Genomic DNA, 115,343 nt, shown 5'->3' with positions numbered 1-115,343 from the left:
TATGTCATGTGTCGATTATGCTTTTAGAGCTTTAGCATATTCAACCAGTTGATCAACCACGGTTCCCCAACCTTCAAAGAAACCCATGTCTTCGTGTTGCTGACGTGTTTCAGCACTACGATGTCTGGCAATTGCAGTGTATTTGGTTGCACCATTGCCTGCATCTTCAAGCAACAGAATTGCAGTCATAAATGGATTTTCAGCAGGTTTCCAATCTTCCGTATAGGTATCGGTGAACACTAGTTTTTCACCTTCAATCACCTCTAAAAAAACACCTTGATTGTTGATTTCATTACCATCAACATCAAAGACGGTATTGAATTTTCCACCGACTCTTAAATCAATCTCACAGGCTTTAATCGAGTGGGGGCGAGGAATAAAGAAGTGTTTGATATGCTCTGGGGTGGTCCAGCATTCCCAGACCAGTTCACGTGGTACATCGATCACTCTTTCGAGTTTTAAGTCAGTTTTTGGATCCAGTTTCATTTTCTCTTTTCCTTTTTAATTCGAGTGCGTAACGATCAAATTGATTTAGTCTTTGTTCCCAGATTGCCCGTTGTTCACTTAACCAATTTTGCATGGGGGTGAATGCTTCGGGGCTCAGTGCACAAGTTCTGATTCGTCCATTTTTTTCTGAGTGAATAAGTCCTGCTTCCTCTAATTTATTTAAATGTTTTAGAAAAGATGGCAGGGCCATATCATGTTGTTCAGCCAGTTCAGTGATCGATGCTGACCCGAAAGACAGCCGAGTGAGTATTTCTCTACGCGTTGGATCACTGAGAGCACTGAATAACAAATCGAGTTTAGAATCATACTTAGCCATAGAGCTAAGTATTGTACATTTGTTGATCGCGTGTCAATAAAAACTTAGCTAAATGGCTAAGTTTTTTAAAGATGATAGATAGCACTTTGTTTTTAAGCTTTATTAACTAACAAGATACCGATGAAACTGAGGGCTGCACCCACTGCCATAGACCATGTGATCGGTTCTTTCAAAATAAAATACGCCAATAAAACTGCAGAAATAGGGACTAGATTGGTAAAAATAATGGTTTTTGATGCCCCAATGCGATGAATAGCCTGTGCATACCAAATAAATGCCAATACTGTCCCAAAAGCACCTAAATAGAGAATGGATAGCCAACTATTCCATGAAATATCCGTCAACACGTGATAACCCAATTCAGGCCATGCACTGATTAAAAGAAAACCTGTACCCCAAAGTACCGCATAGGTGGTCATGGTTAATGCAGAAGCTTGGGTTTGTTTAAAGCTGAGCGTATAAATCACCCAGCTCAATACGGCACCACACATCATTATTTCCCCCAGACCAAAGGTTTGCTGCAAGGCACTAAAAAACGCACCTTTGCTTACCACGGTCAGGGTTCCGATTAGGGCAATGCAAACCCCGAAATAATTGATATTTTTCAGCCTTTCCTGAAAGAATATCCGCATGGCCAAAACCGTCAGGACTGGTGATAAGCTCACAAATAATGCGGTTCGGCCTGCTTCAATTCGAGATAATGCGGCAAAGAAAAATAGGTTATATGCACAGATCCCTGTTAACCCCATTAACATGGCATAAAAATGCTGTTGGCTTGAAAGGCTTGGAAAGTTGCCCGTAGTCTTCAGCAATAAGAGAATAAGCAGAAGTGCGGCGAGCATAAAACGTAAGAATGCAGATAGGGTTGGAGAGAGCTCTGCTGCAACAATACGTCCTGCGATGAAGGTGCCTCCCCACATCAAAGCGACACAGACCAGCTTAAAATAAACCGTAGAACTGGAAAGGGAAATGGCTAAGTGGCGCATGAGATGTTTAATCCAAACAGAATCAAACCAAATCGTAAAACTAATTTATTTTTATAGTAAAATGAGCTTTTACTCATGAATGATGTGTTATGACGCTGACTCAACTTGAAATCTTTTCAAAGCTGGCAGAATTAAGAAATTTTACCTATACCGCGCAGCAACTGAATATTTCACAGTCTGCAATTTCACATGCACTCAAAGCATTGGAAAAGAAATGGGAAACTCAGCTGTTTTATCGAAATAACAATGAAGTGGAGTTAACTGCTGCAGGGCAACGCTTACTACCTTATGTGAATGAAATTTTGAACGTTTCTAGCATTATTCATCAAGAAGTGATGGATCTCAAAGGTCTAAAAACTGGAATCTTAAGGATTGGATCTTTTGGTGCATCATCTTCCAATGTGCTGATTCCGCTTATTTTAAAGCAGTTTGCGCAACAATATCCTGATGTAGAAGTATTACTCATGGAAGGTACTGATAAAGAGGTCATGCAATGGATAGATGAACGCAAAGTTGATCTTGGTTTTGTGGTGTTGCCTGAACCCCGTTTTGATAGCTTTGCTGTGTTGGAGGATATTTTTGTTGCTTTATTGCCAGCGGATTTAGAGATTGCACAAAAGCCTGCAGTGCAATTACAAGAGCTGATTGAGTATCCTTTTATCTTGACCAGTGCAGGTAGTCAAAACCATGTCATGCAACTATTTAAGACTGCGCAACTCACGCCACAGATTAAATATAACTTGTCGCAAATTTTGTCGATTTTAAATATGGTGAATCACAGTGCTGGCGTTTCAATTGTGGCGGATTTAGCGCTAGACAAAAATATTCTACAGTTGTACCCCAATGTGGTAAAACGACCATTATCTCCCAATATCAAACGCTCAATTGGTTTGGCGGTAAAAAATAATCAGCAGATGACACCACTTGCAAAAGCCTTTGTTGAGATTGCGATGCAGCTCTAATTCTTGATAAATATCGAAAAACTGGGTTAATTGTTCATAAATAGGCTAGAAAAACAGACAAAAGTTATCAATTACACAAAATACTTCTATAATAGCGTCCATCATTACTAAGGTCAGTGTTTAGATACCGTGACGAGATGACCTTAGCCACACTTTTTTAAGTCTATTGCTTATCCACGATTCGGCTTATAGTTCAATATTTTCAATCTTATGTGCTTGCAACACGTAAGAATATTTAGGTGCACGCATGGAAATCAAGGTTAATTATCTCGACAATCTTCGACAAGAAGCGAAGTTTGATGACTTTACGGTAATCGCCGATCAGCCGATTCGTTACAAAGGCGATGGTTCTGCACCCGGCCCATTCGATTATTTCCTTGCGTCATCTGCATTATGTGCGGCTTACTTTGTCAAAGTGTATTGTGCTGCACGTGATATTCCAACCGATAACATTCGTTTATCACAAAACAATATTGTTGATCCTGAAAATCGCTATAAACAGATTTTTAAAATTCAGGTGGAATTACCTGCTGATATTTCTGAAAAAGACCGGCAAGGCATTTTACGTTCAATTGACCGTTGTACGGTTAAAAAAGTAATCCAAACGGGCCCAGAATTTATCATTGAAGAAGTTGAAAGTATTGATGCTGATGCGCAAGCTTTGTTGATGCCAAGCCTTGCTTCGGAAAGCAGCACCTATATTGCGGGTAAAGATCTGCCATTAGAACAGACCATTGCCAATATGTCAGGAATTCTAGCTGGTTTAGGCATGAAGATTGAAATTGCATCTTGGCGCAATATCGTACCAAATGTCTGGTCGTTGCATATCCGAGATGCACAATCACCAATGTGCTTTACCAATGGTAAAGGCTCTACCAAAGAAAGTGCTTTAGCTTCGGCTTTGGGTGAGTTTATTGAGCGTTTAAATTGTAACTTCTTCTATAACGACCAATTCTGGGGTGAGGACATTGCCAATGCAGAATTTGTACATTATCCAGATGAGAAGTGGTTTAAACCGGGTCCAAATGGCGAATTACCCAAAGAAATTTTGGATGGATATTGTCTCGAAATTTATAACCCAGATGATGAATTGCTGGGTACACATTTATACGATACCAACTCAGGTAATACGGAACGTGGTATTTGTTCATTGCCCTTTGTACGTCAATCCGATGATGAAATTGTCTATTTCCCATCAAACCTGATTGAGAACTTATATCTCAGTAATGGTATGAGTGCCGGCAATACCTTGGCAGAAGCGCAGGTTCAATGCCTATCTGAAATTTTTGAACGTGCGGTTAAGCGTGAAATTTTAGAAGGTGAAATTGCCTTACCAGATGTGCCACAAGAGGTATTGGCAAAATACCCAAGTATTGTGGCAGGTATCCAAGGTTTAGAGGAACAAGGCTTCCCAGTCCTTGTAAAAGATGCGTCATTGGGTGGTCAATTCCCAGTGATGTGTGTGACTTTAATGAACCCACGTACAGGCGGCGTATTTGCCTCATTTGGTGCGCACCCAAGTTTGGAAGTGGCTTTAGAGCGTAGTTTGACTGAATTGTTGCAAGGCCGTAGTTTTGAAGGTTTAAACGATTTACCGCAACCGACATTCCAAAGCAATGCAGTCACTGAACCAAACAACTTTGTTGAACACTTCATTGATTCAAGCGGTTTGGTCTCTTGGCGTTTCTTTAGCGCCAAATCGGATTATGATTTTGTTGAGTGGGACTTCACCAATGAAGGTGAAAATTCAAATGCTGAAGAAGCAGCTGCATTGTTCGGCATCCTTGAAGAAATGGGCAAAGAAGTCTACATGGCAGTGTATGAGCATTTAGGTGCAACTGCCTGCCGTATCTTGGTACCTGATTATTCTGAAATTTATCTGGTTGAAGATTTAATTTGGGATAATACCAATCGAGCGATCTTATTCCGTGAAGATATTCTCAATTTACATCGTTTAGATGAAGAGCAACTGGAAGCTTTAGTTGAGCGTTTAGAAGAATGTGAACTGGACGATTACACCGAAATCACCACCTTGATTGGGATTGAGTTTGATGACAATACGGTATGGGGACAATTAACCCTGCTTGAATTAAAACTGTTGATCTATCTTGCTTTAGAGCAGTTTGAAGAAGCGAAAGAATTGGTTGAGACTTTCTTGCAATACAATACCAACACGGTAGAACGTGGTTTGTTCTATCAATGCATGAATGTGGTGCTGGAAGTCTTACTCGATGATGAAATGGAGCTTGAAGACTACCAAACCAATTTCCGCCGTATGTTTGGCAATGAGCGTATGGATGCTGTAGTGGGTTCTGTTGAAGGCACAGTTCGTTTCTATGGTCTCACCCCAACCAGTATGAAACTGGAAGGGCTTGATCGTCATTTACGTTTAATTGATAGCTATAAGAAATTGCATAAAGCACGTGCGAAAGCGGTTGGCTTAAATGGCTAAAACACAATAAATATTGTTTTAAAAAGTGCATGTTGATCATGCACTTTTTTTTTAGAGCCGATAAAACTTTGTTTTTTAGTCACTCAAAATTTTAGTAAATGGATAGCTTGACCTTGCAATTATTGGAAGGACTACAGTGTCTTTCATAAAGGTAACTGTGCCACATGAAATAGAAACTCTCATCTATTGACGGTGTCACTTCCTTTATTTTCATCCATATAGCATATCAATCACATCTGAAATGAATGTGATGCTGCTGAATAGAAAGGAAACAATAATGAGTGAACAACAATCGGCAATAACGCCTAACCAAAATGATTCAAGTGATATTTATAGTCTCTCTACGCGTGCTTATATGGAACTAAAGAGCCGTATGCAGGTTGATATGCAAATCAATTATACAGGCAATGCCGACATCGATTTTATGCGTGGAATGATTCCACATCATCAAGTCATCGTGGATATGGCCAAGGTCGCCTTGAAATATGGTTTTGACCCAGAAATTCGAATGCTGGCAAAAAATATTATTTTGGCACAAGATATTGAAATTAAAGTGATCAATGCTTGGTTAACAAGGCATCTATTATAAAGCTTTCGATCTTATTCCTGATTTGATAGTTCCATCAGTAAGAGGTTGAATCACAACAGTCTTTTATTGATTACAGTTTTTCGTAATTAGATAGAAAGGTAGCAATTATGCCTAAGATAACCGTGCTTCCACATGAAAAAGTCTGTCCAGAAGGGGCTGTTGTTGAAATAGAACCTGGCGCAAACCTCTGTAGAAGCTTACTTGATCATGGGATTAACATTGAACATGCTTGTGATCTATCAGGCGCCTGTACCACCTGCCATGTGATTGTAAGTAAAGGCTTTGAAAATTTACAGGACATGGGGGATATAGAAGCTGATCTATTGGATCGGGCGTGGGGCTTGAGTCCAGAATCAAGACTCTGTTGTCAGGTGAATATTCAGGATCAGTCTTTAGAAATCGAGATTCCTAAATACACCGTCAACTATGTGTCAGAAAAGAAAAAGTGATCACCTGAAAATAGTATTTATTTTAATGTGTAAAAGGCTTGACCTTACCATTATGGTAACCTTTATAGTGTGTATATCTTCTTAAATAACCGAATGGAGTTTTACGATGGAATTTCATGTTGAAAATATGACCTGTGGTGGCTGTGCACGTGGCGTAACCCGTGCAATCCAAGCGGTAGACGCCAATGCAAAAGTGATTACTGATCCACCTAACCGCAGTGTTAAAGTTGAAACTACAGCCTCACAGCAACAAGTAGTTGAGGCTTTATCAGAAGCCGGTTTTCCACCACGTTAATCTGTAGATGAATACAAAGCGGCTGATATAGCCGCTTTTTTGTATCTATGGAATGGATAAAAAATAAAAGGCGATCATAAGATCGCCTTTTATGCTGTTCTACTTGCGCCCAGTGAGTGGGGATAGCGAGAGCAAATCATTATGATGATGGATGTCCTTCATTTCATGACTTGGCTCTTTTAAGCCTTCCAGAATCGGACAGTCGGGGCGATTGTCACCCGCACAGCAATCGACCAAGTTCTGGAGTGTTTGTGCCATTTGCTCTAGGTCTTGAATACGTTGTTCTAGCTTATGGATATGTGCTTGCGCCAATTGCTTTACATCAGCGCTATGTCTGTTGCGATTATTCCATAGGTCGAGTAAATCAGTAATTTCTATAACTGAGAATCCTAACTCACGACTACGTTTGATAAATTTTAAACGTTCCACATCATTGTCAGAATAAGAGCGGTAGCCTGCATTACTGCGACCCGCTGCTGGAATTAAACCAATCTGCTCGTAATAACGAATCATTTTGGTGGTCACACCTGAAGCTTGAGACACTTTACCAATATTCATAGGATCCTCCATTAGCCTCTAGCTACAGATGGCGGTTGGAAACGGCGTAAACGTAAGGCATTACCCAGTACAAACACACTTGAAAGTGCCATTGCCGCTGCGGCAAAAATCGGCGACATTAAGATGCCATACGCTGGATACAACACACCCGCAGCCACAGGGATCAATAAGGTGTTATAAGCGAAGGCCCAGAACAAGTTTTGATGAATATTGCCAATGGTTGCTTTAGAGAGGGCAATTGCATTGGCAACGCCTTGCAAGTTCCCAGACATCAGTACGACATCCGCAGATTCAATCGCAACATCTGTACCTGTTCCAATCGCAAGACCCACATCGGCTTGAGCCAATGCTGGTGCATCATTAATACCGTCACCCACAAAGGCAATATTGCCATATTTTGCTTTCAATTCCTGTACGGCATTGACTTTACCCTCAGGTAGAACTTCGGCAATCACTTCATCAATCCCGAGTTGTTTGGCAATCGCATGTGCGGTACGCGCATTGTCACCGGTAATCATGGCGACTTTTAGACCCAGTTGATGTAGTGCTTGAATGGCAGCAGGAGTGGTGTCTTTGATTGGATCGGCAACTGCAATAATCCCTGCCAAAGTGCCATCAATCGCCACATAGAGTGGAGATTTACCTTCATCGCCCAAACGTTGTGCTGTATGGGAAAATGGCGTGATATCCAGTCCAAGTTCAGTCATATAACGGTCTGCACCAATATAGATGTTCTGGTTTTCATTTACGGTAGCATTGACACCCATACCCGTCACTGAATCAAAGCGATCAACTTTTGCGAGTGACAGACCTTCATGTTTAGCTGCATCGACAATCGCTTTGGCAATCGGATGTTCTGAAAGAGATTCAACAGCTGCAACTCGACTAAGCACCTCATTTCGCTCAAAGGCTGCTGTTACCTCGAAATCAGTGAGTACTGGATGACCTTCAGTTAAGGTACCTGTTTTATCCACCGCAACCACTTGGGCATCTTTTAACAACTGTAATGCTTCACCTTTACGGAATAGGATGCCAAGTTCTGCACCACGTCCAGTACCAACCATAATCGACGTTGGTGTTGCCAAGCCCATGGCACAGGGACAGGCAATAATCAACACAGCGACGGCATTGACCAGTGCAAAGGTTAATGCAGGAGAAGGACCAAAAATTAGCCAGACAAGGAAGGTGAGTAGTGCAGCAATCATTACCGCAGGTACAAACCATAAAGTCACTTTATCGACCACAGCTTGAATCGGCATTTTAGAGCCTTGCGCTTGCTCGACCAGACGAATGATCTGCGCCAGCATGGTATCGCCACCGACAGCAACTGCTTTAAAACTTAAAGTACCATTCTGGTTAATGGTTCCACCCACCACTTGGTTGCCGACGTTTTTCTCAACAGGAATCGGTTCACCAGTAATCATTGATTCATCGACAAAGCTTTGGCCTTCAATCACTTCACCATCAACAGGAATTCTTTCACCCGGCTTTACAATCACGAAATCGCCCGCAAGCACTTGATCGATCGGAATATCGACCACCTGATTATCACGAGAAACATGGGCAACTTTTGCTTGTAGGCTGACTAAACGCTGAATGGCTTCTGATGTTCGACCTTTGGCCTTGGCTTCAAGAAAGCGACCGAGCAAGATTAAAGCCACAATCACAGCGGCGGCTTCGTAATAGACATTTACCGTTCCAGCGGGAAGCAAATTTGGTGTAAAAGTCGCAACCAAAGAAAATAGATAGGCTGCTAATGTGCCGACTGCGACCAAAGAGTTCATATCAGGTGCTAAACGGAATAAAGCAGGGAGACCTTTGCTATAAAAACGGCGACCCGGAATAATCAGGACCAAGCTGGTTAAAATGAATTGGAGATACCAACTATTTTGCATACCGATGGTTTGTTCAATCAGATGATGAACACCTGGTATTAAATGAGAGCCCATTTCCAAAATAAACACAGGCAATGCTAAAACTGTCGCAATAATCAAGTCTCGCTTAAGCTCAGCTCTTTCTTGATCTTTTTTCTCGAGTTGTTCGCTTTGATCAGGAATGGATGCTTGAATCTCTTTGGCATCGTAACCTGCTTTATCGATGGCTGCGATTAAGCTTTCCACGCTAGCCGTACCTGTTACGGTAGCGCGTTCTGTGGCTAAATTGACATTGGCTGTTTCTACGCCACTCACCGCATTCAGGGCTTTTTCAACACGACTAACACATGAAGCACAGGTCATGCCTTCAATCGATAACTCGACCTTGCTGGCAGGGACGTCATAACCTGTTTGTTCAATCGCTTGAATCAGTATCTGTCGATCGACAGGTTTGGCAAGGGTAATATCTGCACGTTCTGTGGCTAAATTTACAGAGGCAGATTGGACGCCGTCAACTTTGTTGAGTGCAGTTTCAACTCGGCCGACACAACTGGCACAGGTCATACCTTCAACCTGCAGGCTGACTTTCATATTATTCGGCGATGTTTTTGTTTGCGTTTCCATAAGTTATACCTATAGAGATGATCTGATTGCTTTCAGCATAGACCTTGACATTATGGGAAGGTCAAGCAGATTTATCAACTTTTAGGCTGTTATTTATAAATGCGAAGAAAGAATTGTACTTTGAACAGGATTAAAACTGGTCCTATTCATCTATTTATTCTGAGTCATTATGTTTCTATCGGCTTTATAGGAAAAGATAGCAATCCATGGATTGACCCTTAGCTTGATCAGATACAAGTCAATCCATAGAAAAACTTAATTTATTGTAAAAATTTCGCTTGTAAGGCAGTGGCTGTGGCAAATATCTTTTGATACCCCTGTGGCAGAATTCGTTGCAAGAGATCTACCGCTTTGGCATCTGCACCAATGAGGAGGCGACGTTTATTTTTGAGTACGGCGCTAAGAATCTGATTTGCTGCCTCATCAGCGGGTGTTCTTAAAATTTTGTCGAAAGCTTGCTGACTTTTCACAGGGTCCATCCCTAACATTTCGACACTGTTATTAATCCGCGCAGCTTTAGCAATATTGGTCCGAATTCCACCTGGATGTACGCAGGTTGCACTCACGCCTGAATCTTGTATATCGAGTTCTTGACGTAAAGACTCGGTAAAGCCGCGAACTGCAAATTTACTCGCGTTATAAGCACTTTGAGTGGGCTGCGCCGTCAGCCCAAACATACTTGAAATATTAATGACATGTCCATCACCACTTTGTTTTAGATAGGGTAAAAACTCTTTGGTGCCGTATACCACACCCCAAAAATTAATCCCAATCAACCATTCAAGATCTTCATAGCTAACGCCTTCAGCGGTGCTGCCGATGGCAACTCCCGCATTATTAAAGATCAGATTGACTTGCTGATGCTGTTCAACCACGCTTTTAGCCCAATTTGCCATGTCTTGACGATTAGCGACATCAAGCACTTGTACTGTAATTTTGACTGGATATGACTTTAATAAAGTTTGGGTTTTGGCCAGACCGAACTCATTTACATCTGATAAAGCCAGATGGCAGCCTTGTTTTGCCAATGCAATTGCAAGTGCCTGACCGATTCCTGAACCTGCGCCTGTAATGGCTGCAACTTTGTTATTGAATGATTTCATTTAAACCGCCATTTGTTTTTCTAAAGCTTGTATCTGAACAGCCGTCGGTGAGGATTTTGCAATTTGAGTATAATTTTCCAGATCAAAACGACGCGTGCGCTGACGATATTCCAATGTGAAACCCGGCCAATTATTGGTATTTTTCCCTGTCGCGGTTTGATACCAACTGGTGCAACCTTGTGACCACATGGTTGACTTCATTCTTTCTTGGATTTCCTGATTAAACTGGGTCTGGATTTCACCTTTCAGGTCGGTAAAGGATAAATTGTTTTGGATATGGGTCTGAACTGCATCTAGAATATAGTTCACCTGACTTTCAATCATATACACGATTGAGTTATGCCCAAGATTGGTATTTGGGCCATACAGCATGAAGAAATTAGGAAAGCCACTCACGGTTAAGCCTAAATAAGCTTCTGCACCATCTCCCCATTGTTGTTTGAGGGTCTTGCCATTGAGTCCAGTAATTTGCATCGGTGCCATAAACTCAGTTGCAGCAAAACCTGTTCCATAAATAATGGCATCGACTTCACGTGCTTTCCCATCTTTATCGATAATACCTGTTTCAGTGACTTCCTGAATTGCGGTATTGATCACCTCGACATTGGGGCGAACCAGACTTCGATACCAATGATTAGAAATCAGAATACGTTTACAACCAATCGGGTAGTCGGGCATCAGACGGTGGCGAAAATGAGGATCCTTGATTTCTTCACGGATATGCCGCTGAAAAATATATTCCGCCAAAGGAATTTCATTCAGCGTTGCAGTAAAGCTTTTAAGGCGAATTTCGTTATAACTATATTGAAAGACGCGATCAAGACTTTGTAGAATCGGTAGTTTTTGGAAAACTTTTCGTTCCAATTTTGAATAAATACGGTCTGGCTTGGGAATGACATAAGGTGCGGAACGCTGATAGATATCTAGATGAGCAACTTGTTTGGCAATTTCAGGCACAAACTGAATCGCACTGGCACCGGTACCAATCACAGCCACACGTTTGTTATTCAGATCATAGTCATGATCCCAACGCGCTGAGTGAAAGCTTTTGCCTTTGAAACGATCCAGTCCTTTTATTTTAGGATAGGCTGGCCGATTGAGTTGACCAACGGCTGCAATCAGAAATTCTGCCTCGAATTTTTCTCCTGTTCGTGTTTGGATATGCCAAACACCTTGTGTTGCTTCAAAGTCCGCACTGACAATTTCAGTATTAAATTGGATATGCGGATAAAGCTGATATTTATCAGTGCAATGTTTTAAATATTGGTGAATTTCCTGTGATGAACCATAGCGATTTTTCCAGCCAAGCTCCTGTTCAAAAGAAAAAGAATATAGGTGAGAAGGGACATCACAGGCAGCGCCAGGATAAGTATTGTCACGCCAGACACCCCCGACATCATTCGCTTTTTCAAATAAGGTAAATTGTTCAAACCCAGCAAGTTTCAGCTGAATCGCCAAGCCTAAACCACCAAATCCTGTTCCAATAATGGCGATACGAATATTTTTATTTGAAGATAATTGTTGTTTCAACATAACTGACTCGAGAAAAAAAATCATGTATAGCTCGCAGAATAATCGTTTCATGCATTGATTTAGAGGATGGATGAGGACAAAATATTGTGATTAGCGGACATTGAGAAATATGCTTGAAGTACTTATGGACATATGAACGTAGTATCCACAGTGTTCGTCTCATGGCAGATTTTGCTTCTGAACTGGGCGTGAGTCATGCCCAGATCCTCAAGGGGACTGGACTGGAGCAGCAACAGCTACTCGATCCGAATATGCTGGTGACTGGACAGCAAGAATTACAGCTTATCGGTAATTTAGTCGAAAAATTTGGACAGAGACCGTCCCTTGGCTTAGCCGTTGGCCAGCGTTATCACTTTACTGCCTTTGGCTGTCTAGGTTTAGGCTTGATTAGCAGTGCGAATATTCGTGAAGCACTCAACTTTGCTTTGGCTTATTTTCCTTTATCTTTTGCTTTTAGTCAGTTTCTCGTATCAGAACACCCAGAGACTGGTAATATTCAAATCGAAATTGTGGTTGATGAAAGGATTCCGCAAGTTTTATGGCAATTTATTATTGAGCGAGATGTTGCTGCCTTGATTACAGTTCAACAAGATCTGATTCGAGAGCATCTGTGCCAAAAAGTTGTATTTGCTTTTCAGCCTCAGGCAGAAATTCAGTCTTATCGAGAGTTATTTGGCATTACACCCGAATTTGGTGGATCAAAAAACTTTGTTGTATTAAATGCCGAAAAAATAGATCAAAAGCTCAGTATGGCTAATGAGCTGGTGTTACATTCAGCTGAACAACAATGCCAACAAATATTGGACAAGCGGCAATCTCAAAAAAAATATACCGAGCAAGTTCAGCAAATCTTAATGAATAGCAGAGGGGAAATTCCTTCAATGGAAGAAGTTGCGAATCGTTTATGCCTAAACTCCCGAACCTTACGGCGTTATTTAGCTCACGAACAAACCACCTTTATTAAAATCAGGGAGGACATCCGAAAAATTCTGGCAGATTTATATTTGTCTTCAACCCAAACTTCGATTGAGCAAATCTCAGAATGGTTAGCTTATGCTGAACCCGCCAGTTTTATACATGCTTATAAACGTTGGTACGGCAAAACACCACATGCAAGCCGATTAAAAAATAAAGTGTAGAAAATAACGACTCAGTGGCATATAAAAGATTAACGAAAAGGAATAACTGTTCATCTTTATTCTAGAGTGGGCAGGTGTCAGGAAGATAGAAAGGTAGCAGGTAATGCTTTTAGAACACGACTTAAGTCCATCCGAATTTAGTCTTTTGTCAGAAATATTATGGAAATTAGGTTCTGGAAAAGGACAGGAGAGTTTACGTGAAACAATGTTGGTGGATATCGCGACTTTATTAAGAGCTGATTTTGCTGCTTCTTATATTTGGGATGCAAAACAGCATCTATCCAAACAAGGCATTATGTGGCAAATCGATCCTAAAGCAATTCTAGAATATGACCGTATTTGGCAGCACGATGACCCGATTACGTCTCGGCTGCGGGAACGGCAACAAGCAACTTTCGTTAATGAAATCATTTCTATATCAGAATTAAAAAAAACCGATTATTACAATGAGTTTCTACGCCCTTATGGTCTGTATCATGGGTTAAATATCTATTTTGTCCGAGATGGGATAGATCTAGGTGATTTACGTATTTGGCGTGCTCAAGATTCAGCGATGTTTAGTGAACGAGAAAAGAGAATTTTAAACTTGCTTGAACCTTATATGACCCAAGCCTTAGCGATAGGTTTATCAACTCAATACGGTTTGACCCAGCGGGAGGAAGAGGTGGTCATGTTGGTGTGCAAGGGATTGAGTGATAAATATGTTGCCAACTTACTGGATATCAGCTTCACCACGGTGAGAACGCATTTAAAAAGTGCCATGAAAAAAATGGGTTGTCATAATCGTACCGAAATGGCTGCATTGATGCATGCTTAATGATCTCCTCAATTTTGAGGATATTCAATAGATTTAAAACGGTACAAATTATAAAAATAATTACTTAAATGGATTTTAAGTCAAAATGTTAAATGTGAATGAAAAGGTAGATCAGGACCAAGAATTTCAACTGCATAGAGCGACAATCAAGGAAATTACAGCATTGGTTGCTGAGCGCAAAATTTCTTGTGAACAATTGGTCCATTTCTATTTTGAAAAGATTGATGCGCAGCAGTCCCTCAATGCTTTTATTAGTCTTGATTATGCTGCAGCGCTTCAGCAGGCTCAGTTTTGGGATCAATCGATTGAAGAAGGTAAACCTTGTCCTGCATTAATCGGGGTATTGCTGGCGGTTAAAGATAATATTCATGTTGCTGGTTTTAGCAATACGGCAGGAACCCCTGCTTTAACCAGATTCAGACCCAAAGTAACGGCTCCAGTGATTCAAGCATTGATTGATCAAGGTGCGATTGTTGTGGGTAAAGCCAATATGCATGAGCTGGCATTTGGGGTCACAGGCTATAACACTGCAATGCATATTGACGGGGTTGTTGGCACACGCAATGCGGTGAATCCTTTACATATTGCGGGTGGTTCTTCTTCTGGAAGTGCCGTTGCAGTTGCCGCAGGTATGGTTCCTATTGCTATTGGAACGGATACAGGAGCTTCGGTCAGATTACCCAGTGCCTTGAATGGCTGTGTTGGTTTTCGTCCAACGGTTGGACGCTATACTCAAGAGAGTATTACGCCAATCTCGCATACACGAGATACCGCAGGCCCAATGGCACATTCGGTATCAGATATCATATTGATTGATCAATTGATTACTCAACAACAGATCCCAGCTCGTATATCGACGCAATTCATCAGGCTTGGGGTATGTGCATATTTTTGGGAAGATCTGGATGAAGAGGTTAAGCAACAGGCTGATCAGGCACTACAACTTTTAAAAAATGCTGGAATTGAAATCATCCGTGTAGAAATGCCTGAGTTAGAGCAACTGAATCATCGTATTTCATTTCCTGTGGTGATCTACGAAGGCAAATATGACCTGATTGAATATTTAAAGAAACATGAGATCGGAATAGATATAGATGCTATTGTGGAGCAAATTTCAAGCCCAGATGTGCAGCAGCTTTTTAAGCAGAATATTTTACCTGAATTGATTGTAGATGAAACGGGTCAACCTGTGGCAGTCGAAGCTTTATATCACGATGCGATCACAACGGCTCGACCACAATTGCTTTCACTCTACGAGAAAACCTTCAGTGAGCATCAACTGAATGCTTTAATTTTTCCAACCTCTGCCATTGTTGCGCCACTGGCAAATGAGCAAGTGAGTTCAATTGAAAATTTTCAAGCACTTATTCGTAATACCGACCCAGGCAGTAATATTGGTTTACCAGGGCTAAGTTTGCCGATTGGTGTTGGAGAAAAATCAAAATTACCAATTGGATTGGAAATTGATGGTTTACCGCATACGGATCATGAAATATTGGCGATTGGGCAAGTATTAGAACAGATTTTTAGTGGTTTAAATCATCACTAAAATAACCTCGGTCTCAGTACAAAGCCCGTTTCATTGAGAATGGGCTTTGTTTGTCATTTGAAATAAGCACCGATATCATTCTGATTAGATCGATAAGAACAAATGATACAAATTGAAATGGCAAATCCACAGATGCAAATCTAGTATTAAGCGTACTTTATAAAAACGGTTTAAATTTGTTTTATGTTTTTTAATAAATTTTTAGGTGTTTGTGTTTTAAGTAGCATGTTTGCAATCAGTGGCTGTCAAAAAAACGAGCCACATTCCAAAGAAAAAATAGAAGATGTGAGTCAATCTGGTTTAAAACTGGATGCAGTACAGATGATGACGCATTTACAGGCTTTTGAACAAATTGCCAAACAGCATGGTGGCAATCGCGCTGTGGGTACGCAAGGCGGTTTGGCAAGTGCAGATTATATTTTAAATCAAGCCAAGCAAGCAGGTTTTAAAACAGAGATTCAGACTTTTGAAAATCGGGAAAAAACCAAAGGCCAAAATATTATTGTAGAGATTCCTGGTGAATCAACACAAAGCGTGATCTTGCTCGGTGCACATTATGATTCGGTCAAAATGGGGCCTGGCATCAATGACAATGCATCAGGCGTGGCCTTATTGCTCGACTTGATGACACAATTATCGAGCCAAAAAATACAGCCGAAAAACACCATTTATTTGGCATTCTGGGACTCAGAAGAAGTCGGTATTGCGGGTTCTCAAGCGTATGTGGAGAAGCTGACTGCTGAACAATTAAAGTCGATTAAAGCTTATATCAATCTTGATATGGTCGGTACTAAAAATCCTGAAATACTGATTGCAGATGGAGATAAATCATCTGTGGATGAGATGGAAAAAATGTTAAAAGAGCGTGGCATGCAGGAACAGGACTATAAGCCCTTACTCGATGGTTTGCGTAGTCTACCGAGCCATGCCGGTGATTTAGCATTAGAAGAAACGCTTAAGGCGTTTTTTAAAGCAAAAAATCTCAAAATTAAAGAAGATGTTTCGACTTTAACTGCCAGTGATACAGCGCCGTTCTTAGGTAAAGTTCCAGTGACTGCTGTCATCTTGTTTAATGAGCAAATGAAAGGGGATGAACTTGAGTTCGCGCCGTGTTATCACAAAGCATGTGATACGATTGAGCAGGTTGATCCAAAGTCAATGCAATTGGCAGGTGATGCAGTTATTCATTTATTAACAGTCCTAGATAAATAATAAGATCGAATTGAGAGATCTTGTATATTTGATGAGTCAATTGTACGGTTAAGCCTGCAATAGAAATGACAAAATTGTCATTTTCAGGTCATGCTGTTGTTGGACTGCCTGTTCTATCCTATAGGAAGTTAAGAGAGAATAGGTGAATAGAAATGAAAGCATTGGTTAAACTCATCTTTATCCTATCATTTGCGACAACAGCGAGCTTAAGTTATGCAGATGGTGGTTTAATGTTCTTGGAAAAAAACCAAGAGCGTAATGCAACTGTACAAGGTGGCAATGGTCAAAATCAGGCAAACTAGGATTTAATTTTGTAAGAACCCTACAATTTCTCCCAAATTGTAGGGTTCTTTATATGTTGCAGTCATTCGACTTTAAAAATCATTCGAAAGACAATATTTTCTCCTTCGATAAATACATCAATTTCCGCGCCGTGAATTTCGATAATCGACTTGGTAATGGCCAGCCCCAGACCTGTACCATCTTCGGCCTTGTGTCGTGATGAGTCCAGACGATAAAAGCGGTCAAAGAAACGAGAAAGCTGCAAAGGGCTTAAAGTCTGCATTTCAGTAGACACTTTGTTTTTAATCTGAATGATCGAGTGCTGATCATTTTGGCTGAGCCTGACTTCTAAAGTCGAGTCTGACTCGCCATATTTAATTGCATTCGAGATTAAATTATTAAAGGCTCTACGAATCATCGCAGGTTCGGCCTGAATAGATGCCTGACCTGTTTGCTTGAGCTGTATCTGCTTTTCTGAGGCAAAGGCTTCAAAGTATTCAAACAGTACCCGCATTTCTTGCTTTAAATCGATTTCCTTTTTGTTTTTCAATGCGAGATTGTGATCCGATTTGGCAAGAAATAACATATCTGAAATCATTTTTGCCAGATGTTCATATTCTTCTAAGTTTGAAAATAATACATCTTGATATTGCTCAATGGTTCTTGGCTTGGTCAAGGAAACTTGGGTCTGCATCATGAGATTATTGATTGGCGTCCTGATTTCATGGGCCAAATCACTTGAGAATGCAGAAAGTTTATCGACTGAGATTTCTAAACGGTTCAGCATGTCATTAAATGCAGTTGCCAATGGTGTGAGTTCAATTGGTATATTACTCAGATCAAGGCGGTTGGACAGATTATTTGCAGAAATGTTTTCTGACAGTTTTGCCATTTTCCGAATCGGGCCAAGACCTTGCCAAGTGGCTAACCAACCTAAAAACATCAGGCCAATCACACCGAGTAGACCAATCATCAGTAACTGCCGTTTAAAAGAGTGCAAGAAGTAGTAATTATCAGTCACTTCAATCGCAGCAATAATTTGCATGTTTTGATTACTTTGATCATAGCGAAGGTTTTTATTGATCATGATACCTTGATAATTCTGATCCTTATTTTTCCAGTTAATCCATTGCCCATCTTTATTTTGAATCAATTGGCTCAGGTCCGCATGGTTATTCTTTTTGTTATAAATGGTTTGGCCATTTGCTAGTTTGATCTGGATCACCAGATTATCGTGCCCAATCAAGGCTTCATCTAAACCATCTTTAAAATTACTTGGTTTTTGTTGGAAGAGATTTTCGATCAGTTGAATTTTGCCTTCAATTTCTTTTTGGTTTTGTTGATAAAAATAATTGACCACATGTTGATTGACGAATATTCCCATGACGATCAAGATCAGCGTCGTGAATAAGGTAGAAATAAAACTGATTCGAAAGCCAATTGAACGGAATAACTTATTTCTCATCTTCGATCTCTAGGACATAGCCCATGCCACGGATGTTTCTAATCAGTTTGGGGCTAAAATCGGTATCAATTTTATTTCTCAATCGACGAATTGCGACTTCGACCACGTTAGTATCACTATCAAAATTGATATCCCAAACCAGTGCAGCAATCAGTGATTTAGGTAAGACTTCACCTTGACGGCGCATAAATAGTTCTAATAATGAAAACTCTTTGGCGGTCAGGTCAATCCGTTGTCCAGAGCGCACCACACGCCGTTTAATCAAATCAAGATGTAAATCTGCAACGGCATAGAAGGTTTGCTCTTCTTTAATTTGCCCACGTTTTAATAGAGTTTTAATCCGTGCGAGTAATTCAGCAAAGGCAAAGGGTTTAATCAGGAAATCATCTGCACCGAGTTCTAAGCCTTTGACTCGATCTTCAATCTGGTCTTTGGCCGTAAGAAACAGCACTGGGAGGAAAGTATTTACTTTACGAATTTCAGTGAGGATTTTCCAGCCATCCAGTTTCGGTAGCATCACATCCAAAATAATCAGGTCATATTGTTCCGTTACAGCAAGATGTAAACCTGAGATACCATCCTGACTCCAATCCGTCACATAACCAGCTTCGGTTAAGCCTTTTTGCAGATAGTCACCCGTTTTTTGTTCATCTTCAACTAGAAGTATTCGCATGCTTTCATCGCGCCTAAAGTTTTATCGTGTCATTTTAGCGTTAAAGAGAATGAGAGTTTTATAAATGACAAAATTGTAATATTGCTGTCAGCTTCTCGACATTAATCAATTAACTTTTAAAAATAATAGCATTATGCATGTTGAATTTGATTTTAGGAAAGATGCTTCACTATCTTTTGTTTAAGCCAAAAATCTACACTGAAATAACGACCACCACCGAGGACTATCAGTGCAATCAGCATAATCAGATAGGTCACTGCAAACTCAATTCCATTATTCAGTATGACCAATGAACCGCTTGATGTTAGCCAATCATAATTGCCATAGTTTTCTAAAATTTCTCGTGCCTTTTCCAATTTCTCAGCGGAGGCCAAGACTTGAGGATTGGCAAAGGGTGCATTCGGATCAGCTATAGCCTGCCAGCCATTTGGTAGATGAACTGTAACGATAGCCACGAACATGGTGATGATCAATGGGATACTGATTAAGCGGGTAAAAAGACCGAGGGCTAAAAGAATCGCGCCTGCGAGTTCGGTCGAAGTTGCTAATGTTGCCATCAGATAGGGAAAAGGCAAAGCTAAGCCCCAATCGCTATTGCCAAACCATTCCACCGTATTTTGAAAATGCATGAGCTTATTTGTGCCTGCCATCCAAAAGATCGGAACTAAGTAGCATCGCAAGGCAAGTGCTGCAATGCCATCTGCATGTTTGAGTACCATGCAAATGTTTTGATAGTGCTGAGCGAGAGAATAAACAATGTTTTTCATGGTCATTTCACACCGAATAGGACTGATTCATCTTTAGTCGGGCGAGGATTGCATTTCTTACATTAAATTTTTTTATTTGCATTGTAATAAATCCTGTTTGTCTCCGTCTAACTCTATGTACCTGTGTACAAACCGAGCATTTACCTTAAAAGGAATAGACCGATGAGCAAACTTAATTCAATGACCTCAGTTGCAGCATTATTGGCATTATCAGTTGCTGGTGTAAGCCAAGTGACCGTTGCCGCAACGACAACTGCAACAGAAGCCCATGCAAGCAAAGCTGCTGATGGAAAGTGCGGTGAAGCGAAATGTGGCGCCAATAAAGCAAAACAACAGCAAAAGTCTGCTGAAGCCAAATGTGGTGCTGCAAAAAAAACTGCGGATGCCAAGTGTGGCGCAGCCAAGAAAGCAGCTGATGCAAAATGCGGCGCTGATAAAAAAGTGGCTGACGGCAAGTGTGGTGCCAAATAAACCATTCGATCATGGGGGATGTCGGTCTAAAGCTTAGATCGACATTATTTCAATAAAAGGAGTGTATGCATGGCTGAATTGTTAGGTGTAGGTCTTGGGCTAAGGCGTGAATTTATTGATGAATTTATAAATGCTGAGTCACATCCCGATTTTATCGAAGTGGCTCCTGAAAACTGGATGGGTTTTGCGGGTCGGCATGCCAAACTTTTAGCCCAATGTGTAGAGAAAGCGCCTTTAATCTGTCATGGACTGTCTTTATCCATTGGTGGGCCGCATCCTCTTAATTATGAATTTATCCAACAAGTTAAAAATTTTCTACAACGTTATCAAGTACCGATTTATTCAGAACATTTAAGTTATACCCATGATGGTGGTTATTTATATGATTTATTACCGATTCCGATGACACAAGCAGCGGTTAAATATGTAGCTGAACGAATTTTACGTGTGCAAGATATTTTAGGACAGCGACTGGTGATCGAAAATGTTTCCACCTATTTAATGCCCAATGCAGAAATGCGTGAAGCTGAATTTGTACGTGAAGTACTGCTCAAAGCAGACTGTGAATTACTACTGGATGTGAATAATGTCTATGTGAATAGCGTGAATCATGGCAGTGATGCTTATGCATTTATTGACGCAATGCCGAAAGAGCGAATTCGTTATTTACATATTGCGGGACATCAACAAGTTGAACAAAACCTGTTGATCGACACCCATGGTGCTGAAATTAGTGATCCAGTTTGGCAACTCCTTGGATATACCTATCAGGTTTGTGGAGTTAAACCCACCTTACTGGAACGAGACTTTAACATTCCATCCTGGCAACAGTTACAAGATGAATTGACCAGTATCAAAAATATGCAGCAGGAGGGTCGTGATGAAGGCAAAGCCAATCTCCTTTCATACCACGCAGCGACAGTTTTGTGACTGGATTCGTGATCCTGAATTAGAGCTACCACAAAACTTTTCAGCGCAGCGCATGCAGGTCTATCGGGATTTGCTATTTAATAATGTTTGTTCATTTATCAACTTGGTATTTCCTGTTGCACGTAGTATGTTGACGGAGCCGAAATGGCAACCGTTATTAGCAGAATTTTTTCAGAAATCACAGTGCCAATCACCATTATACAATGATATTTCTTTACAGTTTCGAGAATACTTAAGCACCCAGCAACATCCTGCACTGCAAGAATTCCCTTGGTTGGCAGAGTTATTACAATATGAATGGCTTGAACTCTATTTAGATACGGTAGAAATCGAAATGCCGATTCTGACAGAAGATCAAGACTGGCAATTGACTACCCAAGTATGGATATTGGCCTATCAATATCCTGTTTATCGCTGGACAACAACCATGAAGCTTGAACAGGTGGAACCAGTGCCAAGCGCTATTCTGGTATGGCGGGATGATCTTGATCAGGTCTGTGTTGAGGTCGTGTCACCTTTATACGCTGCGATGATCGAATTGATCCAACAGAATAAGGTCATTGAACAAGCGCTACAACAATTGATTAAATCAGTACTTCCTGATTTTGATGAAGAGGAGGTGCAACTACAAATCTATGGGTTAAAAGCATTCTTAACTCGGTTAAGATTAATTCACGTTCCGCATAATAATGATGAGATACAGGGATGAATTCAGCTTCAGCACCAGATCATGATGATCTACTTCATCAGTTGCACAATCCTGCTTTTTTACAAGATTTAAGACAGCAAATGATTAAATTCGCTGTCTTGCAGCTTGCTTCATTGCCGCAGGCGGAAGATGTGGTTCAGGAAGCACTGACCAGTGCCTTTCAACATCTAGATTCATTTACAGGACGGGCGGCTTTTAAAACTTGGGTGTTTGCGATTCTTAAAAATAAGATTATTGATTTGATTCGGCAGAAATCTCGTTTAGTCAGTATGAGTGAACTCTTTAGCGATGAAGAAAGTGAACTCAGTATAGAGGCCTTATTTGATGCTTCAGGGCATTGGCATAAATATGAAGCGCCGCAAGCTTGGCTAAGCCCAGAAGAGATGATGGAGCAACAAGATTTCTGGATAATCTTTGATGCTTGTCTCAATCATCTACCTGCTAAATATGCGCAGGTATTTATGCTGCGTGAAATGATTGAGCTGAGTAGCACTGAAATTTGTGAGAAACTTGAACTGACAGTTTCACATTTTAATGTATTGATGTATCGCAGCCGAACACGGTTACGTGAATGTTTAGAAAATAAATGGTTATTGCAGGAGGATTGTTCATGTTGACATGCCGCCAAGCCACCCAATTATTATCCGAAAAGCAGGATAGGCCATTATTACGACTTGAGCAGACACATCTACAGCTACATGTATTGGCTTGTCGTTCCTGCCGCCGTTATGGCAAACAAATCAAGAGTTTAAGCCAACTTGCAAAAGCGTTTAGGCAGGTTGATCAAAAATAGATTGTTTGTGTCATGTTCTCCAAACAAAAAAAGGAAATCATCGGATTTCCTTTTTTGTGATCAATATCTAAAACTTATAGTTTGGCTTGACGTTGTGCGATGTATTTTTCGTTAAAGAAACCACCCAATGGAATAAAGGCCAGCACAAATAATCTGAACAATTCAATGCCAGACCAGAGTGAAGCGGTGCGCACTAAGTTCCAAAGATAAAATAAAAACGCCAGACCATGAATAGGTCCCATGATTTTTGTCGCGATCGGTAAATCAAATGCGTACTTTAAGGGAATTGCCACAACAAATAACAACAATAAAGTCACGGCCTCGAGTACAGAGGCAAATCGCAGTTGTTGCAATTTTTTTGTCATCACGCTCATCACTTAGCTCCAGGAGATTAATAAATGAATCAAAAATTAACGCAGCATATCATCTTTAAGCACTATCGCATTGATATTGTTGGTAACGATTCTTATTTGATCATGCTAGTAAAAGGGGGATCGTATGGTAGCAAAAGAAAAGAATTTGCTACAGATTCAAGGCATGACCATGATGGGTAAGAATCTATGTTGATTAAAATTAAGTCTGTTTAATTTTTAATATATTGATATTTAATTAAATAATAATTTTTTTTATTCGAATAATTTGTTGTTTGTATTAGAAGGCGAATGTGAATCTAAAGTTTATGCAACTTGTTGCATAAACTCTTTTATCTCGATATGATGAAGTGAATCTATAAAAGTGAAATGCTTCTTATTTCTAAAATTAGCTATATCTATTTGAAATGATGAGTATCTTAAGGATAAAACGAATGTCAAAAATTCCAGAATTAATGAAAAATCTGAGACTCCCTGTAATTGGTTCGCCGCTATTTATTATTAGTACGCCCAAGCTGGTGTTGGCTCAATGCAAAGCAGGTGTAATTGGCTCGATGCCGGCATTGAATGCACGACCTGCTGAAAAATTGGAAGAATGGTTGAAAGAAATTACCGAAGGAATTGCTGAACATAATGCTTTACATCCAGAGCGACCTGCGGCACCTTTTGCAATTAACCAGATCGTGCATAAAAGCAATAATCGTCTTGAACATGACATGGAACTCATCGTCAAATACAAAGTACCGATTGTGATTACGTCTTTGGGTGCACGAACCGAGATCAATGATGCCACCCATAGCTATGGTGGTGTGGTCTTGCATGACGTCATCAATAATACCTTTGCCAAGAAAGCCATAGAAAAAGGGGCGGACGGTTTGATTGCGGTTGCAGCAGGTGCAGGTGGTCATGCAGGCGTGAAGAGTCCATTTCCATTAATTCAGGAAATCCGCGAATGGTTCGATGGACCGCTGGCTTTATCGGGTGCGATCTCTACGGGTGATGCGGTTCTTGCTGCGCAGGCAATGGGGGCAGACTTTGCTTATATTGGTTCAGCATTTATTGCCACCCATGAAGCTAATGCTGAAGACGCTTATAAGCAGGCGATTGTCGATCATAATTCAGATGAGATCGTGTATTCCAACCTATTTACTGGTGTACATGGTAACTATCTTGCACCAAGTATTCGCGCGGCGGGTCTTGATCCTGCTCATTTACCTGAAGGTAATCTGAAAGATATGGATTTCAGTACACCGAATGAAGATGGTACACAGCACAAGGTCAAACCATGGCGTGATATCTGGGGATGTGGTCAAGGTTTAAATGCAATCAAAGCCACCACTTCTGTTGAAGAACTGGTAAGTCGGCTTGAAAGAGAATATCTTGCAGCAAGAAAACGTCTCATGCTTTAAGTTTTAAAATCAGGCCTTAATTTCTAAGGCCTGAGATGCTTTATTACACTAATTTTTTAACGATGAGTGCTAACTTACCCACATGCTCACCTTGTTGTAACAGGGTATGCGCTTGTTGTGCATCGTCCAGATCAAAAGCTCGGTATAACAATGGCTTCAGTTGCCCTTTAGCAATTAAAGGCCAAACTTTGTCTTGCAGGGCAGTCATAACCTGAGCTTTGGCTTCTGGCGTCTGAGAACGTAAGGTTGCACCTGTATGGGTCAGACGTTTTGCCAGCATCGGAAAGATATTCAGATTTTGTGCTAGTCCTTTCAGCACACCAATTTGTAAAATAGTGCCATTCATGGCCGCAACTTCATAATTTTTTTGAATATAATCGCCTGCAATAATATCCAGTACAAAGTCGACACCTTTGCCATCTGTATGCTTTTTAACTTCTTCAACAAAATCTTGTTGTTTGTAGTTAATCGCAACATCCGCGCCAATCTCAATACTGGCTTGTTGATGTGCCAGACTTGAAACCGTAGTAAAAATTTGGGCCGCACCAAAAGCACGGGTCAGCATAGTTGCCGTTGTCCCAATACCAGAGGTACCCCCATGAATCAGAATAGAGCTATTTGGACGGAATTTGGCATGCTGAAATAAATGCGACCAAACCGTCATAAAGGTTTCCAACAAAATAGCACCTTCAACTAAGCTGAGGCCATCTGGAATAAACAGGACGTTGTCTTGATGCGCAACCACATATTCCGCATAGCCACCGCCTTGAACCAAAGCACAAACTTCATCACCGACTTTAAATTTAGTCACCGATTGACCGACGTGTTTTACAATTCCAGAAACTTCTAGTCCTGGAATGTCGGTGACACCAGTGGGAGGGGCGTATAAGCCCTGACGTTGCATGACATCAGGGCCATTAATCCCAGCAGCGACGACTTCAATTAAGATACCCTCATCGCTTAATTCTGGAATTGGCCGCTCACTGAGGGTGATCACTTCAGGCCCACCAGCGCCATTAAAAGTAATACATTTCATTGATTTAGTTCCTGAGTATTCATCATGTATAGGGGAGGATGAATACTGTTTGTTTTAAAACTTAGGGATTCGAATAGAACAGAATGTTTCAAATCTGTTCAAATTTAAGCCCTGCGTGCTCCGTTAAACGTTGAATGAAGCGATCATCAAACATCGTTGCAGGTGTCCAAAATCCACCGTTACGTCCAACTTTTTCACTGTCTTTGGCATGGTCAATAGCAAGACTCAGCGCTGCTTGTCCCAACATCTTTCCTGTAGAGCCATAACCAGGATCACGGTCGCCAGTCACTTTAACTTTCAGGCTTTGTCCTGCATCTGTTTTACCCATAAAACGCAGATCAAATCGGCCAGTGCGTTGCTGTTCCGGGGTTGGACCTTCACCTGGTTTTGGCAGTAAATAACGTTCCATGACTTGGCTAACAGGTTTACTCACTGCAGCGAGCATAAACGCAGCTAAACCAGAAACAACGGCTAAAGCTTTTAAGCGTCCTTTTAGCCCCTCACCAGTCAACATGGCTTCGTTATAGCTAAAGTTGTTGCCATAAGCATTGCCAGATAAGGCATTTGAGCGATGTACCACACGTTCATTGACCGCCGCCATCACAAAAGGTGCAATCCATGCATTAAAATCAGGGTCAAATTTGGCTGTTTTGATATAAATTTGTCTTTGGGTATTGCCATGATCTACAGGGCAAAGAATATAGGGATTGAGCAGATCTTTACGTAAGGCAGGATCAGCAGCGGCTTCTTGAACAACATTGATCAAGCTTGCCACTGTGCCACCCGATGCGCCACCTTTTAAGGTTTTGACTCGCATACTGACTTGGGTCGCAGCTGCATTAAACTGTTGCTGTGCTTGTTGTTGTAAATAATAGACCCCCATGTCGGACGGGACTGAGTCAAAACCACAGCAATGCACAATACGCGCACCTGATTGCTGAGCTTGCGCTTCATATTGAGTGATCATTTGTTTAATCCACTGGGTTTCTCCAGTCAGATCACAATAATCTGTCCCATTGTTTACACAGGCTTGAATTAATGGTTCACCGTATAAGGCATATGGGCCAACTGTTGTGACCACCACACGTGTTTGTGCACAAAGCGCATCGAGTTCGGTTTGATTGTTGGCATTGGCAACCAAGATCGGAATAGCTTGTCCTGCTGTGCCTAAAGCATCTTTTACGTGTTGTAGTTTTTGCTGTGAACGTCCTGCAATTGCCCAATTCAGCTGTTCTTTCTGGTCAGCAAAGTATTCTGCCAGATATCTGGTGAGGATCTGGCCAACAAAGCTGGTGGCGCCGAAGACCACAAGATCATATTTTGTTTGGTTCATGATTTATTTTCCATTGATTGTTTGATCGTTTGAATTTTTAAAGTGCTTGCGGTAAATGTAGCGCAACTTGAGCGTCATGAATCACATCTAAACGAAGAATTTTCGATGCACCAAGTTCATCCAATAACTGGCTTAAAGGTCCACCATGACGAACCAAATTCACTTTTCTTGGGAATAAGGTTTGTGCAAAAGAGAGGATATTTGATTGCACGCGTGTTTGATGCCATTTGTGGTCGACCAAATGTAGCATTGTGGCTTCACTGGTTCGTGTCTCCGACTGCACTTGCTGTAAAGTTGGCGTTGCTGCGCTGAGGCTTAAATCAATTTTTCCTTCCGTATCCATCAAATTGGCATTCACCTCAATCGGGTTGATGTCGACATTAATTTCAGTCAGCCACTTGGGCAACTGATAGCCATAAACGCCGCGTACCCGTGCTATTTCTGTATCAACAGGCAGTGCTAAAACATGAGCATAGAAATGTCGTTGCCGAATCGAGTTGATCAGTTCCAGTGCATGTGGGCCACGTGCATCGGGTTGGCGCACTACAATTGCGACTGAGACTTCGTTATATGGGTCGTTATCACAAACGGAATAAGTAAAGAAAGTGAGCGCAACCAGTCCATAACCCGGAAAAGCCTGTAGCGGTTCTAAAGGAACAGGCAGTTTTTTCTTGAGTTGTTTAAGCGGTGCGAGCATTAGAACCTGCACATTAGCGCTACGATAATAAAAATTGGGTGCCCAAACTGGGCCGACTCTGGATTCAAGCAATTTTTTCGGAATCTTACGGAAGAAATCAATATTCCCCACCGCAGGGTCTTGAGCGATTTGGTCTAAATCGGGATGCATGCGAAAGCGATCATAATAACCACCTTTCGGTACCTTGACTTTTTGCTGTCCAAATTCAACTTCAGTAAATTGCTGATGACTATTCATTTTGGCTAACCTATATTGACCCAATCCATCCAGTCTTATGCCAAGACCTGCACATTGATTGCTTGAGAATCACTATAAGATTAAAGTCAACTTTAATGTCAAGCAGCTAAATTTAATATTTGATAAGTAAAAAGCCGGTTCGTTGAAACAATGTAAAGAAAACAAGTACTGAAAACATTTAAATTTATGAAAAAAGCCATTGATCTCAATGAATAAGTCTATTGATCATCCATTTATTTTTTAATCATTAAATTACATTTTTGTTATCAGAATGGGACTAATTATGTTGACCTTAAAGCTAACTTTAACCTTAGTATAGAGTCACTATCCATGCGGATAGTTTGAAAAATATGTGATTCCATGAACATTGATTAGAACATAGATCAGAACTCGACAGTGTAAATCTTACACAGGAGAAACAAAGATGGCTTACATTACGACAAAAGATGGTGTAGATATTTTTTATAAAGATTGGGGACCTCGCGATGCACAGGTCTTATTTTTTCATCATGGTTGGCCACTCAGTTCAGATGATTGGGATGCGCAACTGTTATTCTTTTTGAATGAAGGTTTCCGTGTCGTGGCACATGATCGTCGTGGTCATGGTCGTTCAAGTCAGGTTTGGGATGGCCATGATATGGATCACTATGCAGATGATGTCGCTGCGGTGGTACAACATCTCGGTATCAAAAATGCGGTGCATATTGGTCACTCAACAGGTGGTGGTGAAGTGGCTCACTATATTGCACGACATGGTGAAGCAAATGTTTCTAAGGCCGTTTTGGTCAGTGCGGTTCCGCCAATTATGGTGAAAACAGCCAATAATCCAAATGGGTTGCCGAAAGAAGTCTTCGACGATTTGCAAAACCAATTATTTAAAAACCGTTCGCAATTTTACTATGATTTACCTGCAGGTCCTTTCTATGGATTTAACCGTCCAGATGCAAATCCATCTGAGCCAGTAATCTGGAATTGGTGGCGCCAAGGCATGATGGGCGGTGCCAAAGCACATTATGATGGGATTGTGGCTTTTTCTCAGACTGATTTTACTGAGGATTTAAAAAAGATTTCAGTGCCTGTATTGGTGATGCATGGTGATGATGATCAGGTTGTACCTTATGAAAACTCTGGGGCATTGTCTGCAAAGTTGGTACAAAATGGGACTTTAAAAACCTATAAAGGTTTCTCACATGGGATGCTCACGGTCAATGCGGATGTGATTAATCCAGATCTATTGGCATTTATCCGCCCATAAGTGTGATTGATTATATTCAAGTTTAAACTGGAAAAGAGGGGCATTTATGCCTCTCTTTTTTATTCTAAGAATGTATATATAAACGGAAATAAAACCGCTTGACATTAAAGTTTACTTTAATCTTAAAGTAAATACATCGTCAAAGAGGTGACAAAAATGAAAGTATTTGAAAAATTAGTTTTCCCAAATGGTTCACATATCCGCAATCGCATTGCAAAAGCTGCAATGGAAGAAAACATGGCGGATTTAAATCATGCGCCATCTGAAGAATTAATGCGTTTATACCAAGCTTGGGCTGACGGTGGTGCTGGTTTGATTATCACGGGTAATGTGATGGTGGACCGTCGTGCCATGACAGGGCCTGGTGGTGTGGTTCTGGAAGATGAAAAATATTTGGATATGTTCAAACGCTGGGCGCAAATTGGCCGTTCTAAGGGGGCGCAAGTGTGGTTGCAAATTAATCATCCTGGTCGTCAAATGCAAGCTAATTTAGGTCAAGAAACTTGGGCACCTTCAGCGGTTGCCTTGGATTTAGGTAAAATGTCAGATCGCTTTAATACGCCGATTGAAATGACCCAAGACATGATTGATGAAGTGATCCAACGTTTTGCCAATACTGCACGATTGGGAGAAAAAGCAGGCTTTACTGGTGTTGAAATCCATGCAGCACATGGTTATTTACTCAGTCAATTTCTTTCGCCCTTGAGCAATCAACGTCAAGATCAATGGGGCGGTTCTTTAGAAAACCGTGCGCGTATTTTGATCGAGATTGTCAAAGCAGTGCGTGCTGTAGTTTCAGACACTTTTACAGTAGCTGTGAAGCTGAATTCTGCCGACTTCCAACGTGGTGGTTTTAGTGCTGAAGATGCGCGACAAGTGGTTATGATGCTCAACCTACAGGCTGTTGATTTAGTTGAGTTATCGGGTGGTAGCTATGAAGCTCCAGCCATGCAAGGTCAGGCACGCGATGGTCGTACCTTGGCGCGTGAAGCTTATTTCTTAGAATTTGCTCAAGAGATTGGCAAAGTAGCCAGCATGCCTGTAATGGTGACTGGGGGAATCCGTCGTAAACAAGTGGCTGAACAAGTCATTGAAAGTGGTGTCGATATGGTTGGGATTGCGACAGCACTCGCGATTGACCCCAACCTCCCAAATGAGTGGAAACAAGGGCAAAATACGGCACCTGAATTGAAAGCAATTACATGGGAAAATAAAACCTTAGCATCGCTAGCCAATATGGCCACTGTGAAGTTCCAGTTGCGTAAACTCAGTTTAGGTAAAACCACCAATCCAAAGGTATCTCCAATCTGGGCATTGGCGTTACAGCAAACAGCAATGACTTGCCGTACGCACCAATATAAAAAAAGGATGCGTACATATTCATTTGCTTCATAAGAGAATAAGCTGGCAATGCTAAGGCAATAAATAGCTTGACCGAGCAAAAGCCAATTGCAGAACAATCTGTCATTGGCTTTTTTTATTGGCAAGTGATTAAAAATATTGGAAAGGAAAAAGTGATTTCTGACCATAAAAAATCCGCTTTATTTAGAAAGCGGATTTTTTCTTATACATCTATTTTGTATTCTCTTTAACTTTATCCAACGTAGGAAAAGGAACGGGCATATTGAGTGCCAATTGCGCATCTTTTACGACATCTAAACGTAAGATCTTGTTTGCACCTAAGTTATCCAGTAATTTGCTCAGTGGGCCACCACTTCGAATAAGCTGCACATTTTTAGGAAATAGCTTCTGCCCAAATGCAAGCGTATTCGATTCCACAGAGGTGCTGTGCCATTTACCATCAACTAACTGATACATAGTTTTGGTTTCAATTCGTGATTGTGGTTTTACTGTTTTAATCTTAGGCAGAGGAGCTGTCAGACTTAAATCAGGCTTGCCATCGGTATTAAAAATATGGGCTTGTAGGTCGTGGTTACCAATTTTCATATCTATTGGTGTTAACCATTTGGGTAATTGATAACCATAAACCCCACGAACACGGGCAATTTCAGTATTTACGGGTAAAGCAAGTACATGTCCATAATATTGGTGCTTATGCATGGAACTCAGTAATTCAGTGCTATTAAAGTGATGTGCACCGGGCTGACGAACCACAATGGCAACAGAAACCTCATCATAGGGATCGACATCACCCACGGCATAAGAGAAGAAAGTCAATGAAACTAAGCCATACCCAGGGAGCGGCTGTAAAGGTTCAAGTGGAGCGGGGAGTTTAGCTTTTAATTTTGCAATAGGCGCTAACATCAATACTTGAACATTACTGGTTCGATAATAGAAATTCGGTGACCAGACTTGACCTACTCGGGTATCAACCAGCTTTTTAGGAATACTACGGAAGTAATCAATATTGCCTGCTGCAGGGTCTTTGGCTACTTCATCTAAGTCTGGATTCATACGGAAGCGATCATAATAGCCGCCTTTCGGCACATTGACTTTATAGGGACCAAACTCAACGACAGTCGTTTGCTTTGTATTTGGAGCAGTAAGATCGTTTGTGGTGGTATTGATTGGGGCCTCAGTTGCATAGCTTGCTGTACCGAGTAAGAAGCTGATGGATATCGTAATGATGCTACGAGTTAAAGCAAAATTGTTGAACATGATCATGTTCCTCCTATTAACCTAAAACAAATGCTAAGATTAAAGCTCACTTTAAGGTCAAGTGTTTTAAAGGAAGAAAATCAATCAACAGAGGAAGTTGAGTAGATCAGATATTCAATCGAGGGCAATAAAGAGGGTTTTGGATCAATTTAATATGATAAAAAAGCCAGCTCTTTTGAACTGGCTTTTCATTAAAGTTTTTAATTCAAGGTTTTTAACCGTTCGACAACCGCGACTGCAATTTCTTTACTGGATTGTGGATTTTGTCCAGTGATAATCCGATCATCAGCGATTACAAAAGAAGTAAATGGAAGAAAAGCTCGTTTGTATGTTGCTCCTCGTTGTACCAATCCATCTTGCAACGAGAAAGGAACTTGGGACTTAATCCCTGATAAGGTCTCTTCAATATTGGCAAAGCCTGTAACATTACGACCTGCAATAAGTGCTTTACCCGTTGGGGTTTGAAGCGGCAATAACCCACCTACACCATGACATACTGCAGATACAACACCGCCTTGCTGATAAATCTTTTCGCTGATCTGCTTTAGGCTTTGGTTGTTGGGAAAATCCCACATGGTGCCATGACCACCTGTGTAATAAACCGCTTTATAGCGGGAGGCATCAATGGCATTGGGAGCTAGTGTATTGCTTAAGCGCTGCATAAATTGAGGATCAGCCAGATGTTTTTTTGCGGATTGATCCATATAAATGGACTTGAGGCTACGCTCATCTAAGGGGACTGCACCACCTTGTGGGCTGACAAAATCCATTTCATAACCAGCAGTTTGTGCAACATCGTAAAAATGGGTGAGTTCGGTCAGCCATAATCCAGTGTGATCTGAGCGGGTAGGATAAGCAGAATGGTTGGTCATGACCACTAAGATCTTGCCTTTGATTTCAGATTGCTGCTTCGCAATGTCAGTGGCATAAACGGTATTACTTGCTAATATCAGCATCAAAATGTTGATCAACCAATTATTAAAATTCCACGCTTTAAACATGACAGGCTCCTCATTGATTACCTGAGATAAATGCTATGTTTAAAGTTGGGTTTAAGGTCAAGCGCTTTTATTGATGTTTGATCAATGGCTTTTTTGGATACCGTGCTTAGGTTTTATCTTTAGCATAGTAAAGATTAAGTAAGCGCTGCGCATTTTCCTCACAGGTAATTTCATCAGGCTTATTATTAATGGCCATAATCATCAACTGTAGATTTTGTTTACTGATTGCTAGTTTTTGTTCAAGTTCTTCAATATCTTTGATTTTACTCTCGAGCAGGCCAATTAAAATATCATGGTTCCATGTTGTGACATTGGAAGGAAGAAAAGATTTAATTTCTGTCAAAGAAAAGCCAACTTGTTGTGCCTGCTGGATCAGGAATAACTGTTTCAGATCATTTTCGCTATATTCACGATAACCATTGGATTTTCGTTTTGCCTTTGGAAGCAGCTTGATTTGTTCATAATAACGAATTGTTGGCGTGCTTAAACCACTTTGTTTTGATAATTCGCTGATATTCATCTGACTGTTTTCCTCTTGACATTCAAGCAAACTTTAAGCTTATAGTGGTGTAAAAGCAAGCCTGACAATAAAGTTAAAAACTGAGGTGAAAGATGTCAAAACGTATCCTACATGTTGTAACCAATGTCCCTGAGTATGAAGGCATTAATCGACCGACTGGACTGTGGTTGGGGGAACTTACCCATGCCTATGATGAGTTTGAAAAGCATAATTATATTCAAGATATTGTTAGTCCAAACGGCGGCTTATCGCCAATAGAACCTAAATCATTAGAGCGTTTCGTTGCTGATGCCTCTGTATTAAAACGCAAAAATGATCCCGCATTTATGCAACTGCTTGAAACGACCAAAAAACCTTCAGAGGTTAATTGGCAAGATTATGATGCAATCTATTATACAGGTGGTCATGGTGTGATGTGGGACTTCCTTGATAATGCTGAATTGCAAGACATCACTAAAAATATCTATGAAAAAGGCGGTATTGTTGCCAGTGTCTGTCATGGGTATTGTGGATTGCTTAATGTTCGACTTTCTACGGGACAGTATTTAATTGCTGGGAAAAAGCTAACAGGTTTTGCCTGGTGTGAAGAAGTATTGGCAGGTGTGGCGAAAAAAGTCCCTTATAATGCCGAAGAACTTGCTAAACAACGTGGTGCGCTCTATGAAAGAAAATTCATTCCGTTTGTACCGAATGTAGTACGCGATGCCAACTTGATTACAGGACAAAATCCATTTTCAGCACGTCTGACTGCTTTTGCAATGATTGATGCTTTAGAAGCGAAATAATTGGCTGCTCTACAGATGAATAAAGTGATTTGAACGTCACTTTATTCATAGTCTTCTAGTATCAAACGTGCCGTATTTGCTTAGATAATGATTTTATTGATATTCAATCGGTTGTGCTAGACGCTGTTGTTGAATCAGTCTCAATTTCAATTCTACTGCAAGAGCATCTGCTTGATCTAATGCATATGCTAGCGAGTTTTGATGACGAATATCTGCAAATTCTTGATATTCGGATGCAATTTCATCGATATGCTCAACCCCTAAATATTTACTTAAGGTTCGCAAATGTGGGACGAGATGACTTTGATTAGCACGAATCCCATCGGCGTCAAAACCAAATTCACCACTTGAGGTAATGATGACCAGACGTTTACCTGATAGTAAGGGTTGGAGTGGAAAATCTCCACGGGCAAGATCAAAATCAAAAGTTTTATGGATACGGATGATTTGATCAAACCATGCTTTTAATTGTGCAGGCATACCATAGTTATACATCGGTGATGAAATCACAATAAGATCGGCTGCTGAAACTTCGGCAATCAGTTGGTCAGATAAAGCTAAGATTTCCTTTTGCTCAGCTGTTCTTTTTTCTTCAGGCGTAAATACAGCACCAATCCAGTCTTGATTAATAAAAGCTGGTGGATTCATGCCTACATCACGATAAATATAATCATCTATCGTATATTGCTTTTGTAATGCATTGATAAAGTGTTTCGCGATATTTTTTGAAATAGAGTTATGATGTGGATTCGGGTTGAAAGCAGCTCGAACACTGGCATCAATATGTAATAGGGTCGTCATAACAGGCACTCTAGATATAAAAAAGATAAACTTATCTTAAGTAGCCGTTGCAGACTGGACAAACGAGTAAACTACAGCTATGAATGAGTTTAATTCATCTATAAAGCTAGTTTATGGGGCTTATACAAATGCAGGTTTCCCTACAAGCCTTGAAGGCATTTGAAGCTGCCGCTCGTTTAGGTAGTTTTAAGTTGGCTGCGGAAGAGTTATCACTCACACCGACGGCGATTTCACATCACATTGGTAATCTGGAAAACCGTTTAAATGTGGATTTGTTTTATCGACAGGTTCGAAAAATTAGTTTAACCGAGACTGGAGAGAAATTAGCGAGTGCCATATCAAATGGGTTTCGTACCATTGAAGATGCTTTGGAAGAGGTGAGCACTGCCAGTCGAGTGATTAAAATCACCACCACGTCTTCACTGGCCGCAATGGTTTTAATTCCCGCCATGCATGATTTTTCACAAATGCACCCAGAAATCTCAGTGGAAATTTCAACAGGTGAAAGTTTGGAAAATCATTTATATGCACTGCCAATTCGCTATGGGGCTGTGGCATCTGTTTGCTCTACAGATATTATTAAATATGAGTCATTTAATGTATTTGCAGCCGCAGGGCTATTTAAAGAGAATTGGCCTGAACAGTCTACTACGCTGTTTAACACCGAATGGAAAAATAAGAATTTGCCAAAACCGCCATTGCAAACATGGCTTGAGAAAAATACTTTTGAGGGAAAAAGCATAACTGTGCAGCACTTTGACCAAGAAATTTTTGGTATTCAAGAAGCACTGATGGCCAATGGATTAGTATTTTGCTCAAACACATTGGTCAGTCGATTAATACAGGCAAAATTGATGCAATCACTAGCAACTGAAAGTGTGCAATCCGAATTATGTTATTACATTCCAGACAAAGAACAATTAAAGCGTAGAAATAGGCATATGAATGAACTGATTTTTTGGGTAGAAGCATTGTTGAATCAATGATTTATTTCTTGTTTCTGTATTCTAAGAGCGGTGGAATATTCAACTTGTGCTTATAAAAATAACAGTCAATACAAGTTTGTCAGATTCTTGCTTGATTTTACAAATGATAATTATTATCATTTAAGCACACCTTGTTTTGAGTCAGATGATCGTGAACAAAACCCCTATGCTTGTAGATCAGTTATACAGAAACCATAGAGGCTGGCTTCATCAATGGCTGAGACAAAAATTAGGTAATACCGATCAAGCTGCGGACTTGGTACAAGATACCTTTATAAAATTGTTGCAAACACGTGATGAACTTTTTGGGATTAAAGAACCACGTGCCTATCTCACTTCGATTGCCAAAAACTTACTCATCGATCAGGTACGTCGTAAGAAAATTGAACAAGCCTATTTGGATGGTTTAAGCCAAATGGAGTATATGCTGGATGGTGTGGCTTCACCAGAAGAGCAAATGCAGATTATTCAAGCGCTCGACCAAATGTGTAAAGCCTTAGAAGATGTCTCTGCAAAAGCGCAACAAGCGTTTATATTACATTATCTAGAAGGTTACACGCATAAAGAAACAGCTGAGCAGTTGGGTGTTTCGACCAAAATGATTCAAAAATATCTAGCCAGTTGTTTAATTCGTTGTTATCAGGCTCGTTTAGAAATGGATGTCAGTATTTAAATGGCAATGGATAAGCAGGAGCATCAGCAACTGGTTGAGGAAGCTGCATTATGGATTGTACAGCTCAGTTCAGATGATGAGCCGACCCGAAAAAATGCGCAATTAAAGTTTAATCAATGGAAACAGAACAGCCAACAACATCAAAAAATTGCAGCTGATATTGAGCAGTGTCTTTGTTCGATTCAAAACGTATCCCAAAGCACGCAGCATAAAAAAGTGGTCAAGTCAGCACTTAAAGCAGGTCTGGGTTCAGCGAAAACCTATAAGCATCTGAGGGTGGGGAGTGCTTTTGCGATTGCTTTGGTTGCAGTCAGTGGCAGCATTTTTTATTTTTCAGATTACTCTATTGCTTATGTAACAGCAGACATTCAGGGCAATTCAGCACAATGGACTACACAAACCTTGCAAGATGGTTCCCGTTTAATCTTGCGTGGCAAAAGTGCAGTCAATATCGATTTCCAAGCCAATCAACGCGTTGTGGAATTGGTGCAGGGACAAATTTATGTAGATGTCGCTAAAGACCCACATAGACCGTTTTTAGTTAAAACCAAACATGGGCAGATTCAGGCACTTGGGACTGCTTTTAGTGTGAACTATGCGCCTACTGTAACCGAGTTAAAAATGTTGCATTCTCGGGTCCGGGTGCAAGCAGCAAATGTGTATTCCAAACAACAAGTGATTGTGAGTGCAGGACAGGCGGTGAGTATGAATCAGGATGGAGTGCAGCCTATTTCAGCACTCAATATTTATAATGAACAGCAAAAGTGGAATAAACATCAGTTGATGGTAGAGGATTTACCACTCGATCAGGTGTTAAAAGAATTAGACCAAAATTATAAAGGTAAAATCCTATTTAATGCTGAAGCTTTAAGTCATATCCAAGTGAATGCCGTTTTGCCCTTGGATCAGACACAGGATGCACTCAAATTATTGGCAACCGTTTTTCCAAATTTAAAGGTTTATCAAATTACACCTTATCTCATTGTTATCTCATCAAAAAAATAATTAATAAATAACAGGTGTGGGTGTCTTGAATATCTACATTCAAAAAAATTAATTTTTTTTTAGCATTTAGGTTCCACTTTTTTTAAAGCTGTTCGTCATAGTAAGTAGAAGCAATAAATTTGGGATCATTTTATTTTAATAGGTTTAATGATTCTTATTTACATTTACTAGGGCGGGAAAAATGAAGAAAGTCGGAGAGGGTCAAATGCGAAGTCGGAACTTATTTCGATTTTCAACACTCGCATTTGCTGTACATACAGCGTGTATTGCAAGTTTAGCTTTACCCATGCAACATGCTTATGCAGAAACCGTTGTGGCAAAATCTTATAATATTCCTGCAGGAACTTTGGCCAATGTATTGAATCAGTTTGCTGAACAATCGGGGACATCAATTGCCATTGATGCGCAGCAATTAAAAGGGCAACACAGTTCAGGATTAAAAGGCAGCTATGCATTAGAGCAAGGTTTTCAGCATATTTTAGCCTCTTCAGCATTTTATGCAGTCAAAGTCGGACAAGGCTATACACTGGTCAAAAAGACAGCTAAAAATAGCAATCTATCTGCAAGTGCAGCGGCCACTACGATGAATCATACATCTTCAACTCAAGCTCAAGATGATGAAATCGCTGTTCGTTTAACACCACTGGTGGTCTATGGTCAAGAAGATCGTGATACGCAAGGCAGCAACAGAGTTTATGATGCCAATCGGTCTTCTGTTTATGCAGGCAAAGACTATATTGAGCGCTTTAAAGGCACCAATCCTGCCGATGTTTTGCAAGGTATGGTTGGGGTTTATAGTGGTGATGCCCGTAATAGCGGTGCTTTAGATCCGAGTGTACGTGGTGTGCAAGGGGTAGGTCGAGTACCCTTAACCATTGATGGTACTGAGCAGTCGATTGCGGTGTGGCGTGGTTACAATGGGGTGAATAACCGAAATTATATTGATCCAAATCTGATTGCGGGCATTGAAGTCATTAAAGGCCCATCACTGGAACGGAATACTACAACCTCAGTCGGTGGTGGTGTTGTGGTCAAGACCTTAGAAGCTGATGATATTGTTCGTCCAGGTAAAACCTTTGGCGCGGAATTAAAAGTAGAAGGTTCTACCAACTCAATTGATCCTTCATTGCCCGACATGAGTAAAATCGGCAAGAATTATAATGATACGACGCCGTGGGAGGATATTAATGGTCAAAAATACGATCCAGATATTTATAAAAAGAACCGCACTCGCAATGATAATTCTAACTTCTCGGGAGATGATTTAGCAGGCCGACTGGCATTGGCAATGAAACAAGATAAATTTGATTTATTGGCTGTTTATGCTGTTCGTGAAAGAGGCAACTATTTTTCAGGCACACATGGCGCCGGCTATTACAAACGGGCTGAGCCAAGCAATAGTCTTGATTTTATTCCATATTTCGCTCATTCCTATAAGCCTGGCAATGAAGTACCGAATACCTCAAGTCAGATGGAGTCTTGGCTATTTAAGGCTGGTTATCGACCAAGTGATGATCAAGCACTGAAATTCACTTATCGAGATACCAAAAATAGATTTGGTGAGATCATGCCTTCACGAATCGAATGGGGACTCACCCCTGAAATTGGTGTACCGCAATGGCCACTCAGTCATATTCGTTCTAAAGCCTACAGCTTAGAATATAAGTTTAAACCTGAGACCAATCAGTGGGTCGATTTCTATGCCAATATTTGGCAAACCGATACCGAAAGCGAAACTTACACACGGGGTGGATGGCCAACGATTATTGATTTTAGAGATAATCGTCTGATCAATACGGCAATCAGTCACTCAGACAACCGACGTCAAGGCATTAGTATCAGTAATAAAGCACAATTAACTGGTCAGCTCGATTTAACTTTAGGCGGAAGCTTCTTAAAAGAAAAGCTCACTTCTGATGATATTTATGGTGAATACGGCCCAAGTTATTCCTTATATCAGGCTTTACCTCGTGCGGGACGCCGTGAAGAAAAGACCTTTGATTTTAATTTCAACTATCGACCAGCTTCTTGGTTAAGCTTTGATGCGGGTATGCGTTATCGCTCTTATTGGGCCTTTGATGACTTCTTAAATAAATCGATCAGAGATGGTATTGATCCTGCGTTAAACCCTTTATTTACCAAGAAAAGTAAAGTCAAAGAATACAACTTTGAATATCGAACCATGCCTGAGAGTTATGATGCTCAGCAACAACGTATGCTAAACCTTTTAACGCAACGTTATGCAGCCAACAATCCTGATTGGGATGGCCGTTTAGAAACAGTGCCTGCATCAGAAACGGCCTTGTACAGCCGGATTTGGTCACAGAAAAATACACTCACTTGGAAAGCTGATGAAAATGGTCATTTGGCCCTAGCCGATAATATATTAAACCAACTGAATGCCTTAGGGCAGAAGTATGTGGTGATCGGCAGTGGTTTCCAACCTGTTGTAATTGAGCAAACTCCGATTGAATCGGCTCAGAAAGTAAAAGACAGTGGTTGGGCACCTCAACTTGGCGCATCTATTCATTTGACTGAAAACAATCGGCTTTATATACGCTATGCAGAGGAATATCGCTTACCCAGCTTATTTGAAAGTACGGTTGGCTTCTCGGCGATGATGCCATCTCAAGCAATTAAACCCGAACATGCGTTTAATTATGAAGTGGGTTATGTTTATGACATGCGTAACTGGCTCAGTTCAGCTCGCAATGCCGATATTAAGTTGGCCTATTACTACAACAAAACCAAAAACGTAATTGAGCGAAATCAAAATCTGATTTTTACCAATATGGATGAGCAAAAGCTTTCTGGCCTTGAGTTGCAAAGCCGTTTTGACAATGGTGCTTTCTTTACCGATTTAAGCATGGCTTATAACCTTAAAAATGAAGTCTGTGACAGTAATAGCGCCATTAATAAAATGATTAATAGCGGCACAATACAAACAGATCAAGGTATTCAATTCCGCGATGCTTATCAACGTTGCGTCGATGATGGTTTTCCGAATGGCTATCTCGTGACGATGTCGACACCTGAACTCAGCGCACATGCTTTATTCGGCGCGCGCTTTCTAGATGAAAGGCTTGAGCTTGGTGCGCGAGCAACTTTCTACAAAGGCTATGAAAGTCCATTACGTAAAAATAATGATGCAGGTATCAATAAAGGCTATTACCTCAATGTGCCTCTTGCTTGGGATGATACGTGGATTTTTGATGCCTATGCACGCTATCAAGTTGATAGCTATAACACAGTTGAATTTGTTGGAAATAATCTTTCGAACCAATTTTATATCGATCCTTTAACTCGCAGTGCGATGGCTGCACCAGGCCGTACCTTGAAAGTCAGCTGGACCACCAAGTTTTAACACAGAATTTAATTCCAACTTTCTAATGAGTCGGGATTAGATAAAGGTAAATAATGATATTGAATGATTATTATTTACAAAACCAGGGGCGGTTATAGATCTTACTGTTCCTATAACTAAATAGATAACGATAGCGTTATCTTTATTGAAACAATAACTTAGCTTTAGAAAAATGGAGTAACAATAAATGAAAATCTCTCAACTGTTCATCGGTCTTGTTGCATGTTCTGCTGTGTTTGCACATGCAGGTATTGATGGTGCTTCAAGTAATGAAAACAATATCATTATTGGTGCTGCTGCAAATGCCAGCCACCCAGGTGGTGCAGCAGCCGTTTCTGTACAAGCGGCTGGTGCACCCTACAATGCATTTACAGGTTTTAGCTCGTTAAAAGGTTTGGCACAAGCGTTCACTGCACGCGGTGCAAGCAATACTGATGTTACTGTCGGTAGCAAAACTTTTAATATCTCCCATATTCCTGTTTCGGCAATGCCACCTTCACATAGTGCCTTAGGTAATTTCAATTTTGGTCAGGTGGGCTCACAGGAAGTCTATTTTGGTGAATGGTGGAAAGCGGGTGATACAGCAGCAAGTGCAAGTCATACTGTTTATTACGCAGGTGACAATACCAATACTACAGTACCAACCTCTGGTACGGCGACTTATACCGTTGCAGGGATTAATGGTTCAGCAACCAATCTGCTAAGTGGTAATTTAACTGCTAACTTTGGTGCAGGTACTTTAGAAGGATCATTAACTGGAACAGGGACTGCTGTTTCAAGCTTAAGCTTAAATGGTGTGACATTTAATCCAGGTACTGCGGCATTCAGTGGCGGCGCTAGTGCAAATGGTACGGCTGGGCTAAATAATTCAGGTATTGTTCAAGGACACTTCTTTGGTGCAAATGCCGCAGCTTTAGCGGGTATTGCCGAGTTTAATAATGCTGCTTATAACACTGCCTTTGGTGGTGCGAAAAACTAATCAGGGTGAAAGGAATCTACAGCAGTAGATTCCTTTTTCTTGTTTATGACTGAATGATTTTTTACTTTTTTTACGGTTTTTATGAAAAGAACATTGCTGTGCTGTTTGATTTTATTGGCGAATTCATCACTCTACGCAGATGATGAGACACAACTTCGCCTGAATCAAAACTTGGATCAGAATTTATTACAACAACAGCACCAACTACAACAACAAGGGGCAATTCGGAGCACCGATGAACTACCGAATATTGTGATTAATGGTCAAGTATTTGAGGTTGAGAAGAACCAAGATGATCTTGCAAAAGCTTTATATTTGGCGGTCATGCAAAAGCAATGGGGTAATGCTGCTGTTTATCTAAAGCATTATCAACAATATGATGGCTATGACCAAGCATTAACAGATTTTGCCGAGGGAGCATTGGCTCGTGCGCAAGGCCAGCTCAAATTAGCCGAACAAAAATTTCAAAGCAGCCTCAATAAACAACCGAATAACCTTATTTGTGAACTTGAGTTAGCGCGCGTGCTGTTTGAACAGCAGAAGAACAAACAAGCAGCACGCCTTTTTACATCGATTCAAAACAAATTGGGGCAGAGTGATCGTGGTGTGATTCCACCAGAGGTTGAACAAACGGTTAATCTGTTTGTCAAAGCACTTGATCAACGTGATGCATGGCAAGGCAGTGTCGCAATTGGTCCATCCTATGCCACGAATCTGAATAGTTCTTCTGAACAAAGCAAAGCATGGACGCTATATGGCTTTGACAAAGATGGTAAGGTCATTCCTGTTAGAGAAATTACCCGCAGTAGCCCTAAAGCTGAGTCGGCAACAGGTGTGGACTATGAAGCCAGTTTAATGAAACGCTTTTCTCTGTATGGCAATCATGGGCTCTCCTTACGTGGTTTGGCTTATGGACAGTCTTATGACGATCGTGCCGACTTTAATGAATCCACTCTCAATATCAATGCTGGCTATAGTTTTTTTGATTTAAAAAATCAAATCACCATTGCACCGTTATTTGAGCACAAACGTTATGCCAATGATGGCCTATACAATGCTTGGGGCGCGCGCGCAGAATGGATGCGATTCATTTCCGCTGATAAAGCACTCAAGCTTGAAGCTGAAATCAAAGATTTAAATTATCAAAAATATAAGACCCTAGATGGTAAAGAAAGTTCAGCTATGCTGACTTTTTGGAAGATTCTACCTGAACAATGGACCTTATTCGGTGGCTTGGATGTCTTAGATCATGATACCCAAGAAGAATACATGGCGGCGTACCAGCAACAAGGTGTTCGTTTAGGTCTGAGTAAATCGTGGAGTGCTGGCTTTAATACCACTTTATTCAGTTTGTATCGTTGGCGACAGTTTGATCGTTACGTGGCGGCATTTCAAACACGCCGTCAAGATTTTGAGCAAAACTACACCTTTGTGTTGCAAATGCCTCGTTTCAAATTCTATGGTGTGACGCCGAATCTAACCTATCGCTATAACCGTAATAACAGCAATGTGGATTGGTTATATTCCTATGACAAACACAATGTCAGCCTAAAACTTGAGCACCGTTTTTAGGGGGAATGGCGATGAAATCAAAATTCCTATATCCGCGCTATGACTTTAGTACAAAAGGACCACCTATTCGGATTTGGGCACTTTCGCAGCGTAAGTTAATCATTGTGACAGTGGTCATTGTTTTACATTTACTTGGATTGTGGTCGTTGAGCCATTTTATTGAGCCTTATACTTTGGCAGCTTCACCCAAAGTGAATGCGTTGAAAGTTCATTTTGTGTCTTTATCAGCTTCAGAACGTGCATCTCCTCAAGCAACTGCAAAAGTTGAAGTTGCCCAAACATCAACAATACCCGTATTAGAAAAACAAACAAGCACTCGCGCTGCTCCGACCCATACTGAAAACACAGAGCAAAAAGTGATAAGCAGTCAGAGTGCTGTGCATGAAGTGGCTAAGCAACAAAGCAGCCACAAAGTTGCGAGTTTAGCTGCGACATCCACAGCAGCAATAGCGGCTCAAGTGTCTGAAAATAAAGTGAAGCAAGATACCCAAGCGGATCAATCTTCGCAGATGTTGACAGAAAATCTGCTCAGTTCGAAACAACAAATAGGGCAGGCTCAATCCCAGTCGGGTGGTGTAAATACAGCAGCAACACAACAGGAATTGGCTCGTGCGCCGGAAAGCCAAGTTGATCGTGATGAACCTGTTCAAGTCAGTAGTGTTGATGTATTGAGCTTTGGCAAGCTTGCTTACGATGATCGGGAACTTAAACAACAAAACCGTGTGGTTGAATTACGGCTACGCATCAATGAAAACGGTCAGCCCATCGAAATTCAAATCAAACAAAGTTCAGGGATTAGCAGCCTAGATCAGCGTGTTTTACAAGCCGCTCGCCAGTCCAAATTCAAACCTTACAAGATCAATGGTCGCGCTGTGGCCGTTGTGGTGGATTTCCCCGTGCAACTCAAACTCAGTCGGAGTCGTTAACCGATGAGTCCTATTCCTTTTCTAGGAGAATGATGATGAACGCAGCAACAGAGCAAATGATTGCCAATAGCCTTTCTCAGCGGTTAAAGCAGGAAACAGCGGCAGAACATGAGCGTATGCACCAGTTAATGGCGCAAGCAGATGTATTTTCAAGCAAGGAGAAATACGCTCAATTTACCTTGTCACAATATTATTTCCAGCAGGAAATAGAACATCTTTTTGAACAAGAAGGCGTCGCTGGACTGATTCCCGATTTAGGAATTCGTGGCCGTTCTAAACAAGCCTTTGATGACTTGCAGGATTTGGGTATTCAGCCCGCAGGTCAGACATTACAAAGTGCAGAAGTCAAATTGCCTGAAGCACTGGGTTGGATCTATGTTTCAGAAGGTTCGACTTTAGGTGCTGCATTTCTGTTTAAACAAGCGCAGAAGCAGTTAGGTTTCTCCGAAACATTTGCAGCACGCAATTTGGCGGCTTATCCAGAAGGTCGGGCGAAAGTGTGGAAACGCTTTGTTGAAGCACTTGATGAGGCTGCTTTTGATCAAGATTTGCAAGATCGTGTGGTACAAGGCGCACTGGATGCATTTGACTATTTTGGGAAAGCATTGAACCAGCTCGACGAATTGAAATAAGTGTTGAGGCAGTAAAAGCTTATTCAATATGGAGAACACTAATCGCATGGATAATCAAATGAAAACAGATACCTTATCATCAACACCACAGCCAGCTAGCAAGTTAGCACGTTCAGTGTGGTGGCGATTATTGTTTATCTGTCTGGCTTGGCTATGCATCGGTTTAGGGATTCTTGGGATTTTTATTCCTGGCCTACCAACGGTTGATTTCATTCTGTTGGCAGTGTTCTTTGCCGCTCGAGGCTCTGAAAAGCTGCATCAATGGTTCCTCAACCATCGCTTAATAGGCCCAATCATCCAAGAGTGGCAAGAAAACCGACGTATCCCCAAAAAAGCAAAATATATCTCGACCGTCAGTATGAGTATTGCTGCGGGTGTTATGATCTGGACTATTCCACATCCATGGGTGGTCTATCCACTGATTGCCTGTATGGCAACAGTATTGATCTGGATGTGGATGCGGGATAAAGATTGAGAGCATTATCATCAGCGAATATCGACTATTGGGCAGGCCGCATCGGCTTGCTCTTTTATTACTCGGTATAATAAACTTATCTTAATATTTGCTTCGGTTGTAAGATTGCTCTGATGTACAAGGCTATATTCTTTGATATTGATGATACTTTGCTGAATTTTAGTGTCGCTAACCGCGCTGCTTTTATTCAATCTTTCGCTGAATTTAATTTAGATCATGATGATTTGACCTATTCTACCTATAAAGCCATTAATCATCATTTGTGGGAAAAGCAGAAGCTAGGTCAAATTACCGTACAAGATGTAATTAATAATCGATTTAAAGAATTATTCCGAGCATTAAATGTTGAACTTAATCATGATCATTTCCGTGATACTTTTCAGGGAAATTTAGCCAAAGAGCATACCCTCGAAGCTGGCGCTGCTGAAGCTATTCATTATTTAAGTCAAAAATATAAGCTCTTTGCAGCATCCAATAGTATTCTCAGTCAACAAAGAGCTCGTTTAGGTTTGGCTGGTTTATTGCCACATTTCTCTGATTTATATATTTCAGATGACATTGGTTATGAAAAACCGGATCAGCGTTTTTTTGAAACATGTCTGCATAGAAGCCAGATCGCTAAAGAAGATGTCCTGTTCATTGGGGATAGTCTTGAAGCTGATATGAAAGGTGCCGCTTCTTGCCAGATCTCGACCTGTTGGTATAACCCGAAAAATCTACCGAACAAATTAGCCTTAGATCTGACTCATACCATTCAACATTTATCTGATTTGGTCAGGATTTTATAAATCAATGCGATCTGGCTGATGGGGTTTAAGATGAATTAAAATCAGCCAGTAACAGACCGCTGGAATGAGGGCGATAAACCAAGCAAAAACATCAGCATAGACCAGCCACCATTGCTTCAGGAGTTGGCCTGTATACCCCCAGCCTAAAAGAATAAAAAAGGGTGCCGCAACGACTAATGAGCCTAAGCAGATTGTGAGAAAATTTAGATATTGATATCGGTTTAAGATAAGCGAGAACAAGAATGAAAATGGAACGGTTAAAAGGCAATAAGCCAAATAAACCAGAAGATGCCCAACAATAACTGCAAATATAGAACCCAATTTAAATTCATTGTTCATGAGAATAAATAGCACAGCCATAAAGCAAAGTAAGGGAATTGGGGCCAATAACAGCGATTTTAAAATGATCTTTTTATTATATTTCAAATGAAATTCCTCAAGCTGTATGATTACATATTGCATAACTTTAATACATATTGCGTAACTATATTCGCTCTGCTAGTCTTTTTAGCGACTTAAAGGATATTTAAATCTATATTTGGAATTTTAGATAGATAAACTGGAAGAATCAAAAAGGGAAGATAACAATGTTAAAAGAGACCAATATAGAGACTGAGTCATCAAAACAAGCAATTGTGATTACACTGATCCTATGTTTCATTTTTGCCATTATTGAAGGGTTTGATCTGCAATCTATGGGGGTTGCTGCACCGCGGATGAAAGCAGAAATGCTATTAAACAGTGCTGAGATGGGGTGGGTATTTAGTGCCGCCGTATTAGGCACATTACCTGGGGCATTGATTGCAGGACGAATTGCAGACTCGATTGGACGCAAGAAAGTTTTCATCACCTCGATTGCCGTTTTTGGTCTAATGTCCTTATTGACACCTTTTACCAAAGATTTGAATTCCTTACTTTTAGTCCGTTTTCTGACTGGTTTGGGCATGGGTGGGGCTTTACCGATTGTCATTACGATGGTTTCTGAAGCAGTACCTGAAAAATATAAAGCAACAGCGGTCAGTGCCATGTACTGTGGTATGCCAATCGGCGGGGTCTTAACCTCAGTGGTGGCTTTATCTCTAACCGCAGATCACGAATGGCGTCATATCTTTTATATTGGCGGGATTGCCCCCTTAATTCTGGTTCCTATTCTTATTTTGTTTTTACCTGAATCAAAAGCATATTTAAACAAAATCCCTCAGGTCACAACACAAAAACAAAGTGTACTGACCGTACTTTTTGCCAAACCACGTGTGGTGGTGACCTCTAGTCTATGGCTCAGCTTTTTTGGTACGTTACTGGTTTTAGCATTGTTTCAGAACTGGTTACCGACGTTAATCTCGGGACTAGGACTCAATAAACAACAAGCCAGTTATATTCAGATTGGTTTTAATTTAGGGGGTTCTATCGGTGTATTGATTTTAGGTTTGATGCTGGATCGACTCAATAAATTTTTTATTGTTGCCAGTGTTTATGCGGGCATTTTGGCTTCTTTAATTGGTTTAGCTTATTCCAATAGCGTGTCGAGTTTTATCTTGTTTGCGACAAGTTGCGGAATGTTTGTGATTGGTTGCCAGTCAATTTTATATACCTTAGCAGCAAAATATTATCCAACTGAAATGCGAGGAACAGGGGTCGGTGCTGCTGTTGCTATAGGACGCTTAGGCGCTTTTGCTGGTCCGTTAGTAGCAGGTTATTTATTGGGGATAGGTCAAAGTGAAATTGTGGTGATTGCATCGAGTATTCCAATGATTTTATTGGCCGCAATCTCTGCATTAATGTTGCTGCGTAAACCAGAGCATTCAGTCAACCAGAAAGAATCTCTAGGCACGGTAACATCTTCGCTTTAAACAAAGCGTAAAACCTTGACGGTGAAATAAACCGTCAAGGAGAGGCTTCAGAGCAACATTAAAACTTCAGCTTTTTAAGCCCACGGTTGATCCCGTTTTGTAGTGCTGCTTTAATAATTGGACCAATGAATGGAAGTCGACCTTTAAAGCTAATGGTGTAATCAAATCGAGTGCGATTCGCGCCTAAATCGCTAAACTTCATGATTCCTCGATGCGCTTTAATCGGGCTGATTCCACTGGTAATTGCATATTCAATCAATTCATTTTCTTGATAGACCAAGTTGGTTTCAACAAAAGAAGGGGCTAAAGGGATAGACAGTTTTCGTGCAGAACCCACGCCATTTCGTGCATCCTTCCCATTACTGATTCGCGTGATTTTTGCAGGTGCAAAGATTTTACTGAGGTTTTCATGTTCACTGAGCACTGCAAAGACCTTGTCTACTGGCGCATTGAATTCTTGTATTATCTTAACTTGTTGTGTTTTTAGCATATTGGAACCCTTCCAAATAAATTGACATAGTGTATTGTCAGTATTTGGATATTAGCATGTATTTTATCCATTCTGAATTTTACTTGGTCGGAAATTCGCATGCTTTTCTATACAACTCAGTCATATCTATTTTCGGACTTAGAATGGTCGATACTTCATATTATGATTGTTTTCGTTCTTTGAGTGATTGGCTTGGTGCAATCCCAGTCCAACGTTTATAAGCTTGTGAAAAAGTAGATAAATCAGAAAAACCAAGTTGCTCAGCGACCTGTGTGAGGCTTAACTTTCCTGATAAAAGTTCATTGGCACGTTGATGTAATACTTCATTTTGAATCAATCTAAACGAGGTGTTTTCTTCTTGTAAACGTCTTTTTAAGGTACGTTCACTGATATGCAATTTGCTGGCAATGTCAATCAGGGTAAGAAGCTTGCCAGGCGGTGCATTGCTTAAAAAGTCACGGACAATCATAGTGGTGGTCAAAGTGGTATGCCGTTGATTAATCAGTTCCGAACATAAACGTTCACACATAGCCGCAGTATTTGCATTGGCATGCGGTAGTGGCTGGTTTAATTGAGCTGCGTCGAACTTTAATTCATTACTTTTTTGCTCAAATAAAATCGGTGCCTTTAAAAAATGCTGTGGCAGTTCTGTGAAAGATTGCTGTGGTTGAGGGTTTTTAAGATGAAAGGCATCAAATTGAAAGCAAGCTTCATAAATATCGCTAATGACTCTCGAGGTAGCCGCCATCGCACGTGCAATGACAAACTGTTGTAATTCTATTGAGAGGTTGGCGGGTTCGGTAAAATGTATAATAGCGTGTTGTTTTTCCAAACGGAAACTGATTTTAACAAAGGTATAAGTTAGGGGAAGATAACGCTTTGCTAATTTAAATGCATCTAAGCCTGTTGCACTACTCATGAGAGCATAACCCAAAATGCCATAAGTGGTCAGTTTATGCTGAAAGCCAACAATCAAGCCTAAAGTTGTTGTATCGATTGCCAAGTGCTGAGTTAAATTTGTAATCACGGCAATTTCTTGCTCAGCGCTCACAACACAGTTGGCATCATTTAATCTGTTCAGGTTTAATCCAGTTCCAAGCAAGAGCAAACTTTTTTGTAGATGTTGGCGTTCCGCTAATTCGAGCAACAACTGCACACTGGAAGGTGCACGTAGATAATCTTGAAACTCAAACATTGATTGGCCTAAAAACTAAACTCCATGTCCCAATCTAGCATGGCTGTATCGTTGCTAAAAGCCTAAGATTTGATTATCCGATATGAGGCAACAACAAGATATGAATACCATTCAATATGTAAATTCGGTCAGTTTGGTACGTCAATATATCCAAAAATTAGGTGTAGGTATCTTGATGATGTGTGCAGTCAGTAGTTCTTTTGCCAAAGAAATAAAAGTGGGAGATACCGCAATGACCTATCAAAACCAAATCGCTTGGCAGCAAATCGAACAATTTCTTCCTCAACAATTCCATATTCCAAAAGATCAGTTGCCGAAGGAAGAGTGGTGGGCATGGAAAGGTAACAATATTCATTTAGATACCTATCGAAATCCACAGGCAAAAATCAAAGTGATTTTATTTCATGGTGTTGGAACCAATGGCCGACAGATGTCGATGATTCTCGGTAAGCCTTTGGCCGATCGTGGTTATGAAACCATTGCGATTGATATGCCAGGTTATGGTATGACCCAAGTCGGCAAAGGCAACTTGATTCGATATGAAGATTGGGTACAGGCAGGCAGCGACCTAATTGATTTTGAATTGGCCAAAGATAATCGCCCAATTGTATTGTATGGTTTGAGTGCTGGTGGAATGCTAACTTACCATGTAGCTGCCAAGAATAAAAAAGTAAAGGCAATTGTAGGAATGACCTTTCTTGATACAAGTAACCAAGTGGTGAAAGACACGGTTGCAAGTAACTTATTTATGAGCCGTGTCGGTACGCCTTTGGCACATTGGAGCGCAAAGACACCATTGGCTTCAATGCGAGTGCCGATGAGTTGGGCCAGTAAAATGAGTACGTTAGTGAATAATAAAGCGGCTTTAAAAGTGTTTATGAAAGATAAAACCTCAGCAGGTAACGCTGTTTCACTGGCCTTTTTAGATTCATATATTCACTATAAACCTGAAGTGGCCGCTGAAGATTTTGATGTGAGTCCAATTTTATTGACTCAACCTGCCCAAGACCGTTGGACACCGCTTGATTTAAGTACACCTTTTCTAAGCCGTATCCATAAGGTACCTGTTAAAACCGTGATGTTGGAAAATGCAGGGCATTATCCCTTAGAACAGCCTGGTTTATCGCAAATGGTGGATGCGATTGATCAGTTTTACCAAAGCACGATAAATAAAAAGTGATCAATTGCTTACTGGCAAAAAGACTATACCGAGGTATAGTCTTTTGAATTGAAAGAAAAAATTTCAGCTTAATAAGCGAGTTTTAACAATACTCTAAAGAACATTGCAATCATCAATAAACCGAAGAATCCAGCAAGCCAAAGTACGATAAACCATTGTGTTTTTGATAGTTTCATGACATCGCCTCCTAGTGATAGCCCGTATCACCAACCCGTACTTTATCCCTAAATACCCAGTACGACATGATGGTATAGGCGATAATGATTGGAATCAGAATCAATGCACCAACCAAGGCAAACTTTTGACTGGAATGCGGTGCAGCTGCTTGCCAAATGGTAACTGATGGCGGAATAATATTCGGCCAGAGGCTGATGACAAATCCAGTAAAGGCCAAGAATACCAAGGCCAAGGTATAGATAAACGGTTTTAACTCTTGGCGTTGTTTACATGCCTTTAAAATCAGGAAGGTAAACAACAACACCAAGATCGGCACTGGGCTAAAGTACAGCAGATTTGGCAAGGCAAACCAACGTGCTGCAATTTCAGGATGAGTGAGAGGGGTATATAGACTCACCCCTGCAAAGACCACAAACAGTAAGATGATCAGTTTAGGCATCAATCCATACATTTGATCTTGTAACTCATGGTCCGTTTTCATAATCAGCCAGCCACAACCAAGCGCGGCGTACATCGCAACTACACCCAGCCCTGTAAATAGAGCGAATGGGGTCAGCCAGTCCAAGCCTGAACCTGAGAAAATACCATTGGTGGTTTGGATACCTTGAATATAAGCCCCTAAAATCACGCCTTGCAGGAAGCTCGATAGAATTGAACCCCAGATAAATGCTTGATCCCATAAATATTTGGTGCGATTGGCTTTAAAACGGAACTCAAAAGCAACACCACGGAAAATCAGTGCAATCACCATCAGGGTAATTGGCATATACAAAGCTGAAAGCACCGTTGAATACACCAATGGAAAGGCTGCGAATAGGCCAGCACCGCCAAGTACCATCCACGTTTCATTGCCATCCCAGACTGGTGCGACGGTATTCATCATCACATCACGTTCTTCGCTGCTTTTAATGAACGGAAATAGAATACCAATGCCGAGATCAAAACCATCCAGAATGACATAGATCAGAACACCAAGGCCGATAATGCCAACCCAAATCAGAGATAAATCAATCATGGTGCTTCTCCTTGTTTGGGTCTTGCTGATCAATGCTTTCATCAACTGCACTTAATGGACGCATTGGGGTTTTGAAATGCCCATGTCCTGCGGGCTCAAGATCAACAGCCTCAACAAATTGCGGGCCTTTATGCATCAGTTTCAGCATATAGTAGATCCCGATACCAAACACAACACAGTACACCACCACAAAGATAATCAAGGTCAGACCAACTTGTTCGGCAGAAACAGGAGAAAGCGCATCTTTGGTGCGCATCACCCCATACACCACCCAAGGTTGACGGCCCACTTCCGTGGTAAACCAACCTGCCAGTACGGCGATAAATCCTGATGGCCCCATGACTAAAGCAAAGCGGTGAAACCATTTACTTTCAAACAGCTTTCCTGTTTTTCTGAGCCAAGCACCAGCGAAGGCAAGCAAAAGCATGAGCATACCTAAGCCCACCATGATGCGGAAACTCCAGAACACAATGGTCGAATTTGGTCGGTCTTCAGGGGCAAAGTCTTTTAAGCCTTTAACAGTCCCATCCATAGAATGGGTTAAGATCAGACTGCCTAGATTTGGAATTGCAATAGCATATTTAGTCCGTTCTTCTTGCATATCAGGAACGCCAAATAAGTACAGCGGCATCCCTTCATTATAGTTAGTCTCCCAATGACCCTCCATTGCGGCAAGTTTGGCAGGTTGATGTTCTAATGTATTCAGACCATGGGCATCTCCAACAAAGACTTGCAAAGGTGCTAAGACCAGAATAAGCCACATTGCCATTGAGAATGAGGTCTTGACCAAGGCATCACGACGGCCTTTGAGTAAATGCCAAGCTGCTGTTGCAGCAACAAGTAGTGCTGCAACCATAAAGGCTGCAATTGCCATATGCACCAGTCGATACGGGAAAGATGGATTAAAGACGATTGCCCACCAATCGGTTGGCACAATAATGCCATTCTCAATGGCAAAGCCTTGAGGCGTTTGCATCCAACTGTTGGAGGACAAAATCCAGAACATGGAAATACAGGTGCCGATGGCAACCATCAAGGTGGCAAAGAAATGGGCTTTGGGACTAACGCGTCCCCAACCAAACAACATGATACCGAGGAAACCAGCCTCCAAGAAGAATGCACTGAGCACTTCATAGGTGAGTAAAGGCCCGGTGACACTCCCCGCAACACGGGAGAATTCGCTCCAGTTGGTCCCAAACTGGTAACTCATGACCACGCCTGAAACTACGCCCATACCAAAAGCGACTGCGAAAATTTTGACCCAGTACTTAAACAGATCTTTATAAATCGGATCTTGGGTACGCAGCCAACGCCATTCTAAAACTGCTAAAAAGCTGGCCAATCCGATCGAGATGGCAGGGAAAATAATATGGAAAGAAACGGTAAAGGCAAATTGTATACGTGCCAGTTCGAGTGCGGTAAAACCTAAAGTCATGGCAGCACCTCATCTTGCAATTGATCAGCTAAACCTACAGTTGCAAATATTCCTACCAATTTACAGGTATGATTAAAAAAACAGAACATTACTCTAATCTCTTGAAAATATAAGTTTTTCAAAACTCAACAGTTTTGAGCTTCAAGTCAGAATGAGATTAAGAGTGGAGGTGCTCGACCTTGAGGGGTGAGAAAGAGTTGTTGAAGCTGAAAGAAAACATGGAAATAGTTTTCAATAAAGGCCAGAAAGCGAACCTGAATCCTAACGAGAATGTGTTTTAGATCAAGATCAGGTAAAGGGAGTACATGGCTATACACCACACAATATTGACATTGGTGATTAGCATCATGGTGATGATGCTGATTAAACGGTGTTTTCGCTTCAGCTGAAAATTTATGCTGTTGATGTTCCATATCATGTGGTGAGTTAAGCATATGATCATGCTGATTCACTATATGATGGCTATGGAATGCAGAGGTAGAATGATGGTCTTGTAATAAAATTTGGGCAATAGTCTCACATACTGGAGAAACTTGATATTTCTCTGGCAGCAAGGGCTGTAAGAATACAGCGATTTGTAAAAAGATCGCATAGAACCCAAGCAATCTTCCAAGCATCAACACCCGATTGATCTCTTTTTGGAAATCATTGGAGAAATACTATAACAAAGAAATCTTTTTTTTAAAGGGGATACTTAATAATTCTTAATGAATAATGATAAGTTTTCTTCGGTAATAATTATTATATTTCATTACTGTATGCGGCTTTTTGTTCAATTTATCGTTAAATTAGACTTAATAATTGTGAGTATATTTTGATTTTCGGCCTAAATTGTTTGGATCAAACTTGTTATTTATTCATAAATAAAAAATAGCTAATATGTTCGAAATTGAAAAAAATAGACGATGAGAATGAGAAAAGGCTTAAAGCTAGATCATGACGCACTTTTTATGCGGTTATTCTTCAAATCTTCATCTGAAGTTACAGATGAGGAGGTGGAGTATTATCGTGAGTATCCAGACCAAATTGATGAAGTTACCGCTCCAATTAGTATCCATAAATTTTTTCTCTGGGCCGGTGCACTTTTAGGCATTGCTATTGTTGCGATTGCAAAATTCCTAAAATATTCAGGCACATTAAGCTTTTTATCAGAAGACATTTTTGAATTTGTGATTGATATCATCTATGAAAGTGGGATTGCACTCATTGGTGCTGCGGTAACTGCTTATATGCTTGGTGTTGTGCTGAATAAGCAACAAGATAATGCTGCAAAGTGGCGTGAAGAAATTCGTCGAAGAATAAAAGATCGCACAGAATAATATATGACAATGCAATAGCTGGTTGTCTGGTTGCAATCATTTTTCACCCAGACAGTTTCGAGTTGTCTAGGTTTTGGTTAGATAATTATAGATCGACTGAATAATCGCATTTCTCAATGCCAGTGGCGCAATATTGACGGGTGGCTCAAGTACAGCAGCGTGTATTAACGATTCTAATAATTGAAGAATCATCCAAACCATCAGTGATTTATTTTTTTCTACAATTTCATCTTGATGTAATTCAACCAATCGATAAATTTCATGTCGAATTCCTGTTTCATCTTCAACGCGATTGATATCAAAAAATGGGAGCTTCTTTTCAAGTAGTTGATGTAATTCTGGCTCAAATGAATGTGCTGCAATGACAGCATCTACTAGGGATTCGATTCGCTGTTTTAAGGTTTGTGCATTTTGATGATCAATCACAGTTCGAAGTAAGTCATGAATGTGTTGGGTATGTTTTTTATGTAGCGCGACAATCAAAGCATCTTTATTGGGAAAGTATTGATAGAGAGAACCAATACTAATGCCTGCACGTTCTGCGACTAAATTGGTATTAAATTTTGCATAATCCATCTCTTTCAGAATTTCAGCTGCACTTTGTAATATCGCATCCACAGTCACTTTTGAACGACCTTGGCGAGGTATTTTTCTTGGTTTAAAGACCGTTTTCATATAAATAATTTAGACAGCTCAAATGTGAGCATTAACTCACTTTTTATAAAAACTTGCAATCTTATCGGTATGACAAAATATGAGTAATGACATAATTATTCTCAAATAAAGAAGTGAGTTAATTCATAACTTATTCATTTAAATAAATTAAAAAATAGCATTGCTAATGCGAGTATCTAATGTGAGCTTTTGCTCATATTATGAGTCTATCGTATGAATTCTTCAAATTATTGAGGAAACTAAAGCAATGAAGATCAAATTCTCCCTCGTACTTTCACTCGCGGCATTGAGTGGATTCAATGTCTATGCAAATAGCAATGTTGCAGAAAGCCCTGTTCAGTATCAACTGACCGCGGCCCCTCTAGTTCAGGTCGAAAAGAAGCAACTTATTGCGTCAGGAGTCTGGCTGATTCCTGATCCATATATTAACTATGTGCCTAATATTGGGATCATTGAAGGTAAAGATGCGATTTTAGTGATTGATACGGGTATGGGCATGCGAAATGGCCAACATGTTTATCAAGTTGCGAAAGATATTGCTAAAAATAGAAAAATTTACCTCACAACCACACATTTTCATCCAGAACATCAATTTGGCGCTGCAGAATTTAAAGATGCGATCTATATGATTAATCAAAAACAAGAAGAAGAACTCAAAGATAAAGGCGTTGATTATCTTCAGATGTTTAGAGCGTTTGGTCAGATCGAAAAAAGTGCGCTTGAGAAGGTAGTGATTCGTTATGCAGATAAAACCTATATCAATCGAACAATACTTGATTTAGGTGGTCGATTGGTCACTTTGCAGGAAATGCCAGCACATACACGGGGAGATCAAATTATTTATGATCAGACTTCTGGCACAGTATTTATGGGTGATCTGTATGAAAAAAGTTTTTATCCGATTATGCCTGATGCTGATGCAAAAGGGAGTGAATGGATTAAAGTCATTCAACAGACAATTGAAATGAAGCCGAAAATTGTTGTACCTGGGCATGGCAGGCTTGCAACAATTCAAGATCTACAAGTGTTTAAACAACATATGCATCGAGTGAAATCTTTGGTCAAACAGCACATTGCTTTAGGACTTAATCAGGATCAAATCATTCAGACCATATCACCAACTATTTATAGCGAATATCCAGATTGGAATAACCGAGTTTTTCTGCCATTCCAAATTGCAAACTTTTATGCGGAGTTAACGCAGCAAGCAATAGTTCTGCCAAGCTTGGTCAAAGAGTTACAGTCAGATTCAACCCAATAACTTTCTTAGGGAATACGATATGGAACTAAATTTAGAAAATTTTCCTACGGTAGAAATAACACATCAGCATCAGGGGAGTTTAATTGAATTTATTGAGCAATTAGATCAGCTATTACAGAAGCAGCAAGCTTTTGTATTGATTCGGCATTTACAGTCCAAGTTTAACGAACCATCGCCATCACAAGAGCAGTGGAAACAAGCGATTCAGTGGATCAAGGCCCATACGCAAGCATTAGCTATTGTAAAAGGATGGATTGAAATTACAGACATAGAGATTGAAGAAAGCGATTTGCTCCGTGATCAGAAAGTTTGGAAAATCCCTTTTTATAAAACGGATAGCTTCGATGAAGCTTTACAAATGAGTAAAAGCTTGTTGAATGATTTATAACCACATGTTTGAAGTCATATTTTAAAATTATGCTGGGTGATTTTAGTTATGATTTAGCGCAAATACGGGTGATAGATGATAGGCCAGTGTTTGTTGAAGACAACGCTCTAATCAAAGAAGAATCCAATGTCATTGTGCATTGGATCCATCGGCTGAAGATTTAATATTATTTATCCCAGTTTGCAGGAAGTAATTTTGCATAAACAGCGCCAATAAGGTCTATAAGTGAACCTGATTGGCCTCTAAATCCTGCAACAAAATAACCTTCAGGAATCAGGAAGGAGAAGGGGTTGCCGCCATTTCCACCACCTGAAATTTTTTGTCCGTTCGTAGCTTCGAATGACAGCTGATCCACTTTTGCCCCACTGCGGCCTGTTATTGATTTAAGCGATATGTCTGGGGTTAATTGAAGATCAAAACTTTGATTTCCACCATTCCCACCATGCTCTAATACGTATATTGAGTTGGTTGGATCTGAGTTTTCAAAAGTTGAAGCAATTCGATCCACATATGTTCCTGAACGTAGTTTTAAATTAACTAAACGGGTACGTTTTTGAAAGTATGAAGTTTGATTAACATCATTAAATACAGCACCTCCTGAACCTCCATGTAGGTCAGAATTAATAAAACTAAACTGTAATACAGGTTTACCTTCATTTAATGATGGAAGTTCAGGTAGTATGAAAACCTGATTTGGATTAAAAGAATAATCACTTTGTTGAATTTTTAATTTTGTTAAATCCGATTTAACTAGTTCTAATACATCTAGTAGCTTTTTGTCGCCATTAAATTTATAAAAATTATAAATTAAATTAAGATTTTCACACTGATTTTTTAGATTATCTACGTCTATGCCTTTTTTTGTAAAATTACCAGTTGGATCTGTGAAATAATTAACGTTCTTTCTCACCTGATTTAATACATCGGCTGGAAAGTTTGGGACATGATCATAACTTGTGGATGTATAGGAAATAATCGCGGGGTTATCAATTTCTTTGTCAAAAAAATCAAGTGCATATTTAATAATATTATTCTGATCAGGAAGATTAGGATTTTTTAGCCCTGAAACTATCTGTTGAAAAGTTACAGTTGAAGAAGATGATTTAGATACTTTTTCTATTTGTGCTTTAAAATCTAGTGAAAGTGAACCACCAGAAAGAGATATTCCACTGGCGGAAAACTGAGTTTCTAAGGCGAATCTTTGCTCTTTAGTTTCACAAATGAATGCATAGACAGCATAGTATTCTGCTCCGGTCGCTAGCTCTGAAATATATGAATCACCATAAGCTCTTACAAAATCATTTACCTCCTTTTCGGTTGTAGGTAATTTGATCCCACTTTTAATTGAGACATTATTTGTTCTATAGATATCCTGTTTATCAGAGGCCTTAATAACAATACATAAACTTTCTTTTGTAAGATTTAATTGATTTACTAAATTAACTTTTGCCTCACCTGAGAACCCAGCATATCCTGCTGAAATAGATGATGATATATTTAGTGACTGATAGATTTCCTGTAAGGATTTTGTGACTTTGTACTGTAGCTCACTTACCCCTGAGTTTTTAATTATGCTACCTTCAATAGCAGTATTAAGTGCCTGTGCAGTAACATTATTATATCCTTGAAACATAGCGGATGCTGTTGATAGACTAGATAAATCTAGATCTTGTTTTGAGTTCATGATATTTTCCTTTGATTATTAATATATTATTTAATTATTAAGTTTTATATCGCCTTTTGGGCTTTATTTTTATATCAAATTAGAAGTGACTTTTGTGTAAATTTTAATCAAAACTTATTTGTTTCCGATGAGTAGTATATTTATTTTTAAAATCTTTTAATAAGTTGGTTTAGTTCGATTAATCGTTTATATTATCTTGATTTTGTGTTTAATTGGTTTTTGTTCTATTTTTAATTTAATTTATTGATTTTTAAATGGTTAGGGGGAGTTTTATTAAATATAGGAACTACTCGTACAAGAGTGGAGATAATATTTTAGAATAAAACATCAGTATTTAGCTAAATAAATTCTATTTTAAAATTAAATAGCCAAAGATTCCAAGCTTTGATTGATATCTTTGGCTATCAGCACTTTAGTGTTAAACTAACATATCTAAATCATCAAAGCTCTCTAGTGTTTTTCCTGCATTGATATGCTTTTGATAATACTCAAGACGCACTTCATCTAAAATGCTACTGGAAAGACCAAGGTTCCAGTAACCTGTAACTTGTACATCCTTTTTAGGTAAAGATTTCTCTTCTACAAAGAATTGACGAATTGCTCTAGCTTCATTGCGTTCACAGGCAGCCCATACACTCAGATTTTTGATCTGTTTAAATTGATAGGCCGCTTTAAGTAATAGTCCCATCTTGCCAGCTTGATCTTGCTGTTCGCGAAGCAGTAAATGCATTTTTACCTTCACGTGTTTGGGAAGATATTCAAGCATCTGAGGATCATTGCTATCCACAAAAATGTCAGCGCTGATGTCATTTGGCCAAGATTGAAGAATTGAATAAAGGGCAGGAAGCGCAGTTTCGTCTGCAAACATCGCCACGTGATTATTCGTTTGAAAGTTGGGTACAAAATGTGGTCTTGGTCCAATCAGTTGGGTTTTGGTTCCAACTTGGGCTGAGTGTATCCATTGCATCGCAGGGCTATCATCTTCATGTTCGATCAAATCTATTTCGACTGTCTGCTGGTTTCGATCAAATGAACGAATGGTATATACACGCGTTATCGGGAGATCAGTTGGGCTTTGAGCAACCTCAAGACGTACTGCTAAATTTGGCTTTTCCCATAGTTCTGGTTGATGGGTTGTAATTTTTCCCTGAACTCTAAAGATATTTGGAAAAGGTTTAGAAAGTGCAGTGATCGTCATTTCAAGTTGTTGTAAACCCTTCATGTGATCATTTTGCTTAAGGATATTGCTATTTTTTGAGATCTGTTCTTGCTTTTTCATGATCATTTACTCAGCATTATTAAGTGAAATTTCACCAATTATGCATGATAATGATAATTATTTGCAATAATGTTTGCGTAAGCAGCACTAGAACAAAAACTTATTTCTGTTCTAGTGCTGTATTCTTAAAGCAAAGACTTATTAGAGTTTTTCTCTGATCCAGCCATATGCTGCCGCAAAGGGCAAGGCGGTTCTAGCTAAATAAGGAACATGCCATAAACCACCATGGTTGGCATTTTCCATAATCAGCTCCAATGGATGCGCGAGTTGTTTCTCTGGGTTGGTAGCACTATCAGGGTTATTTAAATCATGTACCCAAAGCGCTGCCATAATCGCATTTGTTGTTTCAGGGCTAAAGGTTTCAACTTTAAATAAGTCAGCACCTGCAAAGGCGGCTTTCAATATTGGATTTTTAACCACTGAGTGCGTCGTGGTAGAAGGGGCAATATTGATTACTGTCTTTTGTCCACGTGCACGGCTACGAATCGCAAACCATTGCTGAAGACGTTTGGCCAGTGCGTAGTTAGGCCCTTGTTCAATCACCATGCAATCTGAGATGCCGTATTGTTGACCATTATCTGATTCAATCAATTGTTCAGTGTTGGGTTTAAAAAAGTTGCTCAACGAAATATTGTGAATGGATTTGGTCAGTAGTTTTTCTAAAACTGGACGCTGCTGAATCTTGCTTTGAATTGAATGAACAACTGACTTTGGAATTGCATAAATATCAGTAGGAGTCAGCATAAACATGATACTGCTATCAGGTTTTTGTTGGCTCACTTGTTCCATAATGCTAATCATGGCTATGGAAACACGCACATGTTTTTCACCATCTAAATAAGCAATACCAGCCAGATCTAAAGACTCTTTAAAGGTATTGAGCCAATTCGCAATCTCGGGTGTTTGGGTTAATAAATTCGCACCGAGTTGTTTCTCTTGATTAGACAAGCTTAATTGTGGAGCGATTAAGGTGGCATTACCTTGTTGAACGGTTTGAGTGATTTTTTCCCAGATTTTAGGATTTGGCAAATCAATAGCGACAATATTGGCACGCCATTTTGCCAACCAACTTAAAGGACCTGCTTCAGATGCAGCACCAAACAGCACCATCGTTCGGGTAGATAAATCAAACCATTCTGGGTGTGCTTGCAGTAAACGTAATGCCTTAGCATGGCTTGGTTCTATGATCTGCTGTTTTTCCCATTGATCAATTTGTTCTAATAAGGCTTGGCCTTGTAAATTTTTGCCTTGGAATGGAATAGACCAAGGTTCAATGCTTGAGCAACCAGAGCCTTTGAGTATATAGGTATCAAAAGGCTGATCCTGAATACTTGACATCGCTTGTTCTAAAGTCGTTTGCTGTTCAGCTCGGTTATATGTAAATAATGCTTTTGCTGCATCTAAACCATGTTGAGCAATCAACAATGGGTTTTGGGTAGAGCGGATACCAGCTTGAACAAGCGCTTGAAAGTAGGCAGGGTATTTTTTCCGCCAATTTTTTTCAGAGTTCAGTTGAGTGGCATATGGTGAATCAACACTTTTAAGTGCAGCGAGCAAAATTTTCTTTGCTGTATGTGTGGTGCTGGGAGTCTTTTTACCTGACTGAATGGGAAATTGTATTCCATCAATTTTTGACTGTAATTTATTACTCAATTCTTTACTCCAAGCTATTGAATGCAAAAATTCAAAAAGTAGAGAGACGTTTTGCTACATCCATTTTACATTTCAGAATAAAGCCAAATCGCAGAATACAAAATAGCGAAAAATACGCAATTGGTGGGCTTTTCATGGGCATAGAAAATGGTGGAAAAATTTGTTTTAAATTTAAAAATTAAATTAATACAATTTGTTATATTTATTTTTTAAATTTTTTATCGATTATTTTGATAGGTAAAATATTACTTTATATATATTTAAGTAACTTTAATGAATAATCAATTGCAGTCCGATGTGCATCTTAAATCAATGACTAAGTAACACTACGTGGGATGATCGGTGCTCATTTCAAAGAGGATGAGGGAAATACAGGCATTGTTTTGACACAATTATTTTTCGCAAACTCAACAAACTTCTCTAATCCCATTGTCTCAGCTTTTATTTTACAGCGAGATATCACCCCATACATTGGATGTTTTTGATCATTAGTCATATAGTAATTTTTAACATGAACAAAAGAATAATAATGAAACAGGGTAGAATTCTCATCGCCATCATAGACATATTGGCTACCTGTAAAATGTATACGTAAAGCCTTAGTTTGGCTCATTAATTCATCTAAACTCTCTATGACCTCATGAGTACAGATTTCGAATGCTTTTGCTTCTTTTTTATCAAGATTTTTTAAATAATCACCAGCGCATTGTCTGATATACGCTTCATAAATCATTCCATTTTCTTTCTTAACTGAAAAATATTGATAACTTTTATTGGCCAGTGCCTTTATTTGATTTTTTTCAATAAATTCATTTCCATTGATTGTAATTAATGATTCTTGCACATCTTTATCCAGCAAAAGCGATAAGTTTTTTGCTGAGCAAATTGATGAACTAAGGCCCAAGCACATAAATAAGGGGAGGATTCGATAAGATAATAATTGATACAGTTTCATGTGTGCACCATAGAAGATATTACTTTGTTTTTATTAAGCTATTTCTTTCATTGCGTTGCATATAAAATTTTTATGCTAGTGAACTAGCATAAAAATTTGACTTAAATCTTTTTTATTGAAGTTTATCCTGCGTTTTGGTTTCAAAATCACTGGCATCGTGGCGTTCATGTAGTTGGGTTTCCAAGTCTCCGAAAGTACGGTTGACCATTCGTCCTCGTTGCACAGCGGGACGTGCCAGAATCGTATCTGCCCAGCGTTGTACATGTTTATATTGATCTACAGCTAGGAATTCATCTGCATTATAGACCCAACCTTTGACCAAACTGCCATACCAAGGAAAAGCCGCAATATCAGCAATGGAATATTCTGTACCAGCCAAATATTCATTTTTTGCTAAGTGTTGATCTAAAACATCCAATAAGCGCTTGGTTTCCATAGCAAAGCGATTAATGGCATATTCAATTTTCACAGGTGCATAAGCATAAAAATGCCCTAAACCACCACCGAGGTAGGGTGCGCTTCCCATTTGCCAAAATAGCCAGTTCAGACATTCGGTGCGTGCAGCGATATCTGTTGGGATAAAGGCTTTAAATTTTTCCGCCAAATAGAGCAAAATCGAACCGGATTCAAAAACACGGATTGGTGGATTCTGACTATGATCAACCAGTGCTGGAATTTTAGAGTTCGGATTAATTTCGACAAAGCCACTGCTGAATTGTTGACCTTCACCGATTTTAATCAACCACGCATCGTATTCGGCATCTGTGTGTCCCAATGCCAAAAGTTCCTCAAGCAAAATCGTGACTTTTTGTCCATTCGGTGTTGCCAAAGAATACAACTGCAATGGATGTTTACCGATGGGTAAGCGATGTTCATAACGGCTGCCGGATGTCGGCTGATTTAAATCGGTTTTTTCTCCAGTCCATTGCCAAATTTGTGGGGGAATATAGTTTGAATCACTCATTGTTATTTGCCATATGATCAACAGATCTTTCTAGTCTAGGCGAGCTGGCTCAAGATTGGGTAGCTTTTTTGTGGCAAAGCTTTATCCATTTTTCTGCAAATGTTATTTCAATTTTTCATTGCTCTAACGTAGGTTTAATCTTTTGAAAATGTTGATGAATCACATCAAGCCATGCCTGTACTGCAGGAGAAACTGGAAGATTCTTTTTCCATGCCATCGCCAAATGCCATTGAATGTTGGGCTTTTCCAGCGGGATTGCTGTGAATAAGGTGGGATCCAGCATATCGGTATAATATTTTGGTAGTAGGGCAATACCCATACGTTGTAGCACCATATCTGCCAGTAAGTTCCATTGACTGGTTCGGCAAGCAATACTCGGATAGAAACCATGTTGTTGGCAAGCATCTAAAATTATACTGTTGAGTGAGAAGTTTTCAGGAAACATTAAAAAAGATTGATATTGTAACTCTTCCAGATTTATTTTTTTTCGTGTGGCCCATGTTGCATCACTTCGCAATAGCACCATCAGTGGATAATCACACAGCTCGATACTATTGAAAATTTGCTGATCAAAGGGCTGCAATAACACCCCCACATCGAGTTCATTATTTAACAGGGCTTGCTCGATCCCTCGAGAACCGACTTCGAGAAAGGACAGCTCGATACGGGGCCATTGTTGGTGATAATCGAACAGGGCGGTGGTGAGCAGTTGAGCACCGAGTGGTGGCACACCGAGTTTTAAGGTGCCTGTATTTAATTGTTGATAATTTTCAATTTCTAAAAAGATATTTTGCTCAGCTTGCAGTAATCCTAAAGCATGTTGGTAAATACGCTGCCCAATTTCAGTCAGCTCAACTTGTCTTTTTCGACTATGTTCAGGCTTTACAAACAACTGTACCTGTAGTTGTTCTTCAAGCTGCTGCAGCATTTTACTGATGGTCGGCTGCGTTAGGGAGAGCGCTTCAGCGGTACGGGTAAAGCTTTTGCTTTTAACCAAATGAACAAAGCATTGTAATGATTTGAGAGAAAGCATAGTCAATCTAAAATTATTCCATTTATGCATAATTTTAGCATGAATAATTCATATTACATCGACGCAAAGTGGATAAGATAATCATGTTGTTCACCATTTGATGTTGTTAAATGAGTACCGAAGCTGTTTCTAAATCTCTCCCAAAAAATTCACTCTTGATGTTATTTAAACAAATTCTGATTCTTGCTGCATTTTGGTTGGCAGGTTATGTCTTAAACCAGAAACTGGGTATCCCGATTTCAGCAGGGATATTGGGAATGTTTCTACTGCTTTTCAGCTTGTTTTTTAAAGTGATTAAGATGGATCAAGTGGCAATGGGCGCGACCTTTATCTTAGGTGAGCTATTGCTGTTTTTTGTACCTGTGGTCGTTGCTGTCGTGCAATATAAAAGCCTGTTTATGACTGAAGGCTGGCAAATTGTCTTGAGTATCGCTGTTGGGACAATTTTAGTCATGTTGAGCACCTGTTTGACCATCCATTATTACAACCGCTTAAAGTCCTATCTACACGGACGTAAACACTTTCAACATAAGCATAGCTAAGGCAGTCAAAATGAATATGTGGTCAATTGTTTGTTTGATCTGGACGCTGCTTGCTTACATCGTGGCAAAGCGTATCTATCAAAAACACCCTCAACTATGGTTATCACCTGCGATTAGCGTGCCCGTCGTCACGATTCTGTTGATGGCGATCTTTGGAATTTCATATCAGACCTATGCACAAGATACGCAGTGGATTGTGAATTTACTCGGGCCAGCAACTGTTGCATTCGCCGTACCAATTTACCGTTATCGGGAAACGATCCGTAAAAATTTGGGTGTACTATCGATTGCGATTGTGGTCGGGATGAGTGTTGGTGTGATCTCTGCTTATGAAATGGCAAAGTTATTTCATTTTAGTCCCGAGGTAACCCAAAGTTTAATGGCTCGTTCCATTTCAACACCTTTTGCCATGATTTTGGCAGAAGATATCCATGGTTCAGCAGCTTTGGTTTCTTTATTTACAGTGATTACCGGGTTGGTCGGGATGGTTTGTGGTGATGCCATTTTAGCCATTACCAAAATCCGCTCCAATGTGGCAAACGGTGCTGCATTTGGTAATGCAGCACATGGTTTTGGCACGGTGAGAGCTCAGCAACGTAATAGTGAAGAAGGGGTAATCGCAAGTTTAACCATGGTGATTGCGGGTATTTTGATGGTGTTGGTTGGACCATTCGCGATACATTTATGGATGCTAATCTGAAGCATTAAAATGGCTTTTATAAATTTGAAATTTTAAAATGATAACGCCTTTTCAAAGCAACGAAGGGAAGGGCATTGGATGTTTAAACCTTTAGCATTCGATGCTTGTGAACGGAAGAAAAATTAAAAAAATACTTGAGAAAGAAAAAGAGGCGTTTTTATTCACTTATTTTTTGCTAAGATATTGCTAATAATTCTCATTCTCCTTTAAAAAATGTCTGATCCCATCAATACGCTCTATCGTCATCATCACTCTTGGCTATATCAATGGTTAAAGCGTCGTCTTAATCAGAGTGAGGATGCTGCGGATTTAGCCCATGACACCTTTATTCGTATTCTGAAACGTAAAGATCAATTGTATTTTGATCAGCCACGGGCACTTTTGACAACAGTTGCGAAAGGCCTGCTAATCAACTGGTATCAACGTAAATCAATAGAAAAAGCTTACTTGGAGGCGCTTGCAAGCCGAGCTGAATATGATGAAATTACACCTGAGCAAAAACTCTCAGCCATTGAATCTTTGTGTTTAATTAATCAATTACTCAACCAGTTACCAGAACGTCAACAGCAGGTCTTTATCTGGTCACAACTGGAAGGGCTTACACAACAGGAAATCGCAACGCGTTTGAATATTTCGACAAGAACGGTTATGCGAGATTTAGTGACTGTACTGACTCAATGTTTAGCAGTCATGGATTGATATTTTAATGTCTCAAACACAAATTTTGACTGAGGCTGCTGAATGGATTCTAAAAATTCAGACAGCTGAATTGACCGAAACTGAGCAATGTGAATTAGAACACTGGAAAGCTCAGAGTGCAGCACATCAAATTGCATGGGCTAAAGCAGAACGTTTATTGACGAGTCTAGACTATTTTCCTGAGAACGGGCAGGCAGTGATCCAAGCCGGCAAGCATGCTGCTCAGTTTAAATGGAGCAAACAACTTCTATTGGCTTGTTTTGCCTGTTTAGGGGGGCTAGTCGCTTGGCAGTCTGATTATAAATATTTATGGTTGGCAGATTACAGCACGGCAAAAGGTGAACAAAAAATTGTGAAGCTTGAGGATGGAACGCAACTCCAACTCAATACAGACACTGCTTTGGATATCCGTTATACATCTCAACAACGAACACTGCACTTACATTATGGCGAAATACAAATTCATACCGCACATGAGCAGCAGGGTTATCGTCCATTTTTTGTAGAGACGCAATCGGCTCATTTACAAGCATTAGGAACCGTTTTCAATGTGCAATATCTGCAAAACCAGCAACAACAAACCTGCTTAGGGGTCATTGAAAGTGCAGTAAAAGTTACCTTGAATCAATCTCAAAAAATGACAGTTGTGCAAGCCGGTGAACAGTTATGTTTTGATGATACAAACTTTAAAGCTTTGGGTCCTTTAGATTCAAATGTATTTGCATGGAAAAACCAGATGATTATGGCTTTTGACATGCCTTTGGCGCAGCTATTCCAAGAGATTGGACGTTATCGACATCAATATATCGACATCGATCCACAATTGAGAGAATTAAAAGTTTCGGGTTCCTATCCTGTAAATAATGTAACGGATTTACAGGCGGCGCTGGAATTGAGTTATCCCATCAAAATGGATCGATCTTTCAATGATCATTTCATTAAAATTCAGGCGAATAATAAAGGTGTGAAAAAAGAATAGAATTTTTTTGTCAGCTTTTGCGTATTGAACGGGTAATAAGATTATAGCAAACACACTGGAAAAACTGATGTCAACTTTACTTGCGACCAATCAACTTGCCTTACGGTTAAAAAATGAAACTGTGAGTCAACATGAATATATGCACCAATTAATGCACCAAGCACAAGTCTTTTTAGATTCGCAGCATTATGCTCAATTTACTCTAGGGCAATATTATTTTCAGCAAAATGTCGAACATCTGTTTCGCCATCCTGAAGTATCTGCGTTGATTACTGACTTGGATATTCGTGGTCGTTCACAAGCGGCATTATTGGATTTATATGATCTCGGAATCAAACCTGATGCGCAGCAACTCGTTACAGAAAAGGTCGGCTTTGCTGAAGCCTTAGGCTGGATTTATGTCTCAGAAGGTTCAACTTTAGGCGCCGCTTTTTTATTTAAACAAGCACAACAACAGTTAGGCTTGTCTGCTGACTTTGGAGCACGCAATTTGGCTGCCTATCCTGAAGGACGAGCAAAAGTATGGAAGCATTTTATCAATGAACTGGATACGGCTGAGCTGAGCCAGCATGAACAGGAACAAGTGATTCAGGGTGCTAAACAAGCCTTTGATTATTTTGGAAGCTTGTTAAAAAATATGCTTTAAGCACAAAAGTTATGCAAAAAGATGCGTCTTTAGCTCAACAGACAAAAGGAGAAGACTCAGTTCATGCTGAGCCTTCTCCATGCATACACAAAGTGAAACTTCATGCATCACCGCTGGTGCGTGGTGCTTATATTGTTTTGACCATACTTTGTCTGATTTTGGCCGTACTGGGCATTATTTTACCGGGTGTGCCTAGCTTAGACTTTTTATTTTTAGCCACCTTTTTTGCAGCCAGAAGCTCTTCAAGATTACATCAATGGTTGCTTCAAAATCGCTATGTCAATCTGCTAATGATGCAATATCAGGGCGGGTTTAAAAAGATTTCCCGCTTACGCAAGTTCATGCTGACCTTTAGCTGTGTATTGATTTCAATCAGTTTATTTTTTTCTTCCATACATATGCATTTAAAGTTAAGCCTCCTATTGATATTGCTTATTTGTTTAGTATGGATCTGGAGCAGATCAGAAAAAATTGAAAGTTAATGTCACATTCTTCGAAATCACTGGGTAATAGTTAGTGAAAATGAAAATCATTACCTAATGTGGATCTCCTTATGAAATTCAAGCAGCAAACTTTGGCAATTCTCATACATTGTGTCTGTATACATGGGGCTTATGCCGAAATCACCTCGTCGGTTACAGCTCTTGAGAAACCGACTTCGGAAAAATACTATCAAATTCCTGCAAACCAATTGGGTTATGTACTGTCCAGCTTTGCTGCACAGTCTGGCATTGTCTTAAGTTATGATTCTAAAATGCTAAAAGGGCTACAAAGCAAAGGCATTACAGGACAATACTCCATACAGAAAGGCTTTGATTACCTATTGGCTGATCAGCCTTATCGCATCATACGACAAGGCTCGACCTACTTATTGCTTCCCCAAGCTCAAGCAACACCCACATATTCTGAAAAAATCAATACGAATAGTCAGCGCGTGGAGTCATTCAATCAAATGGCAACAGATGTTGTTGTTCTGCCTGAGATTAAAGTGAATGCTGAACCACAAAAAGCCAAGGTGAATACCAGTCATCTTAATCGGGAACAGATTAATCGATTTAGGGGGACGGGTAATGGTGATGTTTTTTCTGATATTGCTGGGGTGCAGGTCAACAGTCTAAGGAATGAGGCAGGCGCAATTGACATTGGAATTCGCGGGATGCAGGGCGAAGGGCGTGTTCCAGTGGTGATTGATGGAAGTCTACAATCGAGTCATACCTTTCGGGGTTATCAAGGGGAGAGTGATCGTACCTATATTGATATGGATTTAATTAGCCAAATTGAGGTTGAAAAAGGTGCTTCACGCGCAAAATTCAGTGTAGGGGGAATTGGTGGCATTGTAAAAATGCGAACCTTAAGCGTCAATGATATTCTACTTCCTAACCAAAACGCGGGTGTCATGCTTAAAGGCAGTTTTTATAACAATAATAAAACGCCTAATACCTCTGATAATGAAAAGGAGCAGATGTCTTATCTGCTCCACAATAAAATTTCTTCAAACAATTTTCAGAATGGTGCGGGAACACTTGCTCTGGCTTATCGGAATGAGATGTTTGACTTGGTGGCTGCTTATAGTAAACGAGAGGTCGGCAACTACTATGCTGGAAAACATGGTATTGATTATTATGAGAAACGGGATATCGTCGACGTTGGTCCAGGTCAGGAAGTGGTGAATACCAGTTATCAAAGCGATTCGGGAATTATCAAAGCTGGTGTCAATCTCAGTGATGAACACCGTGTTGAAGTAAATATGCGACGCCATGTACAAAAAGCGGGTGAAGTGATGGCGTTTTATTGGAGCCGATCAAAGGTCATTGATCCAAATTCACCCCCCTACGGCTATATCGATGGTGACTATGTTGAGCCACAATACATTGAAAATGCGTATACCATGCCACAATGGTCGCTTGGTTCAGCCGCCATTAATGCCTTGAGTGGTAGTTATACCTACAAACCTAAACAGAATAACTGGGTCGATTTGGAACTGGGCATTTGGCATACCAATGCCAAATATCGCCAGCACAATGGCATGATTGGTATGAAAAATTCAAGTTATGGTGATCAATATTGGGGGAGTTTTCAAGATTATCGAACTGGCCTAAATTTAGAAAACACCAGTAAAGTTGAGAATTTGACCTTAAATTATGGTCTAACTTATGATGAACAGCGGATGAAGCCGCAGAATCTTATTGATCATGAAATTGCCCGTGATGGGTTACGTAAAGAATCCTCAGTCTTTCTCAACGGCGATTATATTTTTAATGATTTCACTTTGAGCCTAGGCAGTAAATGGCATAAAGCAAAAGTAAAAGACTATGGTGATCAATATCGACCAATGACGCCAGTCGCGCATTCAGACTTAAATGCAAAAGGTTATGCAGCACGTCAATATGAGGGGAAAATAGATTGGATGTCCCAGTTGAACTATCAAATCGTCAATGGGATTGATGTCTATGGGAAACTTTCAAATACTTACCGTAGTCCAAGTTTATTTGAATCGACAGTGTCGGGCCAAACCTTTAGCTATGATCCTGATTTACCAATTAAATCGGAAAATTCTCGTCTGATAGAACTGGGTTTTGTTGGAGAGCGTGACAATCTATTCTCAGCAGCCGATCATTTAAAATTCAATCTTAATTATTTCCGTAATCAAACCAAAGATTTTCTAACTCAAGGCGTGCAGAAAAAAGATATTGAAAATCAGATTACACCAGATTTTATTCTTCCTTATACCACCTCTTATACTTTTGTAAATTATAATCAAGTCGTACTCAAAGGTTTAGAGTTTGATCTTGCTTATCATCATCCAAGTTTCTTTACCAGTTTGAATGGTACCTTATATCAAGCGCCTAAGGTTTGTCCTGCAAGCAAAGAAGATTGTAATGAGGTTGGTGATTCTTGGAGCTTGATTTCAACTCGTCTTCCACCTCGCAAGATTTTGAATCTGACGGTAGGTAAAAACCTATTGGACAATAAACTCGTTCTAGGTGCGCGTGCCAGATATCATTCAGAAAAGAAAAACCCGAAAGGCTGGTTAGCTGGTACAGGGGTCAGTGGACGGGCAGTAACAGAGATTTCTTCTGAAACCTTAATTGATGTGTTTGCGAGTTATCAGTGGAACCCTAATCTGGCTCTTTCTTTTAATGTCGACAACCTGACCAACCGTTATAACTTTGATCCAGGTACTGTGATTGGAATGCCGATTCCTGGCCGCACCATCAAAGCTGGGATAGAAATTAAATTCTAAACGGAAAGTTATTCAAGCCCTATATTTTAACTAGGGGCTTGAATAGCGAATTTTTCAATTGACACATAACCGAGTTTAGCGATCTATGTCCAAGGCCTGACCTTGGCAATTTAAAAATAACTGTTGCTGATGCCATGCCAGTTGGCCAGAAACAATGGTGGTATCAACCTGATAACGAAAAGTCCTATCCTGAAATGGGCTCCAATTACAGTGCATATAGTTTTTTTGATCTTTCACCGCGATTGCTTGATGATTCTTACGCAATAATACGAGGTCAGCCCAATAGCCCTCTCGAATATAGCCCCGATCTTTGATCTTAAACAGGTCTGCAACTTGATGAGATGTTTTACGCACCAACGTTTCGATACTCAGTTTTCGATCTGCTACCAGCTCCATTAGTGCAGGCAATGCATGCTGAACCAGTGGCAGGCCAGCGGGAGCATTTAAATATGATTGCTGCTTTTCATCCCATGTGTGTGGTGCATGATCCGTGCCAATAATATCTAAACGATTACTCTGGGCAAGGGCAGTGATGAGCGCCTGTTTATCCTGTAGGGTTTTAATTGCGGGGTTACATTTAATTAAATGCCCAAGTGTTTCGTAGTCTGAATCATCAAAACTAAGATGATGAATACAAACTTCGGCAGAGATATGCTTTCTATTTAAAGGTAGATTTTTAAATAAGCAGAGTTCTTTGGCGGTTGATATATGCAAGACATGAAGTTGAGTCGCATATTTTTCGGCCAATGAAACCGCTAGGCGCGAACTTTCAAAACAGGCATGTTTATCACGAATTTTAGGGTGCATTCGCGCGGGAATATCTGCGCCGTATTGTTGTAAATGTAGCGCTTGTTGCTTTTTGATCTGAGGTGTCGATTCGCAATGGGTCAGCAAGATTGTCGGGACATTGGCAAATAAACGTTCAAGCGTTTTGGGATCATCCACCAGCATATTGCCTGTAGATGCCCCCATAAAAACTTTGACACCGCTGACGAGTTTTGGATCAAGTTGTTCAATGAGGTCTAAGTTATTTGCACTCACGCCAAAATGAAAAGCATAATTTGCTCGACTCTGCCGTGCTGCAATCTGCTTCTTTTGCAGCAAACTTTCAAGATCTAATGTCGGGGGATTGGTATTGGGCATATCCATATAGCTGGTAATACCACCAATTGTGGCTGCCATGGATTCTGAAGCAATACTTCCTTTGTGTGGTGCACCTGGTTCTCTGAAATGAACCTGATCATCAATCATGCCTGGGATAAGCCAAGCCCCTTGAGCATCAATGGTTTTTGCATTAAATATTCCTGTTATTGTTGTCGCTATTTTTTCAATTCGACCATTTTGAATAAGCACATCTTCGATCTGCTGCCTTCCTTCATTGACCAGATTAGCATTGCGAATAATGATGTTTGGATACTGTTTAAAATTCATTGTGTAATGCCTTGTAGCCTTTGACCAACTCAATATTGGTGGTGACGACACTTTCTGAAAACTCACTGATCGAGATATCAATAGGAGGATATTGGCTTAAATCAGTTTTTGGATTGATATAGCTCATAGCCGGTACATAAAAATATGCAGGTAAATCTCGTCCATCGACAACGGCATTGTGTCGGATTGCACTGTGAGCGCCAATCTTGCAGTTAAACAGCACGCTGTTAAATCCCACAAAAACATGATGCCCAATTTCACAAGGCCCATGAATGATGGAACGATGTGCAATAGATGAGTTCTCGCCAATGATCACAGCGGCACCTGCTTTGGAATGAATCACCACACCATCTTGAATATTAGAGTTAGCGCCAATGCTGATGGGTTCCATTTCTCCATTTTCATTGGTTTCATCGGCGCGAATGACAGCATAAGGACCAATAAACACATTGGCGTGTACTATCACTTTGCCACAGATAATCGCGGTTTGGTCCACATAGGCAGACTGATCAATGACAGGCAAATGTCCAGTTGGGTTTTTTCGTAACATAGGATGACCGTTTGAATAAGTTAAAGCATAGGTTCAGTTAAGATAGTGACTTGATCAGTCGTTATTCCCAGATAAAAGCAGTCAGGACGCTGTGTATGACAGGCAGGGCCAATTTGATTGACCACCAACAATAGGCTATCGCCATCACAATCGAGACGAGCCTCAGTCAAATATTGGCGATGACCTGAACTTTCACCTTTGCGCCATAAACATTGACGAGATCTGGACCAATAACAAACTTGTCTGGTGATTAAGGTTTCGAGTAGAGCCTCTCGATTTACCCAAGCCATCATTAAAACGGCTTTGCTTTGCTGCGCTTGGGTAATGACTGGAATCAGTCCATCCTGATTCCATTTGATCTGTTCAAATACGCTATCAAAGGCAAATTGTTGTCCTAAAACAGCGTATTCCATTTGCTCGAAGATCGTCTGCTCTACCATTGCCATGAACCTTGAGCGACTGCATCATGTGCATGTAGGCTTTCTGCATGAATGACTTTGAAGTTGAAGCCTTTAATATTGTTATGATGGATAAACGTGCCATAGAGCCGTCTCAACGCATCTTCACAAAACATCAGGTTTTGACCATTGGCAATTGCAAAGGCCTGCTCATCTATGCGTTTGACTGCGGTTTGAACAGGAGTCATTAAAGCCTGTTCAGCTTGATTAATAAATAAGATCAATGGGATATGCTTTATATTTCGATCTAATTTGAAATGAAGAATGGCAAAGCTTCTTTGGCTATGCGGTGTTGCCGCAATCGCATCGGTTCTGCTCAGCCAGTTCAGAATCTCGTGTTGATCTAGACCGATTTCCTGTTTTTGCAGCGCCGATTCAAAGCGTTGCTGAATAATATGTCTAGCAAGCGCGGCAGAACAAGGACAGGTCGAAGAATAGGGAATTTCAACTCTAAGTTCAGCCTCAAATCGATCATTTAACAGTTGGCATGACAGCATAAAGGGATAGCTTTTCCATCCTGATAAGTTGCTAATCAGTGCGGATCGTTCGATATAAAGCTCGCTGTGAATTTCAATTTTGGCATGTTTGGATAGATCGTGATGGCTTTCTAGAAAATCCATGAGTGTCAATTCAAGATCAGCCAAATTAATATTTTGAATCGAGCTTAATTCTAATAGGCGTGTATACAACCGAGACATATGGATACCCTTGGCTAAAGGATCATCCAGACTGACATAAGCATTGACTTGGCTTTGACATAAGGTATTTTCCAACCGAACAGGTAATGCAATGTTTTCCATGCCAACCCAGTCAAGGGCATAGCTATAGGCTTTGGGAAGATGAGATTCAGCAGAGATATCAGGTAGGGCGAGATTCATTTCTTCATTTGCTTCAGTTGTAATGCATATTGTTATGTTATAACATAACAATATGCATCGACAAGTTCGCTGCCAAGTTAATTTGAGTTGAGAAAATCTGGCGAATCAAACAATGAAAAAATTTTATCTATTTGGCTGCATTTGTGCGCTTTCTGCCTGTCATTCCCCACAGCAAACGATTCAGCCAGAACAGACGGTTCTACCTCAGACCAATCTCACACGACCTGAATTGATCGTGCAAGAGAACCAAGTACCAAGCTCATATCAACTGTGGATGAGTCACCCAAAATACCAACAGCAAATACAAGCCTACAAAAAATTTCTAAAGCGTCAGGGGCTTAATTCTTATATTCCAGATTTTGAATTTTTTCAGACCGCGAGAGATTGGCAAAAATGCAACTATGTTGAATATGAAATCCCACCAAGAGAATTATGGAGCAATATTGTCCCGACATTAAGTATTTTAAATCAATGGATTGAACAAAAGCTAATTGATCAGTTCACTGTGACTTCGGTTTATCGAAACGATGATTTAAATCGGTGTGCAGGAGGCGCAAATGCTTCACGGCATGTTTTTAATGCTGCATTGGATTTTCGTATCGGAAGTGAAAGTCCCGATCTAATCGAACAAACACATATTGAAGAGACCAAAACCAAACTTTGCCAATTTTGGAAAGATCATGGAGAAGCACTCAATTTGGGCTTAGGTGTATATGCATCTGGACAAATCCATATTGATACGGCGGGATATCGCACATGGGGAGTCGACCATCGTTATAGCTCATCACCGTGCATAAATAATTTTTTCAAAAAGAATAAGGTATAAAAAGATGAAACTCGCAAGCGCCCAGCAAAAAATTTTAGACATTTTAAGCACTGAGAATAAAGCCATGAGTGCTTATGAACTATTAGAAAAGGCCAGACCTTATGGTTTTCAAGCACCAATGCAAATCTACAGAATTTTGAAAAAGCTCACAGATCAATGTCTCATCCTGAAACTGAATACATTAAATATGTACGCCAGTAAACAAGCTGAAATGAGTTCCAACTATCAACTCATCACAATTTGTACAGAGTGTCAGAGCGTGCAAAGCATCACCATTCCACAGCTTCGCAGCTGTGTAGAAACCACAACCAAAGCGCAAAAGTTCAAGCCTCAATACCCATATTTGGAAATATTGGGACGATGTTTTTCATGTGCTGCAAAACCTCAAAACTAACATATTTAACCAGTGAGAAAGCCAATGAATCCTTCTTTAGCCACTCCATCCAAACTCCCTGTAACCGTCTTGTCAGGATTTTTAGGTGCAGGTAAAACCACATTACTCAATCATATTTTAAACAATCGCGAAGGGCGTAAAATTGCAGTGATTGTCAATGATATGTCTGAGGTCAATATTGATGCAGCATTGGTCCGTGAGGGCGGTGCTGAGCTGTCAAGGACCGATGAAAAGCTGGTAGAAATGAGTAATGGCTGTATTTGTTGTACGCTGCGAGAGGATTTACTGATCGAGGTCCGTCGTTTAGCGGAAGATAAGCGTTTTGATCAATTGGTCATTGAATCTACAGGAATTTCTGAACCATTACCTGTAGCAGAAACGTTTAGCTTTGAAGATGAAAATGGCATTTCTCTGTCTGAATTTGCTCGCTTGGATACCATGGTTACTGTGGTTGATGCTTATAATTTTCTGAAAGATTATGGTTCTGTCGATAGTTTAACTTCACGAGGAGAATCACTAGGTGAGCAGGATGAACGCAATGTGGTTGATCTTTTAATTGATCAGATTGAATTCTGCGATGTGATAATACTGAATAAAGTAGATCTGATTGACGTAGAAGAAAAAGAAAAACTATTGGGTATTTTACATTCACTCAATCCGAGAGCAAAAATTGAAATTTCTGCATTTGGGCAAGTGAATCTGGATAAAATTTTAGATACTAAGCTATTTGATTTTAATGAAGCCGCGCAAGCACCGGGTTGGCTCAAAGAGTTAAGAGGAGAACATAGGCCTGAAACTGAAGAATATGGGATTGGTAGTTTTGTCTATCGGGCCAGACGACCTTTTCATCCACAACGTTTTTTCGATTTTATCAATTCTGAATGGCAGGGTGTTATTCGCTCAAAAGGCTTTTTCTGGTTGGCATCTCATCCTGAATTTGCAGGTTCTTGGTCCCAAGCAGGCGCCATGGCCAGACATAGCGTAGCAGGGTATTGGTGGGCGGCTGTACCAGATGAACACTGGCCTGAGGATCAACCAAGCCGCGATGCCATCGCAAAAAATTGGGATGACGCAACAGGTGATGCACGACAAGAACTGGTGCTGATTGGGATGGAAATGGATCAGGCGGGACTGACTGAACAGTTTGATGCCTGTTTATTAAATGATGAGGAAATGGCCTTGGGTGCAGAACAATGGCAGAAATTTGAAAATCCCTTTGTAGAGTGGCATCAGGTCGTGGCCAGCTAAAGCGTAATAAGCTGAAAAAATCTTAGATATGGTGCATAACATGCTTGTCCTATCTGAGAAAATTGTGAATACTCATGCCCGCAAAGTGTAAGCTTTATTATTATCTTTTGGGGTTAGGCAACAACTGTGAAAACGTATCCATTTTCTCGTTTACAAAAAGCATTATTGGCGGTTGGTTCATTTTCATGCCTCGGATTAAACACCGTATTGGTCCATGCAGACACTGAAACACCGCGACTAGCTCCAATTCTGATAAAAGCTGAAATTTCTGAGCTTGCGTACGCTCAGTCTAAAGTGAATCTATCTGGTTTTACCCAGCAAAATCTCACTGAAATTCCTGCTTCTATTTATACCGTGACAGCCGCGCAGATTGCGGATCAACATGCCAAGACCTTAACCGATGTGGTGAAAAATGATGCCGCTGTCGGTGAGGGTTATGCACCGATTGGTTATTATCCAAACTTTGTAATGCGTGGCTTTGCTCTAAATTTAGGATCAAGTTACTTATTAAATGGTCACTTGGTCAGAGGTGAGCAAAATATTGCACTTGAAAATAAAGAGCAGGTTGAAATTTTAAAAGGTATCAGTGCGATTCAAAGTGGTATGTCCACACCAGGTGGTGTAGTCAACTATGTAACTAAACGTCCAGCGGATATTCGTTCTTTTACACTTGAAGCAGATAGCCATACTGGTAATCGTATAGCAGCTGACATAGGTGGTTTAATTGGTTCAGATCAGCAGTTTGGTTATCGGGTCAATCTCGCCAAAGAAGAAATCCATCCGTATGTCGAACATGCCAATGGACAGCGTTGGTTTGGTTCAGTCGCTTTGGACTGGAAAATTTCAGATCGTTCAAAACTCGAATTTGATCTTGAATCACAACGTCAGCGCCAACGTTCCGTACCTGGTTACCAATTACTTGATGGTAAAAAAGTACCTACAGATGTGGATTGGGATCGTTTATTGGGTCATCAAAGCTGGGGCAAACCCGTCAGTAATGAAAGTCTCAATGCTGGTTTAAAGTATAGTTACCAAGTGAACGACAATTGGAGCGCTAATCTTTCAGCATCACAAAGTCGAGTGGTGGTCGATGATTATTCTGCATTTGCATGGGGCTGTTATAGCGAGATATGCCAAACGACAGGCTTAGGTAATACTTTTGACCAAAATGGCAATTACGATATTTATGATTTCCGTAGTCCCGATGACAGTTATCTCACCAATCAATTTAAAACAGGCTTAAGTGGAAAATTTAACACAGGAACATGGCAACATACACTTAATGTAGAATTATCTAATAGTTATAAACGCCATGCCCAGCATGATCCAATCAATGAATTAGTGGGTACTGGAAATATCTATACAGATAACATGACTTATCAGCCTTCAAAAGCAACCTTAGGTAAGCATTACAAGTCATTCAGTAGTCAGCAAACGGCATTGAACCTACTTGACCAAATTGATTTTAATCAGCAATGGTCGATTCTGGCGGGTGGAAAGCTTTTGCATCTGAATGAAGACGCTTATGATGTTGATGGCAATAACATCCGAGATACCAACTTTAATCGCTTTTTACCTCAATTTGCGTTGATGTATCAGCCTTGGGAAGGCACCAATGTCTATGCTTCATATGCCAAAGGTCTGAGTGATGGTGGACAAGCACCGTGGTATGCCGAAAATAAATTTGAAACATTGGCACCAAAACATTCAACGCAATATGAGCTAGGTGTTAAACAGCAATGGCAAGATTTATTGTTTACAGCCACATTGTTTAATTTAAAGCAAGACAACCAATATACAGATATAGCCAGTAATTTTGTTGCTGATGGCGAGCAACATAATCTTGGCTTAGAACTCGGCGCACAAGGTCGTGTAGGTCAAAACCTAGAGATCACCTCAACCTTAGCATTGACACGTTCACGCTTGAAGGATACTCAATCAGCCGAATATCAAGGCCATCAAACTCAAAACATTCCTGCAGTGCGTTTTGCGAGTTATCTGTCTTATCAACTCCCACAGGTGGAAGGACTGCGTTTACTGGCGGGTATGCAATACAGCAGCAGTAAATATGCTGAGAAAACAGGTACTGTCAAAGTGTCGGGCTATACGGTATTTAATGCAGGTACAGCCTATAATTTCCGTGCTTATGGTTATGACAATACTTTGAGATTAAATGTAGATAATCTATTTAATAAAAAATACTGGCGAGATGTGGGCAGTTTCTTCGGCGATGATTACTTATTCCTTGGGGCACCGCGTACAGCACAGTTATCATGGAATATCAAATTCTAAAATGAGTCGCTTTCTTTATTTTATCAAGAATAGATGAGAGCGAAGGAATAGGAAAAAGACCAGTTAACGGATTCACTGGTCTTTTTTATTTGTGACTTTGACTAATAGCCCATCTTCTATTTTGTATTATAGATAGAACAATCTATCTTAATAATGTTGCTGTATTCTTTTGCTTACTTTGTAATATTGGTTAGATATTTAAGACGTGACGCTATCTTGCGATCAGCCTTTATTTTTGTTCAGTCTATTGCATGGAAAATGAACTGAACTTCGAAATGCAATGATAGAACTACGCTTGGAGGCGTGTTGCAGAGGATTAATCGCATGACAATGAATAGAAGAACTCTGATTAAGCGCCTTGTTTTGCTTTGTCTCTTTTACAGTTTATCTGCCTGTCAGCTCGTCAAACTTCAACAACGAAGTTTAAGTGCATCCTTAACCGATAAAACTCAAAGCATCTTAACGCGACCTCAATTAAGCGATGCTTCACAAAATACTTTGCTTCTTGCTGGTATTCCAGCAAGTGAATGTATCAATCAACCCGATAGATGTGTACAGACTTTAGAAAAAAAACTAACTGATAATAATGAACAACGTTATGCTGCAGCCAGTGAAGTGTATTTGGCTCAGGCTTTACGCTTAAGTGAAGAAAAACAATGTCATGTGCCGTTGTTGGAAAGACAGCATTCAATGAAACAAAATCAGTGTTTAGATCAAGTACTGACTTTACTTGATCAGAGTATTCGTTTTAGTTATGCCTATTTATTTGAAACGCAACATACACCTCAACAACGTATTTTTGATCAGAGGCAAACGCAGGTTCGGCTTTTTTATAATGTAGCACTTTCACGATTGATCACGACTGCTTATTTACGCTATCAATTTACTCGTTTTCCTAAACAATTACTGATTAATCAGCACCTTTATCATTTTAATTTCGATGATTATCCAGAACTTGCAACGACAGATATTCAGTTATTGCAATCGAGTTACAATATGCGTTTTTCTGGATTTTATAGTGTCAATCGTCGCGATGGCTTTGGTTCAGAGTTTGTGTTAGTCGCAAAGAATAAGCAGCTCTTCAGTTCAGACTATATTTATGATCCAGAAACTTTCTATGCCAATAAGAAAAACCCATATATTCATACGGCGAGATATTTATCTGTCACTGCCGTAGCGCAGCCATTAAAACAGAGCAATGTTAAAAATTTGGCTTTGCTTCGAGATGCTGCACTAGAAATAAAGCTGATCGATCCCTTTCGCCATGATGAGGTGAAAGTCGCAGGTGATAATTATTTATTAACAGCCAATTACTCAGCGCCATACGGTCTTTGGTTGGCTGAAAATAATTTGGGCGGCACGGGCTATACGACTTTAATTGATCGTAAAGAGCAACTCAGCATGCCGCATTTATTTATGCTGGAGCCTTATCAACCAGATAAGAAAATCATTATCTTTATTCACGGCTTAGCCAGTAGCCCAGAGGCATGGATTGCGCTGACGAATGATATTTTAGGAGATGAGAACCTGCGTAAGCATTATCAGGTTTGGCAAGTTTTCTATTCTACCAACATGCCGATTTTAGAAAGCCGTGCCCAGATTTATGCCTTGTTAAAGCAGGGATTTGCAATGCATGATCCTAAAGATGCTGCAATGTCTGACGCTGTTCTGATTGGACATAGTATGGGAGGAATTATTAGTCGCTTGATCATGGGGCAAGGCGATATCCGCCAGCAGGCTGTAGACGCGATTAATAATGAAAAAGCTCATGATTTTATTTTTTCACCTGCAGTCAGTAAGCGCTTTATCTTCCAGCCAATTGATCAAATTAATCGCGTTATTTTTATTGCAACACCACATAAAGGTACGGCCTATGCGGATCGCTGGTTTACACTGGCATTACGTAAAGTTATTCATTTACCGAGTAAATTTTTAGCGGCAGCAGAGCTTGCAGTCACAGAAAAGAAAATTGACCTACAGCAAATGAAAAACACGCTTGGATCAGGCCTTATTGAAAATGGACCGAGTGATTTAAGCTATCAGTCTAAATTTATGAAAATGAGTCAGAATATTCAACCGATAAAGGGTTTAGCCTACCATTCAATTATGGGGAATATCACGCAAAGCCAAGACCCCAATAAAATGACAGATGGCATCGTGCCATATAACAGCTCGCATCTAGAAGGGGCGTTATCAGAAAAAATTATCCAAGGTGGGCATTCGATTCAAGAGAAACCTGAAGCAATTCTGGAGTTAAGACGAATTTTAAAATTACATGCCAAACAGCATGCTTTGCCTCAATGATAGTTAAGAGCGCCAGCGTCTAATTATGGGAATTATCGTAGTTTCTGAATTTTAGCCATTTCTTAAGATTGTTTGACCTGTGCGTGGATTGGTGAGGGTTACGTTTTCTAATGCGCGGATCAGCCAAAAACCATTTTGCTTGCTGAGAACAGCAAGAATTAATGTATCGACTTGATGTGGACCCGCTGGATGGGCAGTGCCAGCGGTTAATCTGCTCCAAAAATGGATAATGACCACATCATCGGTAATTGGACTCAGCTCTATGATTTCATTCTGAAGCGTCGAATCACGATAGATGGTTTCATGAATAGGAAGATGTAAGGCAACAATTTCTTTTATACCTTTTACATAGTGTCCAAAACGATTTACAAAGCTTGCATCCTCAGCAAATAACGAGGCAAAGGCCACCATATCATGTTCATTCCAAGCTGCTTGGAATAAATATGGAATTTGCTCTGGTGTAGTTGCTTTAACGGTCATATTTTCCCTTATTTTAATCCACGTATCAGCGCACTGATCGTCATTTCTTTTAGCGTATTTGGATTTCCCCATGGGTATTCTGGGATGCCAATCAAACTTAAGGTAATCCCTAACATACTACAGAGTAGAACGTTCTTGATTTCGTTCGCATCACCTGCACGTATTTCACCACGGGCTTGTGCTTCCTGAATTGCACGCGTGTAAATCTCTAGCTGAGGGACGGCTTGCGAAGCATCGACAAAATAATGTTCGTCTGCATTTTGCGGATGATCTTCAATGAGAAAAATTGCTCTGCAATCATTCGGTCTGTTTAACCAAAAATCAACTTGGGCTGTACACAGCTTTTCTAGTCGGGCTGATTCGGGGCTGTTGTTGTAGCATTGTTCAAGCTCAAGCATTAAATCTAAAAAAATCACTTCCCAAATATGGTGCAGTAACTGTCTTTTACTTGGAAATAAGGTGTAAAGCGTTGCAGGTAAACAGTCTGCTTGGGCTGCAATTTTGCGCATAGATACACCTTCGTATCCATGTGCTGCAAATAAGTCTCTGGCCGCTTGAATAATCACATTTCGATTGGCTTCGATTTGTTCTTGACTTCGCGGAGGACGTCCACGGCGGGGGGCTTTTGTTTGATTATTTTCCATAGCTATTGATTTTAGTGAACACGTTCCATAAAATCAAATTTAATTTTAATGAACGCGTTCATTAAAATATGGATGATAATTTTAAAAGTAGGAAATAATGATGGATACTCAAACAACTGAAAAAACATGGGATGCAATCGTGGTTGGTGCTGGGCTGGCTGGATTGAAAGCAGCTTTGGAGCTAAAAAAAGCAGGTAAACAAACTTTATTATTAGAAGCAAGGGATCGAGTAGGTGGACGTTCTAAAGCGGGTGAGATTTGTGGGGAGACCATTGATTTAGGTGGGCAATGGGTCGGTCCTCAACAGAAATTATTGTTGTCCCAAGCGCAAGAGCTCGGCATAAAAACATATCCCCAATTTGTAAAAGGGGCGAGCTTAGTGAGTCGAAATGGTTTGGTCAAATCTTATCGTTCGAATATTCCTAAACTTCCTGTCAGTGCATTGATCGAAATCGCTTTATTAGAACGTCGTTGGAATAAAGAGGTTAAAAGTTTACCTCATGGAGCGCCATGGTTGGCGGCAAAAGCCAAGTTATGGGATGCTGAAACAGTCGAAAGCTGGATTTTAAAAAATGTCCGTACGGATGGAGCTCGAGATTTTATCCGAACAATTGTTGGGGCCTTATTTTGTTGTAATACATCACAATTGTCCTATCTATTTTTTCTAGAATATTTCAGGCAAGGCCATGGTCTAGAATCATTAATCTCAACGGAAGGCGGCGCGCAGCAAGATAAATTTATTGGGGGCGCATGGCAGATTCCCAAGCGGATTGCAGATCAATTACAAGACAATTTAATTTTAAATTCGCCCGTTTTGGCTGTTGAGCAGTGTACAGACCATGTGTATGTGGTATGCAAAAACCAACGCTATAAAGCACAAAATATCATTATTGCGACACCACCTGTTCTGGCATCCAAGATTCATTACACGCCGTCGCTTCCTGTAAAACGTGAAAAACTACTACAAAGTATGACCATGGGTGCGGTTATCAAAGTTCATTTGGCCTATAACCGCCCTTTTTGGAAACAGCAAAATTTAAATGGTGCTGTAGTTGCAACGGATAGAGCTGTTAGTGTGGTATTTGATCAGTCTACAACGGGTAAAGATCATGGTGTTTTACTCGGTTTAATTGAGGGTGATTATGCAATTGAATTAAATGCGCTGGATGTTGATACACGTCGTCAGCGTGTGATTGCAGACATGGTTTATTACTTTGGGCAACAAGCAGCACATCCTTTGGAGTATGTGGAGCAAGACTGGTTAACCGAAGAATGGTCTCAAGGCGGATATGTCGCACATATGCCCGCTGGTGTCATGACAAGTTACGGAGATTGTATTAGACAACCTTTTGGTCGCATTCATTGGGCTGGGACAGAAACGGCAACGGAATGGAGTGGTTATTTAGATGGCGCTTTACAATCAGGTATTCGCGCAGCAAAAGAAATCATAAACAAATAAGAAAATTGGATCAGATCTGAACCAAATCTCCTGATTAGATAAGGTATGTCTGGCTCAGTCTGAATTTGAATATCGGTTATGGAGAACTGTAATGTCGTCTGAGCAATTTATACAAGGCATTCAATATGAATTACAGAATCGAGCTTTTGCATTAAAAGCAATTACGCGTATTTCTATACGTATGCAAGGTACAGCTGAATATGTCTTTTGGGATGCATATAGAAAATTGGAACAATTTAATACCCCACGTTATGCGGCGTATGCACACAAATTAGGTTTGGATGCAACGCCATCTTTTCTGACTGAGGCAAAAGCATGGACAATGAGTTCAATACCCGCTTTATTCCTTAATCAGCTGCTACAGTTGGTTCACACAAGGACAATAGTCTATATGGAAAACTTAAAAAAAGTTCGTACGCTCGGAAGCGTTGAAGATAGAGCCTTTCTCAACTATATGATTGCACAAGAACAACTTCAAATTGAGTTCATGGAATTAGCGATCAAAAAGCAATATCAGGAGATAAAACCTAGGCTGGATCAATTTATAGACATCTACACGAACATAAAATTGATATAAGGAGTATTGATTTAATCAGCAATGACGTATTTGATATGGTTGCATATTGATCAAAAAACAGATCTAACCGAAGTCGTCTGTTTCGGTTAGATATAAAGATCAATGATTTAGTCTGTGTGAGCGGATAAGGTCGCCATATCAATCACGAAACGATAGCGGACATCAGAACGTTCTAAACGTTCAAATGCTTGATTAATTTGATCCATCCGAATTATTTCACAGTCCGGCAAGATATTTTGACGGGCGCAGAAATTTAACATTTCCTGTGTTTCGGCAATACCGCCAATCATTGAGCCTGCTATTCGACGACGCCCCATAATGGCAGGAACAGTGAAAAGTTCATCCAGTTGTCCTAACTGCCCAACCACAACAAAGGTGCCATCAATATCCAGTAAGGGAATATAAGGATTAATATCGTGCTTGACTGGAACAGTATCAATAATCACATCAAAGGCATTGAGTGCCTGTTGCATAGCTTCTAAATCAGCGGTATCAAGAAAACGATCTGCACCCAGTTGTAAGGCATCAGCTTGTTTCTGTTTTGATCGGCTCAGAACCGTTACCTCGGCACCCAAACCGACCGCCAATTTCACCGCCATATGTCCTAAGCCGCCCAAACCCACCACGCCAACACGTGTCCCTGGTCCTACATTCCATGTTCGTAATGGGGAATAGGTGGTAATTCCTGCACAGAGCAAAGGTGCAACACGTGATAAATCCAAGCGATCAGGCACATGCAAAACAAAGTGTTCTTTCACCACGATATGTTTGGCATAACCACCAGCAGTATTTTCACCAGTCATACGATCCTGCCCATTATAGGTTTCGGTCAAGATTTCACGGCACATATGTTCTTCACCTTTATGACATTGATCACAATGCATACAGCTATCCACAAATGTTCCTACAGCGACATGATCGCCTATCTTAAACTTGTTTACATCCTTGCCGATCGCAATTACTTTACCGACAATCTCATGACCAGGCACTAAAGGGAAAACCGTACGTCCCCAATCATTCTTTGCCATGTGCAGATCGGAATGGCAAACACCTGAATAGAGAATTTCAATATTCACATCATCATGACGTAATTCACGGCGCTCTAAAGTGTAAGGAACCAGAGTGGAGCCTTGTTCCAAAGCCGCATATGCATAAGTTTTCATGAGAGAGTATCCATTATAAGTTGAGGATAAACAGGATCTTTTAAGTCGAATAGATTGTTTTCATTGACGATGCCAAGCACTTGGTCGCTTTGATAAAGCTGATAGGCGTATTCAGCCAATTGTTCAGCAGAAATAAACACTTCAGGGCTAAATAAAGTCTCACCGTCGATTCCACCTTGATATGAGGCTTGATCAACAAATTCAGTACGAGTTGCAGCAGGTGCCAAGACCTTGACCCGCATTTTTTTGTTTTGTGATTGCATCGCTAGTGCTAGACCTTCGGTGAAGGAAGCCACATAGAATTTTGTGGCGCAATAGGTCACGGCAATATCAATTTGTACATAGCCACCAATCGAAGCCGTGTTGATTAAGGTTGCTTCTCGATCTGCATAATCTTTGACGTAGAGTAAAGATAAGTCTGTGAGGGCTTTAATATTTAGGTCGATCATGTTATTGGCTTTTTCCAGATTAACCTCCCAAGGGAAGCCATAATCACCAAAGCCCGCATTGTTGATCATCACATCAATTTGCAATGTTCTTAGCTTTTCATAAAGCTGTCGTGCATTGCCAAGGACTGCCAAATCACAGCTTTCCACATGAACACTGACTTGATATGTCGTTTCAATGTCCTGCTTTATTTGTTCTAAAGTACTCGCTCGACGGGCAACCAGAATCAGGTTAAAGCCTTCAGCAGCGAATTTATAACCCAAGGCTTTGCCAATACCTGAACTTGCACCAGTAATAAGGACAGTTTTCATAGCATTTCTAGATCTTCAGAGTTTAATAAAAGGAGCATGAATACGCGCTATTCATCGTATTCACGCGAAAGGATTAAAGATGTTTTTGAAAGAAGGGAATAACCACATCTAAAGCTTTTGCGACAGGTTCAGGTTGGTCATAAAGTTCATAATGACTGGTGCCTTCAACTACAAAGATATTTTTATCTTTAGCGGCGGCTTTGTTATACAGTTCAAAACCATCTTTATATGAGCCAAAAGCACCAACACGATCACCTACGACAATCTGTAAGGGTTGAGTGAGTAAGTGTTCAGCCAAATGGAAGGCATCAAAACCAACAGCGGCAGCCAAACCTGAAAAACGTAACTGGTTGGTTGAACCTGCTGCCTGACCACGTGGTGTTTTGTAGTAGTCAATGGCTTCTTGGATATCAATGTCCTGAATGCCAGCTTGTTCACGCTCTGCCTGCGAGTTTGGAATATATTGGGTGATAAATGCTTCTGCTCCACGTGCTTCAGCTGTACGTTGAGCTGCAATTGCTTCAAGAGTATTGATTGCTGCATTTGGACTGAGATCACCTTCACGCATCAGACGACCATAGTTTGCAGCGACAATGGTTGCCACAGCTTTAAAGCGGCGTTCGGTCATGGCTGCATTTACCGCATAGCCACCCCCACCACAAACACCGAGGACGCCAATGCGGTTTTCATCGACATAATTTAAAGTTGTGAGATAATCGGCGGCACAACGAAAATCTTCAACACGGGTTGCAGGGTCTTCAAGGAAACGGGGTTCACCGCCGCTGGCACCTTGATAAGATGCATCAAAGGCAAGAGTTACAAAGCCTGCCGCAGTTAATTTTTCAGCATAAATTGCACCTGCTGTTTGTTCTTTACAGCTGCTGATGGGGTGTGCACATACAATCGCAGCATATTTCTGATTTTCATCAAAGCCTTCTGGAAAACGGATCGTTGCTGATACGTCGATGCTTTTATTTTTGAAGGTTACATTTTTCATCGTTTAAGCTCCACATAGAGGGAATCAGTTGATGAAATAAATGTACCATTGCTGATTTATCTTGATTAGAGGGTTATTTTTGATTGCTTTAATAAGTAAGACTTATGAATAAACACAACATAATACTGCTTTTATTCTCATCAGACCATTCTAAAATTTAGCCACAAAAAAGCTTCCTGACCTTAGGGCAGGAAGCTTGATATAACAAATGAATGGCTAAATTGCAGTATACCCCCCATCAACCAAGAGTTCGGTTGCTGTGACATAAGAGGCTTCATCACTGGCAAGAAACAGCACGGCAAAGGCAATTTCTTCTGAAGTCCCTGCACGACCAACAGGGATGGCTGTACGTAAATGTTGCATTGCTTCTTCATCTTCAGTGAAATGGGTTGCCATAGGAGTAGCAATCAATCCTGGCAAAACCGTATTGACACGAATATTCATTTTCGCCAAATCGACTGCTGCTGATTTACTTAACATGCGTGATGCACCCTTCGAAGCTGCATACCCTGGATTCACATCAGGAAAAGCAATCACTGCTGCTGCAGAACCAATATTGACAATCGAACCACCGCCCACTTGTTGCATAAATGGAATCACGGTTTTAATGCCTAAGAATTGACTGTTTAAATTGATATCCATCACAGCCAACACATCTTGAATATCGGTATCAGTCCATCCACCACGTGGTCCTGGTGTACCTGCATTATTCACCAAGATATCAATTTTTCCGAATGTCGAAATGGTATGTGCTGCCACTTCTTGCCATTGCACTTCATTGGTGACATCTAGAATGGCGTATGTTGCTTTTAGGCCTTGCTGGTTCAGTTCATCTGACAAGTCTTTGATCGCTTGTTCACGCTGCTGGCTGGCGGTAATCACCACACTCGCACCTTGCTGAGCAAATAAACGGGCAGTGACAGCGCCCATTCCAGTACCACTACCAGCACCTGTGATGATGGCCACTTTATCATTTAAACGATTCATCTGATGCTCTCCTTATTGACCTGATAAAGATTGCTGAAAGAAAGGTACAATTTTTTCTACAGCTTCATTTACAGCATCTGGACGATCATATAGATCAAAATGATTTGCAGCTGTAATCACAAAAAGTTCTTTTTGAGGTGCCGCTGCGGTTTTGATCAGTTGTTGACTGTGCCATGCCGAACCTGCCTCACTTCCCACAACCATAAGTAAGGGGTGAGTCAGGTAGCGATCTGCAAAATGAAAGGCATCGTAACTCATCAATACTGCTGTTGACGTTGTGGTGCCTTGACTTGGCGCATTTGGATGTTGGGCGCGAGTGGTACGGTAATAATCATAGGCTTCACGCATTTCGGGATCGTCAACACCTTCGAGGCTTTCAGGTGACCAAGGTGACAGAGCCATTGCTGCACCTTGTGCCTCTGCCGTCAACTGTTGTGCAATTGAATCTAAAATGGTGGTTTGTTCAGAAGCAGTTGCCTGATTGTCTCCATACCAACCTTGACGATACAGATCACCTATATTTACTGCACTGACACCAACTACCGCTTTGATACGATGATCAATAATGGCAGCATGAATGACATACCCACCCGCACCACAGATGCCTAAAATACCAATGCGATTTTCATCTACATAAGCCAAGCTGTCTAAATAATCGATGGCAGCACGAAAGTCTTCAACACGTTGATATGGATTTTCGAGTTGACGGGTTTTTCCTCCGCTTTCACCTTGATAGGCAGCATCAAAAGTCAGTGCAATAAATCCTTGCTCCGCAAGTTTTTGTGCATAGATATGCGCCGTTTGTTCTTTCACTCCACCGACAGGATGACCACAAATGACGGCGGCATATTGTTGTGTTTCATTAAAATCATGGGGGAGATAAAGATGTGCTGCAATTTGGATATTCTGCTGATTGAAATGGATTTTTTTCATTTGATTAACTCCAATGAGATGTAAGGCTTAAAGCTGGATTTCGACAAACTCAGCATCGTCAAATGCGGTTTCAATGCCTTTTTGGCGCCATGAATCAATGTCTTGGGTTCGTGTTGCAAGGGTTTGATCCCAGATTGAAAAAGCATCCTGACCCAACATTAGACGGGTAGGTGGTGTTGCACTTTCAACGACTTCAAGCATGCGTTGCGCAGCTTTGGCAGGATCACCAAGTTGTTTACCCGATGAACCTTCCAAATATTGCTCAAATGGTTCTACGACAGCTCGATAGGCCGGAATGTGCTGAGCTGGACGCATATTGACATCGCCTGCAAACTCAGTACGGAATGCACCTGGTTCAACCAAAGTGACATGAATCCCCAGTGATTTGACTTCCAGTGCAAGCGATTCAGTCCAGCCTTCAATGGCAAACTTGGCAGCACAATAGGGACCTGCTGCATTCATGGCCACTAGCCCAGCGATACTGCTCAGGGTCAAGATATGACCTGATGCTTGCTGACGCATCTGCGGTAACACAGCACGAGTCATTTCAGCGGCGGCAAAGAAATTCAATTCCATTTGCTCGCGTAGTTGTTGCAGACTAAATTCTTCACATGCGCCCACTACACCACGACCAGCAATATTGGCAAGCACATCAATACGTCCAAAATGCTGAATGGCTTGCTCAATCACTTGGCTTCGTGCAGTAGCATCGGTAACATCAAGTGCAACTGCTAACACTTGATCTTCATGGCCATATGCAATTTGTTGTAAGCGATCTAGACGACGCGCCGTGATCACAGCCAAATCACCCTGAGCAATAACCGCTTGTGCAAGTGCCTGACCTAAACCAGAAGATGCACCTGTGATTAACCAGACTTTTTTCATTGCTTTATTCACTTGTTGATTTGATAAAAACAATGTTAGCAAGGGTGATTTATAATGATAATCCGTTATAATTCGATAGGACTTATACTGAATACTTATAAATAATGAAAGAAAATTTAAATGATCTACAGGTCTTTCTCATTGTTGCACAAGAGCGCAGTTTTACCCGAGCGGCTGCAAAACTGGGCACCTCCCAATCTGCCATTAGCCAGACCATGCGCAATCTAGAAGAGCGAATAGGTATTAAACTCCTTTCACGAACCACCCGAAGTGTGTCACCAACAGAAGCAGGGGAATATCTGCTCAATTTGGTTCAGCCTGCGATTGAAGATATTGAACATGGTTTGCATCAGATCAGCGCCTTGCGAGAAAATCCTGCGGGTACCTTACGTATTAATGCGGATGAATACGCCATTCAAAGTGTGCTCTGGGCCGCTGTAGAAAAAATTATAAAAAAATATCCTGATATTGCGGTAGAGATGACCTCTGATTATGGTTTGACCGATATTGTCGATGGACGTTTTGATGCAGGCATCCGTCGAGGTGGATTGGTTTCCAAAGACATGATTGCAGTAAAAATCAGCCACGGAATTGCAATGCTGGCTGTGGCAACACCCGATTATTTAAATCAAAAGGGTCGACCTACACATCCAAAAGATTTGATTGAGCATGATTGTATTAATTTACGGTTACCCACGCATGGTGCCATGTTCCGTTGGCAGTTCACCCAAGGCAATAAGACCCAAAGTGTGAAAGTGGAATCCAAAATTACATTCACCACCATTACCCCGATGTTACAGGCGGTGAAAAGCGGTGTTGGTATTTCATATCTACCGATTGATATGGTGCAACCGTATATAGAAAGTGGTGAACTGGAAGAGGTGCTGAAAGATTGGCGACATACCTATGAACCTTTTTATCTGTATTACCCGCATCGACGAGAACAGGCACCGTTGCTAAATATATTAATTACAGCGCTGAAAGAAAACTTTGATCATCTATCAGCGCCTGAGCAATTCAATCGTGAGTAGAACACTGTTACTCCAATTGCAATTTAATTTCCGACCCGAGTAATCACGGACATTCCAGGGCGCAAACGAGCTAGATCCTTTTGTTCAGGGTCAATGGTAATCCGAACCGCAATACGTTGTACCACCTTGGTAAAATTGCCTGTTGCATTGTCAGGTTTGAGCACACTGAACTCAGAACCCGCGGCTGGCGAAATCTGTTCAATATGTCCTGTGAACGTCTGATGTCCTAATGCATCGACTGTAAAGCTGGCCTTTTGTCCGATTTGCATGTTCTGAAGTTGAGTTTCTTTAAAGTTGGCAATGACCCAAGTCTGCTGTGGAATCAAATAAAGGAGTTGTGAACCAACCGCAACATATTGCCCAATACGCGGATTAACCTCACCCAATTGTCCATCCATCGGTGCATAAATGACACTATAGTTTTTGGTGGTTTGTGCCTGTTCTAGCTGAGCCTGTGTACTGTTTACATCGGCTTGCAGACCCGCTTTGGCAACTTGGGCTGTTTTTAACGCTTCTTTGGCTACCAGCACATTGGCCTCAGCTTGCTGTAATACCGCCAGATTGTTTTTTTCATTGGCAAGCACTTGGTCTCGTTCTGATTTTGATGCTGCACCTGAGTCCCCAAGTTGGCTATACCGTTGCGACTCTGACACAGAAAGTTGATATTCCGCCTGTATTTGCGCGACTTTTGCTTGTGCAGCCAAAATATCGGCTTGTCGCTGAGCAATGGTTTGTTGTTGGTTGGCCAGATCATTTTTAGCGTGTTCAACGGCTGATTGCGCCTGAGTCACTTTCTGGTCATAGGTTTGCGCATCAATGATCAATAAAGGTTGCCCTTTTTTTACATGATCAAAGTCTTTGACCAAAACCGATTTGATATAGCCATTGATTTGTGAGGATAAAACCGTAGTTTGACCTTTAATATAACTATTATCCGTTTGTTCACTTGACGATGAAAAGGGGAAAACATGCCAGGCACGGAAAATCAATAATACCCCAACGATCAACACCAACAACATTAAGATTAACGTTGAGGTTTTCGGTTTGATTAGCTTGGAACTAAATTGAGTTGCAGTTTCTGTAGTTTGTACTTGCTCAGCCATATTAATTACTCATTATTTGTTCAGTCGTGCGCTATAACGTGTCCACAACAAGGTGCCGACACCGAATATAAAAACCAGCGTTGCAAGCAATGCATTGATCTTAATGACGTCGTTAAATGCCAAAACTTGTGCTTCCTGACTGACCGTCTGATTCAGCAATTTTTGCGCATGATTTTGGTTAAATGTAGGATCTATATTTATGCTTTGCGCTTGATGCTCATATTGTTGTAGCCGTTGCGTAACAGTTGGATTGGTTGGATCTAAGTTTGTATAGATCTCATTTTGATGAATGCGGAGTTGATGCTGCTGATAGGTTGAAAAGAAAGAGCTTCCAATCAAGCCACCCAAGTTTTGAGTGACACCTAATAGTACAGCGAAGGTCACGACACTCCATTGACTATGTTGTAACACTCTAAAATAGCCAATCAGGACCAGTGGCCCCATAAAAATACCGCCAGCACAGCCGATTAAGAATTGTGAGAGGTATAAATCATGTGGGCGAATATCATGGGTCAGACCTAAATCCAGACCACAACCCACCAAGATCAGCAACTCGGCAAACACCAGTTGTTGCATGAGCAGGTGTTGTTTAAAGGTCACAATACTGGCAATGGTACCCACCAGCACACCAAGACCAATCATGCTATATAAGCCCACCATTTGTTCGGGTCTTAAGCCCATGGTCTGTAAAAAATGACCCACAGTATAATTTTGTTCAGACATCATGATCCGAATCGAAAATGCACCAATCATAAAGGTCAACGTTGATTTCATGGTCAGCCAATGCGTGACAATCAGCGGATGCTGACGATGGTGTTCAATCACCAGTCCAATCACCAACAACACAAATCCAAGCGCTAGAGCGTAGGCAATCCATGAGGCATCCAACCACCAGACAATAGGACCTTGAACCAGAACTGCACTCAACAAGGTAATTGCAGGGAAAATAAAGAGTAGGGGGAAAAAATCGGCCTTTTCCAAGACAACTGCACGAATACTACGTGGAAGTTTTAAGCTCACCACCATCGCCAGACAGCATACATACAGTCCTAATTCGAAATAAGCCAGATCAGTCCAGCCTTCACCTTGAGTAATCGCTGGAGAGATGATCCATGCAAGCGGGAGTCCCAATTGCTGAGCACCTAAAATGACGTAGATCCCTTTTAAAGCAGAGGGCTTTTTGAAAGACTGAATCACATAATGTGCACTCATGGAAGTGAGTGGTGCTGCAACGACACCCGCAAAAAAACGGACCATCAGTGCCATTTCGTAGCTATTCACCAGCAGATGCAAACCAATACACAGACAGCAGAGCAATAGGCTAATTTCAGCGAATAAACGTAGACCAAACTGTTGTCGAATCTTAATCACATAGAGATTGGCAGCGGTATTGCCCATGACAAATGCAGCAGGCAACCATGCAGCTTCACTGGGTGTTAAAGCAAATTCACCTTGAAATAACAAGGCATTGGCAACGACCAGACTATTTCCCAGACTGGCAGAAAGTGCAATGAAAATACCAATCAAAAAGTAGCTAATCCGTAAACGCGTAGGATGCTCGATAGACGCAGGCGAACCAATCAAGGCTGGGCGTTCAACATCCGTCCAATCTGGCATTGGTTCAAGGTATTTAGGTGTTCGCTGCATAACAGAAATCTCTGCTTCACAAATTTTGAGATGAAAACATCCGCTATAGTGAATAAACCCTATAGTTCGATAACTAAAATGCAAAAAAGAACGAGAGCGGGCTGCTGATCGTTCCGAGAAGCTTAGATAGAAAAAGCTTTATTCAAGCTTATGGAAGTTGGTATGAAACTGAGCATAGGCGTTTTCAGTTCTTTCTATATTGGCATGAAACAAGGCATAGAGGTTGGTACGGAACAGATTATTGATATTGACTGTTTCAGTACTTTGTAACATGCCATTATAGAGGACACCCATCCAGGTTGGCGCAATCAATAATAGCGAAAATTCCTTCGGATTAACGGGTGCAATTTCTTCACGTTTAATGGCAATTTCAATGAGTTTTTCAAACTCGACCAAGTAGGGGGAAAGCACACGCTGAAAGTAAATTTCTTTAATATTTGGGAAATTTTCACCTTCTTTAAGCACTAAGCGGGAAATACCATCTCGGCCTGATTTTTCAACCGTACCGACAATCTTATCCAAGTGTTCTAACAAAAAAGAATAAACACTTTGTTGTTCCTGCAAATCATCGGCCTTAATTAAGCGAAGGTCCTGATGCAGAATATCTTCAATAACGCCTTCAAAAAGTTCGTCTTTAGTCTTGAAATAAGAATAAATTGTTCCATTGGCAACTTGCGCTTTTGTAGCAATATCGCCAACTTTGGCCTTGGCAAAGCCAACTTCGGCAAAATGGATTCGTGCGGCCTGAAGAATTGCTTCTTTGGTTGCCTGCGTTTTTTCAAGGCTGGGACTGCGCTGGCGCTTGGTTGTTGTATCTGGTTTCATTGTATAAATAAAAATGATTTTGTGTTCATTTTTATTTTAGGTTAAAAATGAACTGAAAGTCAATTTAATTAAAAAGAAGACTGAAAAGCTGAGCTAAAGTACTGTTACGAATCAAAGTGATCTGAAAACTTGGTGCAATAGCAATATCTAAATATAGATTTAAGTATAGAAAAGCCCATCGAGAGATGAGATTGTTGAGTTTTATAGCTGTTTACTCTTATAGGATGAGTATCTCAGATTTATTATTGACTGATTAAAACGATTTTATAGCTTTAATCTCTAGTTAAAGCGTCTCTTTTTTGCGCTGATTCAAGAGGGATCATTCAATCTTTAACTAGAGATTTAAATGCTAAATTGCAGCATAGCTTCTGCAATCAGTTTTTAATATTCAGCCTCCTTTATTCATTGCATACTCACTTATCTGAGTTGAGGAGTATTTCTTTCTTAATCATGTGCGAGCCAATATAACATGAATAAATTCACTGACTTTTGACATTCCTTCAGTGCATTGTTTACTGATAGGAAACAATGCAGAGGATCTGGATATGACAAGCTGATTATTTGGGTTCAGACAAGGATGCCTGCCGAAGCGCAGTTACTGTTGTTCCTGCAACACCCCAATTATCTGTACTAACTTCATCAATCACAACAAAGGTTGTTGCATGGGGTTTCCCTAAAACTTGATATAACAATTCCGTTACTCCTTCAATAAGCTGTTGCTTATGTTCTGGCGTGACACCTTCATCAGTGACTTTAATATTGACATATGGCATGTTGTTCTCCTACCAAGTACCTGCGCTAGAGCCACCATCAACGGGCAGTATGCTCCCTGTGACAAATGTTGAATCTGTCAAATAAAGTACAGCGTCAACAATATCCTGTGATTGTCCTAAACGATGGGTGGGTGCCATCGATTTTAAGAAGGTTTTCTCTGCATTATCATCATGCATCGGGGTCTCAATTACACCTGGGGCAACTGCATTCACCATAATGTTCATAGGCGCCAGTTCTAAGGCCAACGTTTTAATTGCACTGTTTAGGCCACCTTTGGTCAGGACTGATAAGAGTGCAGGAAGTTTTGCATTTGGCTGCATTGCCAGTGCTGCAGTAATGCTAACAATATGCCCGCTTTTGAATTGAGACATATGTTGGGCAGCAGCTTGTGAACTATAAATAAAGCTGCGTAAGTTGATATCAAACATCTGATCAATGTCTAAAGTCGTATATTCAGCAACTGGTTTTGCAATGAAGATACCAACATTATTGATCAGAATATCGACTTGATTAAATTGTTGTTCCGCATATTGGAATAGATGTTGAGCCGTTTCAGGTTTGGAGATATCTCCAGCAATCAAATGGCAATTTGCAGGGCTCCCCAAGGATTGATAGGCTTTTTCTAAATTTCCAAGCTTGGACGAATTTGCAATCACATTGTAGCCACGTTCGATGTAGGCTTTTGCAATTGCAAAACCAATACCACTTGAGGCACCTGTAACGATTACGGTTTTTTGGGTAGACATAAGGATTACGCTATAAATGAGATAGAGCTACTGTATATTTAAAATAACAGTTGAAAAATACAGTAAAAGTCCATTAACTTATTACATCATGTAATAGGTTGTTCAATGTGAATCGTAATTTTGATGATCTGCAAGTTGGTAGCTTAGAACTGTTTTGCCTAACTGTAGAACAAGGAAGTTTTACTGCAGCAGCAATTTCTGCAGGACTTACACCTGCGGCTGTCAGTCGTGCAATTGCCCGTATGGAAAGCCGTTTGGGGGTCAAACTTTTTATACGAAGCACTCGACAATTACGTTTAAGCGAGGCAGGGCAACGTTATTATTATTTCTGCCGCCAAGCGATTGATCAGCTCATAGAAGCAGAAAAACAGATTACAGGAGAACAAGAGGCCCCATCAGGTTTACTTAGGATTAGTGTTCCAACACCGTATGCTCATTTTCGTTTATTGCCGATAATCAATAAATTCCATCAACACTATCCAGAAATTAAACTTGAGATCCATGTGAGTAATCGGAATGTTGATTTAACCGCAGATCAATATGATCTCGTAATACGTGGTAATCATTTACCTGATTCGAGTTTAATTGCTAGAAAGTTAGAAGATGCTGAACTTTGCATTGTGGCAAGCCCAGAATATTTAGCCAAAAATGCAGCGCCAACATCCATACAACAGCTACAAATGCATGAGTGCATCCAGTTTGAAATGCCGAGTACAGGCAAGCTCGCGCCTTGGTTATTAAACGATGAAGGACAAGTGAGGTCTGTTGACGTAAAGGGATCAATAACCTGTAAAGATGATTTCTTATCAACATTGACTTTGGTCAAAACGGGGCTGGGTTTAATGCAAGTCTATCGTTTTACAGTAGCAGAAGAATTGAGAACAGGAACATTAAAAGAGGTCTTGGTAGCGCATGGCCGCAGTACGCGTCCTTTTTTTCTGCTTTATCCTGCTTCAAATTATCAGCCTTTAAAAATGAAGGTTTTTATTGATTTTATCTTAAAAGAATTGGTCTCACTTTGAAGCGCCAACAACATAAACTGGGTAAACAATCGATGTTGTAACCGATTATCTAGCTGCTTTTGGGTAGATCGATTTTGCTTCAGGAGCGATGGTGATCATATGTATAGCACCATGAATCATGCCATCAAATAAATGAAATTTCACATTGACACCAGCTGCTCGTAATTTCTCTGTATATTTTTCTCCATCATGGTGGAGAGGGTCATATTCACAACCCAAAATGGTTGTATCTGGTTTCTGCGGCCAGTGTTGTATTGAGTGGCGAGAATCAAAATCTTCTAGACTGGATGAAATAGCAACGCCTTGAACGTGTTGAGAGCCTAGTTCAACATTTTAAGTAGGCAGGGACAACTCAAGTAAGACAGCGATCCTGAAGCGCTAGGGCAATATTATGGATTAATCTTGCATGCTCTATCTGTACAAGCTAGAGATCGTTATTCAGAAGAAATATTGTGATCCAGCACCAATATTACACTCAAGTATTTAGATCAATATTTTTTTAATAAAAATAATAATTTCAAATAGATAAATCAATTTTATGCCGATTTTCATCTAAACTAAAATTAAATTTTCCAAATATAAATAGAAAGGAGCATAGCAACAAAACATTAACTTTAAGTTAACAATATAACATTTCAGTTGATTGATCCAAATCTAGAAAAAGCTTTTTATAAGGTAAGTCAAGTCATCGTTACCAAGGAAAAGCACATGGAAGATTGTGTTCAGAACAAAGCAAATCTATGGACAAAACGTCGACATGCGAAACAATTGAAATTAGAGCAGGCGCGTAAATACGTTGATGGTGTGGTCATTCCTCGACAGAATATTATTCAAGTTTTGGAAACCTTGATTTGCTCAGGCGATAAAGTTGTATTGGAAGGAAACAACCAAAAACAAGCTGACTTTTTATCGCGTGCGCTTGCACAAGTAAATCCCAAGACCCTGCATCATTTACATATGATTATGCCAAGTGTTGGTCGTCCTGAGCATTTGGATTTATTTGAAAAAGGGATTGCACGTAAACTCGATTTTTCCTTTGCAGGTACACAAAGCCTACGCATTAGCCAACTACTTGAGGATGGATTACTCGAGATTGGTGCAATTCATACCTATATTGAACTGTACTCACGCTTATTGGTTGACCTAATCCCAAATGTTGTCCTCTCTGCAGGATTCATGGCAGACCGTCACGGCAATATTTATACAGGTCCAAGTACAGAGGATTCACCTGCATTAATTGAACCTGCTGCTTTCAGTGATGGCATTGTGATTGTTCAGGTGAATGAGCTTGTTGATGATGTACAAGATCTACCTCGGGTTGATATTCCTGCATCTTGGGTAGATTTTGTCGTAGTCGCAGATAAGCCTTTTTATATCGAACCATTGTTTACGCGTGATCCCAAGCACATCAAACCTGTTCACATTTTAATGGCCATGATGGCGATACGTGGAATTTATGAACGCCACCAAGTGCAGTCGCTCAATCATGGGATTGGTTTTAATACGACGGCAATTGAATTAATTTTACCAACCTATGGCGAATCGCTGGGTTTAAAAGGAAAAATTTGTCGGAATTGGACTTTAAATCCACATCCAACATTAATTCCTGCGATTGAAACGGGTTGGGTTGAAAGTGTGCATTGTTTTGGCACTGAATTGGGGATGGAAAAGTATATTGCTGCACGCCCAGACATTTTTTTTACAGGTCGTGATGGTTCTTTACGTTCAAATCGCATGATGTGTCAGCTTGCTGGTCAATATGCTGTCGATTTATTCATTGGTGCAACCTTACAGGTCGATGGCAGCGGCCATTCTTCAACCGTAACCAAAGGCCGTTTAGCGGGATTTGGTGGAGCTCCGAATATGGGACATGATCCACGTGGTCGTAGACATGCAACAGCGGCTTGGATGGATATGCGGATCGAAAGTCAGGATGAGACTGACACCTATCTAGCTCGTGGGAAAAAATTAGTTGTACAGATGGTCGAGACCTTTCAGGAAGGGGGAAAACCAACATTCGTAGACAGACTTGATGCTGTTGATGTCGCGAAAAAAGCAGGGATGCCTTTAGCCCCCATTATGATCTATGGGGATGATGTGACCCATTTGCTTACGGAGGAAGGGATTGCCTATCTTTATAAAGCACGGAGCTTGGAAGAACGTCAGGCAATGATTGCTGCTGTCGCGGGTGTTACCGATATTGGCCTAAATCATGATCCGAAAAAAACAGAGCAATTACGCCAAGAAGGTTTGGTTGTTTTTCCGGAAGATCTTGGCATTCGCCGTACCGATGCAACACGTGAATTATTGGCTGCGAAAAATATTGCCGATCTAGTGACATGGTCTGACGGACTGTATCAACCACCTGCAAAATTTAGGAGTTGGTAATGAATGCGCTTCTAAAACAGACTGGTTTTAACACAGCAGAATTTCTCGCTGATATGGCCGTACAAGCATTAATTGATGAGGTTAATTTAACCCCTAAACCGGCTTTGGTTGATCAACGCGGAAGTGGTGCACACGATGATTTAAACCTTGAGTTAATGGAACTTTCGGCCCAGTGCTTATTTCCAATGTTTAAAGCGATGGCTGAAGCCGCTGAACTGCATGGGGATGTCTGTACTGCGCTGAGAGAAGATATAGGCCAATTAGGTCGCTATGGTGAGCATCGGATGCTGCAAGTTACGCAAGGCATAAATACACATCGTGGTGCGATTTGGTCGATGGGTTTAATGGTGACATCAGCGGCATTAACGCTATTCAACCAAAACACATGCACAGTTGATGTGTTATGTAAAACAGCCAGTGAGTTAGCTCGAATCGAAGACCGCTTTATCCCAAAACAACAATTGACACATGGACAACGTGTCCGACAAAAATTTGGTGTAAATGGCGCAAAACAGCAAGCTCAACAAGGTTTTCCAGTTATTAGACAATATGGATTAACCCAATTGCATCATAGTCGGATTCAGGGTGCCGCAGAGTCTTCGGCTCGACTTGATGCCTTACTGGCCATGATGGGGCAACTAACGGATACATGCGTGATTCATCGAGCAGGTATAGATGGATTACATCAAATGCAGGTAGGTGCACAACAAGTTTTGGCACTTGGCGGTAGTTCGACGCTTCAAGGTCAACAACGTCTGTCACAACTCGAACAGGACTTATTGGCCATTCGAGCTTCAGCAGGCGGCGCAGCAGATTTACTCGCAACACTGTTATTCCTTGATGGCATAGAAAAATATCACTGGAAAAGATTTTAGGAAATAGTGCAATGGAAATACTTAGTTTTGAGTTTGCAGCGGGAGAGATTCCCAATAAATCAGCTGTAGTTGGATGTGTAGGATCAGGTGATCTGGAAATTTTAATGCAACCTAATCATTCAGGTCAAATCGCTATCATCAAGGTGGTCACTTCAGTCGATGGTAGCCAACAACGTTGGAAAAATCTGTTTGAACGTATTTTTTCGGTTGATCATCCTCCTGCTGTCAAGATCGATATTCACGATTTTGGTGCAACACCAGGAGTCGTCCGTTTAAGACTTGAACAGGCTTTAGAGGAGGTGAACAGTGACTAATTTTCATCATTTATTAGATAAGCAAAGCTTTATTGAACTTGGGGCACGAGATCGTGCGAAATCTTTGCTTGATACAGGCAGTTTCCGCGAATTATTAGATCCGTTTGCAAGAATCATGTCACCTTGGTTATCTAAACAAAACATTGTTCCTCAAGCAGATGATGGCGTTGTGGTGATAAAAGGGAATATTCAGCAACATCCAGCTGTTGTGATTTCAATCGAAGGGATCTTCCAAGGGGGGAGTCTTGGTGAAGTGGGCGGTGCCAAGATTGCAGGAGCATTAGAACTGGCCATTGAAGACAATCTGAAAGGCATCCCAACTACAGCCATTTTACTGCTGGAAACAGGTGGTGTCCGTTTGCAAGAAGCGAACTTGGGCTTAGCCGCGATTGCTGAAATCCAATCTGCCATTGTCGAGCTCAGACAATATCAACCTGTCATCGGTGTCATTGCAGGGAGTGTTGGGTGTTTTGGAGGGATGTCCATAGCAGCTGGGCTGTGTAGTTATTTGATCATGACGCAAGAAGGTCGTTTGGGCTTAAATGGCCCTCAAGTGATTGAACAAGAAGCTGGTGTCCAAGAATACGATGCCAAAGATCGTCCTTTTATCTGGAGTATCACTGGTGGCGGACAACGGTTTGCCAGTGGTCTGGTTGATTTTTATGTTGAAGATGATCGTCTGCTGATTCAACAGCAAATCATGCAATGTATTTCACAAGCTAAACCTCCAATTCATCGTAGCAGTAATGCAGCTTTTTACTTATCCAAGCTGCAAGAGGTTGATACGACAACACAGATTTTACCTGCTGAAGTTCAAGTTTTATATCAAGGAAAAGGGGCTTAAAGATGAATACAGTTGTTGTTCAAGCTTCCTCACGAGGGCGAAACTGGTTTAATGCCTTAACTCAACAATTTGATTTAATCGAAACCAAGATTGACTCTTTATTGATTGCAGATGGCGAATGGGCTGGTCAGGCCGTTCGCGTTTTTGCCATTGTTACAGATGAGCATAATGCTTATCCTCGTGCACGACAGGGTGAGGTTGGTTTATTAGAAGGATGGTCACTGGCACAAGCAATTGATGAAGTCATTCAGGCCGATCAAAACCAATCAGAAAAGCGCAGCATTTTATGTATTGTGGATGTGCCAAGTCAGGCGTATGGGCGCCGAGAAGAAGTACTTGGGATTCATCAGGCACTTGCTGGTGCCGTAGATGCTTATGCAACTGCCCGTTTGGCGGGTCATCCCATCGTTAGCCTGTTGGTGGGTAAATCCATGTCTGGTGCATTCTTGGCACATGGCTATCAAGCGAATCGTATTTTAGCACTTAAAGATCAGGGCGTTATGGTGCATGCGATGGGTAAAGAATCTGCTGCACGTGTCACGTTAAGAACAGTGGAGGAGTTAGAAGCTTTGGCGGCTCAAATTCCACCAATGGCGTATGACATTGAAAACTACAATAGCTTAGGATTGCTATCTCAAATTTTAGAGGTTGAACATGCTGAACAGCCAACACCATCTGATGTGATATCCGTTCAGGCTGCTTTACTCGAGGCAATTCAGGATATTCAACGACAGGGTTCGGTGGATTTAAAGCATCGCTTAGAAGGTGAAAATCGCAAAGCCTCAAAATATGTCCGTGAGCGGTTACGTGAGCAATGGTCATGAATCATCCTCTGCAGGCACATGATTTATTGTGGGGAATGCGACCACACATGTTAGCTGATAACGTGCCAGATTGGGTTATTCAAGTGCTTTCTGAGCATAAGCCAGTTGTGGTCAGACGGGCAGTTACTAAAATGCATATGGTTGCAGTGGGTATTCGAGGTGAACAACGGAATTTGCGCTTTGCCACTGAAATGCCTGTTGAGGCAATTGTTAAAAAAGTCAGTCCAGAAAGTTTGATTACAAAGGATTTGGCTTTATTCCCACATTTACAACACAAACTGCAAGCTATTCACCAAACCATGCAAAGTTTTTCATTGCCATGGGGGTATACCGGTAGCGTAGGCTATGAGCTGGCAACAGGCTTGAAAACTGTGACGGAAAACAGTGATGTTGACGTATTGATTCGGACCGTGCAAATGCTCTCAAAAGCTGATGCACACAGCATGTTAATTGCGCTAGAACATTTAGGCATACAAATTGATGTGCAATTACAAACACCGTTAGGCGGTGTGGCTTTACGAGAATGGGCAAGGTCGACAGGCAGCGTTTTACTCAAGAGTAGTGATAGCGCTGCTTTGGTTAAGAATCCTTGGAGTGCAGAGGAAATCATATGAGTTCAATCTGGGTCTATCCAGGACAAGGCGCTCAAAAAGTGAATATGTTGCATGATTTACCCCAACATTCGCTGGTGAGGGAATATTTAGAACAGGCATCGGATCTACTGCACCAAGATGTTCTATTGCTTGACCAAAAGGAAGCTTTGCAATCAACCTATTCTGTTCAGCTCTGTTTGTATATGACTGGCGTGATTTGTTCTGTATTGCTGAAAGAACAAGGTCTAAAACCAGATTATGTTGCGGGTTTATCGATTGGTGCATGGGCAGCCGCTACAACCGCTGATGTCATTACTTTTGAAGATGGTCTGACTTTGGTGGCAAAGCGTGCTGAGTTGATGCAACAAGCCTATCCGAAAGGCTTTGGCATGATGGCAATCCTTGGCTCGGACTCATCTAAAGTTGAACAGTGGGTTTCAAAAATTCATGAACATTGTTCAGATATTTTTGTTGCCAATTTTAATGCACCAAACCAGACCGTGATCTCAGGTTCATATCTTGCAATGCAGCAGGTTCAAACGCTTGCAACACAATCTGGGGCAATCACCAAAAGATTAGAGGTCAGTGTGCCATCACACTGCTGTTTATTGGAAAAACAAGCCAGACAATTGGCTAGTTTGGCGGAGGATATTCAGTTAAATCAACCCAGTATTAGATATTTAAGTGGAACGTCAGCACGTTTGCTCAACACACCTGAACAAATTATTGATGATCTTGTTTTTAATATGAGCCGAACCATCGATTGGGAAAGCACCGTTCAGGCGGCATGGGAGCGAGGTGTTCGATTACAGATAGAAGCTTTGCCAGGTACCTCACTGACAGGTTTGGCACGCAAAGTATTTAAAGAAGGAACAGTTTTATCCTTTCAAAATACCAGATTAGAAAATTTGATTATTGAAATGCAAAAGCAATGTCATTTTGCATAAACAGAATCAGAAATGAATGAAGTTACTCAATGGATAGAGGAAATTGAAAATGATTATTTATGGAACCGCTATTTTAGCAATTTGCCACTTATTAGGCGATTACTTGGGTAATACACTTGGAAGTTTATTAGGTGTACAAGCCAATGTAGGTGGCGTTGCGATCTCGATGATTTTACTGATCCTATCGAAAGAAGTGCTCACAAAAAAAGGCTATTTACCTCAAATTACCCAATTTGGTGTTTTGTATTGGTCTGGTATGTATATTCCAATCGTGGTCGCCATGTCAGCAGGTCAAAATGTGGTTGCTGCGCTTTCAGGGGGAATGTTAGGGCTTGCAGTATCTGTCGCTTCCCTTATTGGTACAGTTTTGGTGATCCGCTACCTGAACCGCCTGAGTGGAGATTATGAAACATACGAATGGTCAATAGAAACAACTGAAAAAGTTGCTTAAATATAATTACTTAGGAATATAAAAAAATGGATGCTTTGATTTCGGTTCTAACTAAGAACGCATTGGTAACAGCACTCGCCGTGACTGGTTTAATGATGTTCTTTTCTCATTTACTTTCTAAATATCTCACTAAGGGTAAGTTACAGAGTTCGGCAATTGCGATTACTTTGGGTTTAGTGATTGCTTATTTTGCAGGAGTTTATACGCAAGGTACGAAAGGAATATCAGATATTGCCATTTTCTCTGGTTTTGCATTATTAGGTGGAGCAATGATTAGAGACCTTGCGATTGCTTCAACTGCTTTTGAGGTTGATGTAAAAGAAGTTAAAAAGGCAGGTAAAATAGGATTCATTGCCTTAATGCTTGGCTGTGTTGTGCCGTTTATAATCGGTGTCGTGATCGCTTGGTGTTTGGGTTATAAAGATCCTATATCTATGACGACCATTGGTGCTGGTGCCATGACCTATATCGTTGGCCCAATAACAGGTTCTGCGATTGGTGCGAGTTCTGAGGTCATTGCCTTGTCAATCGCGATTGGCTTAATCAAATCTGTCTTTTTTATGGTGGCTACACCATTATTGGCTAAATTTATGTATCTTAAAAGTCCCCGATCAGCAATGGTTTTTGGTGGTCTCGCTGGCACAACAAGTGGAACTGCAGCAGGGCTTGCGGGTACCGATGTACGTTTAGTTCCTTATGGTGCTTTAGTTGCAACATTTTATACAGGTCTTGGTTGTTTATTGGGACCTTCAGTATTCTTTCTGACTGTGAATGCAATTTTTAGTTAATTTAAAAGGATTAGAGTCGGGCAAGGATGAAAATTTTATGAATTGCCCGAAAATACCGTTACTTTGCTAAGAAACGTTTGGAAAACATTCGGCATTCAGCAATCAACGCCAGTAAGTTTGGATCAGGTTCTTTACTTTTCAGAAACACTAAACCAATTTCTTGCTTGATCTGAAAAGGTTCTTTTAAGGGAATCAATTTCACTGAACTTTCGTAAATTGTCGAAATACGTCCTGGTAATAAGGCTAGTCCTACACCTGTGCTGACCATACTCACTAAAGTAAAAATATCACTCACTTGCAGAAAGACTTTCGGATCAATTCCTGCTTTTTCAAACAAGATATCTGAATCATTACGGGTCGCAAATCCTTTAGAGAGAGTTAAAAACTTTTCATCCTTTAAAGTACTCAGGTCAATCTGTTCCATCAGTGCAAGTGGTGAGTTTGTATTAACGGCTAGATATATATTGTCTTGAAACATCGGAAGTGTTTCAAAGTCTGAGTCATAGGTTGTGTCATTAAGCGCAACGATAATGGCATCCAACTCAGTAGACTTCAGTTTCTTTACTAAATCTAAGTTGGAACTCAGAAGAAGCTGAATATCTAACTCACCTCGACGAAGCTTCAATCCACTGATTACATTTGGAATAGTGTTTACGGTTAATGAATAGAGTGAGCCTAAATGTAATATCTTTGCAGCAAAACCTGCGGCTTCACGGGTTTTATTTACTGTAACAATCACATCTTGAATAAGCTTTTGTGAGTGCTCTTGTAATACATAAGCACTTTTAAGTGGAATCAAATTCCGCCCTTCATTTTTAAATAAAGGGCAACGCAGGGCACTTTCTAAAGAATGCAATGCTTTATGTACACTAACATTACTGATTTGCATCTCATCCGCAGTTTTAGATAAATTTCCATGACGCATAAAAGCCAGAAAAATCTGGATTTTTTTTAGTGTTAGTTCTTCTTCTATTTTCATAATTTAACTGAAATTAAAATAATGAAAACAATTATATAGATAGTTTTATTTATTTAAATAAAGTATTAAATAAATATTTAACAAATCAATAGCAATCGATACTCACCATCTTTTTCAATCGGTGCTCGATGAACACAAGGGAAGGCCTGTTGTGTTGGATGATCTACCGCTAAACGCCAGAGATGGCCTATGCCTAAATTCACTGGTTTTGCATCTGGTTGAGGTTGGTAATGTAAATCAAAAAAATACTCTGCTAGAAACGTTTCAAATTCAGCTTCTGGGCCATCATGTAATTCTTTGAGTTTTGCTCTAATTTCTGGAACCAAAATTTTCTGTTCAACTTGATCATGAGGCAGGATATCGCTTGCTGGACCATGATAGGTACATAGAAAAGTATCTGTTTCGACGGGTGAACGATCTACATGATATGAATATACATCGGTTGAAATGAAATCAAGCGCTTCATCGCGTTCGTAGCATTTAAGTAGATTAAGTGAAGGGGAAGCACCTAAATCAGTTAAGCGCTGTATATCACTTAAGATCATCTCTCTTGCCTGGCTGCCTTGTTCTGAAAGTTGCAAGGCCAACAGATCTTCAACAGATACTTCTGTAATATTTTCTTTTAACTCAAGTTTAGCCACAATCTCTTGAAAATCACCTAACAAATCTCGATGCCAGCAAAGAGCATTCATAGCACCTTGAAAATTAGAATTCACAAGTTCAGAAAAGGTCGAAACCATGCTAATTTGAGTGTTATCAGACGGTATATTCTTCATATTAAAACTAAATCATGAACTATTGCGAATTATACACTTATGCCTACAAAAAATATTGTATTTCAATTTAGTCATGCGCCAAAAAAGAAACCTCAAAAGTAGCGCTCTACTTCTGAGGTTTTCAAATAGACCCTTGTTAAGGAACAATAACAAAATCTGGGTTTGCTATTGCAAAAATTGCTTCACGGTCTGCGACTGGTGGATAAATCCATACCGTATTAATTTCTTGCTTAATTTTTTTCGCTTCTTCACGCACAAATTGAACCTGTCGATCCCAACCTTCAGTATAAAGTGCACCCCATGGACCTAAATCAACACAAGTCACATACTTGGGTTGACTATATGGATGTAATGGTAAATCTACCAGTTCTGCAGCTGCATTATAACCTGCGACTCGGCCTAAGCTCATCGCGTGCTGGCAAGACATGACGTTGAAATTGCCTAAATCATCAGTTGGAACTTTTACCGTATCACCCGTCACAAAAATATGTTTTGCTTCAGGCGCATGTAAATAAGCATCACCTAGAATACGCCCCAAATTATCTTTCTCACCTGCAATTTGAGCAGTAAGCGAATTGGCTCGCATACCCGCCGTCCAAATGACGGTTTCGGTCTCAATTCTTTCACCGTTAGAAAGGGTGACACCAGTGGCATCAAGTGCAGTAACCCGTAACCCAGCTTTAGCTTCTACACCGAGTTCGGTGAGCGCTTCACGAATCACAGCTGCTGCTTCGTCACCAATTGCGGAACCAATTTCTGCTGATGAATCAACTAAGACTACACGAATATCAGTTTCAGTTAAAATACTACGCAGACGTTCAGGCATTTCCGTCACTGTTTCAAGACCTGTAAGTCCACCACCAGCAACGACAACTGTATTACGTGCCGCACTGTCAGGCTTATTGGCTAGACTTTTAAGATGTTGATCTAGTTTGTTCGCATCTGCTAATGTGCTGACACTAAATCCATAGTCTTTAAGACCAGGTATAGGCGGCATATAGCCAGTACTTCCTGTTGCCAAAATGAAACGGTCATAACTTAAGCTCTGTGTATCGCCGTGAGTTGTTGTAATCACAAGATTTTGGGCCACAGCATTCACTTCATTGACCCAGCCAGCGACATATTTAACGTCAACAACATTTAGTATCTCTAAAATGTCAGGGTACATATTTTCAAGTACAGCTTCATAGAGACGGGGACGAATATCAACATTTGGACTCGGAGAAATCATCACCACTTCAATATTTTGTTGTTGTGCAGCCAAATGAATTGCGCGTTGTGCGGCAAGTGCAGCCCATAGACCAGCAAAGCCAGAACCGGCAATAATAATACGCTTACTCATTTAATGATCCTTTTGGTCGATTCATTCGAACATACAAATTCCAACTCATCATAAAATTCAGGATGAGCGAATCCTTTCTCTGACTGTTCGAAAAATCTGAGAAGGGGGGTTAAAAAGATTAGGGAAGTAATTACGTTAGGACGCTAAGTCCTATCACGCTTTAGTCGGGAATATCCCTTGATATTTTACTTTTCCGCATTTTTGCTGTTCTTCCTTCGATGCGTTCATTGATCCAGCCATTTACATCACTAAAAAATACATCAGGGGCATAACGACCAAAACGGTCTGCAATATCACCCAGTGTATGTGCGCCTAATGCATCTCGCATGGCTTTCTCGGCCTGTAGCATAACTGCATGTACGGCACAGACCCCATGTGTTGCCCAATCAGGTGGAGCACTATTAAAGACCGCGCATTTGCCACGAACTTCTTGGCATTCGAAAAGTGGTTTTTCACCTTCAATTGCATTGACAATATCAAGAAAACTGATTTCATCAGCAGGTCGAGCCAGTAAATACCCACCACGAATACCTTCTTGTGCTAAAACAAGCTTTGCCTTTTCAAGTCTAGGAAAAATCTTGGCCATAAAGCTTGGCGAAACGCCTTGCAATTCAGCCAGATCCTTACTACTCAATGGTTTATCTTCATTATTTACAAGAAAAAGAAGACAGTGAATCGCATACTCGACGCTACTAGTGATATAAGCCATTTAATTTCATAATTGATCAACTACAAACACAGACTAATGTAGTCTGTGTTTGTAGTCAAGAATAAAACTAAGACAATATTAGTCCTAGTTTTATTAATGGATCATTCAAGTTCAAAAGAATAGCGCTATATCACTGAATCTAAATACCTTTAAATGAGGATTGAGGGCCGTCAATAATTTAAAAATTATCGAATAAAATTACGAACGCCACCAATGGTTTTCGACATTTGGCTCGTTTAAGTTCAATACTTCACCCATTTGAGGCGTACTAATCGCTAAGTTATTTTGATGAGCCAAAGCCACGATCCGTTCAAACGGATCATCCCAAGCGTGCAGTGCCAAGTCAAAAGTCCCATTATGGACAGGTAACAAATGACGTCCTTTTAAATCGAGATGTGCTTGTAAAGTTTGCTCAGGTTGCATGTGAACATCTGGCCATTCTGGATCATAGGCACCAGTTTCTAGCATGGTAAGATCGAAGGGGCCGTAACGATGTCCAATCTCTTTAAATCCATCGAAATAACCCGTATCACCACTAAAAAACACCCGTAGATCATTATCAATAATCACCCACGATGCCCAAAGTGTTGCATTGCTATCACCCATACCACGGCCTGAAAAATGATGGGCAGGGGTGGCAATCAGCTCAAGACCATCCACATAAGTAGTGTCCCACCAGTCAAGTTGCTGTACCTTTTCTGCTGGCACGCCCCATTTAATTAGTGTGTCACCGACACCAAGCGGTGTTAAGAAGTGTTCAACCTTGTCTTTGAGTTGGATTACTGCATGGTAGTCGAGATGGTCATAGTGATTATGTGACAAGATCACACCCTTAATCGGCGGTAAGTCAGCAATGCTAATTGGTGGTTGATGAAAACGCTTTGGGCCAATCCACTGAAAAGGCGAGGCACGCTCAGAGAAAACAGGGTCGGTTAACCAAAATTCATTACGCAATTTTAATAAAATGGTCGAATGCCCAAGACGAAATAGAGAACGGTCTGGGGCATTCATAAGTTGCTCTTTAGATAAACTTAACACAGGAATTTCTCGGTTTGGCACCGTATTTTTGGGTTTGTTAAACAAAAATTTCCACATTAAGCCGAGTGTTTTTCCAAAAGAGTGTGTCTGCAGATTCGGTCGTGTATTTCTAAATTTACCATTATGCTGCTGTGATGGCAGGAAGGGAGAAGGCAAGTCTGTTGTGTTTGAAATCGTCATTTTATTTTCCTTGAGTGGAACACCCTATATCTGTAAATAAGAACTCGAGTTAAGTGCTTATTTTGATTTATTTAAATGAGTATTTAATCACTCATTAATTGATTTAAAAAATAAGAATGCTACGCATCCTTACTTTGGTCTTTATCTACATGGAAACAGCATGCCAAAATGCTTCAAAACCTGACTTCCGATAAAGATCAGCCTGAGAGGCATCTTGGGCAATAAAATTAAGTGTAACTTCAGCTAGTGCACCCAAAATTGAACCGATAAACAGGGGTGGGTAATCTCTTAATTTTCCCTCATCGATATGTTCTTGAATGGTCTTAGTAAAATCACAAAAAGTTTGCATACCGATTTGCTTGCTCTGTTCGGTAATTTGTTCAGAAGTTGATAGTTGTGCCATCACTTTACGTTTCAGTGGGGCATCTAAACTCCAGTCCAAATAGCTTTGCCAGATATAAAACAGTTGAGTTTGCAGATCTGAGTTGTTCGGATAATTCAGCATGATGACCTGACGCAGTTCGGCCTTTAGCGAAAGGTATAACTGGTTAAGTAGTTCCTCTTTATTACTGAAATAAGTAAACAAAGTACCTTCAGCTACACCAGCGACTTTGGCAATTTTTGAGGTAGACGCACGCTCTCCAAGTTCTGCCAATGTTTCAATCGCAGCATTTAAAATTGCATTACGTTTATCTTCACTACGGGGACGGGCCATATACAAACATTTTAATTGAGTGATTACTCAATCATACATAAAAATAGAGAACGTGCAAGATATATTTTTTATAGAGTAGGGCTTTTCAAGATCATAAGCGATAACATCGCTTAAAGATGTCTGCATAGCAAATTTAACCCCTTAAATAGCTTGTATACAATTCACAAAAAAATTAGAGTGTAGAAAAACTACTTGCTTGTGTGTTTATGGTATCACGTAGAAAACTGCCATCTTTAAATGCCTTACGTGCATTTGAAACAGCTGGCCGAAAGTTAAGTTTTCGCGCTGCTGCCGATGAGTTGGGAGTGACTCAGGGTGCGATTGCTCAACAGGTGAGAGCATTAGAAGATCATCTAAATGTTACGCTCTTCCAACGACTTCCTCGGGGACTATGTTTGACTCCTGAGGGAACAAAGTATCTGGTCGATATAACGCGTGCCTTTGATATTCTTGCTGAATCAACAGAATCATTATTCGATCAGCCAGATCGAGTAACCATTAGTGTAACACCAACGATTGCAACCAAAATGTTGATCCCTCGATTAGGTGATTTACATGCAGTACTGCCTGAGATCAATTTATGCACGCTTGCAACTGAGGTTGTTTCAGACTTTGACCGTGATCTGGTTGATATCGCTATCAGGCTCACTCAAAAATCATTTCCAGAAAATCTAGAAACACGGTTATTGTTTCATCAGGAACTTATTGCTGTAGCAAGTCCTGATTTTATTCAGGATTTAGCACTTCCTTTGCAACTTGAACAGTTGATCAATATGCCACTGCTACACGATGCTCATGATCATTGGCCAAATTTTTTGAACACGAATGCAAAGTTATCTGGGGCAGTATTTAATCAAACCACGCTGGCACTAGATGCAGCTTTGTCTGGGCAAGGGGTTGCTTTAGCATGCCAAGCATTTGTAGATGCAGATATTCGGTCAGGAAAGCTCGTCCAAGTCACTTCGGAAACAAAAATTGTTGAACCAAGTTATTATCTGGTTCGAAAAAAAAGCTCACATCCCAATAGTACAGTCGATAAGATTTGGCAGTGGTGTATTGAATACCTAGGAGCTAAACAAAAATAAAACAGGGACTTGTTGTTATGATGAGGTCAATTTTAATCTTAAAGGGATAGCATATACATCATTTACCCCTTCAAGTTTATATTAAACGTCGTTATACAGAGCGAGTTAGACCACCATCTACTCGGATATTTTGTCCTGTAATATAAGCAGCACCATCCGACACAAGGAAAGCCACTGTAGCGGCAATCTCTTCTGTTGAACCATATCGTTTCATTGGAACGCTATTGGTACGTTCATCTGTTTTGGGTAGACTATCAATCCACCCAGGTAAGACATTATTAATACGAATATTATCAATAGCATATGTATCAGCACAAATCTTGGTAAAAGCTGCCAATCCTGAACGGGCAACCGCAGACGTTGGAAATAGTGAACTAGGCTCAAATGTCCATGCACTGGAAATATTTATAATCACGCCGTGTTTTTGTTGTTGCATGATCGGAATCACTAAACGAATAGGGCGTACAGCATTGAGAAAATAAGTATCTATGCCATCATGCCAATCTTGATCTGTTAATTCTAAAATTCCTTTGCGAGGGCCATGTCCAGCACTGTTGACTAAAACATCTATACGTCCCCAACGAGCAAGCGTTTCATCAATAAGGCGTTGAATATCATCTATTGATTGATTTGATCCAGTAACACCTAAGCCATTCAGTTGATCTGCAAGAGTTTCACCTTTACCGGATGATGATAGAATTGCAACTTTATATCCATCTGCTGCTAGTTTTTTTGCAACTGCAGCACCCATACCACTTCCAGCGGCCGTAACAATAGCGACTTTCTCAGCCATGATTTTTACCTCTTAATGTCATTCATATATGAAAGAGTTAGCTCATTTTAAAATCATATTAAAGTTCAACCGTGTGCTGAGCAAACGATATATTTTCGTTAAAGCCAGTAGAAAATCTACAGGCTTGATCCGTAATCCAAAGATATGGAAAGGTTTTAATTATTATTCACGCCAAATTGATAGGGTTGCACTCCACTTAAATAAGCCACGCGGATTTGCGTAGGTTCGACTAATACACAAGTCAAGTAGCCGCTTAAAATATCAATAATGAACAACTTTTTAGAAATGTGTGTAATCCTGAATATGTGCTGTTACAACATGTGTAAATTGCTAGATTCTCTCATGAGATTGTTCCAGTATAGGTTTAGACACTCGAATTTTCAGGACACTGACTATGACATTAAGATATCGTAAATTATTAAAATATTTTGCTTTTTTAGGTTTTGTAGCAAGTTCTACTGTGATGAGCAGCGTAACTTTTGCAAGTTCTGAACAGGCATGGAACAAGCATGATCAGGAAATAAAAGCGGCTTGTATAAAAGCGAGCCAACTTAAAAATGCCAAGACAGTGAGCAATGTCATGCTGTTTGATGATCGTGTTGGATATTCAGCAGTCTTGATTGAAGGAAAATATCCGCAAGCACATATGAAAAACAAAACAGGGCAAGAACTGTGTTTATGGAATAAGACATCGAAAAAAGCTTATTTGACTGAAGCAAACATGAAAGCACATTGAAGTCATAGCCATACAGAGTTCTGATCGCTACGATTTCTGTTTGGCTTTTTGGCGTAAGACATACAAATATAAGCTTTCTACTTTTTCACGTGCCCATGGTGTGGTGCGTAAGAATCGCAGCGATGATTTAAGACTTGGATCTATGCAAAAACATCTAATTTCAATTTTACGACTTAAGCCTTCAAAGCCACCGTAGTAATCCAATAATTCATCCAAAATGTCAGCAAGTTTTTTGCCGTGTAGAGGGTCATTGGAGGCGTTCATAATAGATCAACCATATTTTGGGAGACTATCATTATAACCTGAGCGAGTTGAAAAATGAGAGGTTTGTAATTTAAGCGTAATTAACATAGAAAATTACAGCTTATCTTCCTATTGATGTGTGCTGAAATAGCAGGAGAGATTCACTTGAGAGATTCTAGGCAGCCAACTTGTAAAAATTTTCTGCCATTTGATTTAGTGTCTTAAAATCTAGACCTTTCTTTTTTGGAATAAGAACTCAAAGTCAGCAACATGAATTATGATCGTAGATCGTCACGTTACTGAGCTGTGGCAACAAATAGGTTGTGTGGGCCACAGTCTCAGATATTCTATTTAACATAATAGGATATTATGCGATTTCAGTGACGGCAGTAATATATCAATTCGACTATCCCAGTTTTTCCCTTTGCC

Annotated in this window: 118 protein-coding genes and 2 pseudogenes; 63 read left to right on the top strand and 57 right to left on the bottom strand. The window is 40.5% G+C overall.

Going from position 1 to position 115,343, the window contains the following annotated elements:
• Positions 1–15 precede the first annotated feature (15 nt).
• From NG55_RS00580 to NG55_RS00570, 3 genes are all read right to left on the bottom strand, one after another.
• On the bottom strand, positions 16–486 hold the full coding sequence (locus tag NG55_RS00580; RefSeq protein ID WP_016540059.1) for an SRPBCC family protein: 471 nt from the start codon (positions 484–486) through the stop codon (positions 16–18).
• Positions 464–823, bottom strand: a complete 360-nt coding sequence (locus NG55_RS00575) for an ArsR/SmtB family transcription factor (RefSeq protein ID WP_016540060.1) — start codon at positions 821–823, stop codon at positions 464–466. Before NG55_RS00575 ends, NG55_RS00580 begins: the two co-directional genes overlap by 23 nt.
• 92 nt (positions 824–915) lie before the next feature.
• Positions 916–1,809 (bottom strand): DMT family transporter, encoded by an 894-nt coding sequence (locus NG55_RS00570; protein WP_065341985.1) that lies wholly within the window; start codon positions 1,807–1,809, stop codon positions 916–918.
• An 89-nt stretch (positions 1,810–1,898) separates the two neighbouring features.
• Here NG55_RS00570 and NG55_RS00565 point away from each other — a divergent pair, with 89 nt between their 5' ends.
• From NG55_RS00565 to NG55_RS00545, 5 genes are all read left to right on the top strand, one after another.
• On the top strand, positions 1,899–2,771 hold the full coding sequence (locus NG55_RS00565; RefSeq protein ID WP_065341984.1) for a LysR family transcriptional regulator: 873 nt from the start codon (positions 1,899–1,901) through the stop codon (positions 2,769–2,771).
• A gap of 247 nt (positions 2,772–3,018) precedes the next feature.
• On the top strand, positions 3,019–5,223 hold the full coding sequence (locus tag NG55_RS00560; protein WP_065341983.1) for an OsmC domain/YcaO domain-containing protein: 2,205 nt from the start codon (positions 3,019–3,021) through the stop codon (positions 5,221–5,223).
• Positions 5,224–5,500: 277 nt separating this feature from the next.
• On the top strand, positions 5,501–5,812 hold the full coding sequence (gene copM / locus NG55_RS00555; protein ID WP_016540064.1) for a CopM family metallochaperone: 312 nt from the start codon (positions 5,501–5,503) through the stop codon (positions 5,810–5,812).
• A 107-nt stretch (positions 5,813–5,919) separates the two neighbouring features.
• Positions 5,920–6,261 (top strand): ISC system 2Fe-2S type ferredoxin, encoded by a 342-nt coding sequence (gene fdx / locus NG55_RS00550; RefSeq protein ID WP_065341982.1) that lies wholly within the window; start codon positions 5,920–5,922, stop codon positions 6,259–6,261.
• A gap of 106 nt (positions 6,262–6,367) precedes the next feature.
• On the top strand, positions 6,368–6,556 hold the full coding sequence (locus NG55_RS00545) for a heavy-metal-associated domain-containing protein (protein WP_004653564.1): 189 nt from the start codon (positions 6,368–6,370) through the stop codon (positions 6,554–6,556).
• A gap of 99 nt (positions 6,557–6,655) precedes the next feature.
• Here NG55_RS00545 and cueR read toward each other — a convergent pair whose 3' ends face one another.
• The 4 genes from cueR to NG55_RS00525 all read right to left on the bottom strand — a co-directional run bounded on the left by cueR (position 6,656) and on the right by NG55_RS00525 (position 12,248).
• Positions 6,656–7,114: a Cu(I)-responsive transcriptional regulator gene (gene cueR / locus NG55_RS00540; protein ID WP_016540066.1), complete on the bottom strand. Its 459-nt coding sequence runs from the start codon at positions 7,112–7,114 to the stop codon at positions 6,656–6,658.
• Positions 7,115–7,125: 11 nt separating this feature from the next.
• On the bottom strand, positions 7,126–9,612 hold the full coding sequence (locus NG55_RS00535) for a heavy metal translocating P-type ATPase (RefSeq protein ID WP_065341981.1): 2,487 nt from the start codon (positions 9,610–9,612) through the stop codon (positions 7,126–7,128).
• Between the two features lie 260 nt (positions 9,613–9,872).
• Complete coding sequence (locus tag NG55_RS00530) at positions 9,873–10,715, bottom strand: SDR family NAD(P)-dependent oxidoreductase (protein WP_065341980.1); 843 nt, start codon at positions 10,713–10,715, stop codon at positions 9,873–9,875.
• Positions 10,716–12,248, bottom strand: a complete 1,533-nt coding sequence (locus NG55_RS00525) for a flavin-containing monooxygenase (RefSeq protein ID WP_065342683.1) — start codon at positions 12,246–12,248, stop codon at positions 10,716–10,718.
• A 113-nt stretch (positions 12,249–12,361) separates the two neighbouring features.
• Between NG55_RS00525 and NG55_RS00520 the strand changes: the two genes are divergently transcribed.
• The 5 genes from NG55_RS00520 (at position 12,362) to NG55_RS20930 (ending at position 17,267) form a co-directional block, all read left to right on the top strand.
• Positions 12,362–13,387, top strand: coding sequence for an AraC family transcriptional regulator (locus NG55_RS00520; protein ID WP_065341979.1), 1,026 nt, complete (start codon positions 12,362–12,364; stop codon positions 13,385–13,387).
• 103 nt (positions 13,388–13,490) lie between these two features.
• Entirely contained in the window at positions 13,491–14,204 is a 714-nt protein-coding gene (locus tag NG55_RS00515; RefSeq protein WP_065341978.1) for a response regulator transcription factor, read from the top strand.
• Positions 14,205–14,289: 85 nt separating this feature from the next.
• A complete protein-coding gene (gene iaaH / locus NG55_RS00510; protein ID WP_065341977.1) occupies positions 14,290–15,753 on the top strand; it encodes an indoleacetamide hydrolase in 1,464 nt (487 codons plus the stop codon).
• 183 nt (positions 15,754–15,936) lie between these two features.
• Complete coding sequence (locus NG55_RS00505) at positions 15,937–16,965, top strand: M20/M25/M40 family metallo-hydrolase (RefSeq protein ID WP_065341976.1); 1,029 nt, start codon at positions 15,937–15,939, stop codon at positions 16,963–16,965.
• A 152-nt stretch (positions 16,966–17,117) separates the two neighbouring features.
• Positions 17,118–17,267, top strand: a complete 150-nt coding sequence (locus NG55_RS20930; RefSeq protein ID WP_016540074.1) for a hypothetical protein — start codon at positions 17,118–17,120, stop codon at positions 17,265–17,267.
• A gap of 62 nt (positions 17,268–17,329) precedes the next feature.
• On the opposite strand, the gene NG55_RS00500 is transcribed toward NG55_RS20930, so the two are convergent.
• From NG55_RS00500 to NG55_RS00490, 3 genes are all read right to left on the bottom strand, one after another.
• Positions 17,330–18,712 carry a heavy metal sensor histidine kinase gene (locus NG55_RS00500; protein WP_065341975.1) on the bottom strand — a complete coding sequence of 461 codons (1,383 nt, stop codon included), beginning with the start codon at positions 18,710–18,712 and terminating at the stop codon, positions 17,330–17,332.
• A complete protein-coding gene (locus NG55_RS00495; RefSeq protein WP_004653555.1) occupies positions 18,702–19,385 on the bottom strand; it encodes a heavy metal response regulator transcription factor in 684 nt (227 codons plus the stop codon). Before NG55_RS00495 ends, NG55_RS00500 begins: the two co-directional genes overlap by 11 nt.
• Before the next feature lie 152 nt (positions 19,386–19,537).
• Positions 19,538–20,152 (bottom strand): HvfX family Cu-binding RiPP maturation protein, encoded by a 615-nt coding sequence (locus NG55_RS00490; protein ID WP_065342682.1) that lies wholly within the window; start codon positions 20,150–20,152, stop codon positions 19,538–19,540.
• A 162-nt stretch (positions 20,153–20,314) separates the two neighbouring features.
• Between NG55_RS00490 and NG55_RS00485 the strand changes: the two genes are divergently transcribed.
• The 5 genes from NG55_RS00485 to NG55_RS00465 all read left to right on the top strand — a co-directional run bounded on the left by NG55_RS00485 (position 20,315) and on the right by NG55_RS00465 (position 23,055).
• Positions 20,315–20,623 carry an HvfA family oxazolone/thioamide-modified RiPP metallophore gene (locus NG55_RS00485; protein WP_065341974.1) on the top strand — a complete coding sequence of 103 codons (309 nt, stop codon included), beginning with the start codon at positions 20,315–20,317 and terminating at the stop codon, positions 20,621–20,623.
• Between the two features lie 69 nt (positions 20,624–20,692).
• Positions 20,693–21,553 carry an HvfB family MNIO-type RiPP peptide maturase gene (locus tag NG55_RS00480; protein ID WP_065341973.1) on the top strand — a complete coding sequence of 287 codons (861 nt, stop codon included), beginning with the start codon at positions 20,693–20,695 and terminating at the stop codon, positions 21,551–21,553.
• Positions 21,504–22,262, top strand: a complete 759-nt coding sequence (locus tag NG55_RS00475; RefSeq protein WP_065341972.1) for an HvfC family RiPP maturation protein — start codon at positions 21,504–21,506, stop codon at positions 22,260–22,262. The genes NG55_RS00480 and NG55_RS00475 overlap by 50 nt, the downstream gene beginning before the upstream one ends.
• Positions 22,259–22,879 (top strand): RNA polymerase factor sigma-70, encoded by a 621-nt coding sequence (locus tag NG55_RS00470; RefSeq protein ID WP_065341971.1) that lies wholly within the window; start codon positions 22,259–22,261, stop codon positions 22,877–22,879. The genes NG55_RS00475 and NG55_RS00470 overlap by 4 nt, the downstream gene beginning before the upstream one ends.
• Positions 22,873–23,055, top strand: a complete 183-nt coding sequence (locus NG55_RS00465) for a zf-HC2 domain-containing protein (protein ID WP_065341970.1) — start codon at positions 22,873–22,875, stop codon at positions 23,053–23,055. The genes NG55_RS00470 and NG55_RS00465 overlap by 7 nt, the downstream gene beginning before the upstream one ends.
• 74 nt (positions 23,056–23,129) lie before the next feature.
• On the opposite strand, the gene NG55_RS00460 is transcribed toward NG55_RS00465, so the two are convergent.
• Positions 23,130–23,429, bottom strand: a complete 300-nt coding sequence (locus NG55_RS00460; RefSeq protein WP_065341969.1) for a DUF3817 domain-containing protein — start codon at positions 23,427–23,429, stop codon at positions 23,130–23,132.
• A gap of 24 nt (positions 23,430–23,453) precedes the next feature.
• On the opposite strand from NG55_RS00460, the gene NG55_RS20925 reads away from it, so the two are divergent.
• On the top strand, positions 23,454–23,609 hold the full coding sequence (locus NG55_RS20925) for a hypothetical protein (protein ID WP_023269738.1): 156 nt from the start codon (positions 23,454–23,456) through the stop codon (positions 23,607–23,609).
• Positions 23,610–23,860: 251 nt separating this feature from the next.
• Positions 23,861–24,835 carry an NAD(P)H-dependent flavin oxidoreductase gene (locus NG55_RS00455; RefSeq protein WP_023269739.1) on the top strand — a complete coding sequence of 325 codons (975 nt, stop codon included), beginning with the start codon at positions 23,861–23,863 and terminating at the stop codon, positions 24,833–24,835.
• A 43-nt stretch (positions 24,836–24,878) separates the two neighbouring features.
• Here the strand turns inward: NG55_RS00455 and NG55_RS00450 are convergent, their stop codons facing one another.
• The 3 genes from NG55_RS00450 to NG55_RS00440 all read right to left on the bottom strand — a co-directional run bounded on the left by NG55_RS00450 (position 24,879) and on the right by NG55_RS00440 (position 28,138).
• On the bottom strand, positions 24,879–25,871 hold the full coding sequence (locus tag NG55_RS00450; RefSeq protein WP_065341968.1) for an NAD(P)H-quinone oxidoreductase: 993 nt from the start codon (positions 25,869–25,871) through the stop codon (positions 24,879–24,881).
• Between the two features lie 88 nt (positions 25,872–25,959).
• Positions 25,960–27,204 carry a saccharopine dehydrogenase family protein gene (locus tag NG55_RS00445; RefSeq protein ID WP_065341967.1) on the bottom strand — a complete coding sequence of 415 codons (1,245 nt, stop codon included), beginning with the start codon at positions 27,202–27,204 and terminating at the stop codon, positions 25,960–25,962.
• A gap of 37 nt (positions 27,205–27,241) precedes the next feature.
• On the bottom strand, positions 27,242–28,138 hold the full coding sequence (locus NG55_RS00440; RefSeq protein ID WP_065341966.1) for an acetoacetate decarboxylase: 897 nt from the start codon (positions 28,136–28,138) through the stop codon (positions 27,242–27,244).
• 424 nt (positions 28,139–28,562) lie between these two features.
• On the opposite strand from NG55_RS00440, the gene NG55_RS00435 reads away from it, so the two are divergent.
• Together NG55_RS00435 and NG55_RS00430 are read left to right on the top strand one after the other, a co-directional pair.
• Positions 28,563–29,393, top strand: coding sequence for an alpha/beta fold hydrolase (locus NG55_RS00435; RefSeq protein WP_065341965.1), 831 nt, complete (start codon positions 28,563–28,565; stop codon positions 29,391–29,393).
• 156 nt (positions 29,394–29,549) lie between these two features.
• Positions 29,550–30,788 carry an NADH:flavin oxidoreductase/NADH oxidase family protein gene (locus NG55_RS00430; protein WP_065341964.1) on the top strand — a complete coding sequence of 413 codons (1,239 nt, stop codon included), beginning with the start codon at positions 29,550–29,552 and terminating at the stop codon, positions 30,786–30,788.
• A 177-nt stretch (positions 30,789–30,965) separates the two neighbouring features.
• Here NG55_RS00430 and NG55_RS00425 read toward each other — a convergent pair whose 3' ends face one another.
• From NG55_RS00425 to NG55_RS00415, 3 genes are all read right to left on the bottom strand, one after another.
• The gene (locus NG55_RS00425) at positions 30,966–32,012 is read right to left on the bottom strand and encodes an acetoacetate decarboxylase family protein (protein WP_065341963.1); all 1,047 of its coding nucleotides are present in this window, start codon (positions 32,010–32,012) and stop codon (positions 30,966–30,968) included.
• A 200-nt stretch (positions 32,013–32,212) separates the two neighbouring features.
• A complete protein-coding gene (locus NG55_RS00420; RefSeq protein WP_065341962.1) occupies positions 32,213–33,013 on the bottom strand; it encodes a type 1 glutamine amidotransferase domain-containing protein in 801 nt (266 codons plus the stop codon).
• A 106-nt stretch (positions 33,014–33,119) separates the two neighbouring features.
• Positions 33,120–33,533 (bottom strand): MerR family transcriptional regulator, encoded by a 414-nt coding sequence (locus tag NG55_RS00415; RefSeq protein WP_016540092.1) that lies wholly within the window; start codon positions 33,531–33,533, stop codon positions 33,120–33,122.
• A 92-nt stretch (positions 33,534–33,625) separates the two neighbouring features.
• Between NG55_RS00415 and NG55_RS00410 the strand changes: the two genes are divergently transcribed.
• Positions 33,626–34,318 carry a type 1 glutamine amidotransferase domain-containing protein gene (locus NG55_RS00410; protein ID WP_065341961.1) on the top strand — a complete coding sequence of 231 codons (693 nt, stop codon included), beginning with the start codon at positions 33,626–33,628 and terminating at the stop codon, positions 34,316–34,318.
• Positions 34,319–34,411: 93 nt separating this feature from the next.
• Here NG55_RS00410 and NG55_RS00405 read toward each other — a convergent pair whose 3' ends face one another.
• Positions 34,412–35,119 (bottom strand): FMN-dependent NADH-azoreductase, encoded by a 708-nt coding sequence (locus tag NG55_RS00405; protein ID WP_065341960.1) that lies wholly within the window; start codon positions 35,117–35,119, stop codon positions 34,412–34,414.
• Between the two features lie 128 nt (positions 35,120–35,247).
• Between NG55_RS00405 and NG55_RS00400 the strand changes: the two genes are divergently transcribed.
• The 10 genes from NG55_RS00400 (at position 35,248) to NG55_RS00355 (ending at position 46,519) form a co-directional block, all read left to right on the top strand.
• Positions 35,248–36,105, top strand: coding sequence for a LysR family transcriptional regulator (locus tag NG55_RS00400; protein ID WP_065341959.1), 858 nt, complete (start codon positions 35,248–35,250; stop codon positions 36,103–36,105).
• A 151-nt stretch (positions 36,106–36,256) separates the two neighbouring features.
• Positions 36,257–36,778 (top strand): sigma-70 family RNA polymerase sigma factor, encoded by a 522-nt coding sequence (locus tag NG55_RS00395; protein ID WP_171068267.1) that lies wholly within the window; start codon positions 36,257–36,259, stop codon positions 36,776–36,778.
• Positions 36,779–37,783 (top strand): FecR family protein, encoded by a 1,005-nt coding sequence (locus tag NG55_RS00390; protein WP_065341958.1) that lies wholly within the window; start codon positions 36,779–36,781, stop codon positions 37,781–37,783.
• 205 nt (positions 37,784–37,988) lie between these two features.
• Positions 37,989–41,147 carry a hemophilin receptor HphR gene (locus NG55_RS00385; protein WP_323807360.1) on the top strand — a complete coding sequence of 1,053 codons (3,159 nt, stop codon included), beginning with the start codon at positions 37,989–37,991 and terminating at the stop codon, positions 41,145–41,147.
• 187 nt (positions 41,148–41,334) lie between these two features.
• The gene (locus NG55_RS00380; protein ID WP_016540099.1) at positions 41,335–42,126 is read left to right on the top strand and encodes a Slam-dependent surface lipoprotein; all 792 of its coding nucleotides are present in this window, start codon (positions 41,335–41,337) and stop codon (positions 42,124–42,126) included.
• 81 nt (positions 42,127–42,207) lie between these two features.
• Positions 42,208–43,698, top strand: coding sequence for a hemophilin secretion modulator (locus NG55_RS00375; protein ID WP_065341956.1), 1,491 nt, complete (start codon positions 42,208–42,210; stop codon positions 43,696–43,698).
• Between the two features lie 11 nt (positions 43,699–43,709).
• Entirely contained in the window at positions 43,710–44,624 is a 915-nt protein-coding gene (locus NG55_RS00370; RefSeq protein WP_065341955.1) for an energy transducer TonB, read from the top strand.
• 32 nt (positions 44,625–44,656) lie between these two features.
• Positions 44,657–45,256: a biliverdin-producing heme oxygenase gene (locus tag NG55_RS00365; RefSeq protein ID WP_141669868.1), complete on the top strand. Its 600-nt coding sequence runs from the start codon at positions 44,657–44,659 to the stop codon at positions 45,254–45,256.
• Positions 45,257–45,284: 28 nt separating this feature from the next.
• The gene (locus NG55_RS00360) at positions 45,285–45,731 is read left to right on the top strand and encodes a YbaN family protein (RefSeq protein ID WP_032865568.1); all 447 of its coding nucleotides are present in this window, start codon (positions 45,285–45,287) and stop codon (positions 45,729–45,731) included.
• A gap of 113 nt (positions 45,732–45,844) precedes the next feature.
• A complete protein-coding gene (locus tag NG55_RS00355; protein WP_016540104.1) occupies positions 45,845–46,519 on the top strand; it encodes a YjjG family noncanonical pyrimidine nucleotidase in 675 nt (224 codons plus the stop codon).
• Here NG55_RS00355 and NG55_RS00350 read toward each other — a convergent pair.
• Positions 46,514–46,945: a hypothetical protein gene (locus NG55_RS00350; RefSeq protein WP_065342681.1), complete on the bottom strand. Its 432-nt coding sequence runs from the start codon at positions 46,943–46,945 to the stop codon at positions 46,514–46,516. The two genes, NG55_RS00355 and NG55_RS00350, sit on opposite strands and share 6 nt — an antisense overlap.
• Positions 46,946–47,106: 161 nt before the next feature.
• On the opposite strand from NG55_RS00350, the gene mhpT reads away from it, so the two are divergent.
• Entirely contained in the window at positions 47,107–48,369 is a 1,263-nt protein-coding gene (mhpT, locus tag NG55_RS00345; RefSeq protein ID WP_065341953.1) for a 3-(3-hydroxy-phenyl)propionate transporter MhpT, read from the top strand.
• A gap of 58 nt (positions 48,370–48,427) precedes the next feature.
• Here the strand turns inward: mhpT and NG55_RS00340 are convergent, their stop codons facing one another.
• Positions 48,428–48,859, bottom strand: coding sequence for an SRPBCC family protein (locus NG55_RS00340; RefSeq protein ID WP_065341952.1), 432 nt, complete (start codon positions 48,857–48,859; stop codon positions 48,428–48,430).
• Positions 48,860–49,019: 160 nt separating this feature from the next.
• Positions 49,020–50,054, bottom strand: coding sequence for an AraC family transcriptional regulator (locus NG55_RS00335; RefSeq protein WP_065341951.1), 1,035 nt, complete (start codon positions 50,052–50,054; stop codon positions 49,020–49,022).
• Positions 50,055–50,154: 100 nt separating this feature from the next.
• Between NG55_RS00335 and NG55_RS00330 the strand changes: the two genes are divergently transcribed.
• Entirely contained in the window at positions 50,155–51,234 is a 1,080-nt protein-coding gene (locus NG55_RS00330; protein ID WP_171257912.1) for an alpha/beta hydrolase, read from the top strand.
• Between the two features lie 187 nt (positions 51,235–51,421).
• Here the strand turns inward: NG55_RS00330 and cydB are convergent, their stop codons facing one another.
• The 3 genes from cydB to NG55_RS00315 all read right to left on the bottom strand — a co-directional run bounded on the left by cydB (position 51,422) and on the right by NG55_RS00315 (position 54,478).
• The gene (gene cydB, locus NG55_RS00325; protein ID WP_065341950.1) at positions 51,422–52,426 is read right to left on the bottom strand and encodes a cytochrome d ubiquinol oxidase subunit II; all 1,005 of its coding nucleotides are present in this window, start codon (positions 52,424–52,426) and stop codon (positions 51,422–51,424) included.
• Entirely contained in the window at positions 52,419–53,861 is a 1,443-nt protein-coding gene (locus NG55_RS00320; RefSeq protein WP_065341949.1) for a cytochrome ubiquinol oxidase subunit I, read from the bottom strand. The genes cydB and NG55_RS00320 overlap by 8 nt, the downstream gene beginning before the upstream one ends.
• Positions 53,862–54,007: 146 nt before the next feature.
• Positions 54,008–54,478, bottom strand: a complete 471-nt coding sequence (locus NG55_RS00315; RefSeq protein WP_065341948.1) for a DUF2946 domain-containing protein — start codon at positions 54,476–54,478, stop codon at positions 54,008–54,010.
• Between the two features lie 294 nt (positions 54,479–54,772).
• On the opposite strand from NG55_RS00315, the gene NG55_RS00310 reads away from it, so the two are divergent.
• A complete protein-coding gene (locus NG55_RS00310) occupies positions 54,773–55,180 on the top strand; it encodes a hypothetical protein (protein ID WP_065341947.1) in 408 nt (135 codons plus the stop codon).
• Positions 55,181–55,246: 66 nt separating this feature from the next.
• Here NG55_RS00310 and NG55_RS00305 read toward each other — a convergent pair whose 3' ends face one another.
• On the bottom strand, positions 55,247–55,855 hold the full coding sequence (locus NG55_RS00305) for a TetR/AcrR family transcriptional regulator (RefSeq protein WP_065341946.1): 609 nt from the start codon (positions 55,853–55,855) through the stop codon (positions 55,247–55,249).
• Positions 55,856–56,102: 247 nt separating this feature from the next.
• Here NG55_RS00305 and NG55_RS00300 point away from each other — a divergent pair, with 247 nt between their 5' ends.
• A complete protein-coding gene (locus tag NG55_RS00300; RefSeq protein WP_065341945.1) occupies positions 56,103–57,116 on the top strand; it encodes an MBL fold metallo-hydrolase in 1,014 nt (337 codons plus the stop codon).
• Positions 57,117–57,135: 19 nt separating this feature from the next.
• Complete coding sequence (locus NG55_RS00295) at positions 57,136–57,504, top strand: hypothetical protein (protein WP_065341944.1); 369 nt, start codon at positions 57,136–57,138, stop codon at positions 57,502–57,504.
• A gap of 166 nt (positions 57,505–57,670) precedes the next feature.
• Here the strand turns inward: NG55_RS00295 and NG55_RS00290 are convergent, their stop codons facing one another.
• From NG55_RS00290 to NG55_RS00265, 6 genes are all read right to left on the bottom strand, one after another.
• The gene (locus NG55_RS00290) at positions 57,671–59,188 is read right to left on the bottom strand and encodes a jacalin-like lectin (protein ID WP_065341943.1); all 1,518 of its coding nucleotides are present in this window, start codon (positions 59,186–59,188) and stop codon (positions 57,671–57,673) included.
• Positions 59,189–59,606: 418 nt separating this feature from the next.
• Positions 59,607–60,467 (bottom strand): siderophore-interacting protein, encoded by an 861-nt coding sequence (locus NG55_RS00285; RefSeq protein ID WP_065342680.1) that lies wholly within the window; start codon positions 60,465–60,467, stop codon positions 59,607–59,609.
• A 141-nt stretch (positions 60,468–60,608) separates the two neighbouring features.
• Positions 60,609–62,120 (bottom strand): hypothetical protein, encoded by a 1,512-nt coding sequence (locus tag NG55_RS00280; protein ID WP_065341942.1) that lies wholly within the window; start codon positions 62,118–62,120, stop codon positions 60,609–60,611.
• A 346-nt stretch (positions 62,121–62,466) separates the two neighbouring features.
• On the bottom strand, positions 62,467–63,075 hold the full coding sequence (locus NG55_RS00275; protein ID WP_065341941.1) for a hypothetical protein: 609 nt from the start codon (positions 63,073–63,075) through the stop codon (positions 62,467–62,469).
• Between the two features lie 112 nt (positions 63,076–63,187).
• Entirely contained in the window at positions 63,188–64,039 is an 852-nt protein-coding gene (gene yghU / locus NG55_RS00270) for a glutathione-dependent disulfide-bond oxidoreductase (RefSeq protein WP_065341940.1), read from the bottom strand.
• 115 nt (positions 64,040–64,154) lie between these two features.
• Positions 64,155–65,072, bottom strand: coding sequence for a LysR family transcriptional regulator (locus NG55_RS00265; protein ID WP_065341939.1), 918 nt, complete (start codon positions 65,070–65,072; stop codon positions 64,155–64,157).
• Between the two features lie 110 nt (positions 65,073–65,182).
• Between NG55_RS00265 and NG55_RS00260 the strand changes: the two genes are divergently transcribed.
• The 7 genes from NG55_RS00260 (at position 65,183) to NG55_RS00230 (ending at position 71,882) form a co-directional block, all read left to right on the top strand.
• Positions 65,183–65,614, top strand: a complete 432-nt coding sequence (locus tag NG55_RS00260; RefSeq protein ID WP_016540123.1) for a CidA/LrgA family protein — start codon at positions 65,183–65,185, stop codon at positions 65,612–65,614.
• Between the two features lie 10 nt (positions 65,615–65,624).
• Positions 65,625–66,314 (top strand): LrgB family protein, encoded by a 690-nt coding sequence (locus NG55_RS00255; RefSeq protein WP_065341938.1) that lies wholly within the window; start codon positions 65,625–65,627, stop codon positions 66,312–66,314.
• A gap of 213 nt (positions 66,315–66,527) precedes the next feature.
• Positions 66,528–67,013: a sigma-70 family RNA polymerase sigma factor gene (locus tag NG55_RS00250; protein ID WP_016540125.1), complete on the top strand. Its 486-nt coding sequence runs from the start codon at positions 66,528–66,530 to the stop codon at positions 67,011–67,013.
• Positions 67,014–67,020: 7 nt separating this feature from the next.
• A complete protein-coding gene (locus tag NG55_RS00245; protein ID WP_065341937.1) occupies positions 67,021–67,992 on the top strand; it encodes a FecR domain-containing protein in 972 nt (323 codons plus the stop codon).
• Between the two features lie 67 nt (positions 67,993–68,059).
• Complete coding sequence (locus tag NG55_RS00240; protein WP_016540127.1) at positions 68,060–68,638, top strand: biliverdin-producing heme oxygenase; 579 nt, start codon at positions 68,060–68,062, stop codon at positions 68,636–68,638.
• Between the two features lie 11 nt (positions 68,639–68,649).
• Positions 68,650–69,120, top strand: a complete 471-nt coding sequence (locus NG55_RS00235; RefSeq protein ID WP_016660252.1) for a YbaN family protein — start codon at positions 68,650–68,652, stop codon at positions 69,118–69,120.
• Positions 69,121–69,191: 71 nt separating this feature from the next.
• Positions 69,192–71,882 carry a TonB-dependent receptor gene (locus NG55_RS00230; protein WP_065341936.1) on the top strand — a complete coding sequence of 897 codons (2,691 nt, stop codon included), beginning with the start codon at positions 69,192–69,194 and terminating at the stop codon, positions 71,880–71,882.
• 75 nt (positions 71,883–71,957) lie between these two features.
• Here NG55_RS00230 and NG55_RS00225 read toward each other — a convergent pair whose 3' ends face one another.
• Genes NG55_RS00225 through folE2 form a run of 4 tightly spaced genes read right to left on the bottom strand, consistent with a single transcriptional unit; the run spans position 71,958 to position 75,199 of the window.
• Positions 71,958–73,313 (bottom strand): dihydroorotase, encoded by a 1,356-nt coding sequence (locus tag NG55_RS00225; RefSeq protein WP_065341935.1) that lies wholly within the window; start codon positions 73,311–73,313, stop codon positions 71,958–71,960.
• The gene (locus NG55_RS00220) at positions 73,303–73,863 is read right to left on the bottom strand and encodes a gamma carbonic anhydrase family protein (protein WP_065341934.1); all 561 of its coding nucleotides are present in this window, start codon (positions 73,861–73,863) and stop codon (positions 73,303–73,305) included. The genes NG55_RS00225 and NG55_RS00220 overlap by 11 nt, the downstream gene beginning before the upstream one ends.
• 20 nt (positions 73,864–73,883) lie before the next feature.
• Positions 73,884–74,303 (bottom strand): phosphoribosyl-AMP cyclohydrolase, encoded by a 420-nt coding sequence (gene hisI / locus NG55_RS00215; protein WP_065341933.1) that lies wholly within the window; start codon positions 74,301–74,303, stop codon positions 73,884–73,886.
• Positions 74,297–75,199, bottom strand: coding sequence for a GTP cyclohydrolase FolE2 (gene folE2, locus NG55_RS00210; protein ID WP_065341932.1), 903 nt, complete (start codon positions 75,197–75,199; stop codon positions 74,297–74,299). The genes hisI and folE2 overlap by 7 nt, the downstream gene beginning before the upstream one ends.
• A gap of 112 nt (positions 75,200–75,311) precedes the next feature.
• On the opposite strand from folE2, the gene NG55_RS00205 reads away from it, so the two are divergent.
• The 5 genes from NG55_RS00205 to NG55_RS00185 all read left to right on the top strand — a co-directional run bounded on the left by NG55_RS00205 (position 75,312) and on the right by NG55_RS00185 (position 82,263).
• Complete coding sequence (locus NG55_RS00205) at positions 75,312–76,025, top strand: D-Ala-D-Ala carboxypeptidase family metallohydrolase (protein ID WP_065341931.1); 714 nt, start codon at positions 75,312–75,314, stop codon at positions 76,023–76,025.
• Between the two features lie 4 nt (positions 76,026–76,029).
• Complete coding sequence (locus NG55_RS20765; protein WP_016540135.1) at positions 76,030–76,419, top strand: Fur family transcriptional regulator; 390 nt, start codon at positions 76,030–76,032, stop codon at positions 76,417–76,419.
• Positions 76,420–76,443: 24 nt separating this feature from the next.
• Positions 76,444–77,667, top strand: coding sequence for a zinc metallochaperone GTPase ZigA (gene zigA, locus NG55_RS00195; protein ID WP_065341930.1), 1,224 nt, complete (start codon positions 76,444–76,446; stop codon positions 77,665–77,667).
• A gap of 126 nt (positions 77,668–77,793) precedes the next feature.
• Positions 77,794–79,959 carry a TonB-dependent siderophore receptor gene (locus tag NG55_RS00190; RefSeq protein WP_065341929.1) on the top strand — a complete coding sequence of 722 codons (2,166 nt, stop codon included), beginning with the start codon at positions 77,794–77,796 and terminating at the stop codon, positions 79,957–79,959.
• Positions 79,960–80,283: 324 nt separating this feature from the next.
• Positions 80,284–82,263: an esterase/lipase family protein gene (locus tag NG55_RS00185; RefSeq protein ID WP_065341928.1), complete on the top strand. Its 1,980-nt coding sequence runs from the start codon at positions 80,284–80,286 to the stop codon at positions 82,261–82,263.
• A 51-nt stretch (positions 82,264–82,314) separates the two neighbouring features.
• Here NG55_RS00185 and NG55_RS00180 read toward each other — a convergent pair whose 3' ends face one another.
• Positions 82,315–82,743 carry an SgcJ/EcaC family oxidoreductase gene (locus NG55_RS00180; RefSeq protein WP_065341927.1) on the bottom strand — a complete coding sequence of 143 codons (429 nt, stop codon included), beginning with the start codon at positions 82,741–82,743 and terminating at the stop codon, positions 82,315–82,317.
• A gap of 8 nt (positions 82,744–82,751) precedes the next feature.
• Complete coding sequence (locus NG55_RS00175) at positions 82,752–83,387, bottom strand: TetR/AcrR family transcriptional regulator (protein WP_065341926.1); 636 nt, start codon at positions 83,385–83,387, stop codon at positions 82,752–82,754.
• A 100-nt stretch (positions 83,388–83,487) separates the two neighbouring features.
• On the opposite strand from NG55_RS00175, the gene NG55_RS00170 reads away from it, so the two are divergent.
• Together NG55_RS00170 and NG55_RS00165 are read left to right on the top strand one after the other, a co-directional pair.
• Positions 83,488–84,846: a flavin monoamine oxidase family protein gene (locus NG55_RS00170; RefSeq protein WP_065341925.1), complete on the top strand. Its 1,359-nt coding sequence runs from the start codon at positions 83,488–83,490 to the stop codon at positions 84,844–84,846.
• Positions 84,847–84,937: 91 nt separating this feature from the next.
• Positions 84,938–85,423, top strand: coding sequence for a hypothetical protein (locus tag NG55_RS00165; protein ID WP_065341924.1), 486 nt, complete (start codon positions 84,938–84,940; stop codon positions 85,421–85,423).
• Positions 85,424–85,530: 107 nt separating this feature from the next.
• Here NG55_RS00165 and NG55_RS00160 read toward each other — a convergent pair whose 3' ends face one another.
• The 6 genes from NG55_RS00160 to NG55_RS00135 all read right to left on the bottom strand — a co-directional run bounded on the left by NG55_RS00160 (position 85,531) and on the right by NG55_RS00135 (position 91,146).
• Entirely contained in the window at positions 85,531–86,586 is a 1,056-nt protein-coding gene (locus NG55_RS00160) for an NAD(P)-dependent alcohol dehydrogenase (protein WP_065341923.1), read from the bottom strand.
• Positions 86,583–87,344, bottom strand: a complete 762-nt coding sequence (locus NG55_RS00155) for an SDR family NAD(P)-dependent oxidoreductase (RefSeq protein ID WP_065341922.1) — start codon at positions 87,342–87,344, stop codon at positions 86,583–86,585. The genes NG55_RS00160 and NG55_RS00155 overlap by 4 nt, the downstream gene beginning before the upstream one ends.
• 73 nt (positions 87,345–87,417) lie before the next feature.
• Positions 87,418–88,341, bottom strand: coding sequence for an alpha/beta hydrolase (locus tag NG55_RS00150; protein ID WP_065341921.1), 924 nt, complete (start codon positions 88,339–88,341; stop codon positions 87,418–87,420).
• A gap of 216 nt (positions 88,342–88,557) precedes the next feature.
• Entirely contained in the window at positions 88,558–89,328 is a 771-nt protein-coding gene (locus NG55_RS00145; protein WP_065341920.1) for an SDR family NAD(P)-dependent oxidoreductase, read from the bottom strand.
• A 12-nt stretch (positions 89,329–89,340) separates the two neighbouring features.
• On the bottom strand, positions 89,341–90,261 hold the full coding sequence (locus tag NG55_RS00140) for an alpha/beta hydrolase (protein WP_065341919.1): 921 nt from the start codon (positions 90,259–90,261) through the stop codon (positions 89,341–89,343).
• A gap of 27 nt (positions 90,262–90,288) precedes the next feature.
• Complete coding sequence (locus tag NG55_RS00135) at positions 90,289–91,146, bottom strand: oxidoreductase (protein ID WP_065341918.1); 858 nt, start codon at positions 91,144–91,146, stop codon at positions 90,289–90,291.
• A gap of 104 nt (positions 91,147–91,250) precedes the next feature.
• Here NG55_RS00135 and NG55_RS00130 point away from each other — a divergent pair, with 104 nt between their 5' ends.
• Positions 91,251–92,177, top strand: coding sequence for a LysR family transcriptional regulator (locus tag NG55_RS00130; protein ID WP_065341917.1), 927 nt, complete (start codon positions 91,251–91,253; stop codon positions 92,175–92,177).
• 23 nt (positions 92,178–92,200) lie between these two features.
• Here NG55_RS00130 and NG55_RS00125 read toward each other — a convergent pair whose 3' ends face one another.
• The 5 genes from NG55_RS00125 to NG55_RS00105 all read right to left on the bottom strand — a co-directional run bounded on the left by NG55_RS00125 (position 92,201) and on the right by NG55_RS00105 (position 97,272).
• Positions 92,201–93,280: an HlyD family secretion protein gene (locus tag NG55_RS00125; RefSeq protein WP_065341916.1), complete on the bottom strand. Its 1,080-nt coding sequence runs from the start codon at positions 93,278–93,280 to the stop codon at positions 92,201–92,203.
• A gap of 12 nt (positions 93,281–93,292) precedes the next feature.
• Complete coding sequence (locus NG55_RS00120; protein WP_065341915.1) at positions 93,293–94,927, bottom strand: MFS transporter; 1,635 nt, start codon at positions 94,925–94,927, stop codon at positions 93,293–93,295.
• A gap of 138 nt (positions 94,928–95,065) precedes the next feature.
• A complete protein-coding gene (locus NG55_RS00115; RefSeq protein ID WP_065341914.1) occupies positions 95,066–95,752 on the bottom strand; it encodes a TetR/AcrR family transcriptional regulator in 687 nt (228 codons plus the stop codon).
• Positions 95,753–96,309: 557 nt separating this feature from the next.
• Entirely contained in the window at positions 96,310–96,525 is a 216-nt protein-coding gene (locus NG55_RS00110) for a tautomerase family protein (protein WP_065341913.1), read from the bottom strand.
• A 9-nt stretch (positions 96,526–96,534) separates the two neighbouring features.
• Positions 96,535–97,272, bottom strand: coding sequence for an SDR family NAD(P)-dependent oxidoreductase (locus tag NG55_RS00105; RefSeq protein ID WP_065341912.1), 738 nt, complete (start codon positions 97,270–97,272; stop codon positions 96,535–96,537).
• A 107-nt stretch (positions 97,273–97,379) separates the two neighbouring features.
• Here NG55_RS00105 and NG55_RS00100 point away from each other — a divergent pair, with 107 nt between their 5' ends.
• Positions 97,380–98,294, top strand: coding sequence for a LysR family transcriptional regulator (locus tag NG55_RS00100; RefSeq protein ID WP_065341911.1), 915 nt, complete (start codon positions 97,380–97,382; stop codon positions 98,292–98,294).
• Between the two features lie 45 nt (positions 98,295–98,339).
• Here the strand turns inward: NG55_RS00100 and NG55_RS20420 are convergent.
• Positions 98,340–98,528 (bottom strand): annotated as a pseudogene (locus tag NG55_RS20420) (alpha/beta hydrolase fold domain-containing protein); the annotation flags it as partial.
• Between NG55_RS20420 and NG55_RS21410 the strand changes: the two are divergent.
• The 10 genes and pseudogenes from NG55_RS21410 to madM all read left to right on the top strand — a co-directional run.
• Positions 98,525–98,750: pseudogene (locus NG55_RS21410) on the top strand (TetR/AcrR family transcriptional regulator); the annotation flags it as partial. The pseudogenes NG55_RS20420 and NG55_RS21410 overlap by 4 nt on opposite strands.
• Before the next feature lie 252 nt (positions 98,751–99,002).
• The gene (gene mdcA / locus NG55_RS00095) at positions 99,003–100,682 is read left to right on the top strand and encodes a malonate decarboxylase subunit alpha (RefSeq protein ID WP_065341910.1); all 1,680 of its coding nucleotides are present in this window, start codon (positions 99,003–99,005) and stop codon (positions 100,680–100,682) included.
• Positions 100,682–101,557 (top strand): triphosphoribosyl-dephospho-CoA synthase, encoded by an 876-nt coding sequence (locus NG55_RS00090; protein WP_065341909.1) that lies wholly within the window; start codon positions 100,682–100,684, stop codon positions 101,555–101,557. Before mdcA ends, NG55_RS00090 begins: the two co-directional genes overlap by 1 nt.
• 11 nt (positions 101,558–101,568) lie before the next feature.
• On the top strand, positions 101,569–101,871 hold the full coding sequence (locus NG55_RS00085) for a malonate decarboxylase subunit delta (protein WP_016540143.1): 303 nt from the start codon (positions 101,569–101,571) through the stop codon (positions 101,869–101,871).
• Positions 101,864–102,715, top strand: a complete 852-nt coding sequence (locus NG55_RS00080) for a biotin-independent malonate decarboxylase subunit beta (protein WP_065341908.1) — start codon at positions 101,864–101,866, stop codon at positions 102,713–102,715. Before NG55_RS00085 ends, NG55_RS00080 begins: the two co-directional genes overlap by 8 nt.
• Before the next feature lie 2 nt (positions 102,716–102,717).
• Positions 102,718–103,539, top strand: coding sequence for a biotin-independent malonate decarboxylase subunit gamma (mdcE, locus tag NG55_RS00075; RefSeq protein WP_065341907.1), 822 nt, complete (start codon positions 102,718–102,720; stop codon positions 103,537–103,539).
• Positions 103,536–104,153: a malonate decarboxylase holo-ACP synthase gene (locus NG55_RS00070; protein WP_065341906.1), complete on the top strand. Its 618-nt coding sequence runs from the start codon at positions 103,536–103,538 to the stop codon at positions 104,151–104,153. The genes mdcE and NG55_RS00070 overlap by 4 nt, the downstream gene beginning before the upstream one ends.
• The gene (gene mdcH, locus NG55_RS00065; protein WP_065341905.1) at positions 104,150–105,079 is read left to right on the top strand and encodes a malonate decarboxylase subunit epsilon; all 930 of its coding nucleotides are present in this window, start codon (positions 104,150–104,152) and stop codon (positions 105,077–105,079) included. The genes NG55_RS00070 and mdcH overlap by 4 nt, the downstream gene beginning before the upstream one ends.
• A gap of 49 nt (positions 105,080–105,128) precedes the next feature.
• Positions 105,129–105,530, top strand: a complete 402-nt coding sequence (gene madL, locus NG55_RS00060; RefSeq protein WP_065341904.1) for a malonate transporter subunit MadL — start codon at positions 105,129–105,131, stop codon at positions 105,528–105,530.
• A gap of 26 nt (positions 105,531–105,556) precedes the next feature.
• Positions 105,557–106,318: a malonate transporter subunit MadM gene (madM, locus tag NG55_RS00055; RefSeq protein ID WP_065341903.1), complete on the top strand. Its 762-nt coding sequence runs from the start codon at positions 105,557–105,559 to the stop codon at positions 106,316–106,318.
• 58 nt (positions 106,319–106,376) lie between these two features.
• Here madM and NG55_RS00050 read toward each other — a convergent pair whose 3' ends face one another.
• The 6 genes from NG55_RS00050 to NG55_RS00025 form a co-directional block, all read right to left on the bottom strand.
• Positions 106,377–107,297 carry a LysR family transcriptional regulator gene (locus tag NG55_RS00050; protein ID WP_065341902.1) on the bottom strand — a complete coding sequence of 307 codons (921 nt, stop codon included), beginning with the start codon at positions 107,295–107,297 and terminating at the stop codon, positions 106,377–106,379.
• Positions 107,298–107,374: 77 nt separating this feature from the next.
• Positions 107,375–108,073 carry a DUF1826 domain-containing protein gene (locus NG55_RS00045; protein ID WP_065341901.1) on the bottom strand — a complete coding sequence of 233 codons (699 nt, stop codon included), beginning with the start codon at positions 108,071–108,073 and terminating at the stop codon, positions 107,375–107,377.
• 136 nt (positions 108,074–108,209) lie between these two features.
• Positions 108,210–109,415 (bottom strand): NAD(P)/FAD-dependent oxidoreductase, encoded by a 1,206-nt coding sequence (locus tag NG55_RS00040; protein WP_065341900.1) that lies wholly within the window; start codon positions 109,413–109,415, stop codon positions 108,210–108,212.
• 160 nt (positions 109,416–109,575) lie between these two features.
• Complete coding sequence (locus tag NG55_RS00035; RefSeq protein WP_065341899.1) at positions 109,576–110,124, bottom strand: RrF2 family transcriptional regulator; 549 nt, start codon at positions 110,122–110,124, stop codon at positions 109,576–109,578.
• A 198-nt stretch (positions 110,125–110,322) separates the two neighbouring features.
• Positions 110,323–111,342, bottom strand: coding sequence for an MBL fold metallo-hydrolase (locus NG55_RS00030; RefSeq protein WP_065341898.1), 1,020 nt, complete (start codon positions 111,340–111,342; stop codon positions 110,323–110,325).
• A gap of 145 nt (positions 111,343–111,487) precedes the next feature.
• On the bottom strand, positions 111,488–112,057 hold the full coding sequence (locus NG55_RS00025; RefSeq protein WP_016540155.1) for a TetR/AcrR family transcriptional regulator: 570 nt from the start codon (positions 112,055–112,057) through the stop codon (positions 111,488–111,490).
• Between the two features lie 206 nt (positions 112,058–112,263).
• Here NG55_RS00025 and NG55_RS00020 point away from each other — a divergent pair, with 206 nt between their 5' ends.
• On the top strand, positions 112,264–113,142 hold the full coding sequence (locus NG55_RS00020; protein ID WP_065341897.1) for a LysR substrate-binding domain-containing protein: 879 nt from the start codon (positions 112,264–112,266) through the stop codon (positions 113,140–113,142).
• A gap of 91 nt (positions 113,143–113,233) precedes the next feature.
• Here the strand turns inward: NG55_RS00020 and NG55_RS00015 are convergent, their stop codons facing one another.
• Complete coding sequence (locus tag NG55_RS00015; RefSeq protein WP_065341896.1) at positions 113,234–113,935, bottom strand: SDR family oxidoreductase; 702 nt, start codon at positions 113,933–113,935, stop codon at positions 113,234–113,236.
• 394 nt (positions 113,936–114,329) lie between these two features.
• Here NG55_RS00015 and NG55_RS00010 point away from each other — a divergent pair, with 394 nt between their 5' ends.
• Entirely contained in the window at positions 114,330–114,671 is a 342-nt protein-coding gene (locus tag NG55_RS00010) for a hypothetical protein (RefSeq protein ID WP_065341895.1), read from the top strand.
• A gap of 27 nt (positions 114,672–114,698) precedes the next feature.
• Here the strand turns inward: NG55_RS00010 and NG55_RS00005 are convergent, their stop codons facing one another.
• Positions 114,699–114,935, bottom strand: a complete 237-nt coding sequence (locus NG55_RS00005; protein ID WP_065341894.1) for a VF530 family protein — start codon at positions 114,933–114,935, stop codon at positions 114,699–114,701.
• Positions 114,936–115,343 lie beyond the last annotated feature (408 nt).

It is taken from the genome of Acinetobacter gyllenbergii (assembly GCF_001682515.1).
GTDB classification, from domain to species: Bacteria; Pseudomonadota; Gammaproteobacteria; order Pseudomonadales; family Moraxellaceae; genus Acinetobacter; species Acinetobacter gyllenbergii.
The sequence above is the reverse complement of the archived record's forward strand: the minus strand, read 5'-3'. Positions and strand labels throughout refer to the sequence as shown.

Bases quoted from the DNA above. Each gene is read 5' to 3' on its own strand.
- NG55_RS00430 (WP_065341964.1), top strand. From the start codon at position 29,550: ATGAAAGTATTTGAAAAATTAGTTTTCCCAAATGGTTCACATATCCGC.
- NG55_RS00505 (WP_065341976.1), top strand. From the start codon at position 15,937: ATGTTTTTTAATAAATTTTTAGGTGTTTGTGTTTTAAGTAGCATGTTT.
- folE2 (WP_065341932.1), bottom strand. From the start codon at position 75,199: ATGAATCTCGCCCTACCTGATATCTCTGCTGAATCTCATCTTCCCAAA.
- NG55_RS00240 (WP_016540127.1), top strand. From the start codon at position 68,060: ATGTCAACTTTACTTGCGACCAATCAACTTGCCTTACGGTTAAAAAAT.
- NG55_RS00340 (WP_065341952.1), bottom strand. From the start codon at position 48,859: ATGCTAAAAACACAACAAGTTAAGATAATACAAGAATTCAATGCGCCA.
- NG55_RS00495 (WP_004653555.1), bottom strand. From the start codon at position 19,385: ATGCGAATACTTCTAGTTGAAGATGAACAAAAAACGGGTGACTATCTG.
- NG55_RS00490 (WP_065342682.1), bottom strand. From the start codon at position 20,152: ATGAAAAACATTGTTTATTCTCTCGCTCAGCACTATCAAAACATTTGC.
- NG55_RS00130 (WP_065341917.1), top strand. From the start codon at position 91,251: ATGAAAGAAAATTTAAATGATCTACAGGTCTTTCTCATTGTTGCACAA.
- NG55_RS00150 (WP_065341921.1), bottom strand. From the start codon at position 88,341: ATGAAAAATGTAACCTTCAAAAATAAAAGCATCGACGTATCAGCAACG.
- fdx (WP_065341982.1), top strand. From the start codon at position 5,920: ATGCCTAAGATAACCGTGCTTCCACATGAAAAAGTCTGTCCAGAAGGG.
- NG55_RS00545 (WP_004653564.1), top strand. From the start codon at position 6,368: ATGGAATTTCATGTTGAAAATATGACCTGTGGTGGCTGTGCACGTGGC.
- NG55_RS00205 (WP_065341931.1), top strand. From the start codon at position 75,312: ATGAAAAAATTTTATCTATTTGGCTGCATTTGTGCGCTTTCTGCCTGT.
- NG55_RS00415 (WP_016540092.1), bottom strand. From the start codon at position 33,533: ATGAATATCAGCGAATTATCAAAACAAAGTGGTTTAAGCACGCCAACA.
- NG55_RS00010 (WP_065341895.1), top strand. From the start codon at position 114,330: ATGACATTAAGATATCGTAAATTATTAAAATATTTTGCTTTTTTAGGT.
- NG55_RS00135 (WP_065341918.1), bottom strand. From the start codon at position 91,146: ATGAAAAAAGTCTGGTTAATCACAGGTGCATCTTCTGGTTTAGGTCAG.
- NG55_RS00440 (WP_065341966.1), bottom strand. From the start codon at position 28,138: ATGAATAGTCATCAGCAATTTACTGAAGTTGAATTTGGACAGCAAAAA.
- NG55_RS00525 (WP_065342683.1), bottom strand. From the start codon at position 12,248: ATGTTGAAACAACAATTATCTTCAAATAAAAATATTCGTATCGCCATT.
- NG55_RS00560 (WP_065341983.1), top strand. From the start codon at position 3,019: ATGGAAATCAAGGTTAATTATCTCGACAATCTTCGACAAGAAGCGAAG.
- NG55_RS20765 (WP_016540135.1), top strand. From the start codon at position 76,030: ATGAAACTCGCAAGCGCCCAGCAAAAAATTTTAGACATTTTAAGCACT.
- NG55_RS00515 (WP_065341978.1), top strand. From the start codon at position 13,491: ATGCTTTTAGAACACGACTTAAGTCCATCCGAATTTAGTCTTTTGTCA.
- NG55_RS00265 (WP_065341939.1), bottom strand. From the start codon at position 65,072: ATGCTTTCTCTCAAATCATTACAATGCTTTGTTCATTTGGTTAAAAGC.
- NG55_RS00535 (WP_065341981.1), bottom strand. From the start codon at position 9,612: ATGGAAACGCAAACAAAAACATCGCCGAATAATATGAAAGTCAGCCTG.
- NG55_RS00155 (WP_065341922.1), bottom strand. From the start codon at position 87,344: ATGAAAACTGTCCTTATTACTGGTGCAAGTTCAGGTATTGGCAAAGCC.
- NG55_RS00110 (WP_065341913.1), bottom strand. From the start codon at position 96,525: ATGCCATATGTCAATATTAAAGTCACTGATGAAGGTGTCACGCCAGAA.
- NG55_RS00355 (WP_016540104.1), top strand. From the start codon at position 45,845: ATGTACAAGGCTATATTCTTTGATATTGATGATACTTTGCTGAATTTT.
- NG55_RS00375 (WP_065341956.1), top strand. From the start codon at position 42,208: ATGAAAAGAACATTGCTGTGCTGTTTGATTTTATTGGCGAATTCATCA.
- NG55_RS00015 (WP_065341896.1), bottom strand. From the start codon at position 113,935: ATGGCTGAGAAAGTCGCTATTGTTACGGCCGCTGGAAGTGGTATGGGT.
- NG55_RS00485 (WP_065341974.1), top strand. From the start codon at position 20,315: ATGAGCAAACTTAATTCAATGACCTCAGTTGCAGCATTATTGGCATTA.
- mdcH (WP_065341905.1), top strand. From the start codon at position 104,150: ATGAGTTCAATCTGGGTCTATCCAGGACAAGGCGCTCAAAAAGTGAAT.
- NG55_RS00235 (WP_016660252.1), top strand. From the start codon at position 68,650: ATGCAAAAAGATGCGTCTTTAGCTCAACAGACAAAAGGAGAAGACTCA.
- NG55_RS00050 (WP_065341902.1), bottom strand. From the start codon at position 107,297: ATGAAAATAGAAGAAGAACTAACACTAAAAAAAATCCAGATTTTTCTG.
- NG55_RS00390 (WP_065341958.1), top strand. From the start codon at position 36,779: ATGGCAATGGATAAGCAGGAGCATCAGCAACTGGTTGAGGAAGCTGCA.
- NG55_RS00275 (WP_065341941.1), bottom strand. From the start codon at position 63,075: ATGAAACTGTATCAATTATTATCTTATCGAATCCTCCCCTTATTTATG.
- NG55_RS00160 (WP_065341923.1), bottom strand. From the start codon at position 86,586: ATGAAAACTTATGCATATGCGGCTTTGGAACAAGGCTCCACTCTGGTT.
- yghU (WP_065341940.1), bottom strand. From the start codon at position 64,039: ATGAGTGATTCAAACTATATTCCCCCACAAATTTGGCAATGGACTGGA.
- NG55_RS00400 (WP_065341959.1), top strand. From the start codon at position 35,248: ATGCAGGTTTCCCTACAAGCCTTGAAGGCATTTGAAGCTGCCGCTCGT.
- NG55_RS00035 (WP_065341899.1), bottom strand. From the start codon at position 110,124: ATGGCTTATATCACTAGTAGCGTCGAGTATGCGATTCACTGTCTTCTT.
- NG55_RS00480 (WP_065341973.1), top strand. From the start codon at position 20,693: ATGGCTGAATTGTTAGGTGTAGGTCTTGGGCTAAGGCGTGAATTTATT.
- NG55_RS00225 (WP_065341935.1), bottom strand. From the start codon at position 73,313: ATGAATTTTAAACAGTATCCAAACATCATTATTCGCAATGCTAATCTG.
- NG55_RS00530 (WP_065341980.1), bottom strand. From the start codon at position 10,715: ATGAAATCATTCAATAACAAAGTTGCAGCCATTACAGGCGCAGGTTCA.
- mhpT (WP_065341953.1), top strand. From the start codon at position 47,107: ATGTTAAAAGAGACCAATATAGAGACTGAGTCATCAAAACAAGCAATT.
- NG55_RS00575 (WP_016540060.1), bottom strand. From the start codon at position 823: ATGGCTAAGTATGATTCTAAACTCGATTTGTTATTCAGTGCTCTCAGT.
- NG55_RS00570 (WP_065341985.1), bottom strand. From the start codon at position 1,809: ATGCGCCACTTAGCCATTTCCCTTTCCAGTTCTACGGTTTATTTTAAG.
- NG55_RS00335 (WP_065341951.1), bottom strand. From the start codon at position 50,054: ATGTTTGAGTTTCAAGATTATCTACGTGCACCTTCCAGTGTGCAGTTG.
- NG55_RS00475 (WP_065341972.1), top strand. From the start codon at position 21,504: ATGAAGGCAAAGCCAATCTCCTTTCATACCACGCAGCGACAGTTTTGT.
- NG55_RS00425 (WP_065341963.1), bottom strand. From the start codon at position 32,012: ATGTTCAACAATTTTGCTTTAACTCGTAGCATCATTACGATATCCATC.
- NG55_RS00140 (WP_065341919.1), bottom strand. From the start codon at position 90,261: ATGAAAAAAATCCATTTCAATCAGCAGAATATCCAAATTGCAGCACAT.
- NG55_RS00320 (WP_065341949.1), bottom strand. From the start codon at position 53,861: ATGACTTTAGGTTTTACCGCACTCGAACTGGCACGTATACAATTTGCC.
- NG55_RS00185 (WP_065341928.1), top strand. From the start codon at position 80,284: ATGACAATGAATAGAAGAACTCTGATTAAGCGCCTTGTTTTGCTTTGT.
- NG55_RS00295 (WP_065341944.1), top strand. From the start codon at position 57,136: ATGGAACTAAATTTAGAAAATTTTCCTACGGTAGAAATAACACATCAG.
- NG55_RS00090 (WP_065341909.1), top strand. From the start codon at position 100,682: ATGAATGCGCTTCTAAAACAGACTGGTTTTAACACAGCAGAATTTCTC.
- NG55_RS00070 (WP_065341906.1), top strand. From the start codon at position 103,536: ATGAATCATCCTCTGCAGGCACATGATTTATTGTGGGGAATGCGACCA.
- NG55_RS20925 (WP_023269738.1), top strand. From the start codon at position 23,454: ATGAATCAAAAATTAACGCAGCATATCATCTTTAAGCACTATCGCATT.
- NG55_RS00250 (WP_016540125.1), top strand. From the start codon at position 66,528: ATGTCTGATCCCATCAATACGCTCTATCGTCATCATCACTCTTGGCTA.
- NG55_RS00455 (WP_023269739.1), top strand. From the start codon at position 23,861: ATGTCAAAAATTCCAGAATTAATGAAAAATCTGAGACTCCCTGTAATT.
- NG55_RS00145 (WP_065341920.1), bottom strand. From the start codon at position 89,328: ATGAATCGTTTAAATGATAAAGTGGCCATCATCACAGGTGCTGGTAGT.
- NG55_RS00230 (WP_065341936.1), top strand. From the start codon at position 69,192: ATGAAATTCAAGCAGCAAACTTTGGCAATTCTCATACATTGTGTCTGT.
- NG55_RS00445 (WP_065341967.1), bottom strand. From the start codon at position 27,204: ATGAACCAAACAAAATATGATCTTGTGGTCTTCGGCGCCACCAGCTTT.
- hisI (WP_065341933.1), bottom strand. From the start codon at position 74,303: ATGGTAGAGCAGACGATCTTCGAGCAAATGGAATACGCTGTTTTAGGA.
- NG55_RS00005 (WP_065341894.1), bottom strand. From the start codon at position 114,935: ATGAACGCCTCCAATGACCCTCTACACGGCAAAAAACTTGCTGACATT.
- NG55_RS00220 (WP_065341934.1), bottom strand. From the start codon at position 73,863: ATGTTACGAAAAAACCCAACTGGACATTTGCCTGTCATTGATCAGTCT.
- NG55_RS00115 (WP_065341914.1), bottom strand. From the start codon at position 95,752: ATGAAACCAGATACAACAACCAAGCGCCAGCGCAGTCCCAGCCTTGAA.
- madL (WP_065341904.1), top strand. From the start codon at position 105,129: ATGATTATTTATGGAACCGCTATTTTAGCAATTTGCCACTTATTAGGC.
- NG55_RS00360 (WP_032865568.1), top strand. From the start codon at position 45,285: ATGGAGAACACTAATCGCATGGATAATCAAATGAAAACAGATACCTTA.
- NG55_RS00310 (WP_065341947.1), top strand. From the start codon at position 54,773: ATGAGAAAAGGCTTAAAGCTAGATCATGACGCACTTTTTATGCGGTTA.
- NG55_RS00025 (WP_016540155.1), bottom strand. From the start codon at position 112,057: ATGGCCCGTCCCCGTAGTGAAGATAAACGTAATGCAATTTTAAATGCT.
- NG55_RS00170 (WP_065341925.1), top strand. From the start codon at position 83,488: ATGGATACTCAAACAACTGAAAAAACATGGGATGCAATCGTGGTTGGT.
- NG55_RS00030 (WP_065341898.1), bottom strand. From the start codon at position 111,342: ATGACGATTTCAAACACAACAGACTTGCCTTCTCCCTTCCTGCCATCA.
- NG55_RS00460 (WP_065341969.1), bottom strand. From the start codon at position 23,429: ATGAGCGTGATGACAAAAAAATTGCAACAACTGCGATTTGCCTCTGTA.
- mdcA (WP_065341910.1), top strand. From the start codon at position 99,003: ATGGAAGATTGTGTTCAGAACAAAGCAAATCTATGGACAAAACGTCGA.
- NG55_RS00420 (WP_065341962.1), bottom strand. From the start codon at position 33,013: ATGTTTAAAGCGTGGAATTTTAATAATTGGTTGATCAACATTTTGATG.
- NG55_RS00285 (WP_065342680.1), bottom strand. From the start codon at position 60,467: ATGAAAAAGCAAGAACAGATCTCAAAAAATAGCAATATCCTTAAGCAA.
- NG55_RS00405 (WP_065341960.1), bottom strand. From the start codon at position 35,119: ATGACGACCCTATTACATATTGATGCCAGTGTTCGAGCTGCTTTCAAC.
- NG55_RS20930 (WP_016540074.1), top strand. From the start codon at position 17,118: ATGAAAGCATTGGTTAAACTCATCTTTATCCTATCATTTGCGACAACA.
- copM (WP_016540064.1), top strand. From the start codon at position 5,501: ATGAGTGAACAACAATCGGCAATAACGCCTAACCAAAATGATTCAAGT.
- NG55_RS00180 (WP_065341927.1), bottom strand. From the start codon at position 82,743: ATGACCGTTAAAGCAACTACACCAGAGCAAATTCCATATTTATTCCAA.
- mdcE (WP_065341907.1), top strand. From the start codon at position 102,718: ATGAATACAGTTGTTGTTCAAGCTTCCTCACGAGGGCGAAACTGGTTT.
- NG55_RS00450 (WP_065341968.1), bottom strand. From the start codon at position 25,871: ATGAAATGTATTACTTTTAATGGCGCTGGTGGGCCTGAAGTGATCACC.
- NG55_RS00020 (WP_065341897.1), top strand. From the start codon at position 112,264: ATGGTATCACGTAGAAAACTGCCATCTTTAAATGCCTTACGTGCATTT.
- NG55_RS00300 (WP_065341945.1), top strand. From the start codon at position 56,103: ATGAAGATCAAATTCTCCCTCGTACTTTCACTCGCGGCATTGAGTGGA.
- NG55_RS00330 (WP_171257912.1), top strand. From the start codon at position 50,155: ATGAATACCATTCAATATGTAAATTCGGTCAGTTTGGTACGTCAATAT.
- NG55_RS00305 (WP_065341946.1), bottom strand. From the start codon at position 55,855: ATGAAAACGGTCTTTAAACCAAGAAAAATACCTCGCCAAGGTCGTTCA.
- NG55_RS00040 (WP_065341900.1), bottom strand. From the start codon at position 109,415: ATGAGTAAGCGTATTATTATTGCCGGTTCTGGCTTTGCTGGTCTATGG.
- NG55_RS00245 (WP_065341937.1), top strand. From the start codon at position 67,021: ATGTCTCAAACACAAATTTTGACTGAGGCTGCTGAATGGATTCTAAAA.
- NG55_RS00410 (WP_065341961.1), top strand. From the start codon at position 33,626: ATGTCAAAACGTATCCTACATGTTGTAACCAATGTCCCTGAGTATGAA.
- NG55_RS00500 (WP_065341975.1), bottom strand. From the start codon at position 18,712: ATGAGAAATAAGTTATTCCGTTCAATTGGCTTTCGAATCAGTTTTATT.
- NG55_RS00315 (WP_065341948.1), bottom strand. From the start codon at position 54,478: ATGCTTGGAAGATTGCTTGGGTTCTATGCGATCTTTTTACAAATCGCT.
- NG55_RS00165 (WP_065341924.1), top strand. From the start codon at position 84,938: ATGTCGTCTGAGCAATTTATACAAGGCATTCAATATGAATTACAGAAT.
- zigA (WP_065341930.1), top strand. From the start codon at position 76,444: ATGAATCCTTCTTTAGCCACTCCATCCAAACTCCCTGTAACCGTCTTG.
- cydB (WP_065341950.1), bottom strand. From the start codon at position 52,426: ATGATTGATTTATCTCTGATTTGGGTTGGCATTATCGGCCTTGGTGTT.
- NG55_RS00125 (WP_065341916.1), bottom strand. From the start codon at position 93,280: ATGGCTGAGCAAGTACAAACTACAGAAACTGCAACTCAATTTAGTTCC.
- NG55_RS00255 (WP_065341938.1), top strand. From the start codon at position 65,625: ATGAATATGTGGTCAATTGTTTGTTTGATCTGGACGCTGCTTGCTTAC.
- NG55_RS00580 (WP_016540059.1), bottom strand. From the start codon at position 486: ATGAAACTGGATCCAAAAACTGACTTAAAACTCGAAAGAGTGATCGAT.
- NG55_RS00045 (WP_065341901.1), bottom strand. From the start codon at position 108,073: ATGAAGAATATACCGTCTGATAACACTCAAATTAGCATGGTTTCGACC.
- NG55_RS00175 (WP_065341926.1), bottom strand. From the start codon at position 83,387: ATGGAAAATAATCAAACAAAAGCCCCCCGCCGTGGACGTCCTCCGCGA.
- NG55_RS00290 (WP_065341943.1), bottom strand. From the start codon at position 59,188: ATGAACTCAAAACAAGATCTAGATTTATCTAGTCTATCAACAGCATCC.
- NG55_RS00365 (WP_141669868.1), top strand. From the start codon at position 44,657: ATGATGAACGCAGCAACAGAGCAAATGATTGCCAATAGCCTTTCTCAG.
- NG55_RS00565 (WP_065341984.1), top strand. From the start codon at position 1,899: ATGACGCTGACTCAACTTGAAATCTTTTCAAAGCTGGCAGAATTAAGA.
- NG55_RS00260 (WP_016540123.1), top strand. From the start codon at position 65,183: ATGAGTACCGAAGCTGTTTCTAAATCTCTCCCAAAAAATTCACTCTTG.
- NG55_RS00380 (WP_016540099.1), top strand. From the start codon at position 41,335: ATGAAAATCTCTCAACTGTTCATCGGTCTTGTTGCATGTTCTGCTGTG.
- NG55_RS00435 (WP_065341965.1), top strand. From the start codon at position 28,563: ATGGCTTACATTACGACAAAAGATGGTGTAGATATTTTTTATAAAGAT.
- iaaH (WP_065341977.1), top strand. From the start codon at position 14,290: ATGTTAAATGTGAATGAAAAGGTAGATCAGGACCAAGAATTTCAACTG.
- madM (WP_065341903.1), top strand. From the start codon at position 105,557: ATGGATGCTTTGATTTCGGTTCTAACTAAGAACGCATTGGTAACAGCA.
- cueR (WP_016540066.1), bottom strand. From the start codon at position 7,114: ATGAATATTGGTAAAGTGTCTCAAGCTTCAGGTGTGACCACCAAAATG.
- NG55_RS00470 (WP_065341971.1), top strand. From the start codon at position 22,259: ATGAATTCAGCTTCAGCACCAGATCATGATGATCTACTTCATCAGTTG.
- NG55_RS00465 (WP_065341970.1), top strand. From the start codon at position 22,873: ATGTTGACATGCCGCCAAGCCACCCAATTATTATCCGAAAAGCAGGAT.
- NG55_RS00120 (WP_065341915.1), bottom strand. From the start codon at position 94,927: ATGCAGCGAACACCTAAATACCTTGAACCAATGCCAGATTGGACGGAT.
- NG55_RS00085 (WP_016540143.1), top strand. From the start codon at position 101,569: ATGGAAATACTTAGTTTTGAGTTTGCAGCGGGAGAGATTCCCAATAAA.
- NG55_RS00385 (WP_323807360.1), top strand. From the start codon at position 37,989: ATGCGAAGTCGGAACTTATTTCGATTTTCAACACTCGCATTTGCTGTA.
- NG55_RS00370 (WP_065341955.1), top strand. From the start codon at position 43,710: ATGAAATCAAAATTCCTATATCCGCGCTATGACTTTAGTACAAAAGGA.
- NG55_RS00105 (WP_065341912.1), bottom strand. From the start codon at position 97,272: ATGTCTACCCAAAAAACCGTAATCGTTACAGGTGCCTCAAGTGGTATT.